The following is a 111,100-nucleotide window of genomic DNA, read 5'->3' as shown; positions in this document are numbered from 1 at the left end:
ACGTCCACCGCGAGCTTTCCGCGCGCCGCGGCGCGCTTGGCGGCGAGCGCCGCCGGATCGATCGTCACCGGGATGCTGTTGAGCGGCATCTCGACGACGGTCGTGATCCCGCCCGCCGCCGCGGCGGCCGTGCCGGTCGCGAAGCCCTCCCAGTCCGTGCGGCCCGGCTCGTTCAGGTGCACGTGGCTGTCGACCAGCCCGGGCAGCAGGACGCGGGCGTCGTCCAGCACGACGTCCGCCGACGGGTCGAACGCGTCCACGGCGGCGATCGCGCCGTCCCGGATGCGCACGGTCGCGGGCGCGAACGCCCCGTCCACGTAGACGCGCCGCGCGGCGATCGAGTCCGCGCGGTCGCTCGAAGCGACGCTCACGCGCCCACGCTACCGAGCGCGGATGCCGCGCGGATGTCGACACCCGCGTCCCCGGATCGCACGGGCGGGGGCGCGTACTCGTCGCGCTTGCTCACGCCGACGCCCATCCGGGCCATGGCCGTGGCGAGCCCGACGGCGGCCGCGACCCCGTCGACCACGGGCACGCCGAGCCGGTGCTGCAGCGTGCCGCACAGGTCGGCCATGCCGGCGCAGCCGAGCACGATCGCGTCGGCGCCGTCCTCGCGCACGGCGCGCTCGCACCATCCGAGGATCTCCTCGAACGCCGCCGAGCCCGTCTCCTCGAGCTCCAGGACCGGGATGCCCGTCCCGTACGCCGCGACGCACGCGCGCTCGAACCCGTAGCGCGCGAGCAGGTCCTGGGCCCGGCCGAGCGTGCGCGACAGGGTCGTGACCACCGCGAACGTGCGGCCGGTCAGCGCCGCGACGTGCATGGCGGCCTCGGCGATGCCGATCACCGGCACGTCCACGAGCTCGCGCGCCGCGTCGAGCCCCGGATCCCCGAAGCAGGCCACGACGTAGCCGTCCGAGCCGCCGGCGGCGAGGTCGGCGCGCACGGCGTCGACGACCGCCGCCCCGGCCAGGATCTCGTCGACGTGGCTCTCCACGGCGGCGGGGCCGCGGCCGGGCTCGGGGCAGACCGCGACGATGTCGACGTCGGGGCCCGCCACCTCCCGGGCGGCGACCGCGATCTTGTCGGTCATCGCCCGGGAGGTGTTGGGGTTGATCAGCGTGATGCGCATGCTGCGGGTGTCACTCCTTCGCGCCCGCCGCCGCGGGCACGTGGTCGGCGGCCGGGGCCGCATCGGTCTCGGCGTCGGTCTCGGCGGCCGCCACGGCGGCCTGCGCCTCGGCGACGGCGATCGCGGCGGTCGCGGTGTCGGGGTAGCCCTCGAGCACGTCGGGAGCGGTGCCGTCCGACACGCCCCGGGTCTCGCCCTCGAGCGTCGGCACCCGCGGGTGCAGGCGCTCGAACAGCACCAGGAACGCGAAGCCCAGGCCGCACCCGACGAACCAGCTGAAGTCGCTGATCGAGCCCCAGCCCGCGTCGATCACGCCGGCGAACACGAGCGACTTCGGCACGATGGCCACCGCGATGGTCGGCACGCCCGCCGCGACGATCGCCCACATGGCGTTGGGGTTGTAGCCGCCGCGGTACCAGTACCGCGCGCTCTCGTCCATCGTGTACATGTCGTCCACGTGGATGCGCTGCCGCGCGATGACGTAGTAGCCGGCGATCAGGATTCCGAACAGCGGGCCGATCAGCGCGGCCAGGATGCCGAGCGAGTAGTGGATCGCCTGGTCGTTGCCGTACCAGTTCCACGGGGTCAGGATGACCGAGCCGACCGCGGCGATCATGCCGCCCATCCGCCAGCTGATGCGATGGGGCGCGACGTTCGAGAAGTCGAACGCGGGCGAGATGAAGTTGGCGACGATGTTGATGCCGACCGTCGCGGTGACGAACGTCAGCCCGCCCAGCAGGATCGCGAACCAGTGGTCGATGCGCTCGACCGTGTGGATCGGGTCGGTGATGAGCTCGCCGAAGACCGGCACGGTGGCCGAGGCCGTGATGACGGTCAGGATCGAGAAGAACAGGAAGTTGACCGGCAGGCCCCACATGTTGCCGCGCTTGACGGCCTGGAACGACTTGCCGTACCGCGCGAAGTCGCCGAAGTTCAGCATCGGGCCCGAGAAGTACGACACCACGATGGCGATGGCCGTGAGCATGACGGGGATCGACGCCCAGAAGTCGAGGGGCTCGCCGCTCGACAGGTCGAGGCTGATGTTCTCCCATCCGGCCTGCGAGACGAGGTAGATGGCGAGCACGATCATCACGACGTACACGGCGGGGCCCGCCCAGTCGATGAACCGCCGGATGGCCTCCATGCCGTTCCAGAACACGGCGGCCTGCGCGACCCACAGGATGGCGTACGAGATCCAGCCCAGCGCGTGCAGCCCCAGGAAGCTCGGCTCGAGCAGCGCGGCGCTGCCGGGGATGAACTTGAGGAAGATGATGTTGAGCGACTCGGCCGCGAGGTAGGTCTGCACGCCGTACCAGGCGATCGCGATGACGCCGCGGATGATCGCGGGCACGTTGGCGCCCTTGATGCCGAACAGGAAGCGGTTCACGACGGGGTACGGCACGCCCGTGCGCTGGCTGGGCTTGGCCACGAGGTTGGTGAACACCTGCACGATCACGATGCCCACGAGCAGGGCCACGAGCACCTGCCAGCTGGCGATCCCGAGGGCGAACAGCGAGCCGGCGGTCACGTAGCCGCCGACCGAGTGCACGTCGCTCATCCAGAACGCGAAGATGTTGTACGAGGTCCACTTCTGCTTGCGCAGCGGCGCGAGGTCCTCGTTGGCGAGGCGCGGGTCGTAGCCCGGGCGCATGTTGCCGGAGCCGGTGGGGAGACCGGCGGCCTCGACGACGTCCTGCGGTTTGGTGAGGGGGGCCGCGGAGGCGGCCGGTGTGGTCTGAGTCACGGTGGAGCCTTTCCGGATCGGGGGAGATCGGTGGGGTCGGAGCTCCGGAGCGGGGTGCTCTCTCCGGACGAGGAATGAGTGTGAAGTTATCGCTTCACACTTTTCGCCCTGAGTCCGTCCTGTTACGGGCTCGTAAATCGTCGGCCGGTCCCGCGCGGGGGCGGCGGTTAGCATGGCCGCGTGACCGTCACCGACCCGCAGGCCGCGCCCGCATCCGGACGCGGCGACGAGGACGCCCGGGGTCACGTCGGCCGTCGCCTGCGCGACGTGCGGTCGCGCACGGGCGTCTCGGTGTCCGAGCTCGCGCGGAGCCTGGGGATCTCCACGAGCGCCGTCTCGCAGATCGAGCGGGGCGTGATGCAGCCCAGCGTGTCGCGGCTCATCGCGATCACCGACGCGCTCGGCGTGCCTCTCGCCACCGTGTTCGGCCCCGGGCCGGCCGACGACGGCGACGACGACGCGCCGCACGGCTACACGCTCACGCGAGCCGAGGACGCCGCTCCCCTGCCGCTGGGAGGCGGAGTCACGTTCCGCCGGCTCGCGCCCGGAGACAGCCCCGGCATCGACTACTTCGAGTCCGTGTACCCGCCGGGCAGCACCGCGACCGGCAAGGACCGGCTGTTCCGCCACGAGGGCTACGAGGTCGGCGAGGTGCTGACCGGCGAGCTCACGATCGACTTCACCGACGAGATCGTGGTGCTGCGCCCGGGCGACACCATCAGCTACCCGTGCGACGTGCCGCATCGACTGCACAACACGGGATCGGCGCCGGCCGTCGCGCGCTGGCTCATCGTCCATCCGGCCCGCTGAACCGCCCACGGCGACGGGTGAAGCTCCGACTTCACGGCGTAACGGTCGCGAAACACGCGCCGCGCTAGCCTGGCCCCGTGCTCGTCGCCCGCTTCGACCGCCTCCCCGCCGATGAGGCCGCCGGCGTCGTGCGCGTGTGGGCCGACGTGCCCCGTTGGATCGCCGCGATCGTCGCCGGGCGGCCCTACTCCTCCGTCAACGCGCTCGCCGCGCGCGCGACCGAGCTGGCCGCCGGCTGGAGCGAGGAGGACCTGGACGCGGCGCTCGCGCACCACCCCCGGATCGGCGAGCGGCCGGCCGGATCCGGCGCGGACGCACGCCACTCGCGCCGCGAGCAGGCGGCCATGGCCCATGCTGGCGCGGACGTCGCCGAGCGCCTGCGGGCCGGCAACGCGGAATACGAGCGCCGATTCGGGCGCGTGTTCCTGATCCGTGCCGCGGGCCGCGCTCCGGAGGAGATGCTCGCCGAGCTGGAGCGGCGCCTCACCAACGATCCCGAGACCGAATGGCGCGAGGCCGCCGGGCAGCTCGCCCAGATCGCGCTGCTGCGCCTGCGCGGTGCGTTCGACGACCCGGCACCGCCCGATGCCCGGACCCCCGCCCTCGCCGAGGAGGCATGATGCCGCAGCTCACCACGCACGTTCTCGACGCCACATCCGGGCTCCCCGCCGCCGGCGTGGGGCTCACCCTGAGCCTCGCGGGCGAGGTGATCGCGACCGGGGAGACCGACGCGGACGGCCGGGCGGGGCTCGGCCCCGAGGTGCTCGAGCCCGGCGAATACGCCCTGCGCTTCGAGACCGGGGAGCACTTCGCCGCAGCGGGCGTCGAGACCTTCTACCCGCACGTCACCGTGGCGTTCACGGTCGCCGACCAGCGGCACCTGCACGTGCCGATCCTGCTCAGCCCGTTCGCCTACTCCACCTACCGAGGGAGCTGACCGTGACCGACGTCGCCGCAGCCGCCGCGCCGGATGTCTCGGTGCACCTGGGCGCCAACAAGTACGGCAAGGCCGAGAACCGGCTGGTGCGCATCACCCGGGACACCGACCGCCACGAGATCGAGGACCTGACCGTCACGTCGCAGCTGCGCGGCGAGGCCCTCGCCGGGTCGTTCCTGACAGGCGACAACTCGAAGATCGTCGCCACCGACACCCAGAAGAACACGATCTTCGCCCTCGCCAAGAAGCACGGGGTCGGATCGCCCGAGCGCTTCCTCACGCTGCTGGCCGAGCACTTCACCGGCTCGTTCGACTGGATCGAGGGCGGCCTGTGGCAGGCCGAGCAGCACGAGTGGGAGCGCATCGTGGTCGCCGGCCGACCGCACGACCACTCGTTCGTGCGCAAGGGCCAGGGCACGCGCCTGGCCACCGTGCAGGTCGCGGACGGCGCCACGCACATCACGGGCGGCGTGAAGGACCTCGTGGTGCTCAAGTCGACGGGTTCCGAGTTCCGCGGATACCCGCGCACCGAGTACACGACGCTGCCCGAGACCGACGACCGGATCATGGCGACGTCCGTGACGGCGCGCTGGCGCTACCTGCCCGAGGCCGTGTCCGACGGCGTCGACTACGACGCGGTGTACGCGGCGGTCGTGCAGGCGCTGCTGGAGCAGTTCGCCGAGGTGCATTCGCTCGCGCTGCAGCAGACGCTGTTCGAGATGGGGCGGGCCGCCATCGTCGCCTGCCCCGCGCTGGCGGAGATCCGCTTCGCCATGCCGAACAAGCACCACTTCGCGTACGACCTGGCGCGGTTCGGGCTCGAGAACCGCAACGAGGTGTTCATCGCCGACGACCGGCCGTACGGGCTGATCGAGGGCACCGTCGTGCGCGACGGCGTCGCCGAGGCCCCCGGCGCGTGGCGGGACGTCCCCTCGTTCATCTGAGCGGCCCACTTGCCCCTCTTATCGAAAAACGATAGATTTCTCTCGTCGTTCGATGAAGGAGGCCCGCATGGGCAGGTACGTGGTGCTGGCGTCGCAGTTCGTGATCGCGCTGTCGCTCGCGGGGTCGCTCGTGGTGCAGACCGTGATCCTGCCCCTCGTGTGGATCGACCTGGAGGGCGAGGCGCTGTGGGGGCGGATCGCGCTCGTGACGATCGCCGCCCTGTGGATCCTCGGCCTGCAGGTGTGCGCCGTGTGCGTATGGCGACTGCTCGGCATGGTGCGCCGCGGCTCGGTGTTCTCGCGCCGCGCGTTCCGCTGGGTCGATGTGATCATCGCCGCGATCGCGTTCGACGCGGTGATCACGTTCGTCCTCGCCGTGCTGCTCGCGCCCGGCGACGTCGCGCCCGGCGACGTCGCGCCGGGCGTCGTCGCGCTGGTGTGCGGCGCGGCGCTCGTCACGGGAGGCGTGGCGCTGCTGGTCGTGGTGATGCGGCAGCTGCTGCAGCAGGCGATCGACCGCGACGCCGAGGCGCGGGCCCTGCGGTCGGAGCTGGACGAGGTGATCTGATGCCGATCATCGTCGACGTCGACGTCATGCTCGCTCGCCGCAAGATGGCGGTCGGCACGCTCGCCGAGCGGGTGGGGATCACGCCCGCCAACCTCGCGGTGCTGAAGAACGGCCGCGCCAAGGCCGTGCGGTTCACGACCCTCGACGCGCTGTGCCAGGTGCTCGACTGCCAGCCCGGCGACCTGCTGCGATGGGTGCCGGACGAGGGCGCGGACGGCGACGCGGCGGCTGGCAAGGCGGACGACCGTCCAGGTTCGAGCGGGTAGATTCGGCCGCAAGCCGCATGGCCCGACGTGCGGCGAGGAGGAATCCCCGTGACCGAGACCCCCGACGAGACCCCGACCGAGCAGCTGCTCGACGGCCGCTACCGGCTGGGCGAGTGCGTCGGCACCGGCGGGATGGGCCGCGTGTACCGCGCGGAGGACATCGCGCTGGGCCGGACCGTCGCGATCAAGATGGTGCACCCCGACGTCGAGGACGCCTCGGCCATCGCTCGCGCGCGCGGCGAGGTCGCGGTGCTCGCCTCGCTCAGCCACCCGTCGCTCGTGACGCTGTTCGACGCGCAGCTCACCCCGGGGCGCCCCGACTACCTGGTGATGGAGTTCGTCGAGGGCCCGACGCTGAGCGCGCGACTCGAGCACGGGCCGCTGTCCCCCGTCGACGCGACCCAGCTGGCGGCCGAGCTCGCGGAGGCGCTGCACGTCGTGCACGCGGCGGGGATCGTGCATCGCGACGTGAAGCCGTCCAACGTCCTGCTGGCGCAGACGAACGTGCCCGGCCGCGCGTTCCGCGCGAAGCTCGCCGACTTCGGCATCGCGTACCTGCTCGACGGCGCCCGCCTGACCACGCCCGGGATGGTGGTCGGCACCGCCGCCTACCTGTCCCCCGAGCAGGCGCGGGGCGCGGACCCCACGCCCGCGTCGGACGTGTACTCGCTGGGACTGGTGCTCCTCGAGGCGCTCACCGGGCAGCGCGCGTTCCCGCGGTCCACGCCGGTCGAGGCGCTCGCCGCCCGACAGTCGACACCCCCGGTCATCCCCGATTCGGTCCCGGCCCCCTGGGCGGGCCTGCTGACCCGGATGACCGCCCTCGACCCGGCCGAGCGACCCACCGCGATCGAGGTGGCGCGCTCCGCGGCGGCCCTCGCTCGCGAGCCGGGCCTCGCTCCCCCGGTCGCCGCCGCATTGGCGGCGCCGCCGCTCATCGCGGCCGGCGACACCGGGACCGCAGCGACCGTTCCCCTCGCTGCCGGAGCGGACGCCGCGACCATGCGGATGCCTTCCGGCGACGACGCCGCGACCGCGGTGCTGCCGCCCGCGGACGCTGTGCCGGCCGCCGCGAGCTCGGCCGGCCGGTTCACCGACGCGCCCTCACGGCGCCGTGTGCGCCCCGCGGCGCTGCTGATCGGCGGAGCGGCCGTCGCCGCCGGCCTGGCCGCGGCGGGCATCTGGGCCGCCGGCGGGGCCGACGCCCCGACGCCGGAGCGCTCCGCCGTGGTCGAGCGCACGGTCGTCACGCCCAGCGAGACGCCCACCGAGGTTCCCGTGGCCCCTGTCGAGCCCCTCACGGAGGAGGAGCAGAAGAAGGCCGAGGAGGAGCAGAAGAAGGCGGAAGAGGCCCGGAAGAAGGCCGACGGAGAGGCCGCCAAGAAGGCCGAGGAAGCGCAGACGAAGGCCGAGGAAGCGCAGAAGAAGGCCGAGGAAGCGCAGAAGAAGGCCGAGGAGGAGGCCAAGAAGGACGCCGAGGAAGACGGCGACGACTAGCCTGACTCGCGCAGGCGCGCCCGCATGGCGGACTGCTGCGTCTCCGTGAACCCGACCGCGGTGTACATCCCCCTCCCGGCCGCGGTCGCGAACAGCTCGGCGCGCCGGGCCCCGGTGGAGCGTGCCCACCTCATGACGTGCTCGAGCGCGGCGCGCGCACACCCCTGGCCACGCGCCGCCGGCAAGGTGCAGACGTTGCTGACCAGCACGTCTCCTCCCTCGGGAGCATGCGGCGACGGCGCCGCGTCGCGGAGGGATCCCAGCGCGCACGACACGACGGCTCCGCCGACCTCGACGACGGCGACGCAGTACCGCGGATCGTCGATCCGGGCCTCGAACCACGAGCGCGCGCGGTCTCGCCACGCGGCGTCGCCCGCCGCGATGCCCATCGCCTCGAACATCTCCGCACGCAGCGCCACGACCGCGTCGACATCCGCCTGTCGCGCGCGGCGCACCGTCGGTTCACCCATGACGCCATTCTCGTCGAGCCGCGCCGAAGGTCAGAAGGGTGGTGCGCCCCCACCGGCGTACTCGATGCGGTACGGGGAGTCGTAGTACTCGTACCCGGCCGGGCTGCGGTATCGGAGGATGCCGCGGCCGACCTGGTCGACGCCCCAGGGCGAGTGGTGCTTCATCATGTGATGCGGCTCGCACAGGTGGGCCGTGTTGTCCACGCTGGTGGGCCCGTCCTTGGACCAGGGGATGGTGTGGTCGATGTCGCAGTGCTTCGCCTTCGTGGCGCACCCCGGGACCCGGCACGTCCCATCCCGCGCCAGCAGGTACCGCCGCTGCGCCGCGGTCGGGGTGCGGTGGTCCACGGTGAGGAGGGCCCCGGTGTCGGGGTGGAGGAACAGCCGCTCCCACCCCACCGCGCCGGCCGCGAGGCGGCGGGCGGTGTCCGCATCGATCGGCCCGTACCCGCCCAAAAGGGCCGCCTCGTCGTCGAGACCGGCGAGGGTGGTGACGGGGATGGTGACCTCGATGGTCGCGTTGATGTGCTGCTCGACCGGGTGACCGGACGGCATGCCCGACAGCAGCAGATCCAGTGCGAGATCCGCCCGCAGCCGCCCCAGGCCCCGCTCGTCCGCCGCGACCGCCGGGTCCTCTGACCCGCCGCGGGCGCGCTTCACCACCCGGGCCTGCGCGGTCAGCCGGTCATGGGCCGCGTGGATCATGTACGCGGGGCCGCTGATGCACAGCACCGCCTGCCCGTCCGGCTGGTCCTCCACCCACACGCCCCGCCGCTCCCGCGCCTCCTCATGCCGCACGGTCGCGGACACCGGCTGATACTTCTCCGCCACCCGCGCAGCCAGCGCCTTGGTGCGATACGGGGTCGCCTTCGCCCCCAGCGGGAGGATCTCCCCCTCGAACGCCGCCCGCACCGCATCCTCATCGAGGTCCGCACCAGCCTCGGCGATCACCTGCGCATGCCGGGACGTGATCCGCCCCTCCCCGAGCGCCGCGTGCGTCGCCGGGAACCGGGTCACCAGCGTGTACGCGCGATCCATCCGGCCCTGCACCGCCCGCGGCGACTCCCTCGTCGCCAGCGCGACCTCCGCCGCCATCGACCGCACCGGGAACTCGTACACGCTCGCATCCGGCATCCGACCGATCTGATCGATCGCGATGCCCATCGCCTCGGCCTGCAGCGCCGCCTCCTCGGCATCCAGCGCCGCACGCTCCCCCCGGATCGCCTTCAACCGCTCCACGATCTCCCGCGTCCGCGACCGCTCAGCCGGGGTGAACTCCCACCCCGAGCTGTCCGCATCCGTGAACCGTGGCATGCCCCCATTCTCCCACCACCCTCGGACATTCGTTCGAAGGTTGGGGGCACTGTGGAGAACGTCCTTCCTAGCGAGACCCGTCCGCCACGCGGTCGGAGTGGCCCAGCGACTTGCCGGGCGCGATGAGGTCGCGCACGCGGCGCTTGAGCTCGGCGATGTCCGGGAACCCGCCGTCGCGCTTGCGGTTCCAGACGTGCGCGTCGTCCACGTCGATCCGGAACACGCCCCCGGTCGCGGGCACCAGAGCCACCTCGCCGATCTCGGCCTCGAACGACTGCAGCAGCTCCCCCGCGTACCACTGAGCCCTGAGCAGCCAGCGGCACTGCGTGCAGTACGTGATGACGATACGGGGAGACGGCATGCGGCCAGGATCCCACAGCCCACGGGCCGAGGCCGCGGCGAGTCCGCAATCCGGCCAGCCGGTTCCAATACCCCCCTGGGGTATGTAGCATGGGTGTCGCCACCGCACATCGTCGAAGGGACACGTCATGGCGAAGGAAACGATCGAGCTCGGACTCAAGGACGCGAACGCCGGATGCGCATGCTGCGCCACGGGCGCCGCGCAGGCCGCCGCTCCCGCCCAGGAGCCGGCCGCCACCACGACGCTGCACGTCGAGGGCATGACCTGCTCGCACTGCGTCTCCAGCGTGACGGAGGAGCTGAGCGCCCTTCCCGGCGTCCAGCGCGTGTCCGTCGACCTGGTCGCGGGCGGCGTGTCGACCGTCACGGTCGACAGCGACGCCCCACTCGACGCCGACGCCGTCGCCGCGGCCGTGGACGAGGCCGGCTACACGCTCGCGGGCCGCTCCGCCTGATTCGCGGGGCCGGCGACGTCCCGCAACCCGCCGCCGACGGCGGCACCCTGAGGAGGTTCTCATGAACACGCAGGATCACCCGCACGACGACCATCACCACCACGAGGGACACGCCGGGGCGCACGGCGCCCGCGAAGCCGTCGCCGAGGCGCCCGCCGTGGACCACGCCGGTCACGAGACCATGGATCACACCGACCACGGCGCCATGGACCACGCCGGTCACGGGCCCATGGGCCACACCGGCCACGGCGATCATGTCGGGCACTTCCGCCGCCTGTTCTGGATCATGCTGGCGCTCGCCGTGCCTGTGGTCGCGTTCTCCCCGATGTTCGCCATGCTGCTCGGCTACTCCCTGCCCGACGCGGCGTGGGTCGGCTGGGTCTCCCCCGTGCTCGGCACGGTGATGTACGCGTGGGGCGGCGCGCCGTTCCTCACGGGAGCGGTGGCCGAGCTGCGCGCGCGGCAGCCGGGCATGATGCTCCTGATCGGGCTGGCCATCACGGTCGCGTTCGTCGCGTCGTGGGGCGCGAGCCTCGGCATCCTGCACCACGGGCTCGACTTCTGGTGGGAGCTGGCCCTCCTGATCGCGATCATGCTGCTGGGTCACTGGCTCGAGATGCGCTCGCTCGCGCAGACCACCTCGGCGCTCGACTTCCTCGCGGCGCTCCTGCCCGACGAGGCCGAGCGCGTCGACGGCGATGCGGTGCGGACCGTCGCGCCGGCCGAGCTCCGGGTTGGCGACCTGGTCATCGTGCGCCCCGGTGGCCGGATCCCCGCCGACGGGCGCATCGCACAGGGCTCGGCGAGCATGGACGAGTCCATGATCACGGGCGAATCCCGCCCCGTGCGCCGCGGCGAGGGCGATCTCGTCGTCGCGGGCACGGTCGCGACCGACTCCGGCCTGCGCGTCGAGATCACCGCGATCGGCGACGACACCGCGCTCGCCGGCATCCAGCGGCTGGTGACCGAGGCGCAGCGGTCGTCGTCGCGCGCTCAGCGCCTGGCCGACCGCGCCGCCGGATGGCTGTTCTGGTTCGCGCTGATCGCGGGCGCGATCACGGCCGTCGTGTGGACGCTGCTCGGGATGCCCGACCAGGCCGTCGTGCGCACGATCACGGTGCTCGTGATCGCGTGCCCCCACGCGCTGGGGCTGGCGATCCCGCTCGTCGTGTCCATCGCGACCGAGCGGGCGGCGCGCGGCGGCGTGCTCGTCAAGGACCGCCTGGCCCTGGAGAGCATGCGCACGGTCGACACCGTGCTGTTCGACAAGACCGGCACGCTCACCAAGGGCGCGCCCGCCGTCACGGCCGTGCATCCGTCCCAGGGCACGGACCCCGACGCGCTGCTCGCGCTCGCGGCCGCAGCCGAGGCCGACTCCGAGCATCCGCTCGCGCGCGCGATCGTGCAGACCGCCGCCGAGCGGTCGCTCCGCGTCCCTGGGGCCACGGACTTCTCGTCCTCGCCCGCGGTCGGCGTGCGCGCGGTGGTCGACGGACGCGTGGTCCAGGTCGGCGGGCCTCACCTGCTCACCCAGGAGCGCGCGGGCGAGCTGCCGATCGCGGACGAGTGGCGCGAGGAGGGCGCGATCATCCTGCACGTCCTGGTCGACGGCGCGGTGGCGGGCGCCCTGCGCCTGGCCGACGAGGTCCGCGCCGAGTCCCGCGAGGCCGTCCGTGCGCTCCATGCCCGCGGCGTCCAGGTCGTCATGATCACGGGCGACGCCGAGGCGGTCGCGGCGGCGGTCGCCGCGGAGCTGGGCATCGACCGGTTCTTCGCGGGCGTGCGCCCCGAGGACAAGGCCTCCAAGGTCGGCGAGCTGCAGCGCGAGGGCCGCCGCGTCGCGATGGTGGGCGACGGCGTGAACGACGCTCCCGCGCTCGCGCAGGCGGACGTCGGCATCGCGATCGGCGCCGGCACGGATGTCGCGATCGCCTCCGCGGGCGTGATCCTCGCCAGCGACGACCCCCGGTCCGTGATCTCGGTGATCGAGCTGTCGTGCGCGAGCTACCGCAAGATGCGCCAGAACCTGTGGTGGGCCGCCGGCTACAACCTCATCTCCGTGCCCCTGGCCGCGGGAGTGCTCGCGCCGTTCGGCTTCGTGCTGCCCATGTCGGTCGGGGCGGTGCTGATGTCGCTGTCGACGATCGTCGTCGCGCTCAACGCGCAGCTCCTGCGCCGCCTGGACCTGCGCCCCGAGACCGTCACGTCGGCCGGCCGCGGATCGGCCGCCACGCCGGTGCGCTCGTAGGCTGATGTCGAGAGGAGGCGCGCGATGAGCCTGATGTCGCTGGGCCGGGCGCTGCGCCCGCGCGCGACAGCCGTCCGCACCCTCCTCCTCGGCGCGCTCGCGGTCGTCGCGGTGCTCGTGGGCCTGCTCGGCATGCACGTGTTCAGCACCGGAACGACCCATCATGCCCCCGCCGTCGCGCCGGAGACCTCCTCCAGCGCCGCCGCGCAGAGCGAGGCGCACGACACCGGGCACGACGCCGTGCACCGCACCCCGCAGGACGGGAGCGACGAGCCATGCGGCGACTGCGGCGGCATGCCGGACCCGATGACGCTCATGGCGTGTGTCCTCGCCCTGCTCGTCGCGGCGCTGGTGCTCTCGATCCGCCCCGTCTGGGTCTCCCGTGCGGTCCACCCGGGGTCACCCCCGCCCTCCTCGGTCGCGGTGCCCGCGGAGCCGACCCCGCCCGATCTCACCATCCTCTCCATCAGTCGCACGTGACGGGCCTGCCCCCGCAGACCCCGGGCGCCGCGCGCCCTCGCCACGACCTGAGGAGAACACCATGAAGATCCGCACGCTCACCCTCGGGGCCGGCCTGCTGGCCGCCGCCCTGACGCTCGCCGGATGCACCGGCACCGGCACGACCGACCACTCCGGCGGCCACTCGGCCTCGCCGGCGACCCCCGCGGCGTCCGCGGCGACGTTCGACGACGCCGACGTGGCGTTCGCAACCGGGATGATCGCCCACCACCAGCAGGCCGTCGACATGTCGGACCTGCTGCTGGCCAAGGACGGCGTCGACCCCGAGGTCGCCGCGCTCGCCGAGCGCATCAAGGCCGCGCAGGGACCCGAGATCGAGACCATGGAGCAGTGGCTCGCGTCGTGGGGTCACGACGCCGGGCACGGCGGCATGGACCACGGCGACGGCATGATGTCGGAGGATGACATGGCCGCGCTCGAGGAGGCGGCCGGCGCCGAGGCGTCGACCCTGTTCCTCGAGCAGATGATCGTGCACCACGAGGGCGCGATCGCGATGTCCGAGACGCAGCTGGCGGACGGCGAGAACCCGGATGCGCTCGCGCTCGCCGAGCGGATCATCGCCGACCAGACCGCCGAGATCGCCGAGATGCGGGGCATGCTCGACGCCCGCTGAGCCGTCGGTGGCCGCCTCCCCGTCCGTCCCGACCCGAAAGCCTCTCATGACCTCCGCCCCCGCCTTCGGGCGCGCCGCGCTCGCCCTGATCGCGCTCACCTCCCTGCTGACCGCCTGCTCCCCCGCCGACGACCACGCGACCGCCAGCGCGCTCCAGCACATCCACGGCCTCGCCGTCGTCCCGCAGACCGGCGAGCTGGTCGTCGCCACCCACGGCGGCCTGTACCTGCTCGACCGCCTCGACAAGGACGCCGACCTGTCCGGCCCCATCGCCGGGAACGACTTCGACGCGATGGGCTTCACGATCGCGGGCGGCGCGTTCTACGCCTCGGGGCATCCGGGCGCGCACAGCCCCGATCACTTCGGAGCGGGCAATCTCGGGCTGATCCGCTCCGACGACCGCGGCGCCACCTGGCAGAACGTCGCGTTCCCGGGCGAGGCCGACTTCCACGACCTGTCCGTCAGCGACGTCGATCCCCGGCGCATCTACGTGAACGCCTTCGGCGTGCTCCATCGGTCCGACGATGCCGGCCGGACCTGGCGCGAGGGCGTCGGCATCGACGCGTGGGACATCCTGGTCGCTCCCGGACTGCCCGACACCGTGTACGCCACGAGCTCGGGCGGGCTGCTCGTGAGCACCGACGCCGGAGCGACCTTCCGGCCGGTGCCGGGTGCGCCGAGGATGGGCCTCATCGCGGCCTTCGCCGACGGGCGCCTCGTGGGCACGGGGGTCGACGGGCGGATCGTCTATCAGGGCGCCGACGGCGAGTGGACGACCGGGACCGAGTACCGCGGCACGAGCGGCGCCCTGACGACGACCCCCGACGACGGGATCGTCCTGGCGGATCAGCGCGGCGTGCTCCTGTCGACCGACCTGAGGAGCTGGGAGCGGCTGTTCGCACCGCCCGAGCACTGACGCTCAGGTCCGCGCGAGCAGCCGGGTGTCCTCCACGAACTCCGCGATGACCTCGGGCGAGACGGTCGCGCGGGTGGCGCGCAGCGCGTCGAGGTAGTCCTCGGTCGACTGCGCGGCGCCGTCGCCGCCCGCGAGCGCGCGCTCCAGGGCCTCCTGGGCGGCCTTGCGCGCCGCGAACTGGATGTCCGCGGGCGTGAGCCCCTCCGAGGCCCGCACGAGGGCCGCGATGTCGATGTCCTCCGCGGCCTCCGGGATGCTGCCGGCCCAGATCGCGGCGCGCGCCGCGTCGTCCGGGAGCCCGATCGGGATCACGTAGTCGAAACGGCCGTGACGCAGGAAGGCCGGGTCGAGCGCGCGGATGAAGTTCGTCGCGCAGATCAGCAGCCGGTCGGCCCGGTCGCGGAACTCCGGGATGATCTTGAGCAGCTCGTTCGTCACGCCCTGCAGCGGCGAGGGCGGGTCGCCCTGCCGGCGGGCCGCGATCTCCTCCACCTCGTCGATGAAGACGACCGCGTGCTGCAGCTCGCCGATCCGCTCGAACGTCTCCCGCAGCCCGGCGGCGAGGCCGCCGGGCTCGGCCGCCAGCCGCGAGGGGAAGACCTCGACGAACGGCCACTCCAGCCGCGAGGCCACGGCCTTCGCGAATGTGGTCTTTCCGGTGCCGGGCGGGCCGAACAGCATCACAGCCCGCGGCGGCACGACGCCGTATCGATCCGCGAGGTCCGGCTGGGCGAGCGGGATCACGAGGCGCCGCTCGAGCAGCGACTTCTCGAGCGTCATGCCCGCCACGGCCTCCCACAGCCCGCGCGAGAGCTGCCGGCCGCCGAGCTCGCGCAGCAGTGCCAGGTCGCGGCCCTGCACGGGGATGCGGCGCTCGGCGTAGCGCAGACTGGACTTCAGCTCGAAGCCCTGCGCGAGGAACGCGTCGAGGCCTGCGCCGGACTCCGGGATCAGCGCCGACATCTTGCCGAGGTCGTGCTGGGCGAGGCGCCGCTCGAGGGCGGACAGCAGCTGCGCGGCGACGCCGCCGCCGCGGTGCGCGGGATCCACGCCCACGTACACGACCCAGCCCTGCTCGTGCGCCGCGCGACCGACCGCGACGCCGATCACCTCGTCGCCGACGACGGCCGCGACGGCCTCGTCCTGGCGGAGGGACGCCAGCACCTCGGAGAGCCCGTACACGGGCTCGTACCCCTCGTTGAGGCCGATCTCCCAGAGACGGAGGAAGGCGTCGGTGTCGTCGTGGTGGAACTCGCGGATGTGCACGCGGGTCATGCGGATCACCCTTCGTCATTGAAGCGGGTCGTGGAGGACCGCCGACGCGACGGGGGTCGGCCCGACGCGGGGAACGGCCGCGACTCGGTGGGTGATCGAGTGCGTCGATGCTACCGGACATCCGATGGCGACCGGGAAGGAGAGTGGTGCCGGCTACCGGGTTCGAACCGATGACCCCCTGTTTACAAGACAGGTGCTCTACCAACTGAGCTAAGCCGGCGACTGTCCGCGAGGACCAGTCGAGCATACCGAGCGGGGCCGCGCCCCGGAGGGGTCACTCCCCCTCGGGCTCCTCGGGAGCCGCAGTCTCGAGGTACGCCTCGCTGTCGACCGCGAGCAGGAACGCCGCGAACTCCTCGGGCTTGTCGAGCGAGCCGACGTAGGGCTCGCCGTTCACCACGATCATCGGGGCGCCCGTGAGCGTGACCCCGTCGGTGCCGGGCAGCGGCTCGTTGAGCGCGCGCTCGGTCGCCTCGCGGGCCCAGGCGAAGTAGTCCTCGTCCTCGATGCAGGCGCGGACCGTCTTGGTGTCCTCGGCGCCGGTCGCGATCGCGCGGTCGGCGAGCTCGGAGTCCGCGTAGCCGTCGCTGTCGACCGCGGGCTGGTTGGTGAGCAGCTCGTGGTTGAAGGCGGGGAACGCCTCGGGCGCGTGCTCGAACACGCACGCGGCGGCGCCCGCCGCGCGCTGCGAGTACTTGGTGCCGTTGGACTTCGAGGTCAGCAGCGCGACCGGGTGGTACACCAGCTCGACGGCGCCCTGCTCGACCCACTGGGTCAGCTGGGCCTGGTTCACGCGCTGGAAGTCCCCCGCGGCCTGCGAGAGGTAGTCGACGTAGACGTGGATCTCGATCGGCTCGGCGCCCGGGGTCTCCTCCGGGGCCGGCGTCTCCTCCGGCTCCTCGGCGTCCTCGGCGTCGCCCTCGCCCGCCTGCAGCATCGCCTGGTCGACCACGACGCCGTCATGCACGAGACCCGTCGGGTTCTGAGTCGGGGCGGTCATCGTCGGAACGACCACGCTGGTCACCGCGAAGGCGATGGCCGCGACGGCGGCGACGACGGCCAGCACGATCGCCGACCGGCGCAGAACGCGGTTGCGCGACTGCCGCGCCTTGACCTGCTGCGCCTTCTCGCGGACGGCCTCGCGACGGCCGCGCGAATCGTCCTCACGCGGGTCCGCTGCGGGGCCGGATGCGGGCGTCTGGCCCGTCTCGTCGCTCGACATGCAACCTCTCGAAGGTGGATCAGGTCAGCCGCAGAGCGCGGCGACAACGCCCTCGATGCTAGTCAGGGCGGCTGGGAGAAACCCAGACGGGACGGCCATCCGGGGCGGCCCGCGGGTGGCGCGACACGCCCGGCGCGCGGCGCCGCGCCCGGGGCATGCCATACTGATCCAGACCCAAAGGCGGGTCTGCGGCGGCTGCGGCCGTCGCATCCATCACTACGGATCGTCCGGCACGTACCTGCCGGTGAAGGAGAAGAAATGGCCTCGGTCACTTTCGACAACGCCACGCGCCTCTACCCGGGCGGCACGCGTCCCGCGGTCGACAAGCTGAACCTCGAGATCGGCGACGGCGAGTTCCTCGTCCTGGTCGGCCCCTCGGGTTGCGGCAAGTCCACCTCGCTGCGCATGCTCGCCGGCCTCGAGGAGGTCAACGACGGCGCCATCCGCATCGGCGACCGCGACGTCACGGACGTCCCGCCGAAGGACCGCGACATCGCGATGGTGTTCCAGAACTACGCGCTGTACCCGCACATGACCGTGGCCGAGAACATGGGCTTCGCGCTCAAGATCGCCGGCGTCAGCAAGGACGAGCGCGCCAAGCGCGTCCAGGAGGCGGCCAAGCTGCTCGACCTCGAGCCCTACCTGAACCGCAAGCCGAAGGCCCTCTCGGGTGGTCAGCGTCAGCGCGTCGCCATGGGCCGCGCGATCGTCCGCGAGCCGCAGGTGTTCCTCATGGACGAGCCGCTGTCGAACCTCGACGCCAAGCTCCGCGTCCAGACCCGCACGCAGATCGCGTCGCTCCAGCGCCGCCTGGGCGTCACCACGGTCTACGTGACGCACGACCAGACCGAGGCCCTCACGATGGGCGACCGCATCGCGGTGCTGAAGGACGGCATCCTGCAGCAGGTCGGCACGCCGCGCGACCTGTACGAGAAGCCCGCCAACGTCTTCGTCGCCGGCTTCATCGGCTCGCCCGCCATGAACCTGTTCCCGGCGGAGATCGCCGAGGGCGGCGTCCGCTTCGGCACCAAGGTCGTCGGCGTCCAGGCCGGCTCGCTGGCCAAGGCCCACGGCTCGGAGGTCACCATCGGCGTCCGCCCCGAGGACATCATCGTGTCGCCGGCCGACGGCCAGGGCCTCCAGGTCGTCGTCGACCTCGTCGAGGAGCTCGGCGCCGACGGCTACCTGTACGGCCACTCGGAGATCGAGGGCAAGCGCACCGACATCGTCGCGCGCGTCGACGGCCGCGTCCACCCGCACGCGGGCGAGACGGTCATCCTGGCGCCGCGTCCGGACCACGTGCACGCGTTCGACCTCGAGACCGGCGAGCGCCTGACGCCGGCGGTCCACGCGGACTGACCCCTCGCGATCCCGGCGGCGCGGGCGGATCCTCGGATCCGTCCGCGCCGTCCCGCTTTCCCGCCCCCGTCCCCTGGAGAACCGTGTCGGAGTCCCTGCACATCACAGCGGCCGAGTTCGACCCGCAGCTGCTCACGCTGCCCTGGAGCACGCGCCTCGAGGACTGGCCCGCCAGCGCGATCGTCAAGCTGCCGAAGGGCATCTCGCGCCACGTGGTGCGGTTCAGCGAGCTGTCGGGGCATGTCGTGGCGGTCAAGGAGACCACCGCGGCCATGGCCCAGCGCGAGTACGAGATGCTCGGGAGCCTGCACCGGCTGGATGTGCCCTGCGTGCGCCGCGTCGCCGTCATCGCGGGCCGTGCGGCGGAGGACGGCACCCCCCTCCCGGCCGCGCTCGTGACCGCGCACCTGCAGTTCTCGATGCCGTACCGCGCGCTGTTCACGCACGCGCTGCGCCCGGACACCGCCACGCGCCTGGTGGATGCGCTCGCGCTGCTGCTCGTGCGCCTGCACAACGTCGGCTTCTACTGGGGCGACGTGTCGCTGTCCAACACGCTGTTCCGGCGCGACGCGGGCGCCTTCGCGGCGTACCTCGTGGACGCCGAGACCGGCGAGCTGCACGAGAACGGGCTCACCGACGGCCAGCGCGAGCACGACCTGGATCTCGCCCGCACCAACATCGCCGGCGAGATCATGGACCTCGCCGCCAGCGGCCGCCTCGAGGGCGGCGTCGACCCCATCGCGGTCGCCGACGGCATCGTGTCGGCGTACCGCGCGCTGTGGCGGGCGCTGCACGAGCAGCAGACCTTCTCGGTGAGCGAGGCGTGGCGGATCACCGAGCGGGTGCGCCACCTCAACGAGCTGGGCTTCGACATCGACGAGATGGCCATCCAGACCACCGGCGACGGCACGCGCGTGTCCATCCAGCCGAAGGTCGTGGACGCCGGCCACCACACGCGGCGGCTCATCCGCCTCACGGGCCTCGACGTGGAGGAGAACCAGGCGCGCCGCCTGCTCAACGACCTCGACGAGTTCCGCGTGCGCTCCGGACGCTCGGAGGACGAGGAGGAGCTCGCCGCGCACGAGTGGCTGACCGAGGCCTTCGAGCCGGTCGTGCGGGCCATCCCGTTCGAGCTGCGCGCCAAGCTGGAGCCGGCCGAGGTCTACCACCAGGTGCTGGAGCACCGGTGGTTCCTGGAGGAGAAGCGCGAGGCCTCCGTGCCCCTCGCGGAGGTCCTGACCAGCTACATCGGCGACGTGCTGCGCCACCGCCGCGACGAGGCCACCATCATGGGGCCGCTGACCGAGACGCTCACGGCGCCGACGGGCACGCTGTCTCCGGAACGCGACTGGCGCGACCTCGTCTGAGGCCGCGCCAGTGGCGAGGTCGGATCAGTAGCCGACCGTGAAGTTCGTCCGACGGTGCCGCGGGTTCTCGATCTCGTCGACGACCGCGACCGCGAAGTCGTCGCCGGAGATGTAGGACTGGCCGTCCTCGCCCGTCACCAGCACCTCGCCGCCCGTGCGGTACGAGCCGGTGCGCTCACCGGGCGCGAAGCCGCCGAAGCCGGCCGCGGGGTGCACGAAGAACCAGTCGAGGCTCTCGTCCGACGCCTTGAGGTCGTCGAGCACGCCGATCATCTCGAGCGCCTCGGGCTTGAACTCGTCGGGGAAGGATCCCGCGTCGATCAGCCGGGGACCGCCCTCGGCCACCAGGCTGCCGCCCGCGCCGCCGACCACGCCGAGGCGGGTGCCGTCCGGCAGCGCCTCCGCGAGCTGCGCGATGCCCGCGCGCACGCGCCCCTCCATGTCGCCGCGCGGCGCCACGGTCACGACGACCTCGTCCACGCCGACGAGCTCCGCGGCCAGGCTGGTGGCGTCGAGCAGCGAGCCCTCTAGGTAGGTCACCCCCGGGACGCGGGTCGACGGCACCTTGCGGGCGACCGAGACGACGGTGTGGCCGCGCTCCGCGGCCTCCTTGACGATGTGGCCGCCGGCGTAGCCGGTGCCTCCGATGACGGCGATGCGGGCCATGGGCTCCCTTTCCTCGGGGTGGATGTTCCGAGCACTGCAACCGGGTGGATGGATCCGTGATTCCCGGCCGCACCGGGCGACTACTCCTGCGTCGCCCGGACGGTGGCGATCTGGTACAGCGCGACCGACGCGGCGATGCCCGCGTTGAGCGACTCGGTCGCCGACGAGATCGGGATGGAGACGATCTGGTCGCACGTCTCGGTGACCAGGCGCGACAGGCCCTTGCCCTCGCTCCCCACCACCACGACGACCGGGCGGTCGGCCAGCGCGAGCTGCGGGAGCGACACGTCGCCGTCGCCGTCGAGCCCGAGCACGAACACGCCCTGCTTCTTGAAGTCCTTCAGCATCGAGGTCAGGTTCGTCGCCATCGCGACCGGGATGCGGGCCGCGGCGCCGGCGCTCGTCTTCCAGGCGCCGGAGTTCATGCCCGCCGAACGGCGCTGCGGGATGATGACGCCCTGGCCGCCGAACGCGGCGGTCGAGCGCACGATCGCGCCCAGGTTGCGCGAGTCGGTGACCCCGTCCAGCGCCACGAGCAGCGGCGTCTGACCGCTCTCGATGATCTCCTCGAGCAGATCCTGCGGGTGCGCGTACTCGTACGGGGGCACCTTGAGCGCGACGCCCTGGTGCACGCCGTCGAAGCCCGCCATGCGGTCGAGCTCGGGGCGCGTCACCTCGAGCATCGGGATCTCGCGGTTCTTCGCGATCGCGAGCATCTCCTTGACGCGGTCGTCCATCTCCACGCGCTGGGCGATGTAGAAGGCCGTCGCGGGGATCTTGGCGCGCAGCGCCTCGAGCACCGAGTTGCGGCCGGTGACGAACTCGATGTCGCTGTCGCCCTTCGCGCGCGGGGCGCGCGTGGGCTTCTGCGTCTGGCCGCGCTTCGCGGCGAGGCGCTCCGCGGCCTGCTTGCGCTTGTGGGCCACGTGATAGACGCGGTCCTCGGCCTTCGGGGTGGGCCCCTTGCCCTCGAGCGCCTTGCGGCTGTGACCGCCGGTGCCCTTGACGGGGCCCTTCTTCTTCCCGCGGCTTGCGCCGGGGCGGCCAGGCTTAACCATTGATACTCCAGACTGTTCCGTCAGTTGTGTCTTCGAGGGCGACGCCCGCGGCCGCGAACAGGTCGCGGATGCGGTCGGCGGTCGCCCAGTCCTTGGATGCGCGGGCCTCGGCCCGCTGCGAGATCAGCGCGTCGACGAGCGCCGCGAGCGCGGCGTCCGACCGCGACGCCCCCGGCTCCGCCGCGACCGCGTCGAGGCCGAGCACGCGGACCATGGCGGCCACGCCGTCATAGGCGGCGCGCAGGGCGGCGCGGTCGCCCGCGTCGAGGGCCGTGTTCCCGGCCCGGACGACGTCGTGCACCACGGCGAGCGCCTGGGGGATCCCGAGGTCGTCGTCCATCGCGGCCCCGAACGCCTCGGGGACGTCGGCGGCGGCATCCGGGTCTCCCAGCGTGCGCGCGGCGCGCTCGAGGAAGCCCGTGATGCGCTCGAGGGCCGAGGCGGCCTCGTCGAGCGCGCGATCCGAGATGTCGAGGCTCGAGCGGTAGTGCGCGGCGGCCAGCGCGTAGCGGACGACGGGCGCGGGACGCCGCTCGAGCAGGTCGGCCGCGAGCGTGAAGTTGCCGAGCGACTTCGACATCTTCTGGCCCTCGACCGTGACGAGCCCGTTGTGCACCCAGAAGCGCGCGAACGCGTCGCCCGCGGCGGTCGACTGGGCGATCTCGTTCTCGTGGTGCGGGAAGCGCAGGTCGAGGCCGCCGCCGTGGATGTCGAACTCGGGTCCGAGGTACCGGCGGGACATCGCGGAGCACTCGATGTGCCAGCCGGGGCGCCCCGGGCCCCACGGGGAGTCCCACGTGGCATCCGCCGGCTCACCCGGCTTGGCGCCCTTCCACAGGGCGAAGTCACGCGGGTCGCGCTTGCCGCGCGGGTCCGCGTCGGCGGCCGGCTCCATGGCATCGAGCGACTGGCGCGTGAGCGAGCCGTACTCCGGCCACGAGCGCACGTCGAAGTACACGTCGCCCGCCGAGGCGTACGCGTGGCCGCGCTCGATCAGCCGCGCGATGATCTCCTGCATCTGCGGGATGGACGCGGTCGCGCGCGGCTCGTACGTGGGAGGAAGGATGCCGATCGCGGCATATGCCGCCGAGAACTCCTGCTCGATGCGGTACGCCAGGGCCCACCAGGGCTCGTCGGGCGTCGCGTTGTCGAGCACCTTGTCGTCGATGTCGGTGACGTTGCGGACGAGCGTGACCCGGCCGAAGCGGTGCGCGAGCCAGCGCCGCAGCAGATCGAACGCGAGCGCTCCGCGGAGGTGACCGACGTGCGGGCCCGACTGCACGGTGGGTCCGCACACGTACATCGTCACGTTCCCGGGGATGAGCGGGACGAAGTCGCGCAGGGCCTGGGCGCGGGAGTCGTAGATGCGGACGGTCACGCGTCAAGACTACGGGGCGGCACATGCGAAAGCCCTGCTCACCCGGCACTCCGGATCGGGGCCGGGCGGCGCGGGTCGCGGGATGCGACAGAATCGAGAGCGTGCCGTCGCCCTCCTCCGGATCCCCGTCCTCCGGCGCCGCCGTGATCGCCGTGCTCGTCGCGGCGCTGCTGTTCGGCACGACCGGCACGTCGCAGGCTCTCGGCCCCGACGACACCACGCCGTTCTCGGTCGGCGTGATGCGCCTCCTGATCGGCGGCACGGCGCTCGCGCTCGTCACCGCGATCGCCGCGCGGCGCCGCCGTGCGCTCCGGCCGGACGCGCCCCGTCCCCGGCTGACCCCTGGGGCCGTCGCGCTCATGGCCGCCACCGCCGTGTCGCTGTTCGTGTACCAGCCGCTGTTCTTCCTCGGCACGTCGCTCAACGGCGTCGCCGTGAGCACGGTCATCGCCCTGGGCTCGGCGCCCGTCCTCGCGGGCCTGCTCGAGTGGGCGCTGACCCGCACGGCGCCGGGCCTGCTGTGGGGCTCCGCGACCGCGCTGTCGACGCTCGGCGTCGCCCTCCTCGGCTTCGGCGGCAGCGCGGGCGGCTCCGCGGACGCGGTCGGCATCGCCGCCGCGCTCGGGGCGGGGGCGTCGTTCGCCGTGATCGCCGTCGCGCAGCGCCGGCTGCTCGACGCCGGATGGCATCCGCTCACGGTGGTCGGGGCGATGGGCGGCGGCTCCGCCGCGATCGCGCTGGTCGCGCTGCCGTTCACGGATGTCGCCTGGCTGACGGATCCCGCCGGCGCGGGCATGGCGCTGTGGCTCGGCCTCGCCACCATCACGGTGGCCTACGGGCTGTTCACGTGGGGCCTGGGCGGCCTGAAGGCCGCGACCGCCGCGACGCTCACCCTGGGCGAGCCGCTGACCGCGAGCATCCTGGGCGTCGTGGTGCTGGCCGAGCGCCTCGCCCCGCTCTCGGTGGTCGGACTCGTGGTGCTGGGCGCCGGGCTCGCGCTGCTGGCGTGGGGCTCGCGCGCACCGCGCGATCCCGAGCCGTTCGCGGTGGAGGGCTGATGTCCGCCGGCATCGAGATCCGGATCGACGACCTGTCGGGAGAGCCGACGCGCGCGCTGATCGCGCACCATCACGCGCAGATGCACGCCAACACGCCGGCCGAGAGCGTCCACGCCCTGGATCTCGACGCCCTGCGCTCCCCGGACGTCATGGTCTGGAGTGCGTGGATCGACGAGCGGATCGCCGGCATCGCCGCCCTCAAGCGCCTGCGGGACGCGCACGGCGCGCCGTCGGACCGCGGCGAGCTCAAGTCCTTCCGCACCGCCGACGCGTTCCTCGGCCGCGGCGTGGCCCGGGCGCTCCTGCGCCACATCGTCGCGGAGGCGCGCGCCGTCGGCCTGTCCTCGCTGTGGCTCGAGACCGGCAGCGACGACGGCTTCGTCCCCGCGCGCCGCCTCTACGCGGCGGAGGGCTTCGTGGAGTGCGGTCCGTTCGACGGCTACGCCGAGGACCCGCTGTCCACGTTCATGACGCGCGCGCTCTGACGCGCGACTCGTCCCGGCGGCCCGCTCAGGCGGGGACGCGCGTGGAGTCGCGCACGCGCAGCTCCGGCACGAGCGCCACGTGCTGCACGCCGCCGGCCTCCGCGCCGCGCGCGACCCGGTTCGCCAGGAGCGCGAACGCCCGGCGGCCGACCTGCTCCTTCTGCGGGGCCACGGCCGTGAGCGCCGGCTGGGCCAGCTCCGCGCTGATGTCGTCGTAGCAGACCACCGACAGCCGGTCGGGGACGCGGCGCCCGAAGGCCTCGAGGCGCCCGAGCAGCCGCATCGCGAGCTGGTCGTTGTGGATCAGAAGTCCGGTGGCGCCGCGCTCGATCAGCGACGCGACCTCGGCGTCGAGGGCGGGCAGGTCGGCGAGGTTCTCGTACGCCTCCCCCACCGACTCCACGCCGCAGTGCGCGATCGCGTCGCGGTAGCCGTCGGCGACGAGCGGCGTGTTCGGGCCCTTCACCGCGACCAGCGCGATCCGCGTGTGCCCGAGCTCGACCAGGTGGCGCACCGCGTTCGCGGCCCCGACGCCGTGCGCGGAGCACACGCCGTCGAACTGCGACGCGCGGCCGCCCGGGCGGACGGGGCGCTCGACGAGCACGATCGGAAGCGGGATGGACTCGAGCCACTCCTGCGTCTCGTCGCTGAGCTCGCCCGTGTCGAAGTCGGGGGTCGGGGCGATCATCAGGCCGTCCGCACCGCGCGCGACCAGTCCCTCGACCAGTCGGCGCTCGACGCGCAGGTCGTACGCCGAGACGCCGAGCGTCAGGCGTGTGCCGGCCTCGGCGGCGGCGGCCCGGATCCCGTCGATGACCGCGCCGAAGTAGTACTCGGCGTGGGGCATCACGAGACCGTACGTGCCGCCGGGGCGGCGATCCGCCGCACGCTGCTCCACGCGCGAGACGCCGCCGTGCGAGCGGCGCACGCGCCCCTCGGACGCAGTTCGCCGGCTCGACCTGGTCGGTGCCGCTCGACATGGGCGTGCTGTCCTTCTTCTACCGCGCCGACCTGTTCGAGCAGTACGGCGTCGAGGTCCCCACCACGTGGGACGAGTACGTCGCCGCCGCGGAGGCCGTCAAGGCCGCCGACCCGAACGTCCGCATCGGCGCGACCACGCTGGGCGACCCGGCCCTGTACGCCGCGCTTGCGTGGCAGCACGGCGCCACCTGGGCCTCGGTCGAGGGCGACGCGTGGAAGATCGACATCGACAGCGCCGAGACCGCCGAGAGAAGCACACCGAGCGCGACGCCGCCGATGCCGCGCAGGTGCTCCGCGACATCCTGGGCGCCGGCACCGAGCTCTCCGTGGACCTGCCCGAGATCCCGGCCGGCTCCGCCGTGCGCATCGATCTGGTCGTGGACTCGCTCGGCCGCGTCAACTACGGACCGATGGTCGGCGAGCGCAAGGGCATCACCGGCCAGGTCATGCACGAGCGCCAGCTGGTTCATCGACGGCGTCGACCGGGGCGTCGCGTTCGTGAACGGCTTCTGCCTGGGGCGGTTCGACATCGCCGGACCGCAGACGAGCCTGTACGTGCCGTGGCCCATCGTGGCCGAGGGCGACAACGCCGTCACGGTGGTGTCGTTCGACCCGCGCTCGGCCGAGGCGCCCGCCCCCGCGGCGCGCCTGGTGCAGGGCACGGGCTTCGAGCCGCGCGCCTGACGCGCTCACGCGAGAGGGGGGTCGGACCATCCGGTCCGGCGCCCGTCTCGCGTTCCCGGGTTCGGTGTCAGGCGGGCTGGATGAGCGCCACCGCGAAGGCCTGCACACCCTCCCCCGCGCCCGTGAAGCCGAGCCCGTCGGTCGTCGTGGCCGAGAGCGAGACGGGGGCGCCTCCGAGAGCAGCCGACAGCGCCGCCTCGGCCTCCGCGCGCCGCGGCGCCAGCTTGGGTCGGTTCGACTGGATCTGGACGGCCACGTTGGCGATGGACCATCCGGCCTCCCCCAGCAGCGCGCGGGTGCGGGCGAGGAACGCGTCGGCGTGGGCGCCCGCGAACTCGGGGCGGGACGTGCCGAAGTGCGTGCCGATGTCGCCCAGCCCGGCGGCCGACAGCAGCGCGTCGACGATCGCGTGCGCGACGGCGTCGCCGTCCGAGTGGCCCGACAGCGCCGGCTCCCCCGGCCACTCGAGGCCGGCGAGCCACAGCGCACCCTCGCCTCCGAACGCGTGGACGTCCGTGCCGACACCGACGCGCGGGCCGGAGGGACGCGGGCCCAGCCCGGTCTCGACGGGTGCGACGGGCGCGGCGATCGCGCGGGCGCGGTCGAGATCCGCGGGGGTCGTGATCTTGAACCCGTGCGCGTCGCCGTCGACGATCGCGACGCGATGCCCCGCCGCGGCCACCAGCGCCGCGTCGTCCGTGTACTCCTGCGAGGCCACCGCATAGGCGGTCTCGAGCACGTCGCGCCGGAAGCCCTGCGGGGTCTGGGCGGCCGCCAGCTGCGCCCGGTCGACGGCCTCGACGATGCGGTCGCCGTCCACGCGCTTGATCGTGTCGACCACCGGCAGCGCCGGCACCACGCCCCATCCGGTGCGGTCGACCGCGTCGATCACGCGCGCGAACACCTCAGGGGGCGTCAGGGCCCGCGCGGCGTCGTGGATCAGCACGACCTCGACAGACGGCCACAGCGCGTGCAGACCGGCCGCCACGGAGGCCTGGCGGGTCGTGCCGCCCGTGACGACAGACACCAGCTCGGATCGGTCGCCTGCGGCCTCGCGGGCGTCGGTGAGCGCCTCGCCCTCGCGCCCCGCGGGCGCGACCACGACGACCTGAGCCGCCGGTGCGGCGAACACGCACCGCAGCGCGTGGCGCAGGATGGTGTGCTCGTCGAGGCCGACGAACGCCTTGGGGACGTCCAGCCCGAGGCGGGTGCCGGAGCCGGCGGCGACGACGACGACCGCGATCCGCGGCGTGGGAGTGAGAGTCACGCTCCAACGCTAACGGGCGCCGCCTCCCGAGGGGAGCGGCGCCCGTTGAGCGTGTGGGATTACGAGGCGAGGACTTCGTCGAGAACCGACGCGGCCTTCTCCTCATCGGTCTTCTCCGCGAGCGCGAGCTCGGAGATCAGGATCTGACGGGCCTTCGCGAGCATGCGCTTCTCGCCCGCCGACAGACCGCGGTCCTGGTCGCGGCGCCACAGGTCGCGCACGACCTCGCTGACCTTGATCACGTCACCCGAGGCGAGCTTCTCGAGATTCGCCTTGTAGCGGCGCGACCAGTTGGTCGGCTCCTCGGTGAAGGGGGCGCGCAGGACCTCGAAGACCTTGTCGAGCCCGTCCTGGCCGATGACGTCCCGAACGCCGACCAGGTCGACGTTCTCCGCAGGCACCTCGATCACGAGATCGCCCTGGGTGACGTTCAGCTTGAGGTAGACCTTCTCCTCGCCCTTGATGACGCGGGTCTTGACTTCGGTGATCGTGGCCGCACCGTGATGGGGGTAGACGACCGTCTCGCCAACCTCGAAAAGCATAGAATTGTGTCCTTTCGGCGACTTCAAGGATACCACAGTCGGCCATGCACTAAGGTTCGCCGACCCTTATCGGCCGCAGCGACACGCCGTTTCCCGCCAGTCCGCCGCGCCTCCTCCGCCGCCGGGGACCCGGGCATCGGGCGCACGCGCGCGACCCCCTAGAATGGCACGCAGGGCCCGCAGCTCGGCGGGGTCCGCTCGACCTGGAGGTTCCGTGAACTCCCGCATCCTCGCGTCCCTCGCCCTCGGCGTCATCGCACTGGGCACCACCGGCTGCGCATCGATGACGCATCAGGCCACGACCATCGTCTACTCGGCCTCGGACGGCGTGAACGTCGAGGAGAGCGAGGGCGCCGCGATCGAGGTCCGCAACGCGGTCATCGTCGCCGACGATCACGGCACGGACGGCAACCTCGTCGCCGCGCTCGTGAACACCACCGACACCTCCGCCACGCTCAACATCGAGTTCGACGGCGGCACCGCGACGGTCCGCGTCCCGGCGGGCGAGGTCGTCAGCCTCGGCGCCGGCACCGAGGAGCCGCTGCTGCTCGAGGGCATCGACACCAAGCCGGGCGCCACGCTCCCCGTCTACTTCCAGTCGGGCGACGCAGAGGGCGTCCTGACCGAGGTGCCCGTGCTCGACGGCTGCCTCGAGCACTTCGCCGACCTCGTGCCGGGCGGCGAGCACAGCGATTGCTCGCACCTCGAGCACGCCGAGGGCGAAGAGGGCGGCCACTGACCGCCGCTCCCCCGGACATGCGGAAAGGCCGCGAGGATCTCGGATCCTCGCGGCCTTTCCCGTTCCCTCATCCCTCGAAGCGGTAGCCGAGGCCGCGGACCGTGACGAGCATGACGGGCTCGCTCGGCACCTGCTCGATGCGCGAGCGGATCCGCTTGATGTGCACGTCGAGCGTCTTGGTGTCGCCGAAGTAGTCGCTGCCCCACACCCGGTCGATCAGCTGGCCGCGCGTGAGCACCCGGCCGGCGTTGCGCATCAGCACCTCGAGCAGCTCGAACTCCTTGAGCGGCATGTTGATCTGCTGGCCGTCGACGGCGACCGTGTGGCGGTCGACGTCGAGCGTGACCCGCCCGCCCTCCAGGACGCGCTCGTCCAGCTCGGCCTCCGCGTCGGCCGTGCGGCGCAGGACCGCCCGCATGCGCGCCAGCAGCTCGCGGGCCGAGTAGGGCTTGGTGACGTAGTCGTCCGCACCCAGCTCCAGGCCCACGACGATGTCGACCTCGGAGTCCTTCGCCGTGAGCATGATGATCGGCACGTTGGAGGTGGTCCGCACCTGGCGGCACACCTCCGTGCCGGGCATGCCGGGCAGCATCAGGTCGAGCAGCAGAAGATCGGCGCCGCGCTCGCGGTACGCGGCGAGCGCCGCCGGACCGTCCTCCGCGATCTCGACCTCGTAGCCCTCGCGACGGAGCAGGTAGGCGAGGGGTTCGGCGAGGTCGGGCTCGTCCTCGACCAGGAGCACACGCGTCATCAGCGGCCTTTCTTCGCGACGGCGCCGACGACGGGGGTCGCGGGCTTCCGCCTTCTGTTCTTGTCGGGTGATTCGATGACCGGCGCCTCGCTGAGCGGGAGGCGCACGGTGAAGGTGGATCCGCGGCCGGGCTGCGACCAGAGGCGGACCTCGCCGCCGTGCCGCGACACGGCGTGCTTGACGATCGACAGCCCCAGGCCCGAGCCGCCGGTGCGGCGCGAGCGGGCTTGGTCGGCCCGGTAGAAGCGCTCGAACACGCGGTGCTGGTCGGCCTCCGCGATGCCGATGCCCTGGTCGGTGACGGCGATCTCGACCACGTCGCCCACCGCGCGCACCCCCACGCCCACGCGGGATCCGCCGGGCGAGTACGCGATCGCGTTGGCGATGAGGTTGCCGATCGCCTCCTTCAGGATCTGCGCGTCGCCGCGGACGTAGAGGCCCCGGTCGCCGCCCCGCACGAGCTCGACGTCCGCCGATCCGGCCTGCACGACGTGGGCCTCGACCGCGGCGGTCACGACCTCGTCGATCGCGACGTCGCCGACCTCGGTCAGCTCGTCGGCGGCCTGCAGGCGCGAGAGGTTCATGATGCGCCCCGTCAGCCGGCCGAGGCGGTCCGCCTCGGCCGAGAGGCGCGCCGTGAACGACCGCACCTGGGCGGCGTCGTCCGCGGCCAGCTCGATCGCCTCGGCGAGCAGCGAGATGGCGCCCACGGGCGTCTTGAGCTCGTGGCTCGTGTTGGCGATGAAGTCGTGACGCATCTGCTCGAGCCGCTCCTGCTCGGACAGGTCGCGCACGATCAGGAGCGTGTGGCGCTCGCCGATCCGGCTCGCGCGGGCCGACACGAGCCGCGTGTCCGAGGCCAGCCGGCCCTTGGTGAGGCGCAGGTTCTCGGTCTGCGTGCCGCCGGAGCGCGCGGACTTCACGAGCTCGCGCAGGCCGGGGTTCTCGAGCGGGGCGCCCGGCTCGATCCCCAGCCACGGCGCCGACGGCGACGTGGCGACGACCTGCCCCGACGCGTCGACGACCGCTGCGGCGTCGTCCATGGCGTCCAGCACGGACGTGACGCCCTCGGGCATCCTGCCGTCCGCGAGCCGTGCCGCACGCTCGCGCGCGCGCAGGGCCGCGAAGACGATGAGGCACGCCCCTGCGCCGATGACCGCCCCCGAGATCAGGGCGAGCAGCGCGAGCTGCGTCGTGTCCATGCCTCAAGAGTAAAGTCATGGCGAACACCGTTCCGGACGGATCCCGCTCACGATGCGGGCCATCGCCGGACTGTTCACCGTTGCGGCACCGGTCGTTCACCTACGCTGAGGACAATCTCATCAAAGCGTGCTCAGCCGCGGCCCCCGCGTGCCGCCGCCTCGCGACACACGAAAGGTCCCCGATGCGCGAAGTCTTCCATCAGTCACTCGAGGACGTGCAGGCGCGCCTCGTCGAGATCGCGGAGCTGGTCACGATCGCGATCGACAAGGCCACCCGCTCGTTCGCCACCAGCGACGTCTCCCTCGCCGAGGAGGTCATCGCCGACGACCGCCTGATCGACGAGCTGGCCCTGGCCCTCGACGAGCACGCGATCGAGATCCTCGCGATGCAGCAGCCGGTCGCCCGCGACCTGCGCATCGTCGTCACCGCGCTGCGCGTCAGCGCGTCACTCGAGCGCATGGGCGACCTCGCCGAGCACATCGCCCAGCTGGCGCGCACGCGCTACCCCGAGCGCGCCATCCCCAAGGGCTTCAAGGGCACCTTCACGCGCATGGGCGAGCTCGACGTGCAGATCGCCCGCACGCTCACGGAGCTGCTGCGCACGTTCGACCTGACGCTCGCGGACCAGATCCGCAACAGCGACGACGACGTGGACGAGCTGCACGCCAGCGTGTTCGAGAAGGTGCTCAGCGACACGTGGCAGGGCGAGGCCGGCGCGACCGTCGACGCGACCCTCGCGAGCCGCTACCACGAGCGCTTCGCCGACCACGCGGTCTCGATCGCCAAGAAGGTCATCTACCTCAGCACGGGCGACTGGAGCGGCGCAGAGCACCCCGCGCACCCCGCGCACCCCGCCGCCTGAGCGGACCCCCGCACGACGGAAGCCCCGCCCGGATCATCCGGGCGGGGCTTCTTGTCTCCGTGCCCGCGTCAGGCCTTCTTGCCCTGCGACGCCACGGCGGCGGCGCCCGCGGCGGCGGCCTCGGGGTCGAGGTAGCGGCTCGGGCCGGTCGGCTTCATGTCGTCGTCGAGCTCGTACACCAGCGGGATGCCGGTCGGGATGTTGAGGGCCGCGATGTCGTCGTCGCTGATGCCGTCGAGGTGCTTCACAAGGCCGCGCAGCGAGTTGCCGTGGGCGACGACGATGACCGTCTTGCCGGCCTGGAGGTCGGGGACGATCTCGTTCTCCCAGTAGGGCAGCATCCGGTCGATCACGATCTTGAGCGACTCGGTGCCGGGGATCTCGCCGTCGATGCCGACGTAGCGGGGGTCGTTCGTCTGGGCGTACTCGTCCTCCGGGTCGATCACGGGCGGCGGCACGTCGAACGAGCGGCGCCACTCCATGAACTTCTCCTCGCCGAACTGCTCGAGAGTCTGGGCCTTGTCCTTGCCCTGCAGCGCGCCGTAGTGGCGCTCGTTGAGGCGCCACGAGCGCTTCACCGGGATCCACAGCCGGTCGGCGTGGTCGAGCGCGATGTTCGCGGTCTGGATAGCGCGGCTGAGCACGGACGTGTGCACCACGTCGGGGAGCAAGCCCTGCTCCTTGAGCAGCTCGCCGCCGCGCTTGGCCTCGGCCTGGCCGAGTTCGGTCAGCCGGACGTCGACCCATCCGGTGAAGAGGTTGAGCTCGTTCCACTCGCTCTGGCCGTGTCGCAGCAGGATCAGGGTATGTGCCATGCGCCCCATGCTATCGGCGGCAGAATCGAAGCATGACCCCGCGCCCGTCCGCCGCCCCCGAGGGACGCCCGACGCGCGGCACGACGGGCACCAACCGGCTGCGCCGCGTGGACCGCTGGATCGCTCACCTGGCGGAGTTCCGCCGCGCGCCCGACCCGCTCGTGGTCGACCTCGGCTACGGCGCGAACGGCGTGACGACCCTCGAGCTCGAGGCGCGGCTGCGTCGCGTGCGGGGCGACGTCGACGTGCACGGCCTGGAGATCGACCCCGACCGCGTGGCGCGCGCCTCGGAGCAGCTCGAGGCGACGCGGCAGGGCGCGACCGTCTTCTCGCCGGATGCGCGGGTGTCGTTCGCGCGCGGCGGCTTCGAGGTGCCCCTGCCGGACGGCCGCCGTCCGGCGGTGATCCGCGCCTTCAACGTGCTGCGGCAGTACGAGGAGCGGGACGTGCCGGGGGCGTGGGAGCGGATGACCGCGCGCCTCGCGCCGGGCGGCGTGCTCGTCGAGGGGACCTGCGACGAGATCGGCCGACTGTGCAGCTGGATCGACGTGGACGCGGCGGGCGCCGCCGTGCGCTTCACGATCTCGCTCCGGCTCGCGGACCTCGAGCGCCCCGGGGTCGTCGCCGAGCGCCTGCCGAAGGCCCTCATCCACCGCAACGTGCCGGGCGAGCGGATCCACGGCCTGCTCGCGGCCCTGGACCGCGAGTGGGACCGGGCCGCCGCCCTCGCCCCGTTCGGCCCCACGCAGCGCTGGATGGCCGCCGTGGCCGCGCTGCGCGCCTCCGGCGTCCCGGTGCTCGGCGGGCGCTCGCGCTGGCGCCTGGGCGAGCTCACCGTCCCGTGGGACGTGGTGCGCCCGGGCTGACCCTGTGCCCATTCGAGGGGGCGCGGGGATCAGATGCGCGGGATGGCGGCGCGGGCCTCGCCGGGCGGCAGGCCCGTAGCGACCAGGAGGTCGACCACCAGGGGGCGCATGGCCGAGACCAGCGCCTGCTCGCCGAGACCGGCTCCCGGCAGCATGGCGGCGGGGTCCAGGCGACGGGCGATCGACAGGAGCGCCTCGCGGGCGATCGGCTCCTGCGAGATGTCGTCGATCGAGGCCGCCACGAGCGTCGCCGCCCGCGCCACCTCCCCCATCGCCTCGGCCGGCACCGGCAGCGGGCGGCCGTCGTCCGTGACGTACACGATGCGGCGGCCGACCACGCGCAGGTTGCGCATCGCGAGATCCATGGCCTGCAGGATGCGCGCGTGCCGCTCCAGCTCGGCGCGCCGGCCGCGCAGGAACGGCGAGATGCGGGAGATCGCGCGGCCCGACTCCAGCGACGTCCGCCACGCGTCCAGCGGAGCCTGCAGAGCGCGGGCCTTCTCGAGGCCGCGCTCGGCCCGCAGCCGGTCGCCGCGGCGCAGCGCCGACACGAGCCGCGCCGCGGCGGCGTCGAAGCCCGCGAAGAAGGCGCGCGCGTCGCGCAGCACTGCGGTCACGGGATTGCGCGGCAGCAGCGCCGTCACCGCGATCGCCATGACGCCGCCGAACGCTCCGTCGGCCAGGCGCGCGAACGGCACGGGCCCGAGCGGCAGGATCATCGCGATGGCCGCCTGGATCGCCGCCGCGATCGCGAACTGGGGCGAGGCGGACAGGAAGCGCGCGACCAGCATCGTGACGGCGAGCGTCACGGCGAGCTGCCACCAGCCGGACCCGACCACGAGGCGCAGAGCCTCCGAGATCAGGATGCCCGTCAGCATGCCGATCACGGTCTCGAGCACGCGCCCGGGCCGCGCGTCGCGCGCGAGCCCGAGGCTCGAGATCGACACGGTGGCCGCCAGCATGGGCGCCTCGTGGCCGAGCACCAGATGCGCGAGCAGGAACGCGGCGGTCGCCGCGAGCACGATCTGCGCGATCGCGATCCACGACTCCCGCAGCCTCGCCAGGCCTGGCTTCGGGGAGAACCGGCTGCGCCAGGTGACCGGGATGGCCTGCGTGATCGGCTGCGAGTCGGACATTCGGCGCGGCGTCCTACTCGGCGGGAGCGGGCTTCGCGGGATCCTGCGCGAGCGGGCGCCGCGACAGCCGGGTCAGGCGGGGCACGGCGGCCGTCGCGCCGGCGTCGGCCGGCACGATGACCTCCTGCGCGGCGGCGATGCGCGCGCCGTCCGAGCGGATCTCGAGCACGGCGTCACCGGGGACCCGGCGCGCCAGCACCGCGAGCGCGACGGGACCGAGCTCGTGGTGCAGCGCGCTGCTCGTGACGTGGCCGACCTCGGAGGGCTCCCCCTCCGAGCCCGCGAGCAGCACGGGCGTGCCGGGCTCGGGCAGCACGCTGTCGCTCCCGTCGAGGTGCAGCAGCGTGAGCCGGCGCGGCGGGTGGCCGAGGTTGTGCACCTTGGCGACGGTCTCCTGCCCGCGGTAGCAGCCCTTGTTCAGGTGGACCGCGCTGCGCAGCCAGTCGAACTCGTGCGGGATCGCGCGCTCGTCCACCTCGCGGCTCCAGCGCGGGCGCCACGCCTCGATCCGGAGGGCCTCTGCGGCCAGCAGCCCCGCGAGCTCCGCGTCGGCGAGCTGCGGGAGCGCGGTGCGCTCCACGATCGCCTCGATCCAGACGTATCCGGCCGCGGGATGGGAGGCGGGGGCGGCGTACTGCCATCCGCCCGCGGCGACCTCGCGCCAGGGGTCGCCCCACACCAGCGGGAGCTCGTGCGGGCGGTGCGCCACGAGCGCGACGCGCTTCTCGGCGTCGCCGAGCTCCATGAAGCCGAGCACCGCGAGGTCGTCGCGCACCCGCACCTCGACCTGCGCGCGGAAGCGCATCATCGTGAGCCACCGGGCGAGACCCGCGGCGTCGCCGGCGTCGGCGAGGAGCCAGGTCGAGGCGCCGTCGTCGAGCACGCCCGCGGCGTGCTCGACGCGCCCCTGCGGGTCCAGCACGAGCAGCTCGGTGCCGCGCCCGCGCTCGAGACCGGCGAGCGCCTGCGACGTGATCGAGTCGAGCCACGTCAGCCGGTCGGGGCCGGCGACCTCGATGACCGCGCGGTCGTCGCGGGGCGCGATCGCGTGCCCCGACGCGAGCCGGCGCTGCTCGCGCATCGGGTCGCCGAAGTGGACGATGCCGTCGTCCGAGAGGACGGCGCCGGCACGGTCCGCGAAGAACGGCCGCTCGGTCATCACGAGACCTTCGCGAGGCGGGCCGACGCGTGCGAGCCGAGCTCGCGGCCGAGCGCCGCGATGTCCCAGGCCCACAGCAGGTGCCCCTCGACGAGGCCGTACATGCGGGTCGCGGCCGCGTAGTGCCGGGCGCTCGCCGTGCGGACGACCGCGTCGGTCGCGAGGTCGATGCGCGGGCCGCGGACCTGGCCGAGGTAGAGCTCGCTCACGCCGTCGGAGTGGACGAGCGACACCTCCAGGTCGAAGCCGCCCTCGGCATTGCGGAGCAGCTCGACGTCCTCGGCCGTGCGCGGCGCGCCGGTCTCGAGCGGCGGCAGCAGGCCCGGACCGGGCTCGGCGCCGGTCGACGGACGCGCCACGCGCCAGAACCCCACCTCGGAGTTCAGCGCGCGCGAGGGCGTGCCGTCGGAGGCGGCCAGGAACGCCGTGGCGGAGTAGTTCAGGTAGGGACCGCCATCGTGGCTGAAGCTCACGCGATGCGAGAACTCGCCCTCGTAGTGGACGTCACCGAGGTCGTAGTCGATGACACCGGTGCCCTCCCACACGCCGATGAGCCACGAGAGCGGCGCCAGGTCGGCGGGGAGGTCGGTCGGCAGCTCGATCATGCCGCCGCCCCTCAGCGCTGGCCGCGGAACAGGTTCCAGACCACGGCGCCGGAGATGAAGGCGATCGCCAGGCTGGCGAGGCCCAGCAGCCCGACGAAGAAGAGTTCGAGCGCGACGAGATCCATGCCCAGAAGTCTAGACCCGCCCGGCCGCACCGGCCGCTCCGGCTCCTTCGACGTCGAGCGAGCTACAGCGAGCTGCCGAGCGCGGCGAGCGCGAAGATCAGGGCGAGGAACCCCAGGATGCCCAGCGCGCCGATCACGGAGACGCCGACGCGGAAGATGAAGCCCTCCGAGCGGCCGTCGATGAGCTGGGCCGCGAAGGCGACGATCATGCAGACGCCGCCGGCGATGGCGACCCAGGGCAGCCGCGCCTCGAGCGGCACGAGGATGCTCACCAGGATGGCCGCCACGAGCGCGAACGCCCACGTGGCCGCGGCGCCCGCGTAGCGGCGGACCGGGGTCATGTCGGGGGTCGTCACCCGTCCATTGTCCAAGACGGGGCCCCGATCCCGAAACCGCTCCCATGCCGGCCGCCCGGGGCCCCGCCCGAGCGGCGCCCCGGGGCGGCCGAGGTCCGGGCACGTCCTATGATGGGTCCACGATGCGGAAGTCCCCACCGCATCGATCCCAGGGTGCGGCCCCCAGTCCGCATCGAAAGGACGTCGCTTGGCACAGCTTCTCGTCTTGAGCTCCGCCCCCGGCGGAGGCGCCGTCCTGCCCGCGCTCGAGCTGCTCAGCCACCGCGTGCGGCAGATCCCGGCCGAGCCCGCCTCGCTGGTGAACGCCCCGAGCGCCGACGTCATCTTCGTGGATGCGCGCACCGATCTCGTGGGCGCGAAGTCGCTCTGCAAGATCCTGAACACGACGGGCCTGGATGCGCCGCTCGTCCTGGTGGTGACCGAGGGCGGCCTGACCGCCGTCTCGACCGACTGGGGCATCGACGACGTCATCCTCGTCACGGCCGGCCCGGCCGAGGTCGACGCCCGCGTGCGGCTCGCGATCGGCCGCCAGAGCGCCGAGCAGCCGAGCAGCCGGATCCAGACGTCCGGCATCACGATCGACGAGTCGTCATACTCGGCGAAGGTGCACGGCAAGCCGCTCGACCTCACGTACAAGGAGTTCCAGCTGCTGCACTTCTTCGCGACGCACCCCTCGCGGGTGTTCACGCGCGAGCAGCTGCTGAGCGAGGTCTGGGGCTACGACTACTTCGGCGGCACCCGCACGGTCGACGTGCACGTGCGTCGCCTGCGCGCCAAGCTCGGCGACCTCGAGCAGCTGATCGGCACGGTCCGCAACGTGGGCTACCGCTTCAACGTGTACGAGGACGACCAGCTGCCCAGCGCGAGCCCGAGGTCCTGATCCCGCCGTTCACACACGCGTCACGCGACGGTGGCAGGATGGGCCGCATGATCGACACCGCCATCGTGGACACCGGGATCGGCGACGCCGAGGACGACGACTTCGACGCCGCCGTCGAGGCCCCCGACGCGCAGCTTCCCGAGAACCGCTACCTCGACCGCGAGCTGAGCTGGCTGGCGTTCAACCAGCGCGTGCTCGAGCTGGCCGAGGACCCGACCCTCCCGGTCCTGGAGCGGGCGAACTTTCTGGCGATCTTCGCGAGCAACCTCGACGAGTTCTTCATGGTCCGGGTGGCGGGCCTCAAGCGCCGCATCGTCACGGGCCTGGCGGTGCCCACCAACGTCGGCCGGTCGCCGGGCGAAGTCCTCGCGGGCATCTCGGCCGAGGCGCACGCGCTGCAGCTGCGGCACGCGGCGGTCTGGAACGACGACGTCCGGCCCGCGCTCGCGAAGGCCGCGATCGAGGTGGTCGGCTGGGGCGACCTGGGCGACGACGAGCGCGCGGCGCTGTACGACTACTTCCAGGCGAAGGTCTTCCCGGTGCTGATGCCGCTCGCCGTCGACCCGGCCCACCCCTTCCCCTACATCTCGGGCCTGTCGCTGAACCTGGCCATCCGCATCCGCAACGCCCGCACGGGCCGGCAGGAGTTCGCGCGTCTCAAGGTGCCGCCCATGCTGCCGCGCCTGATCGAGGTTCCCACGGCCGGCTCGAGCGCGCGGTACATCCCGCTCGAGGAGCTGATCGCGCAGCACCTCGAGGATCTGTTCCCCGGCATGGAGGTGCTGGATCACCACGCGTTCCGCCTGACGCGCAACGAGGACATGGTGATCGAGGAGGACGAGACCGAGAACCTCATCCAGGCGCTGGAGGCCGAGCTGCTGCGCCGCCGCTTCGGCCCGCCGATCCGCCTCGAGGTCACCGAGGACATGGACGACCTCACCCTCGACCTGCTGCTCAAGGAGCTCGACATCACGGAGCAGGAGGTCTACCGCCTGCCCGGCCCGCTCGACCTGCGCGCGCTGTTCGAGCTGACGAAGATCGACCGCCCCGAGCTGCACTACCCGCCGCACGTCCCCACGACCGCGGTCGCGTTCCAGTCGGCCGAGCAGTCGAGCGACGCGCGCGCCGACCTGTTCGCGGCCATCCGCAAGGGCGACGTGCTCGTGCACCACCCGTACGAGTCGTTCGCGACCAGCGTGCAGGCGTTCCTCGAGCAGGCCGCACGCGACCCGCACGTGCTCGCGATCAAGCAGACGCTGTACCGCACCTCGGGTGACAGCCCGATCGTGCAGGCGCTGATCGACGCGGCCGAGGCGGGCAAGCAGGTGCTCGCCCTCGTGGAGGTCAAGGCCCGCTTCGACGAGGCGAACAACATCGTGTGGGCGCGCAAGCTCGAGAAGGCGGGCGTGCACGTCGTGTACGGCCTGGTCGGCCTCAAGACCCACTGCAAGCTCGCGCTCGTGATCCGCGAGGAGAAGGGCGAGCTGCGCCACTACAGCCACGTCGGCACGGGCAACTACAACCCCAAGACCAGCCGCCTGTACGAGGACTTCGGCCTGTTCACGACCGACGCGCAGGTCGGCCGCGACCTCACGCGCCTGTTCAACGAGCTGAGCGGCTACGCGATCGAGAAGAAGTTCAAGCGCCTGCTCGTCGCGCCGCTGCACCTGCGCAAGGGCCTGCTGCGGCTGATCGACCGCGAGCGCCGCAACGCGCTCGAGGGCAAGCCCGCGTACGTGCGCATCAAGGTCAACTCGATGGTCGACGAGCAGATCATCGACGCGCTGTACCGCGCGAGCAGCGCCGGCGTGAAGGTCGATGTCTGGGTGCGCGGCATCTGCTCGCTGCGCACCGACCTGCCCGGCGTGAGCGACAACATCACGGTCCGCTCCATCCTGGGGCGCTACCTCGAGCACTCGCGCATCTTCGCGTTCGCGAACAACGGGGTCCCCGACGTGTACATCGGCAGCGCCGACATGATGCACCGCAACCTCGACCGCCGCGTCGAGGCGCTCGTGCGCGTCACGACGCCGCGCCACATCACGGAGCTGCTGGGCCTGTTCGACCAGGCCATGGACGACGGCACCAGCTCGTGGCACCTCGGGCCCGAGGGCGTGTGGACCCGGCACAGCGTCGGCGAGGACGGCAAGCCGCTCGCCGACCTGCAGGATCGCCGGATGAGCGCCATCCGCCGCCGCCGTCAGGCCCGCGTCTCGCGATGACCGCGCTGGCCGTCTACGCCGCCGGCGGCGTGGTGTGGCGCCTCGTCGACGGCAAGCTGCGGGTGCTGCTGATCCATCGCACGAAGTACCGCGACATCACGCTCCCCAAGGGCAAGGTCGACCCGGGCGAGATGCTCGCCGAGACCGCGGTGCGCGAGATCCACGAGGAGACCGGCATCCGCACGGTGCTCGGCCCGCCGCTCGGCGTCTCCCACTACAAGCTGCCGAGCGGACGCGAGAAGATCGTGCACTACTGGTCGGCCGAGGCGACCGAGGCGGCGATCCGGGAGAGCTCTTTCGTGCCGAACGACGAGATCGCCGCCATCGAATGGGTGGGTCTCAAGAAGGCGCACGCACGGCTGAGCTACCCGGTCGACATCGAGATCCTCGAGCACTTCGAGCGTCTCGTCGACGACGGCGTGCTGCACACCTTCCCGGTCGTCGCGCTGCGGCACGGCAAGGCCGTGCCGCGGGACGAGTGGGACGGGCGTGACGCGCTGCGACCCCTGCTTCCCCGCGGCAAGGAGCAGGCGAAGGCGATCGTCGGAGGGCTGCGCGCGTTCGGCGTGCGCCGCATCGTCTCCAGCGACGCGGTGCGCTGCGTCAAGACGGTGGTCCCGCTCTCGAAGGCCATCGGCCGCCGGATCGACGAGACCGAGCTGATCAGCCAGGACGCGTGGGAGGACGGGGCCGCCGACGTGCGCCAGGTCGTGGGCCGGCGCATCCGCTCCGGCAAGCCCGCGGTCCTGTGCAGCCACGGCCCGGTGCTGCCGGAGATCCTGACCGAGTTGGCGCTTGCGACCGGCACCATGCGGGGCTCCTACCTGGCCGACGCGGCCGCCCTGGAGTTCGGCGCCTTCAGCGTCGTGCACGTGTCGTCCACGAATCCCGGTTCGGGGATCGTCGCGATCGAGACCCACGCGCCGAAGATCTGACGCGCATCCCCCGCCGGGAATTCCCTGTGCGATCGGGCTTCTCCGCGGGATCGACGCGCGTCGTTCACCTTCCGTTCACCAGTGCACCGCACGCTCTTCACTGCCCCCTCGTACGGTCACCACGTGCCCTGCGACCCGGCGGGGACGTCCCTGAATCCCTGATCGAAACGGATACACAGTGAAGATCGCTCGTTTCACCAGCATCGCCGCGTTCGGCGCCGTCACCGCGCTGGCCCTCGCGGGCTGCGCGGCCAACGAGGCCCCCGCCGGCGGCGAGAGCGGCGCTCCGGAGGAGACCGCCTCGACCCTCAGCGGCACCATCAACGCGACCGGCGCCTCGTCGCAGGGCTCGGCCCAGGAGGCATGGGTCGCCGCGTTCCAGACCGCCAACCCCGACGTCACCGTCAACTACGAGCCCACCGGCTCGGGCACCGGCCGCGAGAACTTCATCGCCGGCGCCTCGGACTTCATCGGCTCGGACCGCGCGTTCGACGACGAGGAGGTCGCCGCGGGCGGCTTCGGCGCGTGCGCCACCGACGACATCGTCGAGGTCCCGCTCTACATCGCCCCGGTCGCCGTGGCCTACAACCTCGAGGGCGTCGACTCGCTGAACCTGGACGCCGCGACCATCGCCGGCATGTTCGCGGGCGAGATCACCAACTGGAACGACCCAGCCATCGCCGCGCTGAACGAGGGCGTCGAGCTGCCCGACCTGGCCATCACGCCGGTCCACCGCTCGGACGACTCGGGCACCACCGAGACGTTCACCAACTACCTCGCCGCGACCGCGCCCGACGTGTGGACGTGGGAGGCCGACGGCGTGTGGCCGATCGAGGGCGGCGAGGCCGCTCAGGGCACCTCGGGTGTCGTGGCCGCCGCCAAGGCCGGCAACGGCGCGATCGTGTACGCGGACGCGTCGCAGATCGACACGCTGACGGCCGCCAAGGTCGAGGTCGGCGGCGAGTTCATCGAGTACTCGCCCGAGGCCGCCGCCGCGCTGGTCGAGAGCTCGCCGCTGGTCGAGGGCCGCGGCGCCGCCGACCTGGTGTTCGACGTCGACCCGGCTGCCGCCGCCGACGGCGCGTACCCGATCGCCCTGGTCAGCTACCTGATCGCGTGCGAGCAGTACGAGGACACCGAGAAGGCCGGCCTCGTGAAGGCGTACTTCGAGTTCATGGCGTCGGAGGAGGGCCAGCAGGTCGCCGCCGAGGCCGCCGGCGCCGCCCCGATCTCGGAGGGTCTGCGTGAGCAGGTCCTCGCCGCGATCGACATGATCCAGGTCGGCTGACCGATCACTCGCTGAAAGCAGTCGGTGCCCCCGCGCATTCCCATGTGGGATCCTCTTCGAGGATGCGCGGGGGCACCGAACTGCGTGATCCCCCGTCCCCCGTCACCGGATCCGACTGAGCGTCTGAGGAGCCAGCCCGCATGACCACGACAACGCCGCAGCCCGAGGCGACCGCCCGCGGCACCGGGCGTCCCCCGAAGCCGGCCGCTCAGGCCGCCCGCCCGGCGAAGCCGGTGCAGCGCCCCGGCGACCGCATCTTCTCCGGCACCGCGCTCGGAGCCGGCATCGTCATCCTCGTCGTGCTCGCGGCCGTCGCGACGTTCCTGATCCTGCAGTCGCTCCCCGCGTTCAAGCCCGACACGAGCACGAACCACATCCTCCAGGGCCGCTCCTTCTGGGACTACGTGTGGCCGCTCGTCTTCGGCACCGTGTGGGCGTCGGCCATCGCGCTGCTGATCGCCTCGCCGGTCGCGATCGGCATCGCGCTTTTCATCTCGCACTACGCGCCCCGCCGTCTCGCGGCGGGCCTCGGCTACATCATCGACCTGCTCGCGGCCGTGCCGTCGGTGGTCTTCGGCCTCTGGGGCGGCCTCACCTTCGCCCCGATGCTTCAGCCGTTCTACGTGTGGCTGAACGAGAAGCTCGCCTGGATCCCGCTGTTCGGCGGCCAGGTGTCGGCGACGGGCCGCACCATCATGACCGCCTCGCTCGTGCTCGCCGTCATGATCCTGCCGATCATGACCGCCATCTGCCGCGAGGTGTTCATCCAGACCCCGAAGCTGCACGAGGAGGCCGCGCTGGCGCTGGGCGCCACGCGCTGGGAGGTCATCCAGATGGCCGTCCTGCCGTTCGCCCGCGGCGGCATGGTCTCCGCGGCGATGCTGGCCCTGGGCCGCGCGCTCGGCGAGACCATGGCGGTGACCATGGTGCTGTCGGTCTCGGGCGTCGTGACGTTCGAGCTGCTGACCTCGACCAACCCGACCCCGATCCCCGCGAACATCGCGCTCTCGTTCCCCGAGGCGCACGACGAGGGCGTCAACACCCTGATCGCGACCGGTCTGATCCTGTTCATCGTGACCTTCGCGGTCAACTTCGTGGCGCGCTGGATCGTCGCCCGCCGCGCCGAGTTCTCTGGAGCGAACTGATGGCCACCATCGCCGCCCCCGCGCGACCGACCGTGTCGCTGACCGCCGGCAAGCTGCCCGCCTGGGCCCCGTGGGGCCTGCTCGCCTTCTCGATGTTCATCTCGTTCGTGATCGTCGGGGTCGCGAGCGCCGGCGGCGACCTGGCCGACTTCAACATCGCGGGCGCCGTCGCGCTCGGCATGCTGATCTACCTCATCGCGATCACGGTGCTCTCGAGCATCGCCGAGAGCCGCCGCCACGCGGTCGACCGCCTCATGACCGCCCTGGTCGCGAGCGCGTTCGTGCTCGCCCTGCTGCCGCTCATCTCGCTGCTGTTCACGGTGCTGGTCGCGGGCCTGCAGCGCTTCGACCTGGAGTTCTTCAGCTACTCGATGCGCAACGTCGTGGGCGAGGGCGGCGGCGCCGTGCACGCCATCTGGGGCACGCTCCTGATCACGCTCGCGGCGACGGTCATCTCGGTGCCGATCGGCCTGATGACCTCGATCTACCTCGTCGAGTACGGCCGCGGCCGCATCGCCAAGGCCATCACGTTCCTCGTCGACGTCATGACGGGCATCCCGTCGATCGTCGCGGGTCTGTTCATCTACTCGGTGTTCGCGCTCCTGATCGGGCCCGGCACCTCGATGGGCATCATGGGCTCGCTCGCGCTGGCCGTGCTGATGATCCCGGTCGTCGTGCGAGGCAGCGAGGAGCTGCTGCGGATCGTGCCGAACGAGCTGCGCGAGGCGTCCTACGCCCTGGGCGTGCCGAAGTGGGCGACGATCGTGAAGGTCGTGCTGCCCACGTCGATCGCCGGCATCACCACGAGCGTCATGCTCGCGATCGCCCGCGTCATCGGCGAGACCGCGCCGCTGCTGCTCACGGCCGGCTTCACGCAGAGCCTGAACACCAACCTGTTCAACGACAACATGATGACCCTGCCGGTGTTCGCCTACAACTCGTACATGCAGCAGGGCACGAACCCCGACGCCTCGGTCGCCCGCGCCTGGGCCGCCGCGCTGACCCTCATCCTCATCGTCATGGTGCTCAACCTCGGCGCGCGCCTGATCGCCAAGATCTTCGCGCCCAAGATGACCGGCCGCTGACGCCCTCGACCCGACCTCCCGCTTCCCGAAGAAAGAGACCCAGGTGTCCAAGAGCATCGAAGTCAACGACCTCAACGTCTACTACGGCGACTTCCTCGCCGTGGAGGGCGTCTCCATCGACATCCAGCCCCGCACGGTCACCGCGTTCATCGGCCCGTCGGGCTGTGGCAAGTCCACGTTCCTGCGCACGCTCAACCGCATGCACGAGGTCATCCCCGGCGCCCGCGTCGAGGGCGAGGTGCTGCTCGACGGCGAGAACCTGTACGGCAACGGCGTCGACCCCGTGCTGGTGCGCCGCCAGGTGGGCATGGTGTTCCAGCGCCCCAACCCGTTCCCGACCATGTCGATCCGCGAGAACGTGCTGGCCGGCGTGACGCTGAACAACAAGCGCATCTCGAAGAGCGACGCCGACGACCTCGTCGAGAAGTCGCTGCGCGGCGCCAACCTGTGGAACGAGGTCAAGGACCGCCTCGACCGCCCGGGCTCGGGCCTGTCGGGCGGCCAGCAGCAGCGCCTGTGCATCGCGCGCACGATCGCGGTGTCGCCGCAGGTCATCCTGATGGACGAGCCGTGCTCGGCCCTCGACCCGATCTCGACGTTCGCGATCGAGGAGCTCATCTCCGAGCTCAAGAACGACTACACGGTCGTGATCGTGACGCACAACATGCAGCAGGCGTCGCGCGTGAGCGACAAGACCGCGTTCTTCAACATCGCGGGCACGGGCAAGCCCGGCAAGCTCATCGAGTACGACGACACGACGAAGATCTTCACGACGCCGTCGGTGCAGGCGACCGAGGACTACGTCTCGGGCCGCTTCGGCTGAGCCCCACGCCTCGACGCACGATGGCCCCTCCTTCGGGAGGGGCCATCGTCGTCCTCGGATCAGTCGCGCGGGCTGAGCAGGTACGCGTTCATCGCTGCCGTGAGCTCGCGGTCGACGGGCAGCTCGCGGCCGTCGAGGAGCGTGACGGGCGCCGCCAGCCGCACGCTCGAGACCAGCCACATCGCGTCGGCCGTCCCGAGGGCGGCGGCCGGCACGTGCTCGTAGCCGGTCGAGTGGCCGTTCTCCTCGAGCCAGTCGAAGACGCTCAGCTGCGTCGTGCCATGCAGGATGCCGCCGTTCGGCTCGGGCGTGATGAAGGTGTCGCCGCGGCGCAGGATGACGGACGCGGTAGGCGCCTCGAGCACGTAACCGTCGCTCGTGACGAAGATCGCGTCGTGCGCGTCGCGGCGGTGCGCCTCGCGCAGGGCCGCCATGTTGACGGCGTAGGACAGCGTCTTGGCGCCGAGCAGGAGCCAGGGCGCGCGCGTGGCGGCACCGCTGTCGAGGCCGCGGTCGAGCGTGACGACCTTGATGCCCTCGGTGCGGGCCACGCTCATGTCGGCCGCGGGCGCGGCGGTGACCCACGCGGTGGGACCCTCGAGGCCGGTCGCGACGCGCTCGACGCCGCGGCTGAGGATGAGCTTGATGGCGCTCTCCCCCGCGGGGCATTCGACCGCCGCCCGCTCGACCGCGGCTCGCCACTGCGCGAGGTTCGGGGCGGGCAGGTCGCACAGGCGCGCGGAGTGGGCGAGGCGCTCGAGGTGCGCCTGCACCTCCTGCGGGTGCCCGTCGACCACGCCGATGGTCTCGAAGATCCCGTCGCCGCGCTGGGTGCTCAGCTCCCCCACGCTCAGGGCCGGCGCGTCGGGATCGATCACGGCGAGCGTGTCGGCGAAGTCGGTGCGGGGGTCGTCTGCGGGCACGGGCGCCACGATGAGGGCGAATCGCCAGGTCATGCCCCGAGCCTACGACCGCGCGCGCTCAACGACCGGCATCCACCCCTCGGTCGTTGAGCGGAGGCGACGAAGGAGCCGGAGTCGAAACGCGGCCGAACCATCCCGAACGGCCGGGTCGCTTCAGCACGTTTCGACTCCGCTTCGCTCCGCTCAACGACCGGCTGGAACCTCAGCCTCGAACGAGAGGGCCCGCGCGAAGCGTGGGCGCGAGCGTTCGATCTCGTGGGAACCCGATCCGAAAAGAAAAATGCCGGACCGCAGAAACGCCTCTCGGCGCAAGGCCGCTCGCGGCGGCAGAAGTTGGAGCCCGGGGTTTGCTGCGGCCCGGCCATACGAGTCTAACGGAGCGCTCCGGGCGGGCATTCCCGAGTCCGGGACATCCACCGGATCCTCAGGTGAGGGCCTCTCGGCGCCACAGGCGGGCGGCGGCGGTGAGGTCGGTGGCGTAGGTCGCCAGGCGCAGGGCGCGGGTGGTGAGCTCGGTGGACCGGTGCGGCTCGGTGCGCTCGTAGTCGTCGGCGAGGTGCGTGGCGCCCGACGCCTGGACGCGGCAGAACGCGGCGGCCCTGTCGAGCGCGACCGCGAAGTCGCCCTGGAACGCGCCGCGCAGGATGGTGTCGATCAGGGCGACGAGCTCGCTGGGGCCGGCCGGCACGGGCGCGCCGGCGACCACGGCGTCGGTCGAGCGCAGCTCGGTGCGCCCGCGGTCGTAGAGCAGCGCGGCGGTGGCGGGGTCGTCGTGGATCGACAGCTGCAGCAGGTACAGCCTCCAGAGCGACCCGGGCAGGCTCTTGGCGGGCGAGTGCGACCACAGCTCGGCGATGTCGTCGATGCCGTGGCGCGACGTGAACCCGACCAGCCGGTCGACGGCCTCGGGATCGCGCTCCTCGCGCACGCGCGAGAGGAGGGCGGCCGCGGTGGAGTGGGCGGCGCGCGACACCTCCGCGGGATCCTCCGCCGCGTACAGCCGGTCGAAGGTCTCCGACGGACGCCGCACGGGCTTGTGGAAGTCGTCGGTCATCGATCCAGGGTACGCCCGGGCCTCCGGCCGGGGTGCGGCCGGGCGCCAGCCGCCCCGCGTAGAGTAGAGGCGGGCCTATAGCTCAGTTGGCAGAGCATCGGACTTTTAATCCGCGGGTCGTGGGTTCGAGCCCCACTGGGCCCACGTGTCTCCGACCGTCGCCGCCGTCCTGGCCGAGCTCGCCGCTCTGGAGGATCCGCGCATGCGGGAGGTCAACGAGCGGCACGGAGATGACCACGGCGTCAACCTCACGAAGCTGCGCGCGGTCGCAAAGGGCCTGAAGACCGATCAGGACCTCGCGGCCGAGCTGTGGGCGACCGACGTGACGCCGGCCATGCTGGTGGCGCTGCTCATCTGTCGGCCGAAGGCGTTCAGGGCCGAGGAGATCGACCGGATGCTCCGCCAGGCACGCGCGCGCAAGGTGCAGGACTGGCTGATCAACTACGTCGCCAAGAAGAGCCCGCACGTCGAGCGGCTGCGCACGATGTGGCTGGGCGACGCCGACCCGGTCGTCGCGAGCGCCGGCTGGGCCCTCACGGCCGACACCGTGGTCAAGCGCCCCGACCAGGTGGACCTCGACGCGCTGCTCGACGAGATCGAGGCCGGCATGCGCGACGCGCACGAGCGCATCCAGTGGGAGATGAACACGACGCTCGCGATGATCGGCATCCACCACCCGGATCGCCGGGCGCGCGCGATCGACATCGGCGAGCGTCTCGAGGTGCTCAAGGACTACCCGACGCCCCCGAACTGCACGTCGCCCTACGCGCCGATCTGGATCGGCGAGATGGTGCGGCGGCAGGCGGGCTGACGCTACCCGCTCACCTCCTCGGCGGTGAGGACGATCCCGCCGAGCTCGCTGGCCGACTCGGCGAGCCGCGCGAGCCACTCCTGGTTGAGCTCGGGCGGATCGGACTCCTCGAACACGAAGCGCAGTGGGATCCCGGGGTGGATCCAGATGGTCGAGCGGCCGCCCTGCTCGGCGGGGTGCTTCCAGGAGACCGCGAAGCTCTCGCTGCGTCGCAGCTTGGCGAGGATCACGACCTTCAGGTGGGAGAGCGCACGGTCCTCGATGAGGATCGGCGGATCGACGCTGTCGTAGATGAGGGCGCCCATGTCCGGACGCTACGCCTGCGGAGGACTTCGCGGAACGGTGATTCCGCGCGCCTCCCGGCCATCGGGAGGCGCCGCGCGCCGGCGCCGGCGCCGGGGAACGGTTCGCCAGGACGCGCGGAGGAATTTCTCGCGAGGATGTCGATCGGCGGTTCCGCCGCACGACGTATGGGTGAAGGGGTCGGAATCACGGCCCACCGAGGCGGCGCCGGAGGCGCCCAGGATCAAGGAGGACGACATGGCCAAGTACATGCTCATCATGCGCGCGACGGACGAGGCGGTCGCCGCGTACAGCGAGGTGCCGTTCGAGGAGGTGATCGCCGCGATGGGCGCGTTCAACGAGTCCATGATGAAGGCCGGCGTGATGGTCGGCGGCGACGGCCTCGCGCCCGAGCCGGGCCTCGTGGTGGACTTCTCGGCGACGCCGCCGGTGGTGACCGACGGCCCGTACGGCGAGACCAAGGAGCTGTTCAACGGCTTCTGGGTGCTCGAGGTGCCCACCATCGAGGAGGCGGCGGAGTGGGCCAAGCGCGCCCCGCTCACGCCCGGCAACAAGATCGAGATCCGCCGTGTGACGGGCCCCGAGGACTTCCCCGCCGACAACGAGTGGATCCAGAAGGAAGAGGGATGGCGCGAGGAGCAGGCCGCGCGCCAGCAGCAGTGAACGACGCCCCGATCGCCTCGACGGCCTCCCCGGATTCGGTGAGACGCGCCGTCGAGGCGGTCTGGCGCATCGAGTCCGCGCGCATCGTCGCGACGCTCACGCGCGTGACCGGGGACTTCTCCCTCGCCGAGGACGTGACGCAGGAGGCCCTCGCCGAGGCGCTGGGCTCGTGGCCCGCGTCGGGCGTGCCGGCCAACCCCGGGGCGTGGCTGGTCGCGGTCGGCAAGCGCCGGGCGATCGACCACTGGCGGCGGCAGGCGCGGCAGGACGAGCGCTACGCGCAGCTCGCGCGGGATCTCGACGAGGTCGACGCGCCCGCCTGGGATCCGGAGCAGATCGAGGACGACGTCCTGCGCCTGGTCTTCGTGGCGTGCCACCCCGTGCTCTCCCGCGAGGCGAGCATCGCGCTCACGCTGCGCGTCGTGGGCGGCCTCACGACCGAGGAGATCGCGCGGGCCTTCCTGGTGCCGGTCGCGACCGTGCAGCAGCGCATCGTCCGGGCCAAGAAGACCCTCGCGGCGGCGGCCATCCCGTTCGAGGTGCCCACCCCCGACGAGCACCCCGCGCGACTGTCGGCCGTGCTCAGCGTGCTGTACCTGATCTTCAACGAGGGCTATGCGGCGAGCGCGGGGGCGGCGTGGATGCGCACCGACCTGAGCCGCGAGGCGCTGCGGCTCGCGCGCGTGCTGGCGGGCCTGGCGCCGCGGGAGCCGGAGGCGCACGGCCTCGTGGCGCTCATGGCGCTGAGCGCCGCGCGCTTCCCCGCGCGGCTGGACGCGGCCGGCGAGCCGGTGCTGCTCGCCGACCAGGACCGGACCCACTGGGACCGCGGTCTGATCGCCCTGGGCCGGGACGCGCTCGCCCGCGGCGACGCGCTGGGGCGCGGCCGGGGCCCGTACGCGCTGCAGGCGGCCATCGCCGAGTGCCACGACGTGGCGACGTCGGTGGAGGACACCGACTGGGAGCGCATCGCGGTGCTGTACGAGGCCCTGGGCCGGATCGCCCCCTCCCCCGTGGTCGAGCTGAACCGCGCGGTGGCCGTGTCGATGTCCGAGGGCCCGGCGACCGCGCTGCGCATCGTGGACGGGCTCGCGTCGGCGCTGGCCGGCTACGCCCAGCTGCCCGGCGTGCGCGCCGAGCTGCTCATCCGCCTCGGCCGCATCGACGAGGCCCGCGCCGAGCTCGCGACCGCCGCACGGCTGACCGCCAACGAGGGCGAGCGCGCGGTGTTCGAGCGCAAGCTGCGCGCGCTCGGCTGATCCGCTCGCTACGGCAGGCGCACCAGGCCCGTGCCGTCGTCGAGCGGCAGGTCGCCGCGCACGGTCGCGAGGATCCGGTACGAGCGCAGCAGGATGGATCCGCCGTGGTTGTCGAGGAACGCGGTGTCGGCGGCGTCCCGGCCGGTCGCGATGCGCACGAGGCTCTGGCGCGGCGCGAGGCGGGTGGCGTCGAGCACCACCCACTCGCCGTCGATCAGCGCCTCGGCCACCGCGTGGAAGTCCATGGGGCTCAGGCCCGGCGCGTAGACCGCGACGAGCCGGGCCGGGATGTTCAGCGCGCGCAGGATGGCGATCGTCAGGTGCGCGTAGTCGCGGCACACCCCCGCCCCGTCGAGCAGCGTGTCGATCGCGCTGTCGTTGACGTCGCTGACGCCGGGCACGTACCGCAGCCGCGAGGCCACGAAGCCGACGACCTCGCGGGCGAGCTCGGCGGCCGGCAGCGACCGGTCGAACTGAGACCCGACCAGGGCGAAGAAGCGGTCGGACTCGGCGTAGCGGCTCGGACGCAGGTAGACGGAGCGGTCGTGCGGCGTGACGGGCGTCGCTCCCCCGCCGGTCTCGACCGCGGCGCGGTACGAGACCTCGAGGTCCCCGTGCGTCAGCTGCATGCGGTGGATGCGCGCCCCGAGCGGATCCACCAGCTCCTCGAGTTCGACGGGCTCCCCGTCGAGCGTGACGGCGAGCTCCTCGTCGAGGCGGATGCCGGGCACGCGCGCGACCGCGATCTGCATCTCGAGCTCGGTGGGGGTCTGCACCTCGATGTCGAGGCCGACCGAGATGTCGCGCGTGGCGGCCGTCATGCGCGCTCGACCAGCTCGGCGCCGGCGTGGGCGAGCTCGGCCAGCGCGGCCTCGCTCGACTCGACGCCGACCCCGGCGACGAGGTCGAGCAGGACGCGCACGTGCTGGCCGTGCTCGATCGCGTCGAGCGCCGTGGCCCGCACGCAGTGGTCGGTCGCGATGCCGACGACGTCGACCGTCTCGACTCCCCGATCGGCGAGGAGCTGCGCGACGGTCTCGCCGTCGTCGGTCGCGCCCTCGAACATCGAGTACGCCGGGCGCCCCTGGCCCTTCTTGACGTGGTGCGTGACCGTCGACGTGTCGAAGCCGGGGTCGTACTCCGCGCCCTCGGTGCCCGCCACGCAGTGCGGCGGCCACGTGTCGACGAAGTCGGGCTGACCGGTGGCGCCGCCGAACGCGAAGTGGCCGCCGTTGTCGCCCTCCGCGTCATGCCAGTCGCGCGACGCGACCACCATCGCGTAGTCGCCCGCCCGCTCCGCGAGCAGGCGCGTCACGCCCTCCGCGACGGCGTGGCCGCCCGTCACGCCGAGCACACCGCCCTCGGTGAAGTCGTTCTGCACGTCCACGATGAGAAGCGCCCTGGTCATATCTCGAGCGTACGCCGCACCCCGGCGGGCGGGGAGGCGGCGTGGGCGGTCCGCGGCCAGAATGAGGGCGTCGGATGACGGATGTCCCGGCCCCTGGGAGCGAGTGGATGAGCGAGAAGATCGACTTCACGCGGACCCTGGACTCCTACCGCGCCCGGCGGGGCGACTTCCGGGTCGTCGACGTGCCGCCGCTGCAGTACCTGATGATCGACGGGCACGGCGATCCCAACTCCTCCGCCGGCTTCGCCGCGGCGGTCGAGGCGCTGTACCCCGTGGCCTATCGACTCAAGTTCGCGAGCCGCGACCTCGGCCGGGACCACGTCGTGATGCCACTCGAGGGCACGTGGTGGGCCGAGGACATGACGGCGTTCACCAGCGAGCGGGACAAGTCGCGCTGGAGCTGGACCCTCATGATCATGACGCCCGACTGGATCGACGCGGCGATGCTCGACGCCGCAGTCGCGGCGGCCGTGGCCAAGGCCGGACCCCCGGCCTGAGCGACTTCCGGCGCGTGCCGGCCGAGCGGCGACGCACCATCCTGCGGCAGCCCGTGGGGCCCGCGGAGGGCTGATCAGCCCGCGGCGAACATCGCCGCGATCTGCGCGACCAGGGCGAGCAGGCCCACGCCGCCGCTCGCGAGCGCTACCCCGCCCAGCAGGCGCGGCCACGGCGAGTGCGCATCGAGCCTCACGTCGTCCCGGCTGCCCACGCGGTGATGCAGCATCACCTCGTCGCCCTCGGCCGCCGCGCGCAGCTCGGCGGTCAGGGGCGCCTCGTGGACGCCGTCCTCCCCGAACCAGCGCACCACCTCGCGCGCTGAGGGACCCGCGGCATCCGGGTCGCCGATGATGACCGCCCGCACGGGGAGCCACGTCCCGTCCGCGAGCTTGACGATCAGCGCCGCGGCGCCGAACACCGCCGCCGCGCCGAGGCCGGCCCACGTCAGGATCTCCGTGATCGCGGCGAACGCCGCGCCCGCGCCGTTCATGCCGTGCGCGGCATGCGGCGGTCGCATCGGACCCCTGCCGTCGCCGTCGCACTCACCGGACCAGTCTCTCAGGTGCCGGGCTCCCGCTGCGTCAGGATGTCGCGCGGCGCGACCGGCGTCCTGAGGAGGCGCCGCCGTGACTAGGCTTCCGGCATGGCCGACGCGACGCGCCCCCGACGCCGGATGCCCGCGTGGCTGGCCGGCGCCATCGGCTTCGTGCTCGCGCTGGTCCTCGTCGTGGGGATGGTCGCCGGCGTCGTCGGCGGGATGCGCGAGGGTGTGCGAGACGCGTTCCTCGGCGCCCTGCTGGATGACCTGAACCCCTTCTCCCGCAGCGAGCTGGACCGGTCGACCGAGCCCGTCCTCACGTCGCTGCGCGACCTCGCGCGCTTCGTGGCCGCCGAGGCCGAGTACGAGGTGCTGGTGGATCTGGAGTCGGATGTCGAGCACCTGCCGGCCTGGCTCGCCGGCGAGCGCCTCAGCCTGGTCGCGCACGGCACCGTCGAGGCCTTCGTGGACTTCGAGACGCTCGACGCCCGCGCCATCCGGATCTCGCCCGACGGGGAGTCCGTGACGGTCACGGTGCCCGAGCCGGAGCTCACCGAGCCGAGCATCGATCTGGATGCGAGCCACGTGCTCTCGCACGAGCGGGGGCTCATCGACCGGGTGGGCGATCTGCTCGCACCCGACACCGACGCGCGGCAGGAGGCGCTCGCGAAGGGCCGGGACGAGATCGCCGCCGCCGCGGCGGAGTCGGACCTGGCCGGGCGCGCGGAGGAGAACACGGCGCGGACGCTGGAGACGCTGCTCGCGTCGCTCGGCTACGCGCGCGTCACGGTCGAGTTCGGACCGGTCAGCCCACCGGCGCGGTGAGCGGGTCGATCGGCCGGCGCGTGCGACCGTCGGCGGTCTGCACAGCGAGGCCCTCGCGCGCCCAGTACTCGAAGCCGCCGATCATCTCCTTCACGACGTAGCCGAGCCGGCTCAGCTCGAGCGCGGCCTTCGTGGCACCGTTGCACGCGGGGCCCCAGCAGTAGACGACGAGGTTCGGAAGGCCCGCGAGCTCGGTGTGGCGCTGCGGGATCTCTCGGGCCGGCAGGTGGATCGCCCCGGGCACGTGGCCCTGGTCGAACGAGGCCTGGGATCGCACGTCGACGATCGTGAGCGGCTCCCCCGCCGCGCGGGCGGCGGCGACGTCGGAGGGGTCGGTCTCGTGGCGGAGCCTGCGCGCGAAGTGCTCGACCGCCGAGGCGGTGTCGACGCCGTGCTGTGCGACGGTGGCGGATTCGGTCATGCGACCATCCCATCCGCTCGCGACGCGACCCGCGAGGCGCGCGACGGACATCCGCCGCCGAGATCCGGCCATCCAGGCCCGGGCCTCCGGGGCCGGGAAAACGAGAAGGCCCCCGGAGTGGAGTCCGGGGGCCTTGTCGAGCCGCCTGTCGGAATCGAACCGACGACCTATTCATTACGAGTGAATCGCTCTGCCGACTGAGCTAAGGCGGCGTGTGCGCGCTCACGCGGCACGATGAACCATCATACCCGATCCGGGACCGTGCTCCGAACCGCGGCGGGCACCCGGGAGCGTCGGCTGGTTCAGCGGCAGGTGAGCCCGTCCTGCGGGACGGTGCCGTCGACGAAGAACGCGTCGACGGCCCGGTCGATGCACTCGCTCTGGCCGTTGTAGGCGGTGTGGCCCTCGCCCTCGAACGTCATCATCACGCCGCTCGAGAGCTGGTCCGCGAGCGACACGGCCCACTCGTACGGTGTGGCCGGGTCGCCCGTGGTCCCGATCACGACGATGGGCGGGGCCCCCTCCGCCGCGATCGGCTCGCGCACGCCCGTCGGCTCGAACGGCCACACCTCGCACAGACCGGGTCCCGACCAGTACGGCGCGATGGTGGGGGCCTCGCGGGCGATCAGGGCGTCGGCCGCGTCCAGCTCCTCCTGCGTCTCGTCCAGCGGGTAGTCCATGCAGTTGTACGCGTGGAACGCCTCGGTCGAGTTGTCGGCGTACTGCCCGTTCTCGCGGCCGTTGTAGAAGTCGGCCAGCATGAACGCGGTGGCCGGGTCGCCCTGCAGCACGCCCGTCAGCGCCTCGGTCAGGTACGGCCAGTTCACCTCCGCGTACAGCGCGGCGATGATCGTCGTCATCAGCGTGTCGGCGCCGAGCTCACGCCCGTCGGCGGCCGGGATGGGCGCGCGGTCCACGGCGGCCAGCAGGGCCGCGAGATCGGCCATCGCCTGGTCGACGGTGCCGTCGAACGGGCATCCCTCGGCCGCGAGGCACGAGCCCATGTACGTGCGCAGCGCCCGCTCGAAGCCGAGAGCCTGCGTCGTGCCGACATCCGTTCCCGATACCGAGGGGTCGATCGCGCCGTCGAGCACGAGCCGGCCGACGCGCTCCGGGAAGAGCTTGGCGTAGGTGGCCCCGAGGAACGTCCCGTACGAGTAGCCGAGGTACGTGAGCTTCTCGTCGCCCAGCACGCCGCGCAGCAGGTCCATGTCGCGCGCCGACTGCTCCGTCGTGATGAACTCCAGCACGCCGCCGCTGTTCGCCTCGCAGGCCTCGGCGAAGCGCGTGTTGCGCTCCTCGAGCTCGCGCTCCCACTCCGGGGTGTCCCGCCTGTTCTCAGGCACCGAGTAGAGGAACTCGTCCATCGCGGGAGCGTCGAGGCAGCGGACGGCGGTCGATCCGCCCACCCCGCGCGGGTCGAAGCCGATGATGTCGTAGTTCTCCTGGAGCTCCTCGCTCACCGCGAAGTCGACGGTCTCGGCGACGAAGTCGAAGCCGCTGCCACCCGGGCCACCCGGGTTCACGAGCAGCGATCCGAGCGGCTCGCCGCCGGTCGCCGGCTGACGCACGATCGCGAGCTCGATCTCGCCCGCGTCGGGATCCGCCCAGTCGAGCGGCGCGGTCACCGTCGCCTTCTCGAGGCCCTCGCCGCAGTCCGTCCAGTCGATCCGCTGCTCGTAGAACGGGCGCAGGTCGGCCGCGACGTCCGCCCCGACCTCGGGCTCGGCGACGCACGGTCCGCCGACCTCGCGCGGGATCTGGGAGTACAGGCATCCCGAGAGCGTGAGGGCGCCTGCGACCAGCAGCGCGAGCGCGGACAGGGGACGTCGGAGGGCCCGTGAGCCCCGGGGTGAGCGCGTCACGGCTTCCTTCCGCTGACGACGGTCACGAGGAGCGACTCGAGCGCGAGCGTGGGCTGCACGTTCTGCTCGAGCGCCTCGCGCGTCTCGGCGATGTGATCGAGGACGGTCAGGGTGCGCTCGGCCGGCCACGCGGCGGCCAGTGCGCGCAGGTCGTCGACGAGCTCGAGGTTGATGATGCCCTCGTCCCGCCGGAACTGGAGCATGACCACGTCGCGGTAGAGCGACTGCAGGTCGGTCAGCACCCGGTCCAGGCCGTCGCGCAGGCTGCGGGTCGCGCGGCGCTTCTGCTCCTCCTCGAGCGCCGACAGCTGGGCGCGCACGGCGGACGGGATCTTCGACCCGTCCGGGATCCCGACCGTGCGCAGCAGCGACGCCCGCTCGGACTCGTCCCGCTCCGCGGTGAGCGCCTTGGCGTCGTCCGTGGCCGCCTGCACGATCTGCCCGGCGACCTCGACCACGTCGGAAATGCCGCGCACCCGCAGGACGGCCCGCAGGGTCTCGTCGCGGCGACGGCGCGACGCCTCGTCGGTCGCGAGCCGCTGGGCCATGCCGATGTGGCGCTGCGCGTGCCGGGCCGCCTGCTCGGCGACGGCCGGGTCGGCTCCCGTGCGGGCCGTGATGAGCGCCGCGACCTGCTCGACCTCCGGCTCGCGCAGCCGCAGCACGCGCACCCGCGAGCGGATGGTCGGCAGCAGGTCGGCGTCGCTCGGCGCGCACAGGATCCAGACCGTGTCGGCCGGCGGCTCCTCGAGGGCCTTGAGCAGCACGTTCGACGTGCGCTCGGTCATCCGGTCGGCGTCCTCCATCAGCATCACGCGATAGCGCCCCGCGGACGGGGCGAGGTAGGAGCGGGCGGCCATGGCGCGCGCATCCTCGATCCGGATGATCACGCCCTCCGTGCGCAGCGCGGTGAGATCCGGATGGGTGCCCGCGAGCACCTGGCGCATGCCGTGCTCGTCGTCGGGCCCCGCGATCAGGGCCGCGGCGAACGCGCGCGCGAGGGGCGCGCGTCCCGAACCGGGAGGGCCGGTGATGAGCCACGCGTGCGCGAGCGCACCGGGATCGGCGGCCGCGGCGCGGAGGGTCTCGACGGCCTCGTCCTGCCCCCACACCTCGCCCCACGGCAGGGAGGGCGCGGCCACGGTGGTCATGCGCTCCAGCCTAACCGCGGCATGGGACGTTCTCTTCTAGAAGCGTCTCGCACGCTGCGGGGCCGCAAGCGGCACCCTTGCGAGCGAGGAACGTCGCTTCGCTCCGTTCGGCAGCGCTTCGCGCTGCGATTGGCCGCTCCGCGGCACGCTCGCTTCGCTCGCACGACAGACATGCCGACGGCGCCGTCGAGCGGAGGTGCACAGGGGTCAGAGCAGCGGGGTGACGCGGGTGCGGATGTCGGCCGCGAGATCCGCGATCGGGCGGGAGGCGTCGAGCACCAGGAAGCGGCCGGGCTCCGCGGTGGCGAGCGCGAGGAAGGCCTCGCGCACGCGCGTGTGGAACTCCGCCTTCTCGGCCTCGAGCCGGTCGAAGGGCTTGTCGTCGGCGTCGAGCCGGGCGCGCGCGGCCGCCGGATCCAGGTCGAGCAGCACGGTCACGTCCGGGAGCGCGCCGTCGGTCGCCCACAGCGACAGGTCGCGCACCTCGGCGGGGTCGAGCACGCGGCCCGCGCCCTGGTACGCGACGGACGAGTCGAGGTAGCGATCCTGGATCACGACCTCGCCGCGCTCGAGCGCCGGCTTCACCAGCGACGCCACGTGGTGCGCGCGGTCCGCGGCGAACAGCAGCGCCTCGGCGCGCGGGCCGATGTCGCTCGTGCCGTCGGCGGCCCGGTGGTGCAGCACGAGCTCGCGCAGCGTGCGCCCGACGTCGGTGCCGCCCGGCTCGCGCGTGCGCACGACCGTACGGCCCGTGCTCTCGATCCACTCCTGCAGCAGGCGAGCCTGCGTGGTCTTCCCGGAGCCGTCGCCGCCCTCGAACGTGATCCAGAGCCCGGCGGACTCGGTCACTGGCCCTCCGCCGCCTTCTTCGCGCGGTTGGCGGCGCGCGTGGCCGCGGCCTTCTTGGCCGCCTCCGACCGCGAGGACGCCGTCGTGCCCGTCGTCTTCTTCGCCGCGGTCGTCTTCTTCGCCGTGGTCGTCTTCTTGGCCGCGGGGGCCTTCGCCGTGGTCTTCGCCGCCGCGCGACCGCGCTTGGGGGCGGGGCCCTTGGCGCGCTTCTCGGCGAGCATCTCGACCGCGCGCTCGAACGTCACGTCGTCCACGCTGGTGCCGCGCGGGATCGTCACGTTCGTCTCGCCGTCCGTGACGTACGGGCCGAACCGGCCGTCGCGCACGCGGATCGGCTTGCCGCTGACCGGATCCGCGTCGAACTCCTTGAGCGCGCTGGACGCCGTGCGACGGGCGCCGTACTTGGGCTGCTTGTAGATCTCGATCGCCTGCTCGAGCGTGACGTCGAAGATCTGGCTCTCGCTCTCGAGCGAGCGCGAGTCGGCGCCCTTCTTCAGGTACGGGCCGTAGCGGCCGTTCTGGGCCGTGATCTCCTCGCCCGTCTCGGGGTCGGCGCCCACGACGCGGGGCAGCGACAGGAGCTTGAGCGCCGTGTCGAGGTCGATCGTCTCGGGCGACATGGACTTGAACAGCGACGCCGTGCGGGGCTTGGGAGCGGCGGCCTTCTTGGCCGTGCGCTTCTTCGGCACCTCGTCGGCGACCTCGCCGGTCTCCTCGTCCACGGCGTCGGGGTCCACCGGATCCTGCTCCTGCACGTACGGACCGAAGCGGCCGTCCTTCACGACCACGAGCTTGCCGTTCTCGGGGTTCTCCCCCAGCACGCGGTCTCCGGCCACGGGCGCATCGATGAGCTCCTGCACCTTCTGGGCGGTGAGCTCGTCGGGCGCGAGGTCCTCGGGCACGTTGACGATGCGCGGCTTCTCGTCGGGCTTGGCCGGGTCGACGACCTCGATGTACGGACCGTACTTGCCGAACCGCAGCGTGGCGGTGTCGGTGAGGGGCGTGGCGTTCAGGGCGCGCGCGTCGATCTCGCCGAGGTTGTCGACGATGTTGCGCAGGCCCGGGTGCTCGCCGGATCCGAAGTAGAACGAGCGCAGCCACTCGACGCGCTTCTGCTCGCCGCGCGCGATCGCGTCGAGGTCGTCCTCGAGGGCGGCCGTGAAGTCGTAGTCGACCAGCTCGGCGAAGTGCTGCTCGAGCAGCCGCACGACGCTGAACGCCAGCCACGACGGCACGAGCGCCTGACCCCGCTTGGTCGCGTAGCCGCGGTCCAGGATCACGCCGATGATGCTCGCGAAGGTCGACGGGCGGCCGATGCCCTTCTCCTCGAGCGCCTTGACCAGGCTCGCCTCGGTGTAGCGAGGCGGCGGGGTGGTCGAGTGGCCCTTGGGGTCGGCGTCCGTGAGCGCGAGCGCGTCGCCCGCGGCCACCTTCGGCAGGGACTGGTTCTCGGCCTCGTCCGCGTCGCCGCGGCGCTCGTCGCGGCCCTCCTCGTACGCCTCGAGGAAGCCCTTGAACGTGTACACGGTGCCGGAGGCCGTGAACTCGGCGGTCTTGCCGTCCACCTCCGCCGCGAGCGTGACGGTCGTGGTCTCGAACTCGGCGTCGGACATCTGGCTCGCGACCGTGCGCTTCCAGATCAGGTCGTACATCCGCAGCTCGTCGCGGCCCAGCTCGCCCGCGACCTGCTTGGGCGTGCGGAACTGCTCGCCCGACGGGCGGATCGCCTCGTGCGCCTCCTGCGCGTTCTTGCTCTTGGACGCGTACACGCGGGGCTTCAGCGGCACGGCGCGCTCGCCGTACAGCGCGACGGCCTGCTCACGCGCGGCCTTGATCGCCTGCGCGCTGAGGTTCGTCGAGTCGGTGCGCATGTAGGTGATGTAGCCGCGCTCGTACAGGCTCTGCGCGACCGACATCGTGTTCTTCGCCGACAGGCCGAGCTTGCGGCCCGCCTCCTGCTGCAGCGTCGAGGTCGTGAACGGCGCGTACGGGCGACGCTTGCCCGGCTTGGCCTCGACCTTGGTGACGGTCGCCGTGCCGGCGGCCTCGATCGCCGCGGCGAGCGCGCGCGCATCCTGCTCGTTCAGCACGACGACGGCGCGCTTGAGCTGACCGCGGTCGTCGAAGTCGCGGCCGACGGCGAGCGAGGCGCCGTCCAGGCGGACCAGGCGCACCGTGAAGCCCTCGGCGTCGCGCGCGGCCCGCGCCTCGATGCCCCAGTAGTCCGCCGAGACGAACGCCATGCGCTCGCGCTCGCGGTCGACGATCAGGCGCGTCGCGGCGGACTGCACGCGGCCGGCGCTGAGCGCCTGGCCGCTGGCGCCGGTGCCGACCTTGCGCCACAGCACGGGCGACACGTCCCAGCCGTACAGGCGGTCCAGGATGCGCCGGGTCTCCTGCGCGTCGACGAGCGCGAGGTCGAGATCGCGCGTGCGCTCGACGGCGGCGCGGATGGCGTCCTTGGTGATCTCGTGGAACACCATGCGCTTGACCGGCACCTTGGGCTTGAGCGTCTCGAGCAGGTGCCACGCGATGGCCTCGCCCTCGCGATCCTCATCGGTGGCGAGCAGGACCTCCGACGCGTTCTTCACCGCCCGCTTGAGCTCGGAGACCGTCTTGGTCTTGCGGTCGCTGACGACGTAATAGGGGTCGAAGCCGTTGTCGATGTCGATCGAGTACTTGCCGTACGCGGCGCGATCCTTCTCGGGGATGTCGCGCTTGTCCGCGAGGTCACGGATGTGCCCGACGGAGCTGAGCACCTCATATTCGTCGCCGAGGTAGCCCTGGATCGACCTCATCTTCGTCGGGGACTCGACGATGACGAGCTTCTTGCCTGATGACAACGGGTGTCCTTTCGTCGTTGCACACAATACATACAGCGCGCCTGAGCGCCGACTCAGGGGGATCGGCCCGTGAGGCGGCGGATGCGGCGCCGCGGCGATCCGTGTGCGGACGGCGGGATCGGGGCCGGTGCCCCGGATCAGAGGAGCTCGCGGAGCCGCTCAGCCTCGCCCGCGGCCATCGCATAGCCGTGCTCGGGCGCCGGATAGCGGCGCGACCGGACGTCGTCGGCGTAGGCCGCGACGCCGGCGACCATGGCGGCGCGCAGGTCGGCGTAGCGCTTCACGAACCGCGCCGGGCGGCCCTCCGAGATGCCGAGCAGGTCGTGGAAGACGAGCACCTGCCCGTCCGTCCCGGGGCCGGCGCCGATCCCGATCACGGGGATGCGGAGCCCGGGCATGACCGCCTCGGTGACGTCGCCCGGGATCGCCTCGAACACGAGCGCGAAGCACCCCGCGTCCTGCAGCGCGAGCGCCGCGTCGCGGATGTCGCGCGCGGCCTCCGCCGTGCGGCCCTGCGCGCGGAAGTCCACCGCGGTCTGGGGCGTGAGGCCGACGTGCCCCATCACGGGGATGCCGGCGGCGACGATCGCGCGAGCCCGGTCGACGATCGCCCCGCCGCCCTCGATCTTGACCGCGTCGCATCCGGTGCTCTCGGCGAACCGTCGGGCGGTGGCGACGGCCTGCTCGTCCGAGTCCTCGTACGAGCCGAACGGCAGGTCGGCGACCATCAGGGGCGACGTGAGCCCGCGGCGGACGGCGGAGGCGAGCATGATCATCTCGTCCGCCGTGATCGGCACGGTGCTGTCGTAGCCGAGCACCGTCATGGCGGCCGAGTCGCCGACCAGCACGACGTCGACGCCGGCGGCGTCCGCGGCGCGCGCGCTCGGGTGGTCGTACGCGGTCACCATCACGATGGGCTCGCGTCGCGCCTTGCGCTCGGCGAGCGTCTCGATGGTCACGCGCGGGCGGGGCGACCCCGCGTCGGGGGCGTCGCTCATGCCGGCACGCCCCGCAGCTCGGCCACCGCGGCGTCGACGCCGATGACCCCGTTGGCGCGGTCGACGTGCACCACGGTCGGGATGTAGGCGTCGAGTTCGGTCTCGTCGTACTCCGCGTAGGAGATGACGATCACGGTGTCGCCCTGGTGGACGAGCCGCGCGGCCGCGCCGTTCACCTGCACGGCCCCGGAGCCCCGCTCGCCGGCGATCGTGTAGGTGACGAACCGGGAGCCGTTGTCGACGTCCACCACGTGCACCTGCTCGTGCTCGAGGATGTCGGCGGCGTCGAGCAGGTCGGCGTCGATCGTGATCGACCCGACGTAGTTCAGGTCGCTCCCCGTCACCGTCGCGCGGTGGATCTTCGACTTCAGCAGCGTGCGTCGCATCAGCGGTTCGCCTCCAGGATCCGGTTGTCGATGAGCCGCGCCGCGCCCACGCGCGCGGCCACGGCGAGGAGCGCGGCGCCGTCGACGCGGTCCAGCGGCCGCAGGTCGTCGGCGGAGCGCAGCTCCAGGTACTCGGGCTCGATGCCCTCGGCCGCGAGCTCGTCGCGGGCGGCCGACAGCAGGGCCGCGGCCGACGTCTCGCCCCCGGCGAACGCCCGCTCGGCTGCGGTGAGCGCGCGGTTCAGGGCGGTCGCCCGGCGGCGCGACTCGGCGTCGAGGTACACGTTGCGCGAGCTCATGGCCAGGCCGTCCGGCTCGCGGACGATCGGGCAGGCCACGATGCGGACCGGCAGGTCGAGGTCGCGCACCAGGCGGCGCACGACCAGCACCTGCTGCGCGTCCTTCTGCCCGAAGAACGCGACATCCGGGGTGACGATGGCGAAGAGCTTCGTCACGACCGTCGCGACGCCGTCGAAGTGGTGCGGGCCGCGGCTCGCGCCGCAGAGCACGTCGGTCAGGCCCGACACGTGGATGGTCGTCGCGAACCCGCTCGGGTACATCTCCTCGACCGAGGGCGCGAACACGATGTCGGCGCCGGCCTCGCGGGCCAGCTCGACGTCGCGCGCCTCGTCGCGCGGGTACGCGGCGAGGTCCTCGCTCGGCCCGAACTGCGTCGGGTTCACGAAGATCGACACGACCACGAGGTCGCTCTCGATCCGCGCCTGCCGGATGAGCGACAGGTGCCCCTCGTGGAAGGCGCCCATGGTGGGCACGAGGCCGACGACGTGGCCGTGGCTGCGCGCCTCGCCGACGGCGGCGCGGACCTCGGCGACGGTGCGGACGATCCTCAATGGGTGTCCTCCTTCTGCGCGGCCAGCGCGCGCGTGCGGTCGACGAGCACGTCGAACAGGGGTATCAACTCCGGGGCGGCCTCCGCGATTCCCTCGCGCTGGCGCTCGACCGTGCCCTCGTCGCCGCGCGCGACCGGGCCGGTGAGCGCGGCGGCGGGGCCGTGCGCGGCCCAGTTCTCCACGGTGGCCCGCACGAGCGGCGCGAGCAGGGCGCGCGCGTCCTCGGGCGCAAGTCCCGCCGCCCCCGCGACCTGCTCGGCCGCGGCCTGCAGCGTGACGAGGAAGTTCGAGGCGATGGACGCGGCGGCGTGGTACGCCGGACGCCGCGCGTCGTCGAGGGGGAACGGCGTCGCGCCCAGGGCCTCGGCGAGGGCGCGGGCGGCGTCGAGCGCCTCGGGGGTCCGGCCCGCGACCGCGCAGCCGATCCCTCGGAACGCCTCACGGCCCTCGTCGCCCACGAACGCGCGCAGCGGATGCAGACCGAAGTCGACGCCCGCGATCGGCGTCGCCCCGGACGTGTGCCCCACGAGGCGCGCGGTGCCGGGCAGCGCGGCCGCCGCGTTCGCGATCTCCGCGTCGGGCACGCACAGCAGCACGACGTCGGCGTCGGGCACGGCCTCGCCCCGGGCGGTCGGGCCATGGACCTCGAAGCCCGATTCGGCGAGAGCGCGCGAGATCGCGCGGCCGAGGCGACCCGCCCCGACGACGGCGACCGTGCGGACGGCGGGCTGAGGTTCCGGGAGTGTCATCGTGGATGCGCGGAGGGGAAAGGGTCCGCTTGACCATTCTCACACAACCGCACCGGGTCCAGGATCGCGGCCCCGAGGTCAGGGCGGCGGGCCCGCTCGAGCGGTCGCGTGCACCGGCAGCCCGGCGAACCGGGCGGATGCCGTGACGGTCGCGATGAGCCCGTCGACCGCGCATGCGGTGATCGTCGCGCCCTGCGCGCCGGCGACCTCGGCCGCGCGGGCGCACGGGTCGCCCGGCACGGCGCCGCTCGCCGCGTCGGCCGCGGCGAGCGCGCTCGCGTCGGCGACGCCCGCGATCCGCTGGCTCTCGGCGGCGGCCGCACCGGACGCCGCGAGTCCCAGCATCAGCACGGCCGCGGCGCCGGCGGCGCCCGCCGCGAGCGCGGAGCCGGCCATGGCCTCTCCCCTCTAGAGTCCGCCGCCGAGCGCGCAGCTGGCCGCGCGGAGCGGGATCGGGACGCCGGCGACGCGCGCGTCGACCGACGCCGTGACGCACACGAGGTCGCCGCGCCGAGACGTCGCGGCGCGGGCTCCCGGGACCGCCTGCGCCACGACGCCGCTCGCGCGCCCCTCGGGCTCGCCGCGGGCCACGAGCCGGGCGGCGTCGGCCGCGACGTCCTGCAGCCGCACCTGGGTGGAGGCCGCCATGAGGGCGCCCACGCCGAGCAGGATCACGACCACGACGGCGGGCAGCGCGACCGCGAGCTCGGCGGCGACCGACCCGCGCTCCCCCGCGCCCTGCCCGCCGTCGGGGCCGCCCAGGCGGCGCCGCTGTGCGACGCGCCGGATCACGCGACCGTCAGCGCCCGGCGGACGAGGTCGGTGAGGATCTCGCGCACCTCGCCGGACCGCATGATCACGACGAGCACGCCCGCGAACGCGACCGCGGCCATCGTGACGATCGCGTACTCGGCGGTCGAGGCGCCGGTGTCGTCCGCGAGCAGGCCCCCGATGGTCGGGCGCGCGGAGGTGGGGATGGGTTCGGACATGACTCCTTCTTCCTGTCGGTGTCGGTTTCTTCGGGTCACCCGGCGAGCGCCGGGAGCGGGGTGGCGGCCAGCACGCCGAGCAGCATGGGGGCGACGCCGAGGCACAGGAACGCGGGCAGCGTGCACACGCCGAGCGGGAGCAGGAGCCGGGCGCCGAGGCGCGCGGCGCGGATCCGCCCCTCCGTCCGCGCGGCCTGCCGCTCGTGCGCGGCGGTGGCCCGCAGCAGCTCGACTCCCGGGATGCCGGCGTCGCGGGACAGGGCGAGCACCGCCGCGGTCTCGTCGCCGCCCGGCCGCGCTCCGCCCGGGGCCTGCGCCACGAGGCGCGCCGCGCGATCGATCGAGACGCCGCCGCTGAGGGCGATCGCGGTGAGCTCGGCGTGCATGCCCGGCGTCCCGGGCGGCGGCTGCGCGGCCCGCACCAGGCGGCGGGTCCACGCCCGCGCGACCAGCAGCAGCGCGCCGCCCAAGGCGAGGCAGCCGATCCCGATCGGAGAGGCGAAGAGGACGCCGAGCATGTCGAAGCCGAGCGCGGCGCCGATCGCCAGTCCCGCGAGCGGCAGCCAGGTCATGAGCCGGGCGGTTCCCGCGGGCTCGGTCAGGGCGATCCGCACGTCGTCCTGCGCCTCGCGGGCGTCGCGCAGCGCGGCAGCCATCGACCGCAGACAGTCGGCGAGGGGCGCGCCCACCGTGGCGGCGATCTCCCACGCGGCCGCGACGTCGCGCCACACCTCGGCGCCCCGGTCGCCGCGCTCGGCTTCGGCCTCGATCGCCTGGACCAGGGGCTCGCCCGCCGCGTGGCGCTCGGCGATCCGCCCCGCCGCGGCGTCGCCGCCGGCCTCCCCCAGGTGCCGCCATGCGGCGTCGGGCGTCGCGCCGGCCTGCAGCAGCACGGCGAGCTTCAGCACGGTCGCGCCGGCCGCCGCGCCGGCGTCCGGCGTCACGCGCGCCACGGCGTCACCTCCTCGATGCCGAGCCGCCCGCCGGCGTCGGTGAACCGACCCACGCGCGCGAGGCGGCGCGATCCGTCGGGGCGGCGCTCGAGGTGCAGTACGAAGCCGATCGCACTGCACACCTGCCGCGTGACGGCGTGGTCGTCCATGCCCGCCAGCGCGCCAAGCGCCTCCAGCCGCGCGGGCACCTCCGCCAGGCCGCTCGCGTGCAGCGTGCCGGCTCCGCCGTCGTGGCCCGTGTTGAGCGCCGCGAGCAGTTCGCGGACCTCCTCGCCGCGGCACTCGCCCACCACGATCCGGTCGGGCCGCATCCGGAGCGACTCGCGCACGAGCCGCGCGAGGTCGACGCCGCCCGCGCCCTCGAGGTTCGGCTGCCGCGCCTCGAGGGAGACGTGGTGCGGGTGGGCGATCCGCAGCTCCGCGACGTCCTCGATCGTGACGATCCGCTCGTGCCCGGGTGCGTGCGCGAGCAGCGCGCCGAGCAGCGTGGTCTTGCCGGTGCCCGCGGCGCCCGTGACCAGCAGGTTCTCGCGCTCGCGCACGATCCGCACGAGCCAGCGCCGGGCGTCGTCCCCGAACGAGCCGCCCCGGCACAGCGCGTCGAGGTCGGCTCCGCGCAGGCGCGGGATCCGGATGGACAGGGCCGTGCCGCTCGTGGCGATGGGCGGCAGGACCGCGTGCACCCGGATCCCGTCCTGCAGCCGCACGTCCACGCACGGCGTCGCGTCGTCGATGTGCCGCCCGCCCCGGGCGATCAGCGCCGTGGCGAGCTCGCGCACCTCGCGCTCGGACGCGCGCCAGGCCGGATCCGGCCGCGGGCCGTCCCCTCGATCGACGAACACCCCGGACGCCCCGTTCACGAACACGTCGGTCACGGCGGGGTCGCGCAGGTACGCGCTCAGCGGCCCCAGCGCATCCTGCGATGCCTCAGGGCGCTCGTCCGGCACGGCAGGCGAGCCGCGCCCGGCGGGCTGCGCGCCCCGCGGCTGCACGATGAACGGCTCGGTCATGCCCCCGACGCTAGGCAGGCGGCGCCCTCGCGCGGAGCGGCGGACGCCCGACCGCACGAACACCGGCGGCGGGTGCGCGCTGTGGACGAGCGCCGGTACTCCCTTTAGTGGGTACCGACCCTCCGGAGCCCGGGGCTACATTCGCCGTGCGGGGCTTCCCGCACGGGCGCCGCCGCGCCCGGGGCCGCACGGATGCGGCCTGGCACCACGTCGCAAAGGAGCGCGCAGCTGATGAGCACCCAGATCGACCACCTCCTCAACGAGAGCCGGCGCTTCGCGCCCTCGGCCGAGTTCGCCGCGAACGCGGTGGCCGGCGCGGATCTGTACGAGAAGGCGGACACCGACCGCGAGGGCTTCTGGGCCGAGCAGTCCCGTGAGCTCCTGCACTGGGAGAAGCCGTTCACGCAGGTGCTCGACTGGTCGAACCCGCCGTTCGCGAAGTGGTTCGCCGACGGCGCCCTGAACGTCGCCTACAACTGCCTCGACCGCCACGTCGAGGCCGGAAACGGCGACCGCGTCGCCCTGCTGTGGGAGGGCGAGCCCGGCGACGAGCGCCGCGTCACGTACGCAGAGCTGACCGACGAGGTCAAGCGCCTCGCGAACGTGCTGACGGAGCTCGGCGTGGGCCAGGGCGACCGCGTCGCGATCTACCTGCCCATGATCCCCGAGGCCGTCGCCTCGATGCTCGCGGTCGCGCGCCTGGGCGCCATCCACTCGGTCATCTTCGGCGGCTTCAGCGCCGACAGCCTGCGCTCGCGCATCGATGACGCGGGCGCCAAGCTCGTGATCACGGCCGACGGCGGATGGCGCAAGGGCAAGGTGTCGCCGCTCAAGCCCGCCGTGGACCAGGCGCTCGCCGACCGCAACGGCCTCGGCGAGCAGGAGACGGTCGAGCACGTCCTCGTCGTCAAGCGCGGCGAGAACGACGTCGACTGGACCCCCGGCCGCGACATCTGGTACCACGACGTCGTGCCGCAGGCCTCGGCCGAGCACGAGCCGCAGGCCTTCGAGGCCGAGAACCCGCTGTTCATCCTGTACACGTCGGGAACGACCGGGAAGCCCAAGGGCATCCTGCACACGTCGGGCGGCTACCTGACGCAGGCGGCGTTCACGCACCGCAACGTCTTCGACCTGCACCCCGAGAGCGACGTCTACTGGTGCACGGCCGACATCGGATGGATCACCGGCCACTCGTACGTCGTCTACGGCCCGCTCGCCAACGGCGCCACCCAGGTGCTGTACGAGGGCACGCCGGATCACCCGGAGCCCGGCCGCTGGTGGGACGTCATCGAGAAGTACGGCGTGACGATCTTCTACACGGCGCCCACGGCCATCCGCGGCTTCATGAAGCAGGGCCGCCAGATCCCCCAGTCGCGCGACCTGTCGAGCCTGCGCGTGCTCGGCTCGGTGGGCGAGCCCATCAACCCCGAGGCGTGGGTCTGGTACCGCGAGGTCATCGGGGCCGGCAAGACCCCGATCGTCGACACGTGGTGGCAGACCGAGACCGGCGCGATCATGGTCTCGGCCCTGCCCGGCGTGACCGAGACCAAGCCCGGCTCCGCGCAGGTGCCGCTGCCCGGCATCTCGATCGACGTCGTCACCGAGGAGGGCGAGCCCGTGGGCAACGACGCGGGCGGGCTGCTCGTGATCACGGAGCCGTGGCCCAGCATGCTGCGGGGCATCTGGGGCGACCCGGAGCGCTTCAAGGAGACGTACTGGGAGAAGTTCGCGGCGCAGGGCTACTACTTCGCGGGCGACGGCGCGCGCCTCGACGAGGACGGCGACATCTGGCTGCTGGGCCGCGTCGACGACGTCATGAACGTGTCGGGCCACCGCCTGTCGACGGCCGAGATCGAGTCGGCGCTCGTGGCGCACGAGGCGACCGCCGAGGCGGCCGTCGTCGGGGCGTCGGACGAGACGACCGGCCAGGCCGTGGTCGCGTTCGTGATCCTCAAGGAGAGCTACCTCAAGGAGCACGGCCCCGAGGGACTCGCGCAGCAGCTGCGCGCGTGGGTCGGCGAGCAGATCGGACCGATCGCCCGCCCCCGCGACGTCTACATCGTGGGCGAGCTCCCGAAGACCCGCTCGGGCAAGATCATGCGCCGCCTGCTGCGCGACGTGGCCGAGGGCCGCGAGGTCGGCGACACCACGACCCTCGCGGACACCGCGGTCATGAGCGTCATCTCGGCCCAGGTGAAGTGACCTGAACAGCGGAACGGCCCCGTCGGATCATCCGACGGGGCCGTTCTCTCTCTCCGCGATGGCGTCGACTGGTCTTCGGCGGCGAGACTGGTCTCGCCGACACCAGTCTCGCCGCCCGGGACCAGTCGAAGCCCGAGGACGGCGACTCACGCGAACGTGAAGGCGACCTCGACCTCGACGGGCGAGTCGAGCGGCAGCACGGGCACGCCCACGGCGGAGCGCGAGTGGCGGCCGGCCTCGCCGAAGATCTCGCCGAGCACCTCGCTCGCGCCGTTGATCACGCCGGGCTGCCCGGTGAACGCCGGGTCGGACGCGACGAAGCCCGTGACCTTCAGCACGCCGGTGAGGCGGTCGACGCCGCCGACCGCGTCCGCGGCCGCCGCGATCGCGTTCAGGGCGCAGCGGCGCGCGAGGTCCTTGGCGGTCGCGGCGTCGACGAAGCCATCGCCCTCACCGACCTTGCCGGTGGCGGGCAGCGCGCCGTCCACCATGGGCAGCTGACCCGAGGTCTGCACGACGTCGCCGTGCGCCTTGGCGGGGATGTACGCCGCGACGGGCGGCACGACCGCGGGCAGCTCGATGCCGAGCTCGGCCAGGCGGGCGGCGACGCTCACGCCTGCTCCCCCTCGAACTGCTTGGCGGCCTCCTGCGCGGCCGACAGGCCCGCGTTGGCGGCGCCCCCGCCGACGGGGCGCTTGAGGTACGCGACCAGGCCGCCCTCGCTGTTCGGCACGACCTGCACGAGCTCCCAGCCCTGCTTGCCCCAGTTGTTCAGGATGGCGGCGGTGTTGTGGATCAGCAGAGGCGTGGTGAGGTACTCCCACGTGGTCATGGAGCGTCCTTCCGGTTCGGGAGGCGGCGACGCGGCGCCGGGATCTGGGATGGGCCGGCCTGACGCGCCCGGCATCCGGAGGGCGTGTCCAGGCTGACGGCTTACGATCACCCTATGCCTCTTGCGAAAAGGACGGCCAGCGGTGTGCTCGGTGGCGTGCTCGGCCTCGTCGGTCTGAGCGCGGTCGCCGGTGTCCTCGTCACCGCCACGGTCACCCCGGCCATCGCCGTGTCGGGCTACGCCGCGTCGAGCGCGATCTCGCTGTTCGACAGCCTGCCGAGCTACCTCGAGGTCGACCAGCCCATGCTGCCGACCACGATCTACGTCGACGACCCCAACAGCGACGAGCCGTACCCGCTCGCGTCGTTCTACGACCAGAACCGCGTGCCCGTGGAGTACGACGAGGTCTCGACGATCATGTACGACGCGATCCTGTCGAGTGAGGACCCCCGCTACTACGAGCACGGCGGCGTCGACCTGATCGGCACGACGCGCGCGCTGATCAACAACGCCACGAGCAGCAGCACGCAGGGCGGCTCCTCCATCAGCCAGCAGTACGTCAAGAACGTGCTGATCCAGCAGTGCGAGAAGGATGCGCAGTCCGACGAGGAGAAGCAGGCCTGCTTCATCGAGGCGACCCAGGCCAAGGGCACCGAGGGCTATGCGCGCAAGCTGCAGGAGATGCGGTACGCGATCGCCATCGAGAAGGAGTACTCGAAGAACGACATCCTGCTCGGCTACCTCAACATCGCCAACTTCGGCGGTGTGACGTACGGCATCGAGGCCGCCGCCGAGTACTACTTCGACACCACGGCCAAGGACCTCACGATCGCGCAGGCGGCGACGCTCGCCGGCATCGTGCAGAACCCGAACTACTACCGGATCGATCAGCCCGACCGCGAGGACAACGGCGAGGCGAACGGCTACGCCGCGGCCAAGGACCGCCGCAACTACGTGCTGACGCGCCTGTTCGAAGACGGCAAGATCACCGAGGACGAGTACAAGGAGGCGCACGCCTCCGAGGTCGAGCCGAACATCCAGCCGCGCGAGCAGGGCTGCGTCGCGGCCGGCGGATCGGCGTACTTCTGCCAGTACGTCAAGAGCATCATCGAGAACGACCCGGCCTTCGGCGACTCCCCCGAGGAGCGCCGCGAGCTGCTGCGCCGCGGCGGCCTGAGCGTCCACACGACGCTCGACCTGAACGTGCAGCTGCCGGCCGAGCAGGCCATGCGCGACTACGCGCCGGCTCACGTCGACGGGATGGAGTTCGGCGCGACGGCCGTGACGCTCGAGGCGGACACGGGCAAGATCCTGGCGATGGCGCAGAACACGCGCTTCAGCGAGGACCCCTCCGTCATCGAGTCCGAGCCCGGCTACTCGTCGCTCGTGTACGCCAGCGATCGGACGCACGGCGGCTCGAACGGCTTCTCGGTGGGATCGACGTTCAAGGTGTTCACGCTGCTCGACTGGCTCGAGAAGGACCACTCGATCAACGAGGTGCTCAACGGCGTGAACCGCACGTCGTTCCCCGGCTTCAACTGCGACGGCAACCCGATCCCGCAGACGTCGAAGATCGGCAACTTCAACAACGTCGGCGGGTACACCGGCACGGTGCAGAGCTTCACGCGCGACTCGCTGAACTCGGGCTACCTGGCGATGGCGTCGCGCCTGAACCTGTGCGACATCATGCGCGTGGCCGACCGCCTGAACGTGAAGACCGGAGACGGCCAGCAGATCTCGACCATCGAGGGCCACCCCGTGCCCTTCGACATCCTCGGGTCGTTCAACATCGCCCCGATGGCGATGGCGTCGGTGTACGCGACGATCGCCAACAACGGCATGCAGTGCCCGCCGAAGGCGATCGAGAAGGTCGTCGACGCCAACGGCGAGGAGATGCCGCTGCCCCAGTCGAAGTGCGAGCAGAAGCTCTCCCCCGAGGTGGCCGCGACAGCGGCGTCGGCCCTGTCCACCGTGATGAACAGCGGCGGCACCGGCACCCCTGCCCGCGCGGCCGACGGCGTCCCCGTGATCGGCAAGACCGGTACGCACGAGAAGTGGCAGACGTCGATGATCCAGTCGTCCACCAAGGCCACGACGGCGGTGTGGGTCGGCAACGCCCGCGGCGAGGTCGACGTATTCCGCACGTGGGTCAACGGCTGGCAGATGTCGCAGCTGCGCTTCCAGATCTCCCGGGCCGTGCAGGGCGCCGCGAACGCGGCCTACCCCGGCGGCGAGTTCCCGCCGGCCGACCCGAACCTGACGCGCCGCATCCTCGTGACGCTGCCGAACGTGGTCGGCATGTCGGTCGCCGACGCCGAGCGGACGCTGCGCGCGGCCGGCTTCGGCGTCAGCGTGGGCGCCCCGGTCCCGGGCTCGCGCCCGGCCGGTGTCGTCGAGACGCAGGATCCGCCCTCGGGCCGCGTCGCGAGCGGCACGACCGTGACGATCTCGCCGAGCAACGGCCAGGGCGCGCAGGTGCCCGATGTGCGCGGCCAGGCGCCGAGCGCGGCGGTCGCCGCGATCCAGGGGGCCGGCTTCGCGAACGTGTCGCTCGGCCCGTGTCGAGACAACGGCGAGGCCGGGGCGGGCCGGGCGATCGGCACGGATCCCGCCGCCGGCACCGTGACGAACCGCTCGACCGCGGTCGTCGTGCACTACGAAGCCGCCGACTGCGATGGCGGCGGCGGTGACGGCCGCGGCGAGGGCGGCGGCAACGGGAACGGCAACGGCGGCGGCAACGGGAACGGCGACTAGTGGCGTCGGCCTCGCGGAGCGCGCTGACGGCGCTGGCCGCCGTCGGCGCGGCCGGCGCGGCGGCCGCCGTCTGGGGCGTCGGCATCGAGCGTCAGCTGTTCACGGTCCGGCGCCACGTGGTGCGGCTCCTGGACCGCGGCGCGACGCCCATCCGGATCCTGCACATCTCGGACGCCCACATGGCTCCCTGGCAGCGCCGCAAGCGGCAGTGGATGGCCGGACTCGTCGCCCTGCGCCCCGATCTCGTGATCAGCACGGGCGACAGCCTCGGTCACGCCGACGGCATCGCCGGCATCCGTGAGGCCCTCGCGCCGCTCCGGGGCGTGCCCGGGGTGTTCGTGCACGGGTCGAACGACTACTGGGGCCCCGGGCCCCGCAATCCGTTCCACTACTTCCGTGGTCCCTCGGAGCGCGCCCCCAAGGCCGTCCGGCTCGACACCGAGGCCCTCGACGGGTTCATGACGGACGAGCTCGGCTGGGTCGACGTCGACAACGGCGCGACGACGCTCACGGTGCGGGGCAGCCGCATCCGGTTCGTGGGCGTCGCCGACGCCCACCACGACTCGGACGACCTGGACGCCGCCGCGGCCGCGCTGGCCGACGAGCCGGACGCCCCGCTCACGCTCGGCGTCGCGCACGCGCCGTACCGTCGCGTGCTCGACGGCTTCACCGCCCTCGGCGCCGACATGCTCTTCGCGGGGCACACACACGGCGGACAGGTGCGCGTGCCGTTCTACGGCGCGCTCGTGGCGAACTGCGACATCCCGCTGCGCCAGGCCCGCGGCCTGTCGATGTGGACGCACCGCGGGCGCATCGTGCCGCTCAACGTCAGCGCCGGCCTCGGCCACTCGATCTACGCCCCGGTGCGCTTCGCGTGCCGCCCCGAGGTCTCCCTCATCACCCTCGCGCCCCGCGCGTAGACCCCGACGCCCGTTCGGCGACGAGCCGTCCGAGGTGCCCGGAGCCGCCGAGGACCGCTGGCAGGATGGGCGGCGATGATTCCCGTCGAGATCAAGCCCGTCGCGCTGCCGCAGAGCCTGGACGTCCCCGGCGCGCGGGACTTCCGCGACTACGCCGAGATCGTGGGCGTCGTGACCAACGAGCAGACCGGCGGAGGCGCGGCCCTCGACACGGCCGTCGAGCTGCTGGCCGAGCTGTGGGACGAGCACGACGCGCTCCGCACGGCGCTGCTCGCGCGCAGCGGGACGCGGGCGGTCGGCGCGGCGCACATCGCCGCGCCCCGCGGGGGCCTGCACGCCGACATCGCGGTGTACGTGCCCCGGCGCAGCGCCGGCCTGGAGGGCCTGCTCATCGCGGCGGCCGAGGACCAGGCGCGTCGCTACGGGCGCGTCCGGGTGCGCGCGGTCACCGTGCACCGCTCGGATCTCGGCGGCGACGCGATCGTCGCGGTGGGCGGCGAGGGCGCCGTGCCGCGCGACCCCCAGGCGCGGGCCCACGCCGAGGCCGGCTACGCCCTGCGCGGCGTGCTGCACCACGACGCGGGCGACGGCCTCGCCGACACCGGCGGAACGGACTACCTCACCGCCGCGTGGCTGCGCACGCTGACGGTCTGATCGGGTCGCGTCCTCCGCAGACGAGAAGAGGGACCCGCCTGTCGGCGGGTCCCTCTTCTGCTGGTCGGGGTGACAGGATTTGAACCTGCGGCCTCTTCGTCCCGAACGAAGCGCGCTACCAAGCTGCGCCACACCCCGTTTTGCAACCCTGCAAGTCTACCTGATGCCGGGCGGTGCCACGAACCGCGCCCGGCCTGCGCGTGCCGCCGGGCTTCGCAGGCTCTCAGGGCGACGTCGTAGGCTGGAGGCCATGACCTTCGCGCCCCGGGTCGTCGCCTTCGATCTCGACGACACCCTCGCCCCCTCGAAGAGCCCGATCGATCCGCGCATCGGCGAGCTGCTGATCGCACTGGCCGACCGGGTCGAGGTCGCGATCATCTCGGGCGGGCAGATCGTGCAGTTCCGCACCCAGGTGGTCGAGCGGCTGCCGGAGGCGCCGTCCGAGACGCTGTCGCACATCCACCTGCTGCCCACGTGCGGCACGCAGTACTTCCGCTTCCAGGGCGACGAGCTCGTCATGCTCTATGCGCAGGACCTGACGCCGGACGAGAAAAGGCGCGCGCTGACCGCCGTCGAGGAGGAGGCGAAACGCCTGGGCCTGTGGGAGTCGCAGACCTGGGGCGACATCCTCGAGGACCGCGGCTCGCAGATCACGTTCTCGGCGCTCGGCCAGGCCGCGCCGGTCGACGCCAAGAAGGCGTGGGACCCCACGGGCGAGCGCAAGTCCGCCCTCCGCGACGCCGTGGCCCTGCGCGTGCCCGACCTCGAGGTGCGCTCCGGCGGGTCCACGTCGGTCGACATCACCCGCAAGGGCATCGACAAGGCCTACGGAATGCGCCGCCTGGCCGAGGAGACGGGCATCTCGCTCGCCGACATGCTGTTCTACGGCGACCGCCTGGACCCGGACGGCAACGACTTCCCCGTGCTCGCCATGGGCGAGGTCGAGTGCGTCTCGGTCGAGGGCTGGGAGGACACGGCCGACAAGCTCGACGCGCTCATCCCGACGCTCGGCGTGCGCGTCTGACGCGAGCTTCCACGCGAACGGGGCCCCGGATCATCCGGGGCCCTGTTCGCGCCTGAGGGCGTCAGTCGGCGACGGCCTTCTCGGCGGCCTCCACGGCCTCCGAGGACTGCTCGACCGCCTCGAGCGGCGTCGTGCCGGCCTCGGCGGCCGTCTCGGCCGCGGGGGTCTTCGCGGCGGCCTTCGTGCGGGGCTTCGCGGCCGCCTTGCTCGCGGCGCGCGGCGTGCGCACGGGCGCGGACGTCGGGGCGAGCACCTCGGCGCCCTCGCCGTAGGCCACGGGCACCGGCAGCACGCGCGTCAGCTGCGTCACGTGGCGCGGCTCGAGCTCCTCGAGCGACTGCACGCCGAGCAGCTTCATGGTGCGCTCGATCTCGCTCCGCAGGATCGCGATCGTGCGGTCCACGCCCGCGCGGCCGCCGGCCATCAGGCCGTACAGGTACGCGCGGCCGATGAGCGTGAACTTCGCGCCCAGCGCCACCGAGGCGACGATGTCGGCGCCGTTCATGATGCCGGTGTCGATCATCACCGTGGCGTCCCTGCCGACCTCGCGCACCACGCGCGGCAGCAGGTGGAACGGGATCGGCGCGCGGTCGAGCTGGCGGCCGCCGTGGTTCGAGAGCACCAGGCCGTCGACGCCCATGTCGATGAGCTTCACGGCGTCGGGGACGTTCTGCACGCCCTTGATCACGATCTTGCCGGGCCACAGCTCGCGGATCGTGGCGAGGTCCTCGTAGCTGATGGTCGGGTCCATGGCCTGGCCGATCAGGTCGCCGACCGTGCCGCCGGTCGACTTGAGCGAGGCGAACTCGAGCTTGGGCGTCGTGAGGAAGTCGAACCACCACCACGGGCGCGGCAGCGTGTCGAGGACGGTCTTGACGGTCAGCTGCGGCGGGATCGAGAAGCCGTTGCGGTAGTCGCGCATCCGGTTGCCCGCGACGGGAGTGTCGACCGTGAAGTGCAGCGTGTCGAAGCCGGCCGCGGCCGCACGCTCGACGAGGCCGTACGACACCTCGCGGTCGCGCAGCACGTACAGCTGGAACCAGTTGCGGCCATCCGGGTTGGCGGCCTTGACGTCCTCGATCGACGTCGTGCCGAGCGTCGAGAGCGTGAACGGGATGCCCGCGGCGCCCGCCGCGCCGGCGCCGGCGATCTCACCCTCGGTCTGCATCAGGCGCGTGAAGCCCGTGGGGGCGATGCCGAACGGCATGGCGCTGGGGCCGCCCAGGATCTCCGTCGACGTGTCGACGTCCTCGGCGGGGCGCAGGATGTCCGGGTGGAACTCGATGTCCTCGAACGCCTGGCGCGCGCGCAGGATCGACAGCTCGCCCTCGGCGGCTCCGTCGGTGTAGTCGAACGCGGCCGCGGGCGTGCGCCGCTTCGCGATCGCCCGCAGGTCGTAGATCGTCAGGGCGTCCTGCAGGCGGCGCTGCCTGCCGTTGAACGTGGGCTTCTTGAACTGGACGTACTCGAAGATGTCCTTCGGGTTGGGGAGCTGGCGCTTGACCATTGGGGATCCTCTCTCGGGTCGGTTCACGCGTCCGCGCCGGCGGGAGCTCCGCCGAGCGCGTGCGTGCGCGTGTAGAAGCCGGTGATGTGGGTGCGGATGCGCTCGCGCGCGAGCTCCGGATCGCCGGAGCGCACGGCGTCCAGGACGGCCGCGTGCTCGGCGCGCAGCCCGGCCACCAGCGCGGGCCAGTCGGGCACGGCGGCGGCGCCCTCGCGCGCGTAGGACTCGATCGCGGTGCGCAGGCCCGCCATGACGGCCACGACGACCGCGTTGCCGGACGCCTCGGCGAGCGACAGGTGGAAGCGCGCGTCGAGCGCGAGGAAGTCGTCGGGGTCGAGCCCGTCGGCGGCCATGGCGGCGAGCAGGCTGTCGGGCTCGGCGAGGTCGAGCACCTCGCCTTCGCGCGCGCGGGCGGCGAGCGCCTCGACGACCGAGGCCTCGAGCACGGCGCGGGTCGCCACCACGTCGGCGAGCGGGAAGCCCTGCGCCGCGAGCTGCAGGCGCAGCAGGGTCGCGAGCCCGCCCTGCGGGGCCGCGACGATCATGGCGCCGGCGGACGGGCCCGATCCGGTCGCCGTGCGCACGAGCCCCATCGACTCCAGCACCCGCAGCGCCTCGCGGACACTCGAGCGGCCGACGCCGAGCTTCGCGGCGAGGTCGCGCTCGCCGGGTAGGCGGTCGCCCGGCGCGAGGCGACCCTCCAGCAGGTCAGCCTCGATCCGCTCGAGCACGGAGCGCCACGCGCGCGGCGAGATCTCGTCCTGCGCCATGACACCCCCTTCGCTGTGGTCCGACCACACTACCGCGGTGTGGTCAGACCACGCAACGAGCCCGCCCCGCGGGTGCGGGACGGGCTCCGTGAGAGGCGGGGGCTCAGCCCTCGTAGCCGCCGGGGTTGTTCTGCTGCCAGTGCCAGACGTCGCGGGTCATGTCATCGATCGTCAGGCGCGCCTTCCAGCCCAGCTCGCGCTCGGCCTTGCCCGGGTCGCAGTAGGTCGCGGCGAGGTCGCCCGGGCGACGCGGCGCGATCTGCTTGGGCAGCTCGCGACCGATCGCCTTCTCGAACGACGCGATCAGCTCGAGCACGCTGACCGGGCGGCCCGTGCCGAGGTTGTACGCCTCGAAGCCGGGCTTCGCCTTCTCGAGCGCCGCGACGTGCCCCTCGGCCAGGTCGACGACGTGGATGTAGTCGCGCTGGCCCGTGCCGTCCGGGGTGTCGTAGTCGTCGCCGAAGACGTTGATCACGTCGAGGCGGCCGACCGCCACGCGCGCCACGAAGGGCATGAGGTTGTTCGGGATGCCCTGCGGGTCCTCGCCGATCAGGCCCGACTCGTGCGCGCCGACCGGGTTGAAGTAGCGCAGCGACGTGATGCTCACCTCGGGGTTCACGCGCTGGACGTCCTGCAGCACGACCTCGTTCATGAGCTTGGTCTTGGAGTACGGGTTCGACAGCTCGACGAGGTCGCGCGTGGCCTCCTCGGTGAACGGCAGGTCGGCCGGGTCGGAGTAAACGGTGCCGGTGCTCGAGAACACGAACGACCGGATGCCGCGCGCCAGCCCGACGCGCAGCAGCGCGAACGTCGAGTCGAGGTTGTTCGCGTAGTAGTCGAGCGGCCGCTGGGTCGACTCCCCCACCGCCTTGTGCGCGGCGAAGTGGATGATCGCGTCGAACGGGCCGTGCTCCGTGAACGCCTGCTCGACGATCTCATCGTCGGCCGCGTCCCCGATCACGAGGGGAGCCTTCTTGCCGGTGATCTGCTCGATCCGCTGCTCGACGACCGCACTGGTGTTGTCGAGGTTGTCGAGCAGGACCACCTCGTGGCCCGCGTCCAGCAGGGAGACGGCCGTGTGGGCGCCGATGTACCCGGCGCCGCCGGCAAGGAGAACCTTCATGGCTCCATCCTTTCAGAACCGGATCGCCCCGAGGTGCCGCGTCTCGACCCGCCACCCTGCGAGCGCAGCGAGCGTGGAGCGAAGCGACCCCCGCAGCGCGAAGCGCTGCCGAACGGAGCGTCAGCGACGTTCCTCGCTCGCGAGTGTCCGGCGCGGAGCGTCGGCGCGAGCGTGCGAGACGCTTCTCAAGAAGAAGGCGCGAGCACTCCGCCCGATTCCTGCAGGTAACACGCACCGCAGAGCGACTCGTACGTGACGAAGTGCTCGTCGCGCACCGCGGCGGTGGCGGCATCGATCGCGACCTGGTCGCCGTCGAACACGAACCGGCCGCCGATCACGCGGCCGTTGAACAGCGCCTTGCGCCCGCAGCGGCAGATGGTCTTGAGCTCCTCCAGCGAGTGCGCGATCTCCAGCAGCCGGCGTGATCCGGGGAACGCCTCGGTGCGGAAGTCGGTGCGGATGCCGTAGGCCATGACGGGGATGCCGTCCTCGACCGCGATCCGGAAGACGTCGTCGACCTGCGCGGGGGTCAGGAACTGCGCCTCGTCGATCAGCAGGCACGCGACGTCGGCGGGGGCCTCTCCGGGGATCAGCGCGCCCTCCTCGGCGCGCACGCGCTCCCGGTGCGCGCGGAACAGCTCGCGCGCGGAGTCGCCCGGCCGGATGAGGAAGTCGACCTTGCGCGTCATGCCGAGCCGGGACTCGACCTGGTCGGCGCCCTTGGTGTCGATCGCGGGCTTGGCCAGCAGCACGCGCTGCCCGCGCTCCTCGTAGTTGTAGGCCGCCTGCAGCAGCGCGGTGGACTTCCCCGAGTTCATCGCGCCGTAGCGGAAGTACAGTTTGGCCACGGATCCAGCCTAGGGCCGGCCTCAGCCGAGCCCGAGCAGCGGGGCGACGAGGCTCCAGGCGCCGTACAGCGCCAGCGAGCCGCCGCCCACCGCGGCCGTCACGATGCCCGTGCGGCGCAGGCTCCGCGATCCGGGTGCCCGGCGCAGCCGCCCGCGGCGCACGATGGGCTCGACCGCCGTGACCGCCTGTGTGGCGGCCGCCGTGCTGCGCAGCTCGATCGGCGCGAGGGGCGAGCCCGTCCACTTCTCGACGCCCCACGCGGCGGCCTTGACGGCGTGCACGCGCAGCGCGCTGCCGGGCTTCGCGGGGGCGCTCAGGTGCCGCGCGGTCTTGGACACGTGCTCCGCGTCACGCAGCCCGGCCTCGGCGACCGACACGGCGAGCGCGTGCAGTCGCCTGCGGGCGCCCTTGCGGAGCATGGGGTCGCTCGCGCGCGCGTCGATCCGGTGCATGGTCGCCCGCACGTCATCGAGCACGGCGTGGGCGTCGGCCACGTACCGCGCAGCCTGGCGGTTGTCGCCCAGCGCGAGGAAGCCGGCCTCCTCGCCGATGCGGTCCACCGCCTGGTCGAATGCGAGCACCACGTGACGCGGGTCGGACGCGAGCGGGTCGAGCGGGCCGGTGCGCGGCAGGCGGGGATCGGGCGCGGTCATCCGGATCTCCTCCCGTCGCGTGGCTCGCCCTCCAGGATACGAGGATGCACCGACAGCGGACCCGGGGAATCCGCCGGGATCAGGCGAGCTGGACGAGCAGCGGGAACACCAGGTCGAGGTTGAGCGGCGCCTGCGCGTCGTCCGGGTCGGCCGGATCGGCCCAGCGCAGGTCGTCGATCTCGGCCTGCGCCACCGGATCCACGGGCTCCCGCGTCACGAACACGGTCGCCCGCAGCGCGTGGCCCGCCTCGTTCGCGGCGTGCGAGTCGAACTCGCCGAGCGGCCGCAGCGCATCCGGCCCGATCTCGATGCCGAGCTCCTCGCGCACCTCGCGCACGGCGGTGTCGATCGCGCGCTCCCCCGCCTCGGGCTTGCCGCCGGGCAGCATGTACCGCTGCGTGCCGCGCTTGCGCACGGTGAGCACACGGCCGTCGTCGCGCAGGAACGCGATCGCCGAGACCGTGATCGACGGCACGATCAGGCCGTGATGCCGAGCGCCTGCGCGGTCGCCTGCGTGTTGGCGGCGGCCTTCGCGGGGTCGTCGTTGAGGAAGTCACCGTAGCTCGGGATGAGCTCGCGCAGCTTCGGCTCCCACTCGCCGAGGCGATCCGGGAAGCACGACTCGATCAGGTTGAGCATGATCGTCGCCGCGGTCGAGGCGCCCGGCGAGGCGCCCAGCAGGCCCGCGATGGACCCGTCGGCGGCGGCGACCACCTCGGTGCCGAACTGGAGCTTGCCGCCCTTCATGACCTGGGCGCGCTGGCCGGCCTGGATGAGCTCCCAGTCCTCGTCCTTCGCGGTGGGCATGAACTCGCGCAGGCTCTCGAGCTTCTTCGCGCGGCTCTTGAGCAGCTCGCTGACCAGGTACTTCACGAGGTCGAGGTTCGTCGCGCCGACCTTGAGCATCGAGCCCAGGTTGTGGGCGCGGACCTGCGTGACGATGTCGAGCAGCGACCCGTCCTTGAGGAACTTGGGGCTGAACGTCGCGAACGGGCCGAACATGAGCGATCCCTCGCCGTCGACCATGCGCGCGTCAAGGTGCGGCACCGACATGGGCGGCGCGCCCACGGCGGCCTGCGAGTACACCTTGGCCCGGTGCTGCGCCACGACCGCCGGGTTGGACGTCTTGAGGAACTGGCCGCCGATCGGGAACACGCCGTAGCCGCGGATCTCGCGGATGCCCGCGCCCTGCAGCAGCTTGATGGCCCAGCCGCCGGCGCCGACGAACACGAAGCGAGCGCGCAGCTCACCCGGGGTCTTGCCGACCTTGTGGCGGTACTTCACGAGCCACGTGCCGTCCTTCTGGCGGCGGAGCTTGCGCACCTCGTGGTTGAGGCGCAGGTCGAGACCGTTCTCGGTGAGGTGGTCGAACAGCTGGCGGGTGAGCGCGCCGAAGTCGACGTCGGTGCCGGACGGCGCGCGCGTGGCCGCAAACGGCTCGTCCTTCTTGAGGCGCTTCTGCATGAGCAGCGGCGCCCACTGGTTGATGACGCGCGAGTCCTCGGAGTACTCGATGCCCGCGAACAGCGGCTGGTCCTTCAGGACCTCGTAGCGGCGGCGCAGGTACGCGACGTCCTTCTCACCGCGCACGAACGTCATGTGCGGGGTGGCGTTGATGAAGGTCTTCGGCTCGTCGAGCACGCCCTTGGCGATCAGCGACGCCCACAGCTGGCGGCTCTGCTGGAACTGCTCATTGATCTGGATCGCCTTGGAGGGGTCCTCGGCGTTCGGCATGTAGTTCAGCTCGCACAGCGCGGCGTGACCGGTTCCGGCGTTGTTCCACGCGTTGGAGCTCTCCTGCGCGACCTCGCCCTGTCGCTCGAACGCGACGATGTTCCAGTCGGGCTGAAGTTCTTTGAGGAGGGTGCCCAGGGTGGCGCTCATGATTCCGCCACCGATGAGCACGACGTCGACGGTTTCGCTCACCGGACCAGTCTAGGCGGCGCGAAGAGGGCGCCCTGACCACTCAGGGCCGCAAGAACCGGGGTTCTTGCGGCCCTGTGAACGGGGTCGCCGGGGCGTCCGAGACTCAGACGGCGGCGCGGGCCTGCAGGTCGGCCGCGACGAGCTCGGCGATCTGCACGGCGTTGAGCGCGGCGCCCTTGCGGAGGTTGTCGTTCGAGACGAACAGCGCCAGGCCCTTGCCGCCCGGCGCCGACAGGTCGGGCCGAATGCGGCCGACGTAGCTCGGGTCCTTGCCGGCGGCCTCGAGCGGGGTCGGGACCTCCTCGAGCGCGACGCCGGGGGCGTCGGCGAGCAGCTCGCGGGCGCGCTCGGGCGTGATCTCGCGCGCGAACTCGGCGTTGATGCTGAGCGAGTGGCCCGTGAAGACGGGGACGCGGACGCACGTGCCCGAGACGCGGAGCTCGGGGAGCTCGAGGATCTTGCGGCTCTCGTTGCGGAGCTTCTTCTCCTCGTCGGTCTCGTTGAGGCCGTCCTCGACGAGGTTGCCGGCGAACGGCACGACGTCGAACGCGATGGGCGCGACGTACTTCTCCGGGGCCGGGAACTCGACGGCCGAGCCGTCGCGCACGAGACCGAGGACGTCGTCCTGCGCGAGCACGGCCTTGGCCTGGCCGTACAGCTCGTTGGCGCCGGCGAGGCCCGAGCCGGACACGGCCTGGTAGGTGCTGACGACGAGACGCTCGAGGCCGGCCTCGGCGTCGAGCACCTTCAGCACGGGCATGGCGGCCATGGTGGTGCAGTTCGGGTTCGCGATGATGCCCTTCTGGGCCTCGGCGATCGCATGAGGGTTGACCTCGCTGACGACGAGCGGCACCTCGGGGTCCATGCGCCACGCGCTGGAGTTGTCGATCACGACGGCGCCGGCCTCGGCGAAGCGGGGCGCGTGCGCGCGGCTGCCGGTGGCGCCGGCGGAGAAGAGGGCGATGTCGATGCCGGACGGGTCGGCGGTCGCGACGTCCTCGACCACGACGTCGACGCCCTGGAACTCGATGGTCGTGCCGGCCGAGCGCTCGGTGGCGAACAGGCGCAGCTCGCGGATCGGGAAGCCCCGCTCGACGAGGATCTCGCGCATGACGGTGCCGACCTGTCCGGTGGCGCCGACGACGGCGAGGGAGATTCCTGATTCTGCGATGCGGGTCATGACGGATCCTTGATGATGCGGGTGGGGTTGGTCGATTCTACCGGCGCTCGGCTGCGCCCCCGCCCGCTGTGACGCCTCCCGCCTCGGGAGCGGCAGGATCCGCACGTCGGATGTCCGGATGCCGCCGCCCAGCGGCATCCACCCCCGGTCGTTGAGCGGAGGCGCGCCAGCGCCGGAGCCGAAACGCCGCCGGCCCTCCCCGACCGGCCGGGCCGCTTCCGCCCGTTTCGTCTCCGCTTCGCTCCGCTCAACGACCGACACCCTTCCCCGGTCGTTGAGCGGAGGCGCGCCAGCGCCGGAGCCGAAACGCCGCTGGCCCTCCCCGACCGGCCGGGACGCGTCAGCCCGTTTCGACTCCTCGCTGGCGCTAGTCGCTCAACGACCACCGGGGTGCCCGGCTTCGACTCGCTCCGCTCTGGGCCCACGCGGCGAGGGGCCCCGCGCGCCGCGAAGCGGCGTGTGGGGTAGCCGTGGGGATCAGCCCGTTTCGTCTCCGCTTCGCTCCGCTCAACGACCGGCACCCACCCCCGGTCGTTGAGCGGAGGCGCGCCAGCGCCGGAGCCGAAACGTCGCCGACCGTCCGGGCCGCGTCAGCACGGTTCGACTCCTCGCTGACGCTCGTCGCTCAACGACCACAGGGCAGCCCGGCTTCGACTCGCTCCGCTCTGGGCCCACGCGGCGAGGGGCCCCGCGCGCCGCGAAGCGGCGTGTGGGGTAGCCGTGGGGATCAGCCCGTTTCGTCTCCGCTTCGCTCCGCTCAACGACCGGCAAGAAACTCCGGTCATCTACGGTCGTGCGAGCGAAGCGAGCGTGCCGCGGATGCGGCCAAACGCAGCGCGAAGCGCTGCCGAACGGAGCGTCAGCGACGTTCCTCGCTCGCGAGTGTCCGGCGCGGAGCGTCGGCGCGAGCGTGCGAGACGCTTCTAGAAAATCAGCGTCCGGTGCCGGCGTAGACCGTGGCTTCGATCTCGCTGTCGAGGCCGTAGGCCGAGTGGACGACGCGGGCGGCCTCGTGCACGTCGTCGTTGCGGACGACGACCGAGATGCGGATCTCGCTGGTCGAGATCATCTCGATGTTGATGCCGGCCTTGCTGAGCGCCTCGAACAGCGTCAGCGAGACGCCCGAGTGCGTGCGCATGCCGGCGCCCACGACGGACAGCTTGCCGATCTGGTCGTCGTGCACGACGTTCTCGTAGCCGAGTGTCTCCTTCTCGGCCGTGAGCACCTTGAGCACCTCGGCGGCCGAGGGCTTCGGCAGCGTGAACGAGATGTCGGTGCGGCCGGGCGACGCGCTCTGCACGTTCTGCACGATCATGTCGATGTTCGCGCCCGTCTTGGCGACGAGGGCGAAGATCGCGGCGGCCGATCCGGGGACGTCCGGCACGCCGACGACCGTGATCTTGGCCTGGCTCTGGTCGATCGCGACGCCCGCGACGACGGGCTCCTCCATGCCGGTGACGTCGGTCACGTCGGTCTCCTTCTTCGCGTGGCGGGGGTGGGCCATGCCCTCCCCCAGGACGTAGGTTCCCTCGTTCGCCGTGAACGTGGAGCGCGCGTGGATGAGCACGCCGTGGCGGCGCGCGTACTCGACGGCGCGGATGTAGAGCACCTTGGCGCCGTTGGCGGCGAGCTCGAGCATCTCCTCGGCCGAGACGTGGTCGAGCTTGCGCGCGAGCGGCACGACGCGCGGGTCGGCGGTGAAGATGCCGTCCACGTCGCTGTAGATCTCGCAGACGTCGGCCTCGAGCGCCGCCGCGAGGGCGACGGCCGTGGTGTCCGAGCCGCCGCGGCCGAGCGTGGTGATGTCCTTGGTGTCCCGGTTGAAGCCCTGGAAGCCGGCCACGATGACGATCGCGCCGTCGTCCAGCGCCTCGCGCACGCGGACCGGGGTGACGTCGACGATGCGCGCCGAGCCGTGGTCGGCGGTCGTGATCATGCCGGCCTGGCTGCCCGTGAACGAGCGGGCCTCGTAGCCCATCGAGTGGATCGCCATGGCGAGCAGCGCCATCGAGATGCGCTCGCCGCTCGAGAGCAGCATGTCGAGTTCGCGCGGCGCCGGGAGGGGCGCGACCTGCGACGCGAGGTCGAGCAGCTCGTCGGTGGTGTCGCCCATGGCGCTGACGGCCACGACCACGTCGTTGCCGGCCCGGCGGGTGTCGACGATGCGCTTCGCGACGCGTTTGATGCTCTCGGCGTCGGCGACCGACGAGCCGCCGAACTTCTGCACGATCAGTGCCACTGCTGCTCGCTCCAGAGGGGTGGGGACCGGACGCCGCGGGTTCGGCGCCCTGCTGACATCTTAGGAGCGCGCCCGAGTGCTCCCCGACGATGTGACATCCCGCCCTTCCGCTCGCTCACGGCGCGTGCGTCCTGCGCGCGCGGGCCCTTATCGATTGCGCAGTTCGGGCATATCCTGCGACCACACGCCGCTTTCGTGCGAAGGGGACGACGATGACGACGAGCTCTGCGGCGCAGGCCCCGCTGGGTGTCAGGATCGCGCACACGCTGGCGGTCGGGTTCGCGTGGGCCGGCGGCATCCTGCTGGCGGGCGGTCTCCTGACGGGCGGGCTCCTCGGCAGCCTCGGCGCGGTCGGCGGGCTGCTCGTGCTGGCGATCGTCCTGCTCGTGGCCGCGGCGGTGCTCCGGATGGCGGTGCGCACTACCGCGCGTCGCGCCCGCTCCCGCGCTCTCGCCGGCATGGATCCGACGGTCGCGACCACGGCCGTGGTGGCCGCCACGGCCGTGAACATCGGATGGTGGGACGGCTTCGTCGGCGGGACGGGCTTCTTCGGCGGCGACGGATCCGGCGACGGATCCGGCTCCGGCGGGTGGGACGGCGGCGGCTCGTCCGGCGGTGGCTGGGGCGGAGACGGCGGCGGCGGGTTCGGCGGAGACGGCGGCGGCGGGGTCTGACGCCGCGAGGGATCAGCGGACCGCGGCCGCGGGCACCTCGACGGCCGGCGCCACCGCGCTCGGCTTCTGGCCGCGCGTGAACACGCCCGCGGCCAGGAGGCAGCCGGCCAGGACGATCGGGAACCCGACGATCAGGCCGAGCGTGAGCGGCTCGCCGCGCACGAGCATCCCGAGCACGATCGCCACGACGGGGTGCAGGTACGTCATGAGCGGCGCTTTGACGGGGCCGACCTCGGCGATCAGGGCGAAGAACGCGATGAACGCCACGGCGGTGCACAGCACGGTCAGGAGCGCCATGCCGGCGAGGCTGCGCGTCGTGGGCGGCTCGGTCGTGGTCACGATGCCGATCGGCAGGTAGACGATGCCCACGGCGGCCATCGACAGCGTGATCACCCCGAGCGACGGCACGTCGGGCAGGTGACGGGCGACGATGAACGGTGCGATCGCGTAGCAGACCGCGACCAGCAGCACCTCGCCGATCGCGAGCAGGCTGATCTCGCCGTCGAGCGCGCCGCTGCCGAGCGCGACCACCGCGACGCCCGCGAAGCCGAGCGCGAGCCCGACCGCGCGCGAGGGACGCAGCGCGCCCCGGTCGCCGCGCGCCACGGCGATCGCCGTCGCGAACAGCGGCACCGTCGCGACGAACAGGCCGGTGAGGCCCGAGGCGAGGGTCTGCTCGGCGTGCGCCAAGAGCACGAACGGACCGGCCATCTCGACCGCGCCGAAGGCGAGCACCCACGGCCAGTGCTTGAGCGCCGGCTTCAGCGCCCCCTGCTTCAGAGCGAACGGCAGCAGCAGGAGCGCAGCGCCGAACGTGCGGATGCCGACCACCGCCGCGGGAGAGAACGTCTCCACCGCCTCGGCGATGAAGAGGTACGGCATGCCCCACACGAGCGCGAGCAGCGCGAACAGGGCCCACCCCTTCGGGGTGAAGTGAGTCGACGATGGCACGGGACGATCCTGGCACGCACCACCGACATCCGGATCGGACGGCGGACCACCTGTCCGTCAACGGATGAAGGTTGGCAGGGTCAGATGGCCCGGCGGCCCTCGAAGGCCCGGCCGAGCGTGACCTCGTCGGCGTACTCCAGGTCGCCGCCCACGGGGAGGCCGGACGCGAGGCGCGACACCGTGATCTGCAGCGTCGTGAGCAGCCGGCTGAGGTAGGTCGCGGTCGCCTCGCCCTCGAGGTTGGGGTTCGTGGCGAGGATGACCTCCTGCACCGTGCCGTCGGCCAGGCGCGACATCAGCTGCTGGATGCGCAGATCGTCGGGGCCCACGCCCGCGATGGGGCTGATCGCGCCGCCGAGCACGTGGTACAGCCCGCGGAACTCGCGCGTGCGCTCGATCGCCGCGACGTCCTTGGCGTCCTCGACCACGCAGATGAGGGCGGGGTTGCGGCGCGGGTCGCGGCAGATCGCGCAGGTCTCCTGCTCCGAGACGTTGCCGCAGATCTCGCAGAACTTCACGCGCTCGCGCACCTCCCGCAGCAGCTCGGACAGGCGCGAGACGTCGAACGTGGGGGTCTGCAGGATGTGGAACGCGATGCGCTGGGCGGACTTCGGGCCGATGCCGGGCAGGCGGCCGAGCTCGTCGATCAGCTCCTGGACGATGCCGTCGTACATGTGGGGGCTCTCTTGCTGGGGCCGCTACTGGAAGCGGGTCGGCGGCTCGTACGGCTCCTCGTGCAGGAACCGCGCCTCGAGGATCTGACGCACGACGGCCTCGCCGTAGCGCTGCACCCCGTCGGTCTGGATGACGCGGCGCTGCACGACGACGCTCGGGGTCTGGATGACCGGCGGCGCGGGGGCGGCGGCCTCCGGCTCGTCGTCGGTCTCGGGCTCGTCGTCCGCGTCCACCGGGACCTCGGTGGGGATGACGTCGCCGTCGCGCTCGAGCGTCGCCACGCGCGCGGCGACCGGCACGGCCGCCTCCTCGGGATCGTCGTCCACCGCGAGCGCCACCGGGGCCTCGCTGTTCGGGATGGGCGCGACCGCCCACTCCGTCACGGGCGCAGCGGCGTACGAGGCCCGCGCGGGCGCGGTGCGCACGGGCTCCGGCTCGCGCGCGGGGCTGACCCGCTCGGGCCGGGCCGCGGCCGGGCGCACCGGCTCCGGGCGCACCGGCTCGGGGCGCGGGGCGGGCTGCCGCGCGGCGGGCGGGGCGTAGGGGTCTTCGCCCGCGTAGGGGTCGCCCGGCTCGTCCGGGTACGGGTAGTCCGGCTCGGGAGGGAGGTCGTCGTACGGCGCGGGCGCCGGCTCCGCGGGGCGTGCGGCCCGGGCCGGGTCGGGGTCGGGCGCCGGCTCGGCGGCGGGGCGGGCGCCGCCGCTGCTCTGCTCGCGAGCGCCCTGGTCGCGCGCCGCGGCGTCGAGGTGCGCGAGGTACTTCACACGCACGCCGAGCACGCCGAGGATCGCGGTGCGGAGGTCCTCGCTCACGCCGCCCTGGGGCGTCCGGGTCTTGAACTTGCCCAGGTCGCCCTCGTTCGGGAAGCCGAGCACGAGCACGTCGTCGGGGCGGACGTCCACGACGCGCGCGCCGCTCACGACGAGCCAGCTGGTGCGACTGATGCCCTGGAGGCGCTCGAGCACCTGCTCCCACGCGGCCGTGATGCCCTCGAGCGTGAGCGGGCCGGACGGGACCGGGGGCTGCGGCTCGGGGGCCGGCGCGGCCGCGGCCGGCGCGGCGGACGCCGGCGCCGTAGCGGGGGCGCTGCCCGGCGCGACGGTGGCCCAGCCAGCGGCGGGCACGTCGTCGGCCGCGGCGGACGGCGCCGGGCGCTCGGCGGGGGCGGGCTGGTCTCGGCTCGCTGCGCTCGCTCGACCCGTTTCGTCTCCGCTCGCTGCGCTCGCTCCGTTCAACGACCGGGGCTCGGCCGGCGCGGGCGCCGCCGGTGCAGCGGCCGGTGCGCCAGCGGGAGCCGGTGCGGTGGCAACCGGGGCCGGAGCGGCGGCGGGCGCAGGCGCGGCAGCGGCAGCCGCCGGAGCAGCGGCGGCAGGAACCGGGGCGGCGCCGGGGGTGGCCGCGGCCGCGGGAGCGAGCGCGCCGGCGAGCACGCGCGCGATCATCAGCTCGAGCTGCAGGCGCGGCGAGGTCGCGCCCGTCATGGCGTCGAGCGCGGCGCTCACGATGTCGGCGGTGCGCGACAGGCGCTCGGCGCCGAGGCGCTGCGCCTGCCCGGTCATCCGCTCGAGCTCGTCGGCGGGGATGCCGCGCAGCACGGCGGACGCGCCGGTGCCGGTCGCGGCGATCACGATCAGGTCGCGCAGGCGCTCGAGCAGGTCGTCGACGAAGCGGCGCGGATCCTGCCCGGTCTGCACCACGCGGTCCACGGCGCCGAACGCGGCCGCGGCGTCGCCGGCGGCGAACGCGTCCACCACGCCGTCGAGCAGCTCGCCGTGCGTGTAGCCGAGCAGCGCCACCGCGCGCTCGTAGCCCACCTGACCGCCCTCGGAGCCCGCGATCAGCTGGTCCAGGATGGAGAGCGTGTCGCGGGGCGATCCGCCGCCCGCGCGCACCACGAGGGGCAGCACGCCGGTGTCGACCTTGACGCCCTCCTGGTCGCACAGCGACTGGACGTAGTCGAGCATCGCCGCCGGGGGCACCAGGCGGAACGGGTAGTGGTGCGTGCGCGACCGGATCGTGCCGATGACCTTGTCGGGCTCGGTCGTCGCGAAGATGAACTTGACGTGCGCCGGGGGCTCCTCGACGAGCTTCAGCAGCGCGTTGAAGCCCTGCGGCGTCACCATGTGCGCCTCGTCGAGGATGAAGATCTTGAACCGGTCGCGGGCCGGGGCGAACACGGCGCGCTCGCGCAGGTCGCGCGCGTCGTCGACGCCGTTGTGGCTCGCGGCGTCGATCTCGACGACGTCGAGCGATCCGCCGCCCGCGCGGGACAGCTCGACGCAGCTGTCGCACGTGCCGCACGGGGTGTCGGTCGGGCCCTCGGCGCAGTTGAGGCAGCGCGCCAGGATGCGCGCCGACGTGGTCTTGCCGCAGCCGCGGGGACCCGAGAACAGGTAGGCGTGCCCGATCCGGTCGCTGCGCAGTGCGGTCATCAGCGGCTCGGTGACCTGCGACTGCCCGATCATCTCCCCGAAGGTCTCGGGCCGGTAGCGGCGATACAGGGCGGTGGTCACGCGAACAGCCTACGGGAGGGGTGGGACATCCGAGCCGGGGCCTCCCCAGGGTGGGAGGCTACGGCTGGTCGCCCGTGGCGACGGGACGGTCCTGGTTCGACCACTGGCTCCACGACCCCGTGTACAGGGCGCCGGGCACGCCCGCCGCGGCGAGCGCGAGCAGGGTGTGCGCGGCCGTGACGCCCGAGCCGCAGTACACGCCGATCGGCGCGGACAGGTCGACGCCGAGCTCCTGGAAGCGGGCCCGGATGGAGCCCGGCTCGAGGAAGCCGCCCGACGCGTCGATGTTGCCGGTGGTGGGCGCCGAGACGGCGCCGGGGATGTGCCCGGCGCGCGGGTCGATCGGCTCCACCTCGCCGCGGTAGCGCTCCGGCGCGCGGGCGTCGAGCAGCGTGCCGACGCGCGGGAACGCCGCGGCCTGGTCGGCCGTCAGCACCGGCAGCGCACCGTAGGCGAGCTCGATGTCGCCGGGCTCGGCGCGCACCTCCCCCGCCTCGAGCGGATGCCCCGCCGCGGTCCAGGCCGACAGGGCGCCGTCGAGCACCCTCACGTCGGCGACGCCCGCGTGCCGCAGCAGCCACCACGCGCGCGCGGCGGCCATCCCGGAGCTGTCGTCGTAGACCACCACGGGCCGGCCGGTGCGGACGCCCCAGGCCCGCGCGGACTCCTGCAGCCGCTCGACGGGCGGCAGCGGGTGGCGTCCCTCGGTCGCGGGCTGCGACGGATCCGCCAGCTCGTGGTGCAGGTCGACGAACACGGCGCCCGGGATGTGCCCGGCCAGGTACGCGGGGCGGCCCGCATCCGGATCCGCGAGGGTCCAGCGCACGTCCAGCAGCGTGACCTCGCCGAGTCGCTCGGCGAGCTCGGCGACCGAGATCAGGACGTCACTCACCGCGCGATCCGACGGTCTCGCCGACGATCGGGATCGCCGACGTGGTGACCGGCACGGACGCCGTGATCGGCACGGTCGGCTCCATCGCGGTGCCGTCCTCGCGACGCATCTCGCTGAACGGCTTGAGCGTGGGACGGCCCGGCAGCACGGGGCCCTGGTCGGCGAGCGGGACGACGGCCGGCTCGTCGACCGACGCGACGTACGCGTGGCCGCGCACCGTGAACGCCACCGGATCGCCCGAGCGCACCGTGACGGTCATCTCCTCGCGGCGCAGCACGACGTCGGCGACGGCGCCCTGCCACTGCAGCGTGTAGGCCAGCTCGGGCCACTCCTCGGGCAGGCGCGGGTCGAACGACAGCTCGCCCAGGTGGTCGCGCATGCCGCCGAAGCCGCTGACGAGCGCGGTCCACACGCCGCCCGCCGAGGCGACGTGCACGCCGTCGGCCGCGTTGTGATGCAGGTCGCCGAGGTCGACGAAGATCGCCTCCTCGAAGTACTCGTGCGCCAGGTCCTGGTACCCGACCTCGGCGGCGAGGATCGACTGCACGACCGCCGACAGGGTCGAGTCGCCCGTGGTCAGCGGGTCGTAGTAGTCGAAGTCGGCGCGCTTCTCCTCGGGCGAGAAGTGGTTGCCCTGCAGGAACAGCGCAAGCACGACGTCCGCCTGCTTGAGCACCTGGAAGCGGTAGATCACGAGCGGGTGGAAGTGCAGCAGCAGCGGCCGCTGCTCGGCCGGGGTGTGCTCCAGGTCCCAGACCTCGCGCTCGAGGAACAGCGAGTCCTGCGGGTGGATGCCGAAGTTCTCGCTGTAGGGGATGTGCATGGCGTCGGCCGCGCGCTCCCACGCCTCGGGCTCGCTGGCGTCCAGCGCGACGCGGTCGGACAGCAGGCGGAAGGCGCCCGGGTTGGTCTCGGCCATCTCGCGCACGACGCGCGCGGCGGCGCGCAGGTTGAACCGCGCCATCACGTTCGTGAACAGGTTGTCGTTGACGACGGTCGTGTACTCGTCCGGGCCGGTCACGCCGTGGATGTGGAACGACTCGACGCCGTCGTGCGAGCGCCAGAACCCGAGCGTGGCCCACAGGCGCGCGGTCTCGACGAGCACGTCGGCGCCCTCGCGCTCCATGAAGTCGTGGTCGCCCGTGGCGCGCACGTACTTGACGAGCGCATACGCGACGTCCGCATTGATGTGGTACTGCGCGGTGCCGGCGGCGTAGTAGGCGGATGCCTCCTCGCCGTTGATCGTGCGCCACGGGAACAGGGCCCCCGCCTCGTTCAGCTGCGCGGCGCGGCGGCGCGCGGCGGGAAGCATCATGGTGCGCATCCGCATGGCGTTCCGCGCCCAGAGCGGGTTCGTGTACGCCAGGAACGGCAGCACGTAGATCTCGGTGTCCCAGAAGTAGTGGCCCGAGTAGCCCGAGCCCGTGACGCCCTTGGCGGGGACGCCGAAGCCGTCCGCGCGGGCCGCGGCCTGCGCGAGCTGGAACAGGCACCACCGGGTCGCCTGCTGCAGGCTGTCCTGCGCGGCGATCCGGACATCCGACGTGGACCAGAACGCGTCCATCCAGGCGCGCTGGCGACGGTAGACGTCCTCGGCGCCCGACACGGCGATCCGGTCGAGCGTGCGGCGGCAGCGCTCGACGAGCTCGCGCGGGGGCACGCCGCGCGACGTGTGGTAGCTGACGACCTTGGTGATCGTGATCGGCACGCCCGCCTTGGCGCGCACGCGGAACACGAGCTTGGCGATGTCGGGCTCGACCAGGTGCCGCATGTCGTACTCGTTGGCGGTGTCGATCGAGTGGTCGGCCGCGACCGCGATCGTCATGCCCGACTCGGTGACGCGGTACGACAGCGCCGAGCGCAGCTCGTCCGTCCAGTACTCCTGCGGCTGCAGCACCCGCTCGCTGATCTTCTCGCTCTTGCGCGGGTCGAACGTCGCGCCGCGGCCGGCGGCTTTCGCGGCCGCCATCGACGGCGTGCCGCCGTAGACGTTCTCGCCGTCCTGGCGGTTGACGATCTGCGAGCTGATGGTCACGGGCGCGTCGGTGTCGAGCACTGTGACGGTCATCCGCATGACGGCGACGTGGCGCTCCTCGAACGAGACGACGCGGTCGTCCTCGATCAGCACGTCCTTGCCCGACGGCGTGCGCCACAGCAGCCGTCGGCGGTACACGCCCTCGCGCATGTCGAGCACGCGCTCGTACTCGCGCATCTCGGCGATGTCGAGCGACAGCGGCTCGTCGTCGACGTACACGCGCATGACCTTGGCGTCGGGCGCGTTGATGATGGTCTGGCCGACCTCGGCGAAGCCGTAGGCCTGCTCCGCGTGACGGATGGGCCAGGTCTCGTGGAAGCCGTTGATGAAGGTGCCGTGCTCGTGCGCGTGGCGGCCCTCGGGGTGGTTTCCGCGCAGGCCGAGGTAGCCGTTGCCGACCGAGAAGATGGTCTCGGTCACGCCCGCGTCGTCGCCCGAGTAGCGCGTTTCGATCAGGCGCCAGGGGTCGACGGGAAAGCGGTCGCGGTCGATCATTCGGGCTCCGTGTGGGGTCGGGATGTGGGGAAAGCGGGAAACGGGGACGGAACAGGATCGCACGGGATCGCCGGGAACCGCCACAGAGTCGGGCGGTATTCCGCGGCGCAGCGCTTTTCGGGTGTCAGCGGGAGGTCGCGTCGTGCGCGTCGGCGAACTCGGCGAGGTCGGAGACGATCACGTGCGCGCCGGCGTTCTCGAGCGCGTGCGCGCCCGCCCCGCGGTCGACGCCGACGACCAGCCCGAACCCGCCGGCGAACGCGGACTGCACGCCCGAGATGGCGTCCTCGACCGCGGCGGTGCGCGCCGGGTCGACGCCGGCCATCTCCGCGGCACGGAGGAAGACGTCGGGCGCGGGCTTGGACGGCAGGTGCTCGCGCTCGGCGACGACGCCGTCCATCACGACCGGGAAGCGGTCGCGGATGCCCGCGGCCGCGAGCACGTCCTCGGCGTTCTTCGAGCTGGACACGACGGCGGACGGGACGCCGGCCGCGTCGAGGATGTCGAGCAGGCGCATGGTGCCGGGGTACGGCTGGATGCCCTCCTCGCGCAGCACGCGCGAGAACACGATGTTCTTGCGGTTGCCGATGCCGCACACGGTGTCGGCCTCCGGCGGGTCGGACGGGTCGCCCCACGGCACCTCGACGTCGCGGCTGCGCAGGATGGACGCGACGCCGTCGTACCGCTTCTTGCCGTCGAGATGGTCGAAGTAGTCGGTGTCGGTGTACGGCGGCGTGATGTCCCAGTCCGCGAACAGCTGCTCGAACATCGCGCGCCAGGCGTGCATGTGCACCTCGGCGGTCGGCGTGATGACGCCGTCGAGGTCGAACAGCACGGCGTCGTAGGCGGTCAGGTCGGGCAGGCTGCTCACGCCGCCCAGCGTAGTCCCACGCACCGGGCCGACGGCAGGGTCAGACGGCCGCCAGGGTCTGGCGCGCGATCTCGAGCTCCTCGTCCGTGGGGACCACCAGCACGGTCACGGCGGAGTCGTCGGTCGAGATGACGCGCGGGCCGCGCTCGCGCGCCTGGTTGCGCTCGGGGTCGATCTCCAGCCCCAGGAAGCCGAGCGTCTCGAGGGCCGCCGCGCGGATGGCTGCGTCGTTCTCCCCGACGCCGGCCGTGAACGAGATCACGTCGACCCCGCCGAGCTGCGCGATGTAGGCGCCCGCGTACGCCCGGAGGCGGTGGATGTACACGTCGAACGCGAGCTGCGCGGCCTCGTCGCCCTCGGCGCGGCGGGCGGCGAGATCCCGCATGTCGGTCACGCCGGCCAGCCCCAGGATGCCGCTGCGCTTGTTGAGGAGGCGGTCCAGGTCGTCGGTCGACATCGACGCGCGCCGCGCCAGGTGCAGCAGCACGGCGGGGTCGAGGTCGCCCGACCGGGTGCCCATCACGAGCCCCTCGAGCGGGGTCAGGCCCATGGACGTCTCGACCGACCGGCCGCCGTCGACCGCCGTGACGGACGCGCCGTTGCCGAGGTGGAAGACGATCTGCTTCAGGCTCGCGAGGTCGCGCCCGAGGAACTCGGCGGCCTTGGCGCTGACGTACTGGTGGCTGGTGCCGTGGAAGCCGTACCGGCGGATCCGGTGCTTCGCGGCGACCTCGCGGTCGATCGCGTAGGTGTAGGCCGCGGGCGGCAGCGTCTGGTGGAACGCGGTGTCGAACACCGCGACGTGCGGGATGCCGGCGAACGCCGCGCGCGCGGCGCGGATGCCCTGCAGCGCGCCCGGGTTGTGCAGCGGCGCGAGCACCGACAGGTCGTCGATGTTGATCTCGACCAGGTCGGTGATCACGGTCGCCTCGAAGAACCGCGCGCCGCCGTGCACCACGCGGTGCCCGACCGCGACCGGCGGGTGCTCGTCGAGCGAAGGGCCGTGCTGCGCGAACGCGTCGAGCATGGCCGCGAAGCCCGCCGTGTGATCCGGGATGGGGCGCTCGATCCGGTGCGTCGCGTCGAGGACGGCGGGCGCGGGCTCCCCCGGCTCGGCGTGGAAGTGCACCGTGTGGGTCGCGACGCCGGTGGGCTCGCCGATCCGCTCCACGAGCCCGGAGGCGAGCACCTGCTCGCGCGCCATGTTGAGCAGCTGGTACTTGAACGACGACGACCCGCTGTTGACGACCAGCACGATGCTCATGCGCGGCTCCTCACGATTTCCCGGTCGTTGTCCATCCCGTGCTCGTTGAGCGAGGGAGCGAAGCGACCGAGTCGAAACGTCACGAAGCTCCCCATGGCACTCACCACCCCCCGGTCGTTGAGCGGAGTGAGCGCCAGCGAACGGAGTCGAAACGTCACGAAGCGCTCCCCTGCGCCTGGATCGCGGTGATCGCGACCGTGTTGACGATGTCCTGCACGAGCGCGCCGCGCGACAGGTCGTTGATCGGCTTGTTGAGGCCCTGCAGCACGGGCCCGATCGCGACGGCGCCCGCCGAGCGCTGCACGGCCTTGTACGTGTTGTTTCCGGTGTTGAGGTCGGGGAACACGAACACCGTGGCCCGCCCGGCGACCGCGGACTGCGGCAGCTTGGCCTTCGCGACCGCCGCGTCGGCGGCGGCGTCGTACTGGATGGGGCCCTCGATCGGCAGCTCGGGCGCGCGCTCGCGGGCCAGCTGGGTCGCGAGGCGCACCTTGTCGACGTCCGCGCCCGATCCGGACTCGCCGGTCGAGTAAGACAGCATCGCGACGCGCGGCTCGATCCCGAACTGCGCGGCCGTGGCGGCCGACGAGATCGCGATGTCGGCGAGCTGCTCGGACGTCGGGTCGGGGATCACGGCGCAGTCGCCGTAGACCAGCACGCGGTCGGCGAGCGCCATCAGGAAGACGCTCGAGACGACCGACACCCCCGGCTTGGTCTTGATGATCTCGAACGCCGGGCGGATCGTGTGCGCGGTCGTGTGGGCGGCACCCGACACCATGCCGTCGGCCAGGCCCAGGTGCACCATCATCGTGCCGAAGTACGACACGTCCGTGACGGTGTCGGCGGCCTTCTCGTACGTGACGCCCTTGTGCGCGCGCAGCCGCGCGTACTCGGTGGCGAAGCGCTCGACGAGCTCCGGGTCGAACGGGCTGACCAGGTGCGCGTCGCCCAGGTCGAGGCCCAGCTCGGTCGCGCGGGCGGCGATCGCGCCGGGGTCGCCGAGGATGGTCAGCTCGGCCACCTCGCGCTTGAGCAGCGACGCGGCCGCGCGCAGCACGCGGTCGTCGCCGCCCTCCGGCAGCACGATGTGGCGGCGGTCGGCGCGGGCGCGCTCGAGCAGGCCGTACTCGAACATCAGGGGCGTCACGACGGTCGCACGGGCGACGCCCAGCACGCGCGTGAGCTCGGCGATGTCGACGTGCTTCTCGAACAGCGCGAGGGCCGTGTCGTAGCGCCGGCCGGATCCGGTCGCGCGCCCGCGCGTCGACATCACGCGCACCGCGGTGTCGTACGTGCCGAGGTCGGTGGTCACGATCGGCAGGGTGGATCCGAGGCCGTCGATCAGGCGCAGCACGTCGTCCGGGATCGGGAACGGCCCGTTCAGGATGATGCCCGCCAGCGACGGGAACGTGCCCGACTGGTTCGCGAGCAGCGCCGCGACCAGCACCTCGGTGCGGTCGGCGGGGATGACCACGACCGCGCTCTCGGCGAGGCGCGGCAGCACGTTGACCATCGACATGCCGGCGATCACGACGCCCAGCGCCTCGCGCGTGAGCAGCTGGTCGTCCCCCTTCAGCAGGGTGCCGTCGACCGCCCGCAGGATGTCCGCCATGGAGGGCGCCACGAGCAGGCGGTCCTCGGGCAGGGCCCAGACCGGCCCGGCGCCCACGGCCTGCGCCACCTGGGCGACGATGTCGTCGAGGTGCTCGGGGTCGGCACGGTTGACCACCGTGGCGGCGAGCTCGGCGCGACCGCGCCGCAGCTCGGGGATCGCCAGGCGCGCGATCTGCGCCATCTCCTCGGGCGTGCGCGGAGTCGTGGTGCCGAGCTGCTCGGCCTGCCCCTGGTGCGCGCGGCCGCCCAGCACGAGCAGGACCGGCGTGCCGAGATTCGCGGCGACGCGGGCGTTGTAGGCGAGCTCGGCGGGGCTGCCGACGTCGGTGTAGTCGGTTCCGACCACGACCACAGCGTCGCACTGCGCCTCGACGGCCTTGAACCGCCCGACGATCGTGGCGAGCGCGGCATCCGGATCGGCGCGCACGTCGTCGTACGTGACGCCCACGCACTCGTCGTAGTCGAGGTCGACGCCGTCGTGACCGAGCAGCATCTCGAGCACGTAGTCGCGCTCGGCGGTCGACCGCGCGATGGGCCGGAACACCCCCACCCTCGGCGTCGCCCGGCTGAGCGCGTCGAGCACGCCCAGCGCCACGGTGGACTTGCCGGAGTGCCCCTCCGCGGAGGTGATGTAGATGCTCCTCGCCACGCGCCCAGCCTATGCGCGCATCCATCGTGGAGGCGGGGCTTGACCCCGAGCAGGTTCAGCGACCGAGCGCCAGCTCCCCCTGTGCTGGTTGAGCGACCGAGCGCCAGCGAGGGAGTCGAAACCCCCAAACCGCCACCGGCCCCACCCCCGAGCACCGAGCACCGAGCAGCGAGCAGCGAGCAGCGAGCACCGACCATCCACATCGACAGTCGTGCGAGCGAAGCGGGCGCCCGAACACGTGAGACCGCCCCTGAAAAAGTAAAGACTCTCCGCGTACCCGACAGAGCCCGGTTACCCTTGCTACGTTTCCGTCCTGGGGGAGTTGGCCTGGATGTCGCCACGCGGAGAGCTGGCCCCAGTCTAACTGAATCCCCGAACCGAGGAGTCGCCGGTGACCGAGCCCATGTCCCCCGAGCGGTTCCAGCACGCGACGGACGGGATCATCCGATCCGTGTCCTCGGTGATCGACGGGAAGCCGCAGGCCGTGCGCAGCGCGCTCGTGGCGCTGCTGGCCGAGGGGCACCTGCTGATCGAGGACGTGCCGGGCGTCGGCAAGACGGTGCTGGCGCGGGCGCTGGCGGCGTCGATCCAGGCGCGGGTGCGGCGCATCCAGTTCACTCCCGATCTGCTCCCGAGCGACGTGACGGGCGTGTCGGTGTTCAACCCGGCGTCGCGGGAGTTCTCGTTCACGCCGGGCGCGGTGTTCGCGAACATCGTGATCGCCGATGAGATCAACCGCTCCTCCCCCAAGACGCAGTCGGCGCTGCTGGAGGCGATGGAGGAGCGTCAGGTCACGGTCGACGGCACGTCGCACCGGCTGCCGGATCCGTTCCTCGTGGTCGCGACCCAGAATCCGCTCGAGATGGAGGGCACCTATCCCCTGCCCGAGGCGCAGCGCGACCGGTTCATCCTGCGCATCTCGATGGGGTACCCCGACGCGGCGGCGGAGGCGCTGATGCTGCGCCAGCGCGACACCGAGAACCCGCTCGCGGCGGTGCGGCCGGTGGTCACGGTCGAGGAGGTCAGCGAGCTGATCCGCTTCGCGCGCGCGGTGCATGTCGCGCCTGTGATGGAGGAGTACGCCGTGGCCCTCGCGCAGGCGACGCGCGTGCACCCCGACCTGCGCCTGGGCGCGAGCCCGCGTGCCACGCTGCAGCTGGTGCGGGCCGCGAAGGTGTGGGCGGCGCTCGACGGGCGCGACTTCGTGATCCCCGACGACGTCACGGCGCTGCTCGAGCCGGTGCTCGCGCATCGCCTCATCCCCACGCGGAGCGCCGCCGGCGTGCACCGCGCCAGCGACCCGGTGCCGCAGATCCTGGAGCGGATCGCGGGATCGGTGCGCGTGCCTCTGGCCGTGCGGTGACGCGATGTCCGGCCGGTCGTCCTCGCGCTCGCGGGGCGGCGCCGCGCCCCGCGCGGGCGCACCTGCGTCGGGCGCCCGCGCGCTGAGCCGCGCGCCGCTGACCGCCCGCGGGCTCGCCGCCGTGCTCCTGGGCGTCGGGCTGCTGGTCGCGGCCAACACGCTGGGGCGGATCGAGCTGGCGGTGTTCGGCCTGACGCTGCTGCTGCTCACGGCCGCGGCGTTCGTGACGCTGCGCCTCGCGGGACGGGTGACGGATGTGGAGCGCACGCTGTCGACGGACGTCGCGAGCGTCGGCGGCATCTCCCAGGTGCGCGCGGTGCTCGTGCTGTCGGCGCGGCCCGTGCCGGGCGGGCGCTGGCACGACGCGCTGCCGCCGGCCCTGCGCGCGGTCGTGACGGAGGACGAGCCGAACGGCCCGATCGGCGATCTGCCGCCCGGCGGGCGCGGCGTGCTGCCGGTGTCCTATGCCGTGATGGGCATGAAGCGCGGGCGGCACGCGATCGGCCCGCTCGAGACGGTGGCGATCGACCCCTTCGGGCTCGCCCGGCGCCGTGCGAGCGCGGGCGGGCGGACGCCCGTGACGATCGTGCCCGCGGTCGTGCCGCTGCGCGCACTGCCCGGCGCGCCGGGAGCGACCGGCGGCGCGCAGGCGACCACCGACCGGCACGGGCAGGGCGCGGACAACCTCATCCCGCGGCCGTACGCGCCCGGCGACTCGATGCGGCGCATCCACTGGCGCGCGTCGGCGCACCACGGCTCGTTCATGGTGCGCGAGGAGGAGCGCGAGACCACCCCGCGCGCGATCGTGGTGTTCGACCGCGGCGCCCGGCGGTGGAGCCCGGATGCCGCGCGCGGCGACGACGAGGGATTCGAGGCGGCCGTGACGCTCGTGGTGTCGGCGACCTGGAGCCTGGTGCGCGACGGGTATGCCGTCGAGGTGATGGACAGCGACGGCGTGCCCATCTCGCTCGTCGAGACGCAGGACGACCGGCGCGAGCTGCTCGTCACGTTCGCCTCCGTCGGCCCGCGCGGCGACGACACGCTCGACCGCCTGCCCACCGGCATCGGCAACTGGGCGTCGGCGCCCGTGATCCTCGTGACGGGTCGCCTCACGGGCGAGGACGTCGCCGGGCTCGCGCCGGTCGCGACGCAGGCGTCGCGCGCGGTGCTGCTGAGCGTGGACCCGCGGGGCGACGCGCTCGAGCGGGCGGCCCGGCAGGGGTGGCACGCCGCGCGGCTCGGGACCGACATCGAGGCGGGCTGGCTCGCGGCCACCCGGCCCGACGACGACACGCCCGCGTTCGGGTCCCGCGCGTTCGCGGCGGACGCGTTCGACCTCCGCCCGGACTCCGGATCGGGGGCCGGCCGTGGCCGTCGCTGAGGCCCCGCACCGCACCGCTCCCCCGCCCGCCGGGCACGGCCCGTGGACGCACCCGCTCGATCCGACGCCGCCGGCGCGGGTGCTGCGCGGCGACCTGTCGATGACGCTCGGCGCGGGCGTCGGCACGATCGCGGCCATGCTGCCGATCGGGCGCCTCCTCGTTCCCACGTGGCTGTGGGGCGCCATCCTGCTGATCGCCGTCGTGCTGCTCACGGGGTGGCTGCTGCGTCGCGTCGGGGTGCCCCGGGTTCTGGCCGCGATCGCCGAGCTGCTGGCGTGGGTGCTGGGCGCGACGTACACGCTGCGGCACGACGAGGCCGTGCTGGGGGTGATCCCGACCGTCGACCTGGTGCGCGACCTGCCGCGCCTGTTCTCCGACGTGAGCGTCGAGATCGTCGAGGGCGTCGCCCCCATGGAGCCGAGCCGGGCGCTCAGCTGGGTGCTGATCGCGGCCGGCGGCCTGCTCGCATTCTTCGTCGGGCATATCGTGCGCGCCACGCGCCTGCCGCTGCTGGCGGCGATCGTGCTGATCACGGTGTTCGTGATCCCGCAGCTGGCCGTGCCGGGCGATCCCGACCTGGTCGCGGCGGTCATCCTGACGGCGGCGATCCTGTGGCTCGCCCGCGCCGAGCTGCGCGCGCGGCGGCCCGGCATGGAGGCGGGCCCGGTGGCCTCGATGTGGGCGGCGGTGCTGGGCGTCGGCTCGCTCGTCGCGGCGGCGATCCTCGCGCCGTCCGTGCCGCTGGGCACCCCCATCGGCGGCGGCGTGGGCCGCACCGCGACGATCTCGGCATCGCTCGACCTGGGCGACGACCTGCGCCGACCCGCGGACGTCGAGGTGCTGCGGCTGAGCACCGACGCCACCGGCGGGGCGCCGTACCTGCGGGTCGCGACGCTGACGGCGTTCAACGGGCGGACGTGGCAGCCGGACGGCGCGGGCCGCAACGAGCTGTCGTTCGGCCCGGTGGAGTCGACTGCGGAGGCGGTCGAGGCCACAACGACGATCGAGATCACGCGCCTGACGAGCGAGTACCTGCCCGTGCCGTATCCGGCGGTGGAGGTCAGGGGCGCGGTGGGGGCGTGGTCGGCGAACCCGTTCAACCGCACCGTCCGCAGCGACTCGACGACGTCACTCGGGCAGTCGTACGTCGTCCGCACGCAGGTGCCGCAGCCGACCCGCGAGCAGGCGCAGGCGGCCGTGCCCGCGACGGGCGGCGGCGCGTTCTGGCACGCGCTGGACGACGGGATGGCGCAGGAGTCGCTCCTGCTGCCGGATGGCGCCGCCGAGCTGGTCGCGCCGATCGCGCGCGAGGTGACCGCCGGCTCGGGCAGCGCCTACGACGCGCTGGTCGCGATGCAGGCCTGGTTCCGGGGCGGCGAGTTCCGGTACTCGCTCGAGGCGCCGGTCGAGGAGGGCTTCGACGGCTCAGGGATGGACGCGATCCAGGGGTTCCTGGACGTCCGCAGCGGGTACTGCGTGCACTTCGCGTCGACGTTCGCGGTGATGGCGCGCTCGCTCGGCATCCCGGCGCGCGTGGTGGTGGGCTTCCTGCCGGGCGTCGCGACCGACCAGCAGATCGACGGCCAGACGGTGTATTCGGTGCTCGGCTCGCAGCTGCACGCGTGGCCCGAGGCGTACCTGGACGGCATCGGATGGGTGCCGTTCGAGCCGACCGCGACGCTCGGCACCCCGACGCTGCTGCGCTCCGAGGCGGCGCCGAGCGCGGGCCCGTCGGCGGCCCCGACCGATCCGTCCGCGCCGACGCCCACGCCGTCCGCGTCGCGCGACCTGGACCGTGGTGACATCGAGGGCGGCGGCACGCAGGCGACGGGCTTCGACGTGTGGGCGCTGGTGCGCGGTCTCGGCGTCGCGCTGGGGCTGCTCGTGCTGCTGGCCGCGCCGGCCGTGGTGCGGGCGGTGCGGTGGAGCGTGCGCCTCGCGGCCGCGCGCCGCGGTGACGCGGTGGCCGCCTGGCGCGAGCTGCAGGATGTCGCGATCGACGCGGGCATCGCGGTCGACGAGAGCGACTCACCGCGCGCGTTCGCGGATCTGCTGTCGACCAAGCACGGGGTGCCGCCCTCGGCGCTGGCGCCGCTGGTGTCCGGCATCGAGCGCGCGAGCTTCGCGCGCGACGGCGCCCCGCCGGCGCCGGGCCTGGCGCGCGCCCTCTCGCAGACCCGCGTCGCGCTCCTGCCCGCCGGCCGCGAGCGGCTGCGGGCCTCGATCATCCCGCGCTCGCTGCTCGTGCGCCCCCGCGTCCAGGGTCACTGACGCTCCGCTGTCGTCGAGCGGAGCGAGCGCCACCCCGCCCCGGTCGTTGAGCGGAGCGAGCGCCACCCCGCCCCCGGTCGTTGAGCGGAGCGAGCGCCAGCGAGCGGAGTCGAAACGGCCCAAGCCTCGCCGCGGCTCCCGGCGACGAAGAAGCCCCGCACCGAGATCGGTGCGGGGCTTCGGAGCGGAAGCGACAGGATTTGAACCTGCGAGACGAGTTACCCCGCCTACATGGATTCCAGCCATGCTCCTTCGGCCGCTCGGACACGCTTCCAAAGGGCGACTTTATCACGCGGCCCTGGGCCCGAAGCCGACGGCCCCCTTACTCCACGCCCCGTCCCTCGGTCGAGGCCCGCGCGAGGGCGCCGCGTCGCTCCTACGCTGGGCGCGACGAGGAGGCGACACCATGGACTTCCAGGAGATCATCGAGACCGTCGGCAAGGCGGTGGATGCCGCGGGCGTGGTCGCGATCGTGCTCGGCGCGCTGGCCGCCACGGCGTCCGCGACCCGGCGCCTGTTCCGCCGCGAGCCGGATGTCTACGACCGGTACCGACGGTTCCTCGGCCGCTCCATCCTGCTCGGCCTGGAGCTGCTCGTCGCCGCGGACATCATCCGCACGGTCGCGCTCGAGCCGACGCTCGACAACATCGCGGTGCTGGCGATCATCGTCGTGATCCGGACGTTCCTCAGCTGGTCCCTCGAGCTCGAGATCTCGGGCCGCTGGCCCTGGCAGAAGCGCACCGCGGAGCTCGACGACCCTGCGACCGCCGCCGACGAGCGCGCCGAGCGCCGCCCCGCCGACTGACGGCCCGCCCTGCGTCAGGCGGCGCGCGGTGGCGGATCCCAGAGCCACCGCAGCGGTGATCTGGAATGCAGCGGAACCGGTTCCCCGCCGGGCGGATGCAGGACGAACGGCCCGCCCCGATCACGCGTGATCCGGTGCCCGTGGTGGTGCAGGTTCATGTGATGGAACCTGCACAGCAGGATGCCCCGGTCGATGTCGGTGCGCCCGGCGTGGGCGGCCCATTCGTCGATGTGGTGGGCTTCGCAGTAGGAGGCGGGCATGCCGCAGCCGCGCCACATGCATCCGCCGTCGCGGACGGCGAGGGCGATGCGCTGTTTCGGGGTGAACAGCCGCTGTTCCCGGCCGACATCGAGCGGGTTCCCGCACGCGTCGACGGTCACGGGGGTGTACCCGGTGTTGCAGATGGCCTGCTCGATCGCGGGGGCGGGCAGGGAGTGCCCGCCGTCCTCGGTGTGGCCGCCGGAGACGCGACCGTCCTCGACCACCGTCACCAGCCGCACCCCGGGCTGGCGCGTCCCGAACACGGTCTCGGCGTCGGCGAGCGCGCCGGCGCGGAGCACGTCCATGAGCAGGTCGTACTCGAGCTGCTCGTTCGAGCGCGGGTCGTCCGCCAGCGCCTGCGCCTTCGCGGCCTCTTCGGAGTCCACGAACCGGGGTCCGCCCCGGCGGGGCCGCATCGCCGCGTCCCTCACCGCCGTGACCAACGCGGCGCCGTCGTCGTCGAAGTCGATGTGCGCGTGGAGACCGCCGTCGGCGTCCCGCCACATCCGCAGGCTCCGCTTCTCATGCCGCGCCAGGTACCGGGCCTCCGCGCCCTCTGCGTCGAGCTGATCCCGCACCGCCCGCGCCGCCGCGCCCAGGTCCTCCACGGTGTACTCGCCCGCCACGCCGGCGAGCTGCTCGCACGCGACCCGCCACGCCTCGTCGGCACCCTCCGGTGGCCGCCCGAGCCCGCGGCTGATCGCATCCATCTGCGCCGACGTCAGAGCCCCGTCCAGCAGCGCCCGATCCAGCGGCGCATGCCACGGCGCCTCCATCGGCGGAACGTCCGCATCCAGCTCCGCGGCAACCTCTTCGGACTGCGCCGTCTCCAGCAGCGACTGCCCCAGCCGCACCTGCCGCGCCGCCTCCCCACGCGAGGTCCCGGCCACCTCCTGCACGAACGCGACGGCATTGCGGTGACCGCGCTCCTGCGCCAACCCGCCCTGCCCTGCGTCCCGAGACGAACGCGCAGCGACCACCCCGACACCCATCAACCGGCTCCGCTCACCGATCTGCACCAGCTCGGTCGCCGCCTCCACCAGCGCCACCACATCCTCGTCCGACATCCCGAGCACGACCGACGCGTCGCCCGGCGCGGCGGCCGCCGCAGCGGTCACCGCTGCCCGGAACTCATCGAGGAACGTCATACCCCGATCATCCTCCGGGCCACCGACATCCAGACCCCGGAACCCCAGGTCCACCCCCAAAACCAGGAAATCGGTGGATAACTCCCCGAACCGGCTTCCTGTGGACGAGCGTCGGACGCCCGAACCGCCCCGCGTCAGCCGCAGGTGTCGCAGACGCCGGTGCGCGGCAGCACCATGAAGCACGTGGGACAGACCGCCTCGGCGCGCTCGGGGACCGCCGAGGGGCGCGGCGTCGCCGCCACCCGCGAACCGGGGAACCGGCGCGACGCCGGCTGCGCGGCGCGCGGCCGCGTCTCGGGGTGCGTGACTCCCCACGCGCCCTGGAATCGCCGGCTCGGCCAGCGCTCGATGTCGCCGGCCAGGCGCACGGCGTCGCTCTCGTTGCGGAACCCGTTCGTGTAGCCCGCGTGCACCTCGAGCGCGGGACCGCTGCGGCGCTCGAGCTTGAAGTAGGTGCGGAATCCGACGATGCCGGCGACATCCGCGCTCTCGACGATGCGGCGCACGAGCGCCTGGTTCGCGGCGGGCGTGCCATAGCGCTGGAACGCCTCGTCGAGGGTCTCGAACCGGTGCGCGCGCCCCTCCTTGCCGGCGTTGACGGCGACCTCGGGCGATGCAGACATGGTGGGCTCCCTTCCCCACGGTCGACGCTACCCGCGCGGCGCGACCCCGGCGACCACACCGGCGGACGCCGCCGGGCTCACGTGCCGCAGAACGTCCGGTACGGCCCGAACGAGTCCGGCGCCGGCTCGCCGAAGCGCTCGAGCCCGACCCGCTCCTCGAACGGCCGCGCCAGCGCCGACATCAGCCGCTCGAGCGGCCCGAGGTCATCCGCCGTGGCCGCGGCGAGCGCCTCCTCGACCAGGTGGTTCCGCGGGATGTAGACGGGGTTGACGGCGTCCATCGCGTCGGCGTCCGGCTCGAGCGCCGTCCAGCGCGCCAGCCACGCGTCGAAGGCCGCGAGGTCGAGCACCACGCCCCGCGCCTGCTCGGGGCGCCCGCGCGCGGCATCCGAGAGCCGCCGGAAGAACGACGTGCAGTCCACCCGACTCTGCCGCATGAGCGCGCTCAGATCGTTGATCACCTCGGCGGCGACCGCCCCGTCCACCGCCTCGGGCAGCCCCAGCTTCGCGCGGAAGCCCGCGGCGAGCGCGGGCCCGTACTGCTCCCGGAACGCGCCCAGCGCATCCTGCGCCATCTCCACGGCGCGCTCGGGATCGTCGTCGAACAGCGGCAGCAGCGCCTCGGCGAAGCGCGCGAGGTTCCACTCGGCGATGAGCGGCTGGTTGCCGTACGCGTAACGCCCGTTCACGTCGATCGAGCTGTAGACCGCGCCCGGGTCGAACGCGTCGATGAACGCGCACGGCCCGTAGTCGATCGTCTCGCCCGAGATCGTCATGTTGTCGGTGTTCATGACGCCGTGCACGAATCCGACGAGCATCCACCGCGCGATCAGCGATGCCTGCGCCGAGACCACCGCCCCGTACAGGGCGAGCGCCTGGTTGTCGGCATCCGCCAGCTCCGGATGATGGCGCCGGATCGCGTGATCGACGAGCCGCCGCAGCAGCTCGGTATCGCGCATCGCGGCCGCGTACTGGAAGCTCCCGACGCGCAGGTGGCTGCTCGCGACGCGGGTGAGCAGCGCGCCGGGCAGCGCCGTCTCGCGGTACACCGTCTGGCCCGTGGCGATCACGGCGAGCGAGCGCGTGGTGGGGATGCCGAGCGCGTGCATGGCCTCGCTCACGATGTACTCGCGCAGCATCGGCCCGAGCGCCGCGAGCCCGTCGCCCGCGCGCGCGAACGGCGTGGGCCCCGAGCCCTTCAGGTGGATGTCGCGCAGCCGGCCCGCGGTGTCGGTCACCTCGCCGAGCAGCAGCGCCCGACCGTCGCCGAGGCGCGGCGAGTACCCGCCGAACTGGTGGCCGGCGTATCCCTGCGCGACGGGCGTCGCGCCCTCCGGAACCAGGTTGCCCGTCAGGATGCGCACGCCGTCGGGGCTGCGCAGGATGTCCGGATCCAGCCCCAGCTCGGCAGCCAGCGGCTCGTTCAGCACCAGCAGCCGCGCATCCGGGAACTCCTCGGCCTGCCACGGGATCGCCAGCTCGGGCAGCTCCCGGGCGAAGCGGTTCCCCAGCGAGATCGCGGCATCCAGTCCGACGCTCATGCGCCCACGCTAACCCCGCCGATCGCGCACGAGGGCCGCCCCACCCGTGCACTGGTTGAGCGAGCTCCTTCCCCTGTGCTGGTTGGGCGAGCTCCCCTATGTGCTGGTTGAGCGAGCGAAGCGAGTCGAAACCCCTGAAGCCCCCCCGCGCCCCTAATACCCCTCCAACGGCACAACCCGCTCCCGATCCCACGGCTCGGTCCATCCGAGCCGCTCGAACAGCGCATCCAGCACCATCGCCGTGAACCCCCACACGAGATGCGTCCCACCCTCGCCCGACACGGTGAACGCGGGCCCGCGCCACTCGCGCCCGTCGCGCCGGATGACCGTCACCCCGCGGTTCGCCGGATCCAGCAGGTCGGCCACCGGCGCCCGGAACACCGCGGACGACTCCCCCTCGTCCATCACGCGAACGGGCGACGGATCCCGCCACCACGCGAGCACGGGCGTCACGAGGTGCCGCGAGAAGGCGATCGGCACCGCCGGCAGCGCGCCCAGCACCTCGACACCAGAGGGATCGAGCCCCGTCTCCTCGCGCGCCTCACGCAGCGCCGCGGCGACCGTATCGGCGTCCCCGTCGTCTACGCGCCCACCCGGAAACGCGACCTGCCCCGGATGCGACCGCAGCGTCGCCGCCCGCGACAGCAGCAGCACATCGAGGTCCCGCGACACCGCCGCATCGTGCGCGACGCGCTCGCTCGGCGTCCGATCGAGCACCCCGAACAGGATGAGCACCGCTGCCGACCGCGGATCCTCCGCCGCCGGCAGCTCGAGCAGCCGCGCGTCCCCGCCGCGGGCGAGCGCCGCGAGCTCCTCCCGCGCGCTCCGCGTCGCCCGATCCGTCATCCGGTCCTCCCCGAACGACGCTACCGGCGCCCACCGACACCGGGGCCCGACGGCGTGCGGATGAGCGGGCGCAACGCGCGAGAATTCGGCCGCTCGTCCACACGGCACAATTGACGCACAGCCGGCACTCAAGCACGCCGGATCGGGACGGTAACCGTACGCTTCACATATCTGCACGCCCACTGCCAGGGAGGACGCCGATGAGTGCACACGTCGCGATCGCACCCAGCGTCCTGCGATGGGCCGAGGCGTACTCCCAGCGCGATCACGTGGCGTTCCTCCATCGGTTCCCTCAGTGGGATGACTGGGCCGCCGGGCGGCGCTCGCCGACCATCCGTCAGGTCGAGCAGATCGCGAGCTTCTCGCATCTGCCGTTCGGGATCTTCTTCCTGGCCGAGCCGCCGGAGTTGCAACTTCCGATCCCCGACTACCGCCTCGGCACGGGTGGTGACGCCCGCACTCCGAGCCCCGAGCTGCGCGAGGTGATCGACGAGAGCGCCTTCCGCCAGGACTGGTACCGCGACTACGCGACACGGGAGGGCCTCGCACCGCCGCGGCTGCCTGGTCTCACGCGGCTGTCAGTTCTGGCGGAGGAGATCCGCGACGCGCTCGACTTCGCTGTCTCCAGGAGAGCCGGCCTCACGCGCGATCAGGTGCGCCGACGGCTAAAGCGGTCGGTCGAGGAACTCGGTGTGCTAGTGACGTTCGCGGGCACGATCACGAACAATACTCAGCGCACGCTGAGCCGCGAGGAGTTCCGCGGCTTCACCCTCTACGATCGTGTCGCTCCCCTCATCTTCGTCAACACCCACGACGACACGAAGACGGGCCACATCTTCACGCTGATCCATGAGCTGGGGCACGTACTTCGGCGCGAGAGCGCGCTCGACGAGCCGAGCCCCCGTCACGATGGCGCCGATGCTGAGGGCTGGTGCAACCGGCTCGCCGCCGAGGTGCTCGTTCCCGCGGAGGACCTGCGCCAGGTGTACCGAGGCGACGCTGATCTGTACAGCGAGCTCGATCGTCTCGCAGGCCGCTACGTCGCCAGCACTCCGACGATCCTGCTGCAGTTGCGCGCGATCGGCGCAGTCCCACGTGACGGCTTCGACGAGGTCTACCGTCGTGTGGAAGAGCGAGCACGGGCCGCCGCGAAGCTGAACGACGCCTCGGCGGATGGCGGCAACTACTACGCCAACCTTCCGTACCGCGTCGGGGAGCGCTTGTCGCGCGCGGTGATCACCGACGCCCGATCGGGGACGACGAGCTTGACCGATGCCATGCGCCTCCTCGGACTGTCGAGCACCTCCAAGATCGACAGGTATGCACACGAGGTGCTTCACCTGTGACGTACCTCCTCGACGCGAACGTCTTCATCGACGCCAAGAACCGGTACTACGGCTTCGACATCGCGCCCGGCTTCTGGCATTGGCTGCAGGACGCGCAGGAGGAGCACGACATCGCGTCGACGACGGCCGTCCGGGCGGAGCTGTTCCGACAGGAGGATCAGCTCACCGAATGGGCGCGGACCCTGCCGCCGTCGTTCTGGCTGGAGGAGTCCGCTGCTGATCTGCACGCCCTTCAGCGGGTCACCGCCTGGACGATGGATCCCTCGAGCCGCTTCCAGCAGAATGCGCGCACGGACTTCCTGGCCGCGGCCGATTACCGGCTCGTGTCGCTCGCGCTATCGGGCCAGCACACGATCGTGACTCACGAGATCAAGAACCCCGACCGGAAGAATCGCATCAAGATACCTGACGTCTGTGCCGAGCTGAACGTGGAATGTTGCGGACCGTTCGACCTCTTCGGGCGCCTGAAGTTGAAGCTCGTCATCGGTTGAGCGCGCCCGACCCGACTGCCACTTCAGCGCCGTGCCTGTAGGCGATCGCCGCAGGGTCTCGTTCGCCTGCCGTCAGACCCCGACCCCACCGCTTGAGTTACGAAGGCGCTCGGCGAACTCGACGCAACACTTGCTGCTGCCAATGCTCACTCCGCACGCATCGCGCCGAGCGCGAAGCCGCGATATCCAACGTCCTTGACCCCGTCCGTCAGGCCGGCTGACCCCTCGACAGAATGGTTCACATGACAAGCCCAGAGCAGCACAAGACGCTGCAGCAGTTCGCCCGCACGATCGCGGGAGGTGCGTGCTGATGGCGCGCGTCGCGAAGGCCAAGCCGACCAAGACCCTCGAACAGACCCTCTGGGAGGCCGCCGACAAGCTGCGCGGCAACCAGGAGCCGAGCGAGTACAAGCACGTCGTGCTCGGCCTCGTGTTCCTGAAGTACATCTCGGACCGGTTCACGGAGCGCCGGATCGCGCTCGAGGCCGAACTGGCCGCGGATGGGCTCGATGCGGACGCGATCGCCGACTTCCTCGAGGATCGTGACGAGTACACGTCGCAGAACGTGTTCTGGGTGCCCGAGACAGCGCGGTGGGAGCACGTGCTCGTCCGTGCGAAGCTGCCCTCGATCGGGCAGGACATCGACAAGGCGATGGACGCGATCGAGAAGGAGAACGCCAGCGTGCGGGGCGTGCTGCCGCGCAACTATGGGCGTGACGGGCTCGACAAGAAGCGTCTCGGCGAGCTCGTCGACCTCATCGGGTCGATCGGGTTCACCAGCACCGACGACCACGGTGCCGACGACGTGCTTGGGCGCGTGTACGAGTACTTCCTCGGCCAGTTCGCTGGCAAGGAGACTGGCAAGGACGCTGGTGCGTTCTACACGCCTCGCAGCGTCGTCAAGACGCTCGTCGAGATGCTCGAGCCCTACAGCGGCCGGGTCTACGACCCCGCCTGTGGGTCGGGTGGCATGTTCGTGCAGTCGGCCGAGTTCGTGAAGGCCCACGGTGGCAAGCGGTCGGATATCTCCGTGTACGGGCAGGAGTTCACTGACACCACGTGGAAGCTCGCGAAGATGAACCTCGCGCTGCGTGGCATCGAGGCCGACCTTGGCGAGAAGTCCGAGGACTCGTTCGTCAACGACCTTCACCCCGACCTGCGCGCCGACTATGTGATCGCGAACCCGCCGTTTAACGTTTCCGACTGGTGGTGAGCCGCCCCCTTCATTCGGTCCGGACGTTCTGTGAGTCGTCGGTTTCCATTTGATGGGTGCACTGTCG

At 72.6% G+C, this 111,100-nt stretch carries 109 protein-coding genes, 5 tRNA genes, 1 other RNA gene and 1 pseudogene (1 of these 116 cut by a window edge); 47 read left to right on the top strand and 69 right to left on the bottom strand.

What is annotated here, in order from left to right; all coding sequences use genetic code 11:
* The 3 genes in view from allB to ACYVGN_RS06750 are tightly spaced (at most 10 nt apart) and all read right to left on the bottom strand, a layout consistent with a single transcriptional unit that may run on beyond the window.
* Nucleotides 1-371 carry the beginning of an allantoinase AllB gene (gene allB, locus ACYVGN_RS06760; protein ID WP_460789661.1) on the bottom strand. It extends 970 nt beyond the left edge of the window, so only the first 371 of its 1,341 coding nucleotides appear in the window; it begins with the start codon at nucleotides 369-371; its stop codon lies off the left edge, out of view.
* Complete coding sequence (locus ACYVGN_RS06755) at nucleotides 368-1,132, bottom strand: aspartate/glutamate racemase family protein (protein ID WP_460789659.1); 765 nt, start codon at nucleotides 1,130-1,132, stop codon at nucleotides 368-370. Before ACYVGN_RS06755 ends, allB begins: the two co-directional genes overlap by 4 nt.
* A 10-nt stretch (nucleotides 1,133-1,142) precedes the next feature.
* The gene (locus ACYVGN_RS06750; RefSeq protein ID WP_460789658.1) at nucleotides 1,143-2,876 is read right to left on the bottom strand and encodes an NCS1 family nucleobase:cation symporter-1; all 1,734 of its coding nucleotides are present in this window, start codon (nucleotides 2,874-2,876) and stop codon (nucleotides 1,143-1,145) included.
* Between the two features lie 180 nt (nucleotides 2,877-3,056).
* Between ACYVGN_RS06750 and ACYVGN_RS06745 the strand changes: the two genes are divergently transcribed.
* The 7 genes from ACYVGN_RS06745 to ACYVGN_RS06715 all read left to right on the top strand — a co-directional run bounded on the left by ACYVGN_RS06745 (nucleotide 3,057) and on the right by ACYVGN_RS06715 (nucleotide 7,898).
* Nucleotides 3,057-3,686, top strand: coding sequence for a helix-turn-helix domain-containing protein (locus ACYVGN_RS06745; RefSeq protein WP_460789656.1), 630 nt, complete (start codon nucleotides 3,057-3,059; stop codon nucleotides 3,684-3,686).
* A gap of 77 nt (nucleotides 3,687-3,763) precedes the next feature.
* Entirely contained in the window at nucleotides 3,764-4,306 is a 543-nt protein-coding gene (gene uraD / locus ACYVGN_RS06740; RefSeq protein WP_460789654.1) for a 2-oxo-4-hydroxy-4-carboxy-5-ureidoimidazoline decarboxylase, read from the top strand.
* Nucleotides 4,306-4,623: a hydroxyisourate hydrolase gene (gene uraH / locus ACYVGN_RS06735; protein WP_055988943.1), complete on the top strand. Its 318-nt coding sequence runs from the start codon at nucleotides 4,306-4,308 to the stop codon at nucleotides 4,621-4,623. Before uraD ends, uraH begins: the two co-directional genes overlap by 1 nt.
* Before the next feature lie 2 nt (nucleotides 4,624-4,625).
* A complete protein-coding gene (gene pucL, locus ACYVGN_RS06730) occupies nucleotides 4,626-5,567 on the top strand; it encodes a factor-independent urate hydroxylase (RefSeq protein WP_460789653.1) in 942 nt (313 codons plus the stop codon).
* Between the two features lie 67 nt (nucleotides 5,568-5,634).
* Nucleotides 5,635-6,135, top strand: a complete 501-nt coding sequence (locus ACYVGN_RS06725; protein ID WP_460789651.1) for a DUF2975 domain-containing protein — start codon at nucleotides 5,635-5,637, stop codon at nucleotides 6,133-6,135.
* Complete coding sequence (locus ACYVGN_RS06720) at nucleotides 6,135-6,401, top strand: helix-turn-helix domain-containing protein (RefSeq protein ID WP_460789649.1); 267 nt, start codon at nucleotides 6,135-6,137, stop codon at nucleotides 6,399-6,401. Before ACYVGN_RS06725 ends, ACYVGN_RS06720 begins: the two co-directional genes overlap by 1 nt.
* A gap of 48 nt (nucleotides 6,402-6,449) precedes the next feature.
* Nucleotides 6,450-7,898, top strand: coding sequence for a serine/threonine-protein kinase (locus ACYVGN_RS06715; RefSeq protein WP_460789648.1), 1,449 nt, complete (start codon nucleotides 6,450-6,452; stop codon nucleotides 7,896-7,898).
* Here the strand turns inward: ACYVGN_RS06715 and ACYVGN_RS06710 are convergent.
* The 3 genes from ACYVGN_RS06710 to ACYVGN_RS06700 all read right to left on the bottom strand — a co-directional run bounded on the left by ACYVGN_RS06710 (nucleotide 7,895) and on the right by ACYVGN_RS06700 (nucleotide 10,043).
* Nucleotides 7,895-8,368, bottom strand: coding sequence for a GNAT family N-acetyltransferase (locus ACYVGN_RS06710; RefSeq protein WP_460789646.1), 474 nt, complete (start codon nucleotides 8,366-8,368; stop codon nucleotides 7,895-7,897). The genes ACYVGN_RS06715 and ACYVGN_RS06710 overlap by 4 nt on opposite strands.
* A 30-nt stretch (nucleotides 8,369-8,398) precedes the next feature.
* On the bottom strand, nucleotides 8,399-9,682 hold the full coding sequence (locus ACYVGN_RS06705; RefSeq protein ID WP_460789644.1) for an HNH endonuclease signature motif containing protein: 1,284 nt from the start codon (nucleotides 9,680-9,682) through the stop codon (nucleotides 8,399-8,401).
* Between the two features lie 67 nt (nucleotides 9,683-9,749).
* A complete protein-coding gene (locus ACYVGN_RS06700) occupies nucleotides 9,750-10,043 on the bottom strand; it encodes an Rdx family protein (RefSeq protein WP_055993873.1) in 294 nt (97 codons plus the stop codon).
* Between the two features lie 127 nt (nucleotides 10,044-10,170).
* Between ACYVGN_RS06700 and ACYVGN_RS06695 the strand changes: the two genes are divergently transcribed.
* From ACYVGN_RS06695 to ACYVGN_RS06675, 5 genes are all read left to right on the top strand, one after another.
* Entirely contained in the window at nucleotides 10,171-10,497 is a 327-nt protein-coding gene (locus ACYVGN_RS06695) for a heavy-metal-associated domain-containing protein (protein ID WP_460789642.1), read from the top strand.
* A gap of 61 nt (nucleotides 10,498-10,558) precedes the next feature.
* Nucleotides 10,559-12,745: a heavy metal translocating P-type ATPase gene (locus tag ACYVGN_RS06690; RefSeq protein ID WP_460789640.1), complete on the top strand. Its 2,187-nt coding sequence runs from the start codon at nucleotides 10,559-10,561 to the stop codon at nucleotides 12,743-12,745.
* 24 nt (nucleotides 12,746-12,769) lie between these two features.
* Entirely contained in the window at nucleotides 12,770-13,225 is a 456-nt protein-coding gene (locus tag ACYVGN_RS06685) for a DUF6153 family protein (protein ID WP_460789638.1), read from the top strand.
* A 61-nt stretch (nucleotides 13,226-13,286) separates the two neighbouring features.
* On the top strand, nucleotides 13,287-13,877 hold the full coding sequence (locus tag ACYVGN_RS06680) for a DUF305 domain-containing protein (protein WP_460789636.1): 591 nt from the start codon (nucleotides 13,287-13,289) through the stop codon (nucleotides 13,875-13,877).
* Between the two features lie 46 nt (nucleotides 13,878-13,923).
* Entirely contained in the window at nucleotides 13,924-14,793 is an 870-nt protein-coding gene (locus ACYVGN_RS06675) for a F510_1955 family glycosylhydrolase (RefSeq protein WP_460789635.1), read from the top strand.
* Between the two features lie 3 nt (nucleotides 14,794-14,796).
* Here the strand turns inward: ACYVGN_RS06675 and ACYVGN_RS06670 are convergent, their stop codons facing one another.
* The 3 genes from ACYVGN_RS06670 to ACYVGN_RS06660 form a co-directional block, all read right to left on the bottom strand.
* On the bottom strand, nucleotides 14,797-16,068 hold the full coding sequence (locus ACYVGN_RS06670; protein ID WP_055993895.1) for an ATP-binding protein: 1,272 nt from the start codon (nucleotides 16,066-16,068) through the stop codon (nucleotides 14,797-14,799).
* Nucleotides 16,069-16,212: 144 nt separating this feature from the next.
* Nucleotides 16,213-16,288, bottom strand: a tRNA-Thr gene (locus ACYVGN_RS06665).
* Between the two features lie 54 nt (nucleotides 16,289-16,342).
* Nucleotides 16,343-17,290: a DsbA family protein gene (locus ACYVGN_RS06660; RefSeq protein ID WP_460789633.1), complete on the bottom strand. Its 948-nt coding sequence runs from the start codon at nucleotides 17,288-17,290 to the stop codon at nucleotides 16,343-16,345.
* A 258-nt stretch (nucleotides 17,291-17,548) separates the two neighbouring features.
* Between ACYVGN_RS06660 and ACYVGN_RS06655 the strand changes: the two genes are divergently transcribed.
* Together ACYVGN_RS06655 and ACYVGN_RS06650 are read left to right on the top strand one after the other, a co-directional pair.
* Entirely contained in the window at nucleotides 17,549-18,649 is a 1,101-nt protein-coding gene (locus tag ACYVGN_RS06655; protein WP_460789631.1) for an ABC transporter ATP-binding protein, read from the top strand.
* Nucleotides 18,650-18,732: 83 nt separating this feature from the next.
* Nucleotides 18,733-20,016, top strand: coding sequence for a DUF4032 domain-containing protein (locus ACYVGN_RS06650; RefSeq protein WP_460789629.1), 1,284 nt, complete (start codon nucleotides 18,733-18,735; stop codon nucleotides 20,014-20,016).
* 24 nt (nucleotides 20,017-20,040) lie between these two features.
* Here the strand turns inward: ACYVGN_RS06650 and ACYVGN_RS06645 are convergent, their stop codons facing one another.
* From ACYVGN_RS06645 to cysS, 3 genes are all read right to left on the bottom strand, one after another.
* Nucleotides 20,041-20,682: an NAD(P)-dependent oxidoreductase gene (locus ACYVGN_RS06645; protein WP_460789627.1), complete on the bottom strand. Its 642-nt coding sequence runs from the start codon at nucleotides 20,680-20,682 to the stop codon at nucleotides 20,041-20,043.
* Nucleotides 20,683-20,762: 80 nt separating this feature from the next.
* On the bottom strand, nucleotides 20,763-21,740 hold the full coding sequence (gene rlmB, locus ACYVGN_RS06640; RefSeq protein ID WP_460789626.1) for a 23S rRNA (guanosine(2251)-2'-O)-methyltransferase RlmB: 978 nt from the start codon (nucleotides 21,738-21,740) through the stop codon (nucleotides 20,763-20,765).
* Nucleotides 21,733-23,118 carry a cysteine--tRNA ligase gene (gene cysS / locus ACYVGN_RS06635; RefSeq protein ID WP_460789624.1) on the bottom strand — a complete coding sequence of 462 codons (1,386 nt, stop codon included), beginning with the start codon at nucleotides 23,116-23,118 and terminating at the stop codon, nucleotides 21,733-21,735. Before cysS ends, rlmB begins: the two co-directional genes overlap by 8 nt.
* A gap of 101 nt (nucleotides 23,119-23,219) precedes the next feature.
* On the opposite strand from cysS, the gene ACYVGN_RS06630 reads away from it, so the two are divergent.
* Together ACYVGN_RS06630 and ACYVGN_RS06625 are read left to right on the top strand one after the other, a co-directional pair.
* On the top strand, nucleotides 23,220-24,176 hold the full coding sequence (locus tag ACYVGN_RS06630; protein WP_460789622.1) for a DMT family transporter: 957 nt from the start codon (nucleotides 23,220-23,222) through the stop codon (nucleotides 24,174-24,176).
* On the top strand, nucleotides 24,176-24,661 hold the full coding sequence (locus ACYVGN_RS06625) for a GNAT family N-acetyltransferase (RefSeq protein WP_460789621.1): 486 nt from the start codon (nucleotides 24,176-24,178) through the stop codon (nucleotides 24,659-24,661). Before ACYVGN_RS06630 ends, ACYVGN_RS06625 begins: the two co-directional genes overlap by 1 nt.
* A gap of 25 nt (nucleotides 24,662-24,686) precedes the next feature.
* Here ACYVGN_RS06625 and ACYVGN_RS06620 read toward each other — a convergent pair whose 3' ends face one another.
* A complete protein-coding gene (locus tag ACYVGN_RS06620; protein ID WP_460789619.1) occupies nucleotides 24,687-25,589 on the bottom strand; it encodes a LacI family DNA-binding transcriptional regulator in 903 nt (300 codons plus the stop codon).
* Between the two features lie 26 nt (nucleotides 25,590-25,615).
* Between ACYVGN_RS06620 and ACYVGN_RS06615 the strand changes: the two are divergent.
* Nucleotides 25,616-25,870, top strand: a pseudogene (locus tag ACYVGN_RS06615) (extracellular solute-binding protein); the annotation flags it as partial.
* A gap of 48 nt (nucleotides 25,871-25,918) precedes the next feature.
* The gene (locus ACYVGN_RS06610) at nucleotides 25,919-26,326 is read left to right on the top strand and encodes a hypothetical protein (RefSeq protein ID WP_460789730.1); all 408 of its coding nucleotides are present in this window, start codon (nucleotides 25,919-25,921) and stop codon (nucleotides 26,324-26,326) included.
* Between the two features lie 67 nt (nucleotides 26,327-26,393).
* Here the strand turns inward: ACYVGN_RS06610 and ispD are convergent, their stop codons facing one another.
* Nucleotides 26,394-27,593, bottom strand: a complete 1,200-nt coding sequence (gene ispD, locus ACYVGN_RS06605) for a 2-C-methyl-D-erythritol 4-phosphate cytidylyltransferase (RefSeq protein WP_134746044.1) — start codon at nucleotides 27,591-27,593, stop codon at nucleotides 26,394-26,396.
* Nucleotides 27,594-27,652: 59 nt separating this feature from the next.
* Entirely contained in the window at nucleotides 27,653-28,135 is a 483-nt protein-coding gene (locus tag ACYVGN_RS06600; RefSeq protein ID WP_055993827.1) for a CarD family transcriptional regulator, read from the bottom strand.
* Between the two features lie 214 nt (nucleotides 28,136-28,349).
* Here ACYVGN_RS06600 and ACYVGN_RS06595 point away from each other — a divergent pair, with 214 nt between their 5' ends.
* Nucleotides 28,350-28,874 carry a DNA modification methylase gene (locus tag ACYVGN_RS06595; RefSeq protein WP_205829499.1) on the top strand — a complete coding sequence of 175 codons (525 nt, stop codon included), beginning with the start codon at nucleotides 28,350-28,352 and terminating at the stop codon, nucleotides 28,872-28,874.
* A 67-nt stretch (nucleotides 28,875-28,941) separates the two neighbouring features.
* Here ACYVGN_RS06595 and ACYVGN_RS06590 read toward each other — a convergent pair whose 3' ends face one another.
* Both ACYVGN_RS06590 and ACYVGN_RS06585 read right to left on the bottom strand, forming a co-directional pair.
* Nucleotides 28,942-29,625 carry a response regulator transcription factor gene (locus ACYVGN_RS06590; RefSeq protein WP_134746043.1) on the bottom strand — a complete coding sequence of 228 codons (684 nt, stop codon included), beginning with the start codon at nucleotides 29,623-29,625 and terminating at the stop codon, nucleotides 28,942-28,944.
* Entirely contained in the window at nucleotides 29,625-30,827 is a 1,203-nt protein-coding gene (locus tag ACYVGN_RS06585) for a sensor histidine kinase (protein WP_460789616.1), read from the bottom strand. The genes ACYVGN_RS06590 and ACYVGN_RS06585 overlap by 1 nt, the downstream gene beginning before the upstream one ends.
* Nucleotides 30,828-31,009: 182 nt before the next feature.
* Between ACYVGN_RS06585 and phoU the strand changes: the two genes are divergently transcribed.
* Nucleotides 31,010-31,690: a phosphate signaling complex protein PhoU gene (phoU, locus tag ACYVGN_RS06580; protein WP_460789614.1), complete on the top strand. Its 681-nt coding sequence runs from the start codon at nucleotides 31,010-31,012 to the stop codon at nucleotides 31,688-31,690.
* A 68-nt stretch (nucleotides 31,691-31,758) separates the two neighbouring features.
* On the opposite strand, the gene ACYVGN_RS06575 is transcribed toward phoU, so the two are convergent.
* Entirely contained in the window at nucleotides 31,759-32,505 is a 747-nt protein-coding gene (locus tag ACYVGN_RS06575) for a phosphoglyceromutase (protein ID WP_055993818.1), read from the bottom strand.
* A gap of 32 nt (nucleotides 32,506-32,537) precedes the next feature.
* On the opposite strand from ACYVGN_RS06575, the gene ACYVGN_RS06570 reads away from it, so the two are divergent.
* The gene (locus tag ACYVGN_RS06570; RefSeq protein WP_460789612.1) at nucleotides 32,538-33,371 is read left to right on the top strand and encodes a class I SAM-dependent methyltransferase; all 834 of its coding nucleotides are present in this window, start codon (nucleotides 32,538-32,540) and stop codon (nucleotides 33,369-33,371) included.
* Nucleotides 33,372-33,400: 29 nt separating this feature from the next.
* Here ACYVGN_RS06570 and ACYVGN_RS06565 read toward each other — a convergent pair whose 3' ends face one another.
* From ACYVGN_RS06565 to ACYVGN_RS06550, 4 genes are all read right to left on the bottom strand, one after another.
* Nucleotides 33,401-34,507, bottom strand: coding sequence for an FUSC family protein (locus ACYVGN_RS06565; RefSeq protein ID WP_055993813.1), 1,107 nt, complete (start codon nucleotides 34,505-34,507; stop codon nucleotides 33,401-33,403).
* A 13-nt stretch (nucleotides 34,508-34,520) separates the two neighbouring features.
* Nucleotides 34,521-35,666, bottom strand: coding sequence for a CAF17-like 4Fe-4S cluster assembly/insertion protein YgfZ (gene ygfZ, locus ACYVGN_RS06560; RefSeq protein ID WP_460789610.1), 1,146 nt, complete (start codon nucleotides 35,664-35,666; stop codon nucleotides 34,521-34,523).
* Nucleotides 35,666-36,271 carry a nitrobindin family protein gene (locus tag ACYVGN_RS06555; protein ID WP_134746038.1) on the bottom strand — a complete coding sequence of 202 codons (606 nt, stop codon included), beginning with the start codon at nucleotides 36,269-36,271 and terminating at the stop codon, nucleotides 35,666-35,668. The genes ygfZ and ACYVGN_RS06555 overlap by 1 nt, the downstream gene beginning before the upstream one ends.
* Nucleotides 36,272-36,458: 187 nt before the next feature.
* Complete coding sequence (locus ACYVGN_RS06550) at nucleotides 36,459-36,752, bottom strand: hypothetical protein (protein ID WP_460789608.1); 294 nt, start codon at nucleotides 36,750-36,752, stop codon at nucleotides 36,459-36,461.
* Nucleotides 36,753-36,939: 187 nt separating this feature from the next.
* On the opposite strand from ACYVGN_RS06550, the gene ACYVGN_RS06545 reads away from it, so the two are divergent.
* The 7 genes from ACYVGN_RS06545 (at nucleotide 36,940) to pstB (ending at nucleotide 45,130) form a co-directional block, all read left to right on the top strand.
* Nucleotides 36,940-37,632 carry a response regulator transcription factor gene (locus ACYVGN_RS06545; RefSeq protein WP_055993801.1) on the top strand — a complete coding sequence of 231 codons (693 nt, stop codon included), beginning with the start codon at nucleotides 36,940-36,942 and terminating at the stop codon, nucleotides 37,630-37,632.
* Nucleotides 37,633-37,679: 47 nt separating this feature from the next.
* Nucleotides 37,680-39,854, top strand: coding sequence for an RNA degradosome polyphosphate kinase (locus tag ACYVGN_RS06540; RefSeq protein WP_460789605.1), 2,175 nt, complete (start codon nucleotides 37,680-37,682; stop codon nucleotides 39,852-39,854).
* Nucleotides 39,851-40,789, top strand: a complete 939-nt coding sequence (locus tag ACYVGN_RS06535; RefSeq protein WP_460789603.1) for an NUDIX hydrolase — start codon at nucleotides 39,851-39,853, stop codon at nucleotides 40,787-40,789. The genes ACYVGN_RS06540 and ACYVGN_RS06535 overlap by 4 nt, the downstream gene beginning before the upstream one ends.
* A gap of 178 nt (nucleotides 40,790-40,967) precedes the next feature.
* A complete protein-coding gene (gene pstS, locus ACYVGN_RS06530) occupies nucleotides 40,968-42,077 on the top strand; it encodes a phosphate ABC transporter substrate-binding protein PstS (protein ID WP_460789601.1) in 1,110 nt (369 codons plus the stop codon).
* A gap of 140 nt (nucleotides 42,078-42,217) precedes the next feature.
* Nucleotides 42,218-43,222 (top strand): phosphate ABC transporter permease subunit PstC, encoded by a 1,005-nt coding sequence (gene pstC / locus ACYVGN_RS06525; protein ID WP_460789599.1) that lies wholly within the window; start codon nucleotides 42,218-42,220, stop codon nucleotides 43,220-43,222.
* Entirely contained in the window at nucleotides 43,222-44,307 is a 1,086-nt protein-coding gene (gene pstA, locus ACYVGN_RS06520; RefSeq protein ID WP_460789597.1) for a phosphate ABC transporter permease PstA, read from the top strand. The genes pstC and pstA overlap by 1 nt, the downstream gene beginning before the upstream one ends.
* A 43-nt stretch (nucleotides 44,308-44,350) precedes the next feature.
* On the top strand, nucleotides 44,351-45,130 hold the full coding sequence (pstB, locus tag ACYVGN_RS06515; RefSeq protein ID WP_055993786.1) for a phosphate ABC transporter ATP-binding protein PstB: 780 nt from the start codon (nucleotides 44,351-44,353) through the stop codon (nucleotides 45,128-45,130).
* A 59-nt stretch (nucleotides 45,131-45,189) separates the two neighbouring features.
* On the opposite strand, the gene ACYVGN_RS06510 is transcribed toward pstB, so the two are convergent.
* Nucleotides 45,190-46,086 (bottom strand): aminodeoxychorismate lyase, encoded by an 897-nt coding sequence (locus ACYVGN_RS06510; protein WP_055993783.1) that lies wholly within the window; start codon nucleotides 46,084-46,086, stop codon nucleotides 45,190-45,192.
* A gap of 391 nt (nucleotides 46,087-46,477) precedes the next feature.
* Nucleotides 46,478-47,107, bottom strand: coding sequence for a DNA-directed RNA polymerase subunit beta (locus tag ACYVGN_RS06505; protein ID WP_460789595.1), 630 nt, complete (start codon nucleotides 47,105-47,107; stop codon nucleotides 46,478-46,480).
* A 71-nt stretch (nucleotides 47,108-47,178) separates the two neighbouring features.
* Between ACYVGN_RS06505 and ACYVGN_RS06500 the strand changes: the two genes are divergently transcribed.
* Both ACYVGN_RS06500 and ACYVGN_RS06495 read left to right on the top strand, forming a co-directional pair.
* Nucleotides 47,179-47,251 (top strand) — tRNA-Lys (locus ACYVGN_RS06500).
* 1 nt (nucleotide 47,252) lies between these two features.
* Nucleotides 47,253-47,918, top strand: a complete 666-nt coding sequence (locus ACYVGN_RS06495) for a DNA alkylation repair protein (RefSeq protein ID WP_460789594.1) — start codon at nucleotides 47,253-47,255, stop codon at nucleotides 47,916-47,918.
* A gap of 2 nt (nucleotides 47,919-47,920) precedes the next feature.
* Here the strand turns inward: ACYVGN_RS06495 and ACYVGN_RS06490 are convergent, their stop codons facing one another.
* Nucleotides 47,921-48,223, bottom strand: coding sequence for a DUF7882 family protein (locus ACYVGN_RS06490; protein WP_460789592.1), 303 nt, complete (start codon nucleotides 48,221-48,223; stop codon nucleotides 47,921-47,923).
* 235 nt (nucleotides 48,224-48,458) lie between these two features.
* Between ACYVGN_RS06490 and ACYVGN_RS06485 the strand changes: the two genes are divergently transcribed.
* The gene (locus ACYVGN_RS06485; protein ID WP_055993775.1) at nucleotides 48,459-48,884 is read left to right on the top strand and encodes a YciI family protein; all 426 of its coding nucleotides are present in this window, start codon (nucleotides 48,459-48,461) and stop codon (nucleotides 48,882-48,884) included.
* A complete protein-coding gene (locus tag ACYVGN_RS06480) occupies nucleotides 48,848-50,143 on the top strand; it encodes an RNA polymerase sigma factor (protein ID WP_460789590.1) in 1,296 nt (431 codons plus the stop codon). The genes ACYVGN_RS06485 and ACYVGN_RS06480 overlap by 37 nt, the downstream gene beginning before the upstream one ends.
* A gap of 8 nt (nucleotides 50,144-50,151) precedes the next feature.
* Here the strand turns inward: ACYVGN_RS06480 and ACYVGN_RS06475 are convergent, their stop codons facing one another.
* Nucleotides 50,152-50,964 carry a transglutaminase-like domain-containing protein gene (locus ACYVGN_RS06475; protein ID WP_460789588.1) on the bottom strand — a complete coding sequence of 271 codons (813 nt, stop codon included), beginning with the start codon at nucleotides 50,962-50,964 and terminating at the stop codon, nucleotides 50,152-50,154.
* Nucleotides 50,961-51,551 (bottom strand): isochorismatase family protein, encoded by a 591-nt coding sequence (locus ACYVGN_RS06470; protein ID WP_460789586.1) that lies wholly within the window; start codon nucleotides 51,549-51,551, stop codon nucleotides 50,961-50,963. Before ACYVGN_RS06470 ends, ACYVGN_RS06475 begins: the two co-directional genes overlap by 4 nt.
* A 107-nt stretch (nucleotides 51,552-51,658) precedes the next feature.
* Here ACYVGN_RS06470 and ACYVGN_RS06465 point away from each other — a divergent pair, with 107 nt between their 5' ends.
* A complete protein-coding gene (locus tag ACYVGN_RS06465; RefSeq protein WP_460789584.1) occupies nucleotides 51,659-52,048 on the top strand; it encodes a hypothetical protein in 390 nt (129 codons plus the stop codon).
* Nucleotides 52,049-52,122: 74 nt separating this feature from the next.
* Here ACYVGN_RS06465 and ACYVGN_RS06460 read toward each other — a convergent pair whose 3' ends face one another.
* Entirely contained in the window at nucleotides 52,123-52,566 is a 444-nt protein-coding gene (locus ACYVGN_RS06460) for a hypothetical protein (RefSeq protein WP_460789583.1), read from the bottom strand.
* 126 nt (nucleotides 52,567-52,692) lie between these two features.
* Here ACYVGN_RS06460 and ACYVGN_RS06455 point away from each other — a divergent pair, with 126 nt between their 5' ends.
* On the top strand, nucleotides 52,693-53,412 hold the full coding sequence (locus ACYVGN_RS06455) for a DUF4230 domain-containing protein (RefSeq protein ID WP_460789581.1): 720 nt from the start codon (nucleotides 52,693-52,695) through the stop codon (nucleotides 53,410-53,412).
* Here the strand turns inward: ACYVGN_RS06455 and ACYVGN_RS06450 are convergent.
* The 15 genes from ACYVGN_RS06450 to ACYVGN_RS06380 form a co-directional block, all read right to left on the bottom strand.
* Nucleotides 53,393-53,833: a rhodanese-like domain-containing protein gene (locus tag ACYVGN_RS06450; RefSeq protein ID WP_460789579.1), complete on the bottom strand. Its 441-nt coding sequence runs from the start codon at nucleotides 53,831-53,833 to the stop codon at nucleotides 53,393-53,395. The genes ACYVGN_RS06455 and ACYVGN_RS06450 overlap by 20 nt on opposite strands.
* A 139-nt stretch (nucleotides 53,834-53,972) precedes the next feature.
* Nucleotides 53,973-54,045: transfer RNA gene (locus tag ACYVGN_RS06445), tRNA-Thr, on the bottom strand.
* A 90-nt stretch (nucleotides 54,046-54,135) separates the two neighbouring features.
* On the bottom strand, nucleotides 54,136-55,698 hold the full coding sequence (locus tag ACYVGN_RS06440) for an alpha/beta hydrolase (RefSeq protein ID WP_460789577.1): 1,563 nt from the start codon (nucleotides 55,696-55,698) through the stop codon (nucleotides 54,136-54,138).
* Nucleotides 55,695-56,849, bottom strand: a complete 1,155-nt coding sequence (locus ACYVGN_RS06435; RefSeq protein WP_460789575.1) for a DNA polymerase III subunit delta' — start codon at nucleotides 56,847-56,849, stop codon at nucleotides 55,695-55,697. The genes ACYVGN_RS06440 and ACYVGN_RS06435 overlap by 4 nt, the downstream gene beginning before the upstream one ends.
* Before the next feature lie 207 nt (nucleotides 56,850-57,056).
* Nucleotides 57,057-57,698 (bottom strand): dTMP kinase, encoded by a 642-nt coding sequence (tmk, locus tag ACYVGN_RS06430; RefSeq protein ID WP_460789573.1) that lies wholly within the window; start codon nucleotides 57,696-57,698, stop codon nucleotides 57,057-57,059.
* Nucleotides 57,695-60,541, bottom strand: a complete 2,847-nt coding sequence (topA, locus tag ACYVGN_RS06425; protein ID WP_460789572.1) for a type I DNA topoisomerase — start codon at nucleotides 60,539-60,541, stop codon at nucleotides 57,695-57,697. The genes tmk and topA overlap by 4 nt, the downstream gene beginning before the upstream one ends.
* Before the next feature lie 137 nt (nucleotides 60,542-60,678).
* A complete protein-coding gene (gene panB / locus ACYVGN_RS06420) occupies nucleotides 60,679-61,539 on the bottom strand; it encodes a 3-methyl-2-oxobutanoate hydroxymethyltransferase (RefSeq protein ID WP_460789570.1) in 861 nt (286 codons plus the stop codon).
* On the bottom strand, nucleotides 61,536-61,925 hold the full coding sequence (gene panD / locus ACYVGN_RS06415; RefSeq protein WP_055993742.1) for an aspartate 1-decarboxylase: 390 nt from the start codon (nucleotides 61,923-61,925) through the stop codon (nucleotides 61,536-61,538). Before panD ends, panB begins: the two co-directional genes overlap by 4 nt.
* Nucleotides 61,925-62,776, bottom strand: a complete 852-nt coding sequence (gene panC, locus ACYVGN_RS06410; protein WP_055993739.1) for a pantoate--beta-alanine ligase — start codon at nucleotides 62,774-62,776, stop codon at nucleotides 61,925-61,927. The genes panD and panC overlap by 1 nt, the downstream gene beginning before the upstream one ends.
* Nucleotides 62,773-63,525: a DUF2520 domain-containing protein gene (locus tag ACYVGN_RS06405; RefSeq protein ID WP_460789567.1), complete on the bottom strand. Its 753-nt coding sequence runs from the start codon at nucleotides 63,523-63,525 to the stop codon at nucleotides 62,773-62,775. The genes panC and ACYVGN_RS06405 overlap by 4 nt, the downstream gene beginning before the upstream one ends.
* A gap of 78 nt (nucleotides 63,526-63,603) precedes the next feature.
* Nucleotides 63,604-63,921 (bottom strand): hypothetical protein, encoded by a 318-nt coding sequence (locus ACYVGN_RS06400; protein WP_055993733.1) that lies wholly within the window; start codon nucleotides 63,919-63,921, stop codon nucleotides 63,604-63,606.
* Nucleotides 63,922-63,933: 12 nt separating this feature from the next.
* Nucleotides 63,934-64,317, bottom strand: a complete 384-nt coding sequence (locus tag ACYVGN_RS06395; RefSeq protein WP_230667994.1) for a TadE family type IV pilus minor pilin — start codon at nucleotides 64,315-64,317, stop codon at nucleotides 63,934-63,936.
* Nucleotides 64,314-64,514, bottom strand: a complete 201-nt coding sequence (locus ACYVGN_RS06390) for a DUF4244 domain-containing protein (protein ID WP_055993730.1) — start codon at nucleotides 64,512-64,514, stop codon at nucleotides 64,314-64,316. The genes ACYVGN_RS06395 and ACYVGN_RS06390 overlap by 4 nt, the downstream gene beginning before the upstream one ends.
* A gap of 35 nt (nucleotides 64,515-64,549) precedes the next feature.
* Nucleotides 64,550-65,467: a type II secretion system F family protein gene (locus tag ACYVGN_RS06385; RefSeq protein ID WP_460789564.1), complete on the bottom strand. Its 918-nt coding sequence runs from the start codon at nucleotides 65,465-65,467 to the stop codon at nucleotides 64,550-64,552.
* Nucleotides 65,455-66,477: a TadA family conjugal transfer-associated ATPase gene (locus ACYVGN_RS06380; protein WP_460789562.1), complete on the bottom strand. Its 1,023-nt coding sequence runs from the start codon at nucleotides 66,475-66,477 to the stop codon at nucleotides 65,455-65,457. Before ACYVGN_RS06380 ends, ACYVGN_RS06385 begins: the two co-directional genes overlap by 13 nt.
* 231 nt (nucleotides 66,478-66,708) lie before the next feature.
* Here ACYVGN_RS06380 and acs point away from each other — a divergent pair, with 231 nt between their 5' ends.
* The gene (gene acs, locus ACYVGN_RS06375; RefSeq protein ID WP_460789560.1) at nucleotides 66,709-68,679 is read left to right on the top strand and encodes an acetate--CoA ligase; all 1,971 of its coding nucleotides are present in this window, start codon (nucleotides 66,709-66,711) and stop codon (nucleotides 68,677-68,679) included.
* Between the two features lie 146 nt (nucleotides 68,680-68,825).
* Here acs and ACYVGN_RS06370 read toward each other — a convergent pair whose 3' ends face one another.
* On the bottom strand, nucleotides 68,826-69,293 hold the full coding sequence (locus ACYVGN_RS06370) for a RidA family protein (RefSeq protein WP_460789559.1): 468 nt from the start codon (nucleotides 69,291-69,293) through the stop codon (nucleotides 68,826-68,828).
* A complete protein-coding gene (locus tag ACYVGN_RS06365; protein WP_055993715.1) occupies nucleotides 69,290-69,511 on the bottom strand; it encodes a DUF4177 domain-containing protein in 222 nt (73 codons plus the stop codon). The genes ACYVGN_RS06370 and ACYVGN_RS06365 overlap by 4 nt, the downstream gene beginning before the upstream one ends.
* 114 nt (nucleotides 69,512-69,625) lie before the next feature.
* Between ACYVGN_RS06365 and ACYVGN_RS06360 the strand changes: the two genes are divergently transcribed.
* From ACYVGN_RS06360 to ACYVGN_RS06350, 3 genes are all read left to right on the top strand, one after another.
* The gene (locus ACYVGN_RS06360; RefSeq protein ID WP_460789557.1) at nucleotides 69,626-72,265 is read left to right on the top strand and encodes a transglycosylase domain-containing protein; all 2,640 of its coding nucleotides are present in this window, start codon (nucleotides 69,626-69,628) and stop codon (nucleotides 72,263-72,265) included.
* Nucleotides 72,265-73,185 carry a metallophosphoesterase gene (locus ACYVGN_RS06355; RefSeq protein ID WP_460789555.1) on the top strand — a complete coding sequence of 307 codons (921 nt, stop codon included), beginning with the start codon at nucleotides 72,265-72,267 and terminating at the stop codon, nucleotides 73,183-73,185. Before ACYVGN_RS06360 ends, ACYVGN_RS06355 begins: the two co-directional genes overlap by 1 nt.
* 75 nt (nucleotides 73,186-73,260) lie before the next feature.
* Nucleotides 73,261-73,839, top strand: coding sequence for a hypothetical protein (locus ACYVGN_RS06350; RefSeq protein ID WP_460789553.1), 579 nt, complete (start codon nucleotides 73,261-73,263; stop codon nucleotides 73,837-73,839).
* Between the two features lie 61 nt (nucleotides 73,840-73,900).
* Here ACYVGN_RS06350 and ACYVGN_RS06345 read toward each other — a convergent pair.
* Nucleotides 73,901-73,977 (bottom strand) — tRNA-Pro (locus ACYVGN_RS06345).
* A gap of 112 nt (nucleotides 73,978-74,089) precedes the next feature.
* Here ACYVGN_RS06345 and ACYVGN_RS06340 point away from each other — a divergent pair.
* Entirely contained in the window at nucleotides 74,090-74,863 is a 774-nt protein-coding gene (locus ACYVGN_RS06340; protein WP_055993704.1) for an HAD-IIB family hydrolase, read from the top strand.
* A 61-nt stretch (nucleotides 74,864-74,924) separates the two neighbouring features.
* Here the strand turns inward: ACYVGN_RS06340 and ACYVGN_RS06335 are convergent, their stop codons facing one another.
* From ACYVGN_RS06335 to ACYVGN_RS06295, 9 genes are all read right to left on the bottom strand, one after another.
* Complete coding sequence (locus ACYVGN_RS06335) at nucleotides 74,925-76,370, bottom strand: alpha-hydroxy acid oxidase (protein ID WP_460789551.1); 1,446 nt, start codon at nucleotides 76,368-76,370, stop codon at nucleotides 74,925-74,927.
* A gap of 23 nt (nucleotides 76,371-76,393) precedes the next feature.
* Nucleotides 76,394-77,140 (bottom strand): FadR/GntR family transcriptional regulator, encoded by a 747-nt coding sequence (locus ACYVGN_RS06330; protein ID WP_460789550.1) that lies wholly within the window; start codon nucleotides 77,138-77,140, stop codon nucleotides 76,394-76,396.
* A gap of 103 nt (nucleotides 77,141-77,243) precedes the next feature.
* Complete coding sequence (galE, locus tag ACYVGN_RS06325; protein WP_460789548.1) at nucleotides 77,244-78,263, bottom strand: UDP-glucose 4-epimerase GalE; 1,020 nt, start codon at nucleotides 78,261-78,263, stop codon at nucleotides 77,244-77,246.
* A gap of 185 nt (nucleotides 78,264-78,448) precedes the next feature.
* The gene (locus ACYVGN_RS06320; RefSeq protein WP_055993696.1) at nucleotides 78,449-79,111 is read right to left on the bottom strand and encodes a thymidine kinase; all 663 of its coding nucleotides are present in this window, start codon (nucleotides 79,109-79,111) and stop codon (nucleotides 78,449-78,451) included.
* A 21-nt stretch (nucleotides 79,112-79,132) separates the two neighbouring features.
* Nucleotides 79,133-79,765 carry a hypothetical protein gene (locus ACYVGN_RS06315; RefSeq protein ID WP_460789546.1) on the bottom strand — a complete coding sequence of 211 codons (633 nt, stop codon included), beginning with the start codon at nucleotides 79,763-79,765 and terminating at the stop codon, nucleotides 79,133-79,135.
* A 79-nt stretch (nucleotides 79,766-79,844) separates the two neighbouring features.
* Nucleotides 79,845-80,240, bottom strand: coding sequence for an NUDIX hydrolase (locus ACYVGN_RS06310; RefSeq protein ID WP_055993690.1), 396 nt, complete (start codon nucleotides 80,238-80,240; stop codon nucleotides 79,845-79,847).
* Between the two features lie 2 nt (nucleotides 80,241-80,242).
* Entirely contained in the window at nucleotides 80,243-81,649 is a 1,407-nt protein-coding gene (gene mqo / locus ACYVGN_RS06305) for a malate dehydrogenase (quinone) (RefSeq protein WP_460789729.1), read from the bottom strand.
* A 145-nt stretch (nucleotides 81,650-81,794) separates the two neighbouring features.
* Nucleotides 81,795-82,871 (bottom strand): aspartate-semialdehyde dehydrogenase, encoded by a 1,077-nt coding sequence (locus ACYVGN_RS06300; RefSeq protein ID WP_460789544.1) that lies wholly within the window; start codon nucleotides 82,869-82,871, stop codon nucleotides 81,795-81,797.
* A 931-nt stretch (nucleotides 82,872-83,802) separates the two neighbouring features.
* Nucleotides 83,803-85,110 (bottom strand): aspartate kinase, encoded by a 1,308-nt coding sequence (locus ACYVGN_RS06295; protein WP_460789543.1) that lies wholly within the window; start codon nucleotides 85,108-85,110, stop codon nucleotides 83,803-83,805.
* A 212-nt stretch (nucleotides 85,111-85,322) separates the two neighbouring features.
* Between ACYVGN_RS06295 and ACYVGN_RS06290 the strand changes: the two genes are divergently transcribed.
* Entirely contained in the window at nucleotides 85,323-85,784 is a 462-nt protein-coding gene (locus tag ACYVGN_RS06290) for a hypothetical protein (RefSeq protein WP_460789542.1), read from the top strand.
* A gap of 12 nt (nucleotides 85,785-85,796) precedes the next feature.
* On the opposite strand, the gene ACYVGN_RS06285 is transcribed toward ACYVGN_RS06290, so the two are convergent.
* The 9 genes from ACYVGN_RS06285 to ffs form a co-directional block, all read right to left on the bottom strand.
* Nucleotides 85,797-86,735: a DMT family transporter gene (locus ACYVGN_RS06285; protein WP_460789540.1), complete on the bottom strand. Its 939-nt coding sequence runs from the start codon at nucleotides 86,733-86,735 to the stop codon at nucleotides 85,797-85,799.
* Nucleotides 86,736-86,815: 80 nt separating this feature from the next.
* A complete protein-coding gene (recR, locus tag ACYVGN_RS06280; protein ID WP_055993670.1) occupies nucleotides 86,816-87,409 on the bottom strand; it encodes a recombination mediator RecR in 594 nt (197 codons plus the stop codon).
* Nucleotides 87,410-87,433: 24 nt separating this feature from the next.
* On the bottom strand, nucleotides 87,434-89,923 hold the full coding sequence (locus ACYVGN_RS06275) for a DNA polymerase III subunit gamma and tau (protein ID WP_460789538.1): 2,490 nt from the start codon (nucleotides 89,921-89,923) through the stop codon (nucleotides 87,434-87,436).
* Nucleotides 89,924-89,981: 58 nt separating this feature from the next.
* Nucleotides 89,982-90,815: a sulfurtransferase gene (locus ACYVGN_RS06270; protein WP_460789536.1), complete on the bottom strand. Its 834-nt coding sequence runs from the start codon at nucleotides 90,813-90,815 to the stop codon at nucleotides 89,982-89,984.
* Nucleotides 90,808-93,345: a glycoside hydrolase family 65 protein gene (locus ACYVGN_RS06265; protein WP_460789534.1), complete on the bottom strand. Its 2,538-nt coding sequence runs from the start codon at nucleotides 93,343-93,345 to the stop codon at nucleotides 90,808-90,810. The genes ACYVGN_RS06270 and ACYVGN_RS06265 overlap by 8 nt, the downstream gene beginning before the upstream one ends.
* Before the next feature lie 124 nt (nucleotides 93,346-93,469).
* On the bottom strand, nucleotides 93,470-94,216 hold the full coding sequence (locus tag ACYVGN_RS06260; protein ID WP_460789532.1) for an HAD family hydrolase: 747 nt from the start codon (nucleotides 94,214-94,216) through the stop codon (nucleotides 93,470-93,472).
* 40 nt (nucleotides 94,217-94,256) lie between these two features.
* Nucleotides 94,257-95,480, bottom strand: a complete 1,224-nt coding sequence (locus ACYVGN_RS06255) for an acetate/propionate family kinase (RefSeq protein ID WP_460789530.1) — start codon at nucleotides 95,478-95,480, stop codon at nucleotides 94,257-94,259.
* Nucleotides 95,481-95,634: 154 nt separating this feature from the next.
* The gene (gene pta / locus ACYVGN_RS06250) at nucleotides 95,635-97,743 is read right to left on the bottom strand and encodes a phosphate acetyltransferase (protein WP_460789528.1); all 2,109 of its coding nucleotides are present in this window, start codon (nucleotides 97,741-97,743) and stop codon (nucleotides 95,635-95,637) included.
* Between the two features lie 257 nt (nucleotides 97,744-98,000).
* Nucleotides 98,001-98,097: signal recognition particle sRNA small type (gene ffs, locus ACYVGN_RS06245), an RNA gene on the bottom strand.
* A gap of 49 nt (nucleotides 98,098-98,146) precedes the next feature.
* On the opposite strand from ffs, the gene ACYVGN_RS06240 reads away from it, so the two are divergent.
* Genes ACYVGN_RS06240 through ACYVGN_RS06230 form a run of 3 tightly spaced genes read left to right on the top strand, consistent with a single transcriptional unit; the run spans nucleotide 98,147 to nucleotide 102,759 of the window.
* Nucleotides 98,147-99,106: an AAA family ATPase gene (locus ACYVGN_RS06240; protein WP_055993876.1), complete on the top strand. Its 960-nt coding sequence runs from the start codon at nucleotides 98,147-98,149 to the stop codon at nucleotides 99,104-99,106.
* Nucleotides 99,107-99,110: 4 nt separating this feature from the next.
* Nucleotides 99,111-100,487, top strand: a complete 1,377-nt coding sequence (locus tag ACYVGN_RS06235; RefSeq protein WP_460789526.1) for a DUF58 domain-containing protein — start codon at nucleotides 99,111-99,113, stop codon at nucleotides 100,485-100,487.
* Nucleotides 100,474-102,759 (top strand): transglutaminase family protein, encoded by a 2,286-nt coding sequence (locus ACYVGN_RS06230; protein WP_460789525.1) that lies wholly within the window; start codon nucleotides 100,474-100,476, stop codon nucleotides 102,757-102,759. The genes ACYVGN_RS06235 and ACYVGN_RS06230 overlap by 14 nt, the downstream gene beginning before the upstream one ends.
* Before the next feature lie 185 nt (nucleotides 102,760-102,944).
* Here ACYVGN_RS06230 and ACYVGN_RS06225 read toward each other — a convergent pair.
* A tRNA-Ser gene (locus ACYVGN_RS06225) sits at nucleotides 102,945-103,033 on the bottom strand.
* A gap of 132 nt (nucleotides 103,034-103,165) precedes the next feature.
* On the opposite strand from ACYVGN_RS06225, the gene ACYVGN_RS06220 reads away from it, so the two are divergent.
* Nucleotides 103,166-103,564, top strand: a complete 399-nt coding sequence (locus ACYVGN_RS06220; RefSeq protein WP_055993641.1) for a DUF1622 domain-containing protein — start codon at nucleotides 103,166-103,168, stop codon at nucleotides 103,562-103,564.
* Between the two features lie 14 nt (nucleotides 103,565-103,578).
* Here the strand turns inward: ACYVGN_RS06220 and ACYVGN_RS06215 are convergent, their stop codons facing one another.
* The 4 genes from ACYVGN_RS06215 to ACYVGN_RS06200 form a co-directional block, all read right to left on the bottom strand.
* Nucleotides 103,579-104,973: an HNH endonuclease signature motif containing protein gene (locus ACYVGN_RS06215; RefSeq protein WP_460789523.1), complete on the bottom strand. Its 1,395-nt coding sequence runs from the start codon at nucleotides 104,971-104,973 to the stop codon at nucleotides 103,579-103,581.
* 134 nt (nucleotides 104,974-105,107) lie between these two features.
* Nucleotides 105,108-105,596 carry a hypothetical protein gene (locus tag ACYVGN_RS06210; protein WP_460789521.1) on the bottom strand — a complete coding sequence of 163 codons (489 nt, stop codon included), beginning with the start codon at nucleotides 105,594-105,596 and terminating at the stop codon, nucleotides 105,108-105,110.
* Between the two features lie 77 nt (nucleotides 105,597-105,673).
* Entirely contained in the window at nucleotides 105,674-107,137 is a 1,464-nt protein-coding gene (locus tag ACYVGN_RS06205; protein ID WP_460789519.1) for a protein adenylyltransferase SelO, read from the bottom strand.
* Between the two features lie 153 nt (nucleotides 107,138-107,290).
* Nucleotides 107,291-107,983: an NUDIX hydrolase gene (locus ACYVGN_RS06200; protein WP_460789517.1), complete on the bottom strand. Its 693-nt coding sequence runs from the start codon at nucleotides 107,981-107,983 to the stop codon at nucleotides 107,291-107,293.
* Between the two features lie 200 nt (nucleotides 107,984-108,183).
* Here ACYVGN_RS06200 and ACYVGN_RS06195 point away from each other — a divergent pair, with 200 nt between their 5' ends.
* The 3 genes from ACYVGN_RS06195 to ACYVGN_RS06185 all read left to right on the top strand — a co-directional run bounded on the left by ACYVGN_RS06195 (nucleotide 108,184) and on the right by ACYVGN_RS06185 (nucleotide 111,033).
* Nucleotides 108,184-109,329, top strand: coding sequence for an ImmA/IrrE family metallo-endopeptidase (locus ACYVGN_RS06195; RefSeq protein WP_460789516.1), 1,146 nt, complete (start codon nucleotides 108,184-108,186; stop codon nucleotides 109,327-109,329).
* The gene (locus ACYVGN_RS06190; RefSeq protein WP_460789514.1) at nucleotides 109,326-109,820 is read left to right on the top strand and encodes a DUF4411 family protein; all 495 of its coding nucleotides are present in this window, start codon (nucleotides 109,326-109,328) and stop codon (nucleotides 109,818-109,820) included. Before ACYVGN_RS06195 ends, ACYVGN_RS06190 begins: the two co-directional genes overlap by 4 nt.
* A gap of 310 nt (nucleotides 109,821-110,130) precedes the next feature.
* Complete coding sequence (locus tag ACYVGN_RS06185; protein ID WP_460789512.1) at nucleotides 110,131-111,033, top strand: N-6 DNA methylase; 903 nt, start codon at nucleotides 110,131-110,133, stop codon at nucleotides 111,031-111,033.
* Nucleotides 111,034-111,100 lie beyond the last annotated feature (67 nt).

This window comes from Microbacterium lacusdiani (genome assembly GCF_054779895.1).
The sequence above is the reverse complement of the archived record's forward strand: the minus strand, read 5'-3'. Positions and strand labels throughout refer to the sequence as shown.

Coding starts and splice junctions, on each gene's coding strand:
- ACYVGN_RS06725 (WP_460789651.1), top strand. CDS start 5,635: ATGGGCAGGTACGTGGTGCTGGCGTCGCAGTTCGTGATCGCGCTGTCG.
- pstA (WP_460789597.1), top strand. CDS start 43,222: ATGGCCACCATCGCCGCCCCCGCGCGACCGACCGTGTCGCTGACCGCC.
- ACYVGN_RS06540 (WP_460789605.1), top strand. CDS start 37,680: ATGATCGACACCGCCATCGTGGACACCGGGATCGGCGACGCCGAGGAC.
- ACYVGN_RS06405 (WP_460789567.1), bottom strand. CDS start 63,525: ATGACACTCCCGGAACCTCAGCCCGCCGTCCGCACGGTCGCCGTCGTC.
- phoU (WP_460789614.1), top strand. CDS start 31,010: ATGCGCGAAGTCTTCCATCAGTCACTCGAGGACGTGCAGGCGCGCCTC.
- ACYVGN_RS06400 (WP_055993733.1), bottom strand. CDS start 63,921: ATGGCCGGCTCCGCGCTCGCGGCGGGCGCCGCCGGCGCCGCGGCCGTG.
- ACYVGN_RS06340 (WP_055993704.1), top strand. CDS start 74,090: ATGACCTTCGCGCCCCGGGTCGTCGCCTTCGATCTCGACGACACCCTC.
- ACYVGN_RS06335 (WP_460789551.1), bottom strand. CDS start 76,370: ATGGTCAAGCGCCAGCTCCCCAACCCGAAGGACATCTTCGAGTACGTC.
- galE (WP_460789548.1), bottom strand. CDS start 78,263: ATGAAGGTTCTCCTTGCCGGCGGCGCCGGGTACATCGGCGCCCACACG.
- ACYVGN_RS06535 (WP_460789603.1), top strand. CDS start 39,851: ATGACCGCGCTGGCCGTCTACGCCGCCGGCGGCGTGGTGTGGCGCCTC.
- ACYVGN_RS06360 (WP_460789557.1), top strand. CDS start 69,626: ATGCCTCTTGCGAAAAGGACGGCCAGCGGTGTGCTCGGTGGCGTGCTC.
- ACYVGN_RS06570 (WP_460789612.1), top strand. CDS start 32,538: ATGACCCCGCGCCCGTCCGCCGCCCCCGAGGGACGCCCGACGCGCGGC.
- ACYVGN_RS06685 (WP_460789638.1), top strand. CDS start 12,770: ATGAGCCTGATGTCGCTGGGCCGGGCGCTGCGCCCGCGCGCGACAGCC.
- ACYVGN_RS06210 (WP_460789521.1), bottom strand. CDS start 105,596: ATGTCTGCATCGCCCGAGGTCGCCGTCAACGCCGGCAAGGAGGGGCGC.
- mqo (WP_460789729.1), bottom strand. CDS start 81,649: ATGAGCGCCACCCTGGGCACCCTCCTCAAAGAACTTCAGCCCGACTGG.
- ACYVGN_RS06255 (WP_460789530.1), bottom strand. CDS start 95,480: ATGAGCATCGTGCTGGTCGTCAACAGCGGGTCGTCGTCGTTCAAGTAC.
- ACYVGN_RS06315 (WP_460789546.1), bottom strand. CDS start 79,765: ATGACCGCGCCCGATCCCCGCCTGCCGCGCACCGGCCCGCTCGACCCG.
- ACYVGN_RS06680 (WP_460789636.1), top strand. CDS start 13,287: ATGAAGATCCGCACGCTCACCCTCGGGGCCGGCCTGCTGGCCGCCGCC.
- ACYVGN_RS06240 (WP_055993876.1), top strand. CDS start 98,147: ATGTCCCCCGAGCGGTTCCAGCACGCGACGGACGGGATCATCCGATCC.
- ACYVGN_RS06590 (WP_134746043.1), bottom strand. CDS start 29,625: ATGACGCGTGTGCTCCTGGTCGAGGACGAGCCCGACCTCGCCGAACCC.
- ACYVGN_RS06460 (WP_460789583.1), bottom strand. CDS start 52,566: ATGCGACCGCCGCATGCCGCGCACGGCATGAACGGCGCGGGCGCGGCG.
- ACYVGN_RS06510 (WP_055993783.1), bottom strand. CDS start 46,086: ATGACCTGGCGATTCGCCCTCATCGTGGCGCCCGTGCCCGCAGACGAC.
- ACYVGN_RS06720 (WP_460789649.1), top strand. CDS start 6,135: ATGCCGATCATCGTCGACGTCGACGTCATGCTCGCTCGCCGCAAGATG.
- ACYVGN_RS06705 (WP_460789644.1), bottom strand. CDS start 9,682: ATGCCACGGTTCACGGATGCGGACAGCTCGGGGTGGGAGTTCACCCCG.
- ACYVGN_RS06610 (WP_460789730.1), top strand. CDS start 25,919: ATGCCGCGCAGGTGCTCCGCGACATCCTGGGCGCCGGCACCGAGCTCT.
- ACYVGN_RS06675 (WP_460789635.1), top strand. CDS start 13,924: ATGACCTCCGCCCCCGCCTTCGGGCGCGCCGCGCTCGCCCTGATCGCG.
- ygfZ (WP_460789610.1), bottom strand. CDS start 35,666: ATGACCGAGCGGCCGTTCTTCGCGGACCGTGCCGGCGCCGTCCTCTCG.
- ACYVGN_RS06300 (WP_460789544.1), bottom strand. CDS start 82,871: ATGACCCGCATCGCAGAATCAGGAATCTCCCTCGCCGTCGTCGGCGCC.
- ACYVGN_RS06380 (WP_460789562.1), bottom strand. CDS start 66,477: ATGACCGAGCCGTTCATCGTGCAGCCGCGGGGCGCGCAGCCCGCCGGG.
- acs (WP_460789560.1), top strand. CDS start 66,709: ATGAGCACCCAGATCGACCACCTCCTCAACGAGAGCCGGCGCTTCGCG.
- ACYVGN_RS06200 (WP_460789517.1), bottom strand. CDS start 107,983: ATGACGGATCGGGCGACGCGGAGCGCGCGGGAGGAGCTCGCGGCGCTC.
- ACYVGN_RS06600 (WP_055993827.1), bottom strand. CDS start 28,135: ATGCTTTTCGAGGTTGGCGAGACGGTCGTCTACCCCCATCACGGTGCG.
- ACYVGN_RS06185 (WP_460789512.1), top strand. CDS start 110,131: ATGGCGCGCGTCGCGAAGGCCAAGCCGACCAAGACCCTCGAACAGACC.
- ACYVGN_RS06655 (WP_460789631.1), top strand. CDS start 17,549: ATGGCCTCGGTCACTTTCGACAACGCCACGCGCCTCTACCCGGGCGGC.
- ACYVGN_RS06555 (WP_134746038.1), bottom strand. CDS start 36,271: ATGATCGAGCTGCCGACCGACCTCCCCGCCGACCTGGCGCCGCTCTCG.
- ACYVGN_RS06700 (WP_055993873.1), bottom strand. CDS start 10,043: ATGCCGTCTCCCCGTATCGTCATCACGTACTGCACGCAGTGCCGCTGG.
- ACYVGN_RS06475 (WP_460789588.1), bottom strand. CDS start 50,964: ATGACGGCCGCCACGCGCGACATCTCGGTCGGCCTCGACATCGAGGTG.
- ACYVGN_RS06625 (WP_460789621.1), top strand. CDS start 24,176: ATGTCCGCCGGCATCGAGATCCGGATCGACGACCTGTCGGGAGAGCCG.
- ACYVGN_RS06195 (WP_460789516.1), top strand. CDS start 108,184: ATGAGTGCACACGTCGCGATCGCACCCAGCGTCCTGCGATGGGCCGAG.
- ACYVGN_RS06365 (WP_055993715.1), bottom strand. CDS start 69,511: ATGACCACGTGGGAGTACCTCACCACGCCTCTGCTGATCCACAACACC.
- ACYVGN_RS06215 (WP_460789523.1), bottom strand. CDS start 104,973: ATGACGTTCCTCGATGAGTTCCGGGCAGCGGTGACCGCTGCGGCGGCC.
- ACYVGN_RS06350 (WP_460789553.1), top strand. CDS start 73,261: ATGATTCCCGTCGAGATCAAGCCCGTCGCGCTGCCGCAGAGCCTGGAC.
- ACYVGN_RS06485 (WP_055993775.1), top strand. CDS start 48,459: ATGGCCAAGTACATGCTCATCATGCGCGCGACGGACGAGGCGGTCGCC.
- ACYVGN_RS06575 (WP_055993818.1), bottom strand. CDS start 32,505: ATGGCACATACCCTGATCCTGCTGCGACACGGCCAGAGCGAGTGGAAC.
- ACYVGN_RS06695 (WP_460789642.1), top strand. CDS start 10,171: ATGGCGAAGGAAACGATCGAGCTCGGACTCAAGGACGCGAACGCCGGA.
- recR (WP_055993670.1), bottom strand. CDS start 87,409: ATGTACGACGGCATCGTCCAGGAGCTGATCGACGAGCTCGGCCGCCTG.
- ACYVGN_RS06465 (WP_460789584.1), top strand. CDS start 51,659: ATGAGCGAGAAGATCGACTTCACGCGGACCCTGGACTCCTACCGCGCC.
- pstC (WP_460789599.1), top strand. CDS start 42,218: ATGACCACGACAACGCCGCAGCCCGAGGCGACCGCCCGCGGCACCGGG.
- ACYVGN_RS06205 (WP_460789519.1), bottom strand. CDS start 107,137: ATGAGCGTCGGACTGGATGCCGCGATCTCGCTGGGGAACCGCTTCGCC.
- ACYVGN_RS06470 (WP_460789586.1), bottom strand. CDS start 51,551: ATGACCAGGGCGCTTCTCATCGTGGACGTGCAGAACGACTTCACCGAG.
- rlmB (WP_460789626.1), bottom strand. CDS start 21,740: ATGGTTAAGCCTGGCCGCCCCGGCGCAAGCCGCGGGAAGAAGAAGGGC.
- panD (WP_055993742.1), bottom strand. CDS start 61,925: ATGCGACGCACGCTGCTGAAGTCGAAGATCCACCGCGCGACGGTGACG.
- ACYVGN_RS06330 (WP_460789550.1), bottom strand. CDS start 77,140: ATGGCGCAGGACGAGATCTCGCCGCGCGCGTGGCGCTCCGTGCTCGAG.
- ACYVGN_RS06450 (WP_460789579.1), bottom strand. CDS start 53,833: ATGACCGAATCCGCCACCGTCGCACAGCACGGCGTCGACACCGCCTCG.
- ACYVGN_RS06660 (WP_460789633.1), bottom strand. CDS start 17,290: ATGTCGAGCGACGAGACGGGCCAGACGCCCGCATCCGGCCCCGCAGCG.
- uraH (WP_055988943.1), top strand. CDS start 4,306: ATGCCGCAGCTCACCACGCACGTTCTCGACGCCACATCCGGGCTCCCC.
- ACYVGN_RS06670 (WP_055993895.1), bottom strand. CDS start 16,068: ATGACCCGCGTGCACATCCGCGAGTTCCACCACGACGACACCGACGCC.
- ACYVGN_RS06455 (WP_460789581.1), top strand. CDS start 52,693: ATGGCCGACGCGACGCGCCCCCGACGCCGGATGCCCGCGTGGCTGGCC.
- ACYVGN_RS06755 (WP_460789659.1), bottom strand. CDS start 1,132: ATGCGCATCACGCTGATCAACCCCAACACCTCCCGGGCGATGACCGAC.
- ACYVGN_RS06480 (WP_460789590.1), top strand. CDS start 48,848: ATGGCGCGAGGAGCAGGCCGCGCGCCAGCAGCAGTGAACGACGCCCCG.
- ACYVGN_RS06710 (WP_460789646.1), bottom strand. CDS start 8,368: ATGGGTGAACCGACGGTGCGCCGCGCGCGACAGGCGGATGTCGACGCG.
- ACYVGN_RS06235 (WP_460789526.1), top strand. CDS start 99,111: ATGTCCGGCCGGTCGTCCTCGCGCTCGCGGGGCGGCGCCGCGCCCCGC.
- ACYVGN_RS06505 (WP_460789595.1), bottom strand. CDS start 47,107: ATGACCGACGACTTCCACAAGCCCGTGCGGCGTCCGTCGGAGACCTTC.
- ACYVGN_RS06435 (WP_460789575.1), bottom strand. CDS start 56,849: ATGACCACCGTGGCCGCGCCCTCCCTGCCGTGGGGCGAGGTGTGGGGG.
- ACYVGN_RS06690 (WP_460789640.1), top strand. CDS start 10,559: ATGAACACGCAGGATCACCCGCACGACGACCATCACCACCACGAGGGA.
- ACYVGN_RS06490 (WP_460789592.1), bottom strand. CDS start 48,223: ATGGGCGCCCTCATCTACGACAGCGTCGATCCGCCGATCCTCATCGAG.
- ACYVGN_RS06265 (WP_460789534.1), bottom strand. CDS start 93,345: ATGATCGACCGCGACCGCTTTCCCGTCGACCCCTGGCGCCTGATCGAA.
- ACYVGN_RS06585 (WP_460789616.1), bottom strand. CDS start 30,827: ATGGACACGACGCAGCTCGCGCTGCTCGCCCTGATCTCGGGGGCGGTC.
- ACYVGN_RS06390 (WP_055993730.1), bottom strand. CDS start 64,514: ATGTCCGAACCCATCCCCACCTCCGCGCGCCCGACCATCGGGGGCCTG.
- ACYVGN_RS06565 (WP_055993813.1), bottom strand. CDS start 34,507: ATGTCCGACTCGCAGCCGATCACGCAGGCCATCCCGGTCACCTGGCGC.
- panB (WP_460789570.1), bottom strand. CDS start 61,539: ATGAGCGACGCCCCCGACGCGGGGTCGCCCCGCCCGCGCGTGACCATC.
- ACYVGN_RS06220 (WP_055993641.1), top strand. CDS start 103,166: ATGGACTTCCAGGAGATCATCGAGACCGTCGGCAAGGCGGTGGATGCC.
- ACYVGN_RS06290 (WP_460789542.1), top strand. CDS start 85,323: ATGACGACGAGCTCTGCGGCGCAGGCCCCGCTGGGTGTCAGGATCGCG.
- ACYVGN_RS06645 (WP_460789627.1), bottom strand. CDS start 20,682: ATGGCCCGCATCGCCGTCATCGGAGGCACCGGCTACGCCGGCGGCCAC.